Source organism: Pseudomonas sp. Y5-11 (assembly GCF_022368695.1).
GTDB lineage: Bacteria > Pseudomonadota > Gammaproteobacteria > Pseudomonadales > Pseudomonadaceae > Aquipseudomonas > Aquipseudomonas parakoreensis.
Window position 1 is genome coordinate 2,455,792 of sequence record NZ_CP058974.1, and the last position, 114,757, is coordinate 2,570,548.

104 protein-coding genes (2 of these 104 running past the window's edge) are annotated in these 114,757 nt (G+C 60.5%); 51 read left to right on the plus strand and 53 right to left on the minus strand.

Going from position 1 to position 114,757, the window contains the following annotated elements; all coding sequences use genetic code 11:
• A protein-coding gene (locus HXW87_RS11015; RefSeq protein WP_027614505.1) for a hypothetical protein crosses the window boundary here: on the minus strand, positions 1-10 show its 5' portion. The gene continues 197 nt to the left of window position 1, outside the view; 10 of the gene's 207 nt are visible here — the first part of the coding sequence; the start codon lies at positions 8-10; its stop codon lies beyond the left edge, outside the window.
• Positions 11-163: 153 nt separating this feature from the next.
• Positions 164-355: a DUF1508 domain-containing protein gene (locus HXW87_RS11020; RefSeq protein WP_041070360.1), complete on the minus strand. Its 192-nt coding sequence runs from the start codon at positions 353-355 to the stop codon at positions 164-166.
• A 276-nt stretch (positions 356-631) separates the two neighbouring features.
• Here HXW87_RS11020 and HXW87_RS11025 point away from each other — a divergent pair, with 276 nt between their 5' ends.
• The 6 genes from HXW87_RS11025 to HXW87_RS11050 all read left to right on the plus strand — a co-directional run bounded on the left by HXW87_RS11025 (position 632) and on the right by HXW87_RS11050 (position 6,320).
• Positions 632-1,597 (plus strand): glycosyltransferase family 2 protein, encoded by a 966-nt coding sequence (locus HXW87_RS11025; RefSeq protein WP_182404048.1) that lies wholly within the window; start codon positions 632-634, stop codon positions 1,595-1,597.
• 3 nt (positions 1,598-1,600) lie between these two features.
• The gene (locus HXW87_RS11030) at positions 1,601-2,311 is read left to right on the plus strand and encodes a methyltransferase domain-containing protein (RefSeq protein ID WP_047292295.1); all 711 of its coding nucleotides are present in this window, start codon (positions 1,601-1,603) and stop codon (positions 2,309-2,311) included.
• On the plus strand, positions 2,308-2,694 hold the full coding sequence (locus tag HXW87_RS11035) for a GtrA family protein (RefSeq protein WP_095667243.1): 387 nt from the start codon (positions 2,308-2,310) through the stop codon (positions 2,692-2,694). The genes HXW87_RS11030 and HXW87_RS11035 overlap by 4 nt, the downstream gene beginning before the upstream one ends.
• Positions 2,691-4,775: a DUF6311 domain-containing protein gene (locus HXW87_RS11040; RefSeq protein ID WP_239778903.1), complete on the plus strand. Its 2,085-nt coding sequence runs from the start codon at positions 2,691-2,693 to the stop codon at positions 4,773-4,775. The genes HXW87_RS11035 and HXW87_RS11040 overlap by 4 nt, the downstream gene beginning before the upstream one ends.
• Before the next feature lie 88 nt (positions 4,776-4,863).
• Complete coding sequence (locus tag HXW87_RS11045) at positions 4,864-5,784, plus strand: LysR substrate-binding domain-containing protein (RefSeq protein WP_041070352.1); 921 nt, start codon at positions 4,864-4,866, stop codon at positions 5,782-5,784.
• A 170-nt stretch (positions 5,785-5,954) separates the two neighbouring features.
• Positions 5,955-6,320, plus strand: coding sequence for a 5-carboxymethyl-2-hydroxymuconate Delta-isomerase (locus tag HXW87_RS11050; RefSeq protein WP_041070350.1), 366 nt, complete (start codon positions 5,955-5,957; stop codon positions 6,318-6,320).
• 3 nt (positions 6,321-6,323) lie between these two features.
• On the opposite strand, the gene HXW87_RS11055 is transcribed toward HXW87_RS11050, so the two are convergent.
• Both HXW87_RS11055 and HXW87_RS11060 read right to left on the minus strand, forming a co-directional pair.
• Positions 6,324-7,259, minus strand: coding sequence for a LysR family transcriptional regulator (locus HXW87_RS11055; RefSeq protein WP_047292301.1), 936 nt, complete (start codon positions 7,257-7,259; stop codon positions 6,324-6,326).
• A 200-nt stretch (positions 7,260-7,459) separates the two neighbouring features.
• Complete coding sequence (locus HXW87_RS11060) at positions 7,460-8,641, minus strand: cyanate transporter (RefSeq protein WP_239778904.1); 1,182 nt, start codon at positions 8,639-8,641, stop codon at positions 7,460-7,462.
• Between the two features lie 338 nt (positions 8,642-8,979).
• Here HXW87_RS11060 and rnd point away from each other — a divergent pair, with 338 nt between their 5' ends.
• The 3 genes from rnd to HXW87_RS11075 all read left to right on the plus strand — a co-directional run bounded on the left by rnd (position 8,980) and on the right by HXW87_RS11075 (position 11,454).
• Positions 8,980-10,113, plus strand: coding sequence for a ribonuclease D (gene rnd / locus HXW87_RS11065; RefSeq protein ID WP_131669955.1), 1,134 nt, complete (start codon positions 8,980-8,982; stop codon positions 10,111-10,113).
• A complete protein-coding gene (locus HXW87_RS11070) occupies positions 10,110-10,403 on the plus strand; it encodes a YcgL domain-containing protein (protein ID WP_003222599.1) in 294 nt (97 codons plus the stop codon). Before rnd ends, HXW87_RS11070 begins: the two co-directional genes overlap by 4 nt.
• Positions 10,404-10,521: 118 nt before the next feature.
• Positions 10,522-11,454 carry a D-2-hydroxyacid dehydrogenase gene (locus HXW87_RS11075; protein ID WP_041070342.1) on the plus strand — a complete coding sequence of 311 codons (933 nt, stop codon included), beginning with the start codon at positions 10,522-10,524 and terminating at the stop codon, positions 11,452-11,454.
• Between the two features lie 81 nt (positions 11,455-11,535).
• Here the strand turns inward: HXW87_RS11075 and HXW87_RS11080 are convergent, their stop codons facing one another.
• Positions 11,536-12,129 (minus strand): nitroreductase family protein, encoded by a 594-nt coding sequence (locus tag HXW87_RS11080; protein ID WP_047292309.1) that lies wholly within the window; start codon positions 12,127-12,129, stop codon positions 11,536-11,538.
• A gap of 165 nt (positions 12,130-12,294) precedes the next feature.
• Here HXW87_RS11080 and HXW87_RS11085 point away from each other — a divergent pair, with 165 nt between their 5' ends.
• Both HXW87_RS11085 and HXW87_RS11090 read left to right on the plus strand, forming a co-directional pair.
• Positions 12,295-12,744, plus strand: a complete 450-nt coding sequence (locus tag HXW87_RS11085) for a YcgN family cysteine cluster protein (RefSeq protein ID WP_086792005.1) — start codon at positions 12,295-12,297, stop codon at positions 12,742-12,744.
• Between the two features lie 36 nt (positions 12,745-12,780).
• The gene (locus HXW87_RS11090; RefSeq protein ID WP_239778905.1) at positions 12,781-14,010 is read left to right on the plus strand and encodes a hypothetical protein; all 1,230 of its coding nucleotides are present in this window, start codon (positions 12,781-12,783) and stop codon (positions 14,008-14,010) included.
• An 87-nt stretch (positions 14,011-14,097) separates the two neighbouring features.
• Here the strand turns inward: HXW87_RS11090 and HXW87_RS11095 are convergent, their stop codons facing one another.
• The 4 genes from HXW87_RS11095 to HXW87_RS11110 form a co-directional block, all read right to left on the minus strand.
• Entirely contained in the window at positions 14,098-14,475 is a 378-nt protein-coding gene (locus HXW87_RS11095; RefSeq protein WP_041070334.1) for a DUF2892 domain-containing protein, read from the minus strand.
• Between the two features lie 82 nt (positions 14,476-14,557).
• Positions 14,558-15,028: an RNA methyltransferase gene (locus tag HXW87_RS11100; RefSeq protein WP_007911337.1), complete on the minus strand. Its 471-nt coding sequence runs from the start codon at positions 15,026-15,028 to the stop codon at positions 14,558-14,560.
• 192 nt (positions 15,029-15,220) lie between these two features.
• Complete coding sequence (locus tag HXW87_RS11105) at positions 15,221-15,592, minus strand: YajD family HNH nuclease (RefSeq protein ID WP_003222612.1); 372 nt, start codon at positions 15,590-15,592, stop codon at positions 15,221-15,223.
• A 48-nt stretch (positions 15,593-15,640) separates the two neighbouring features.
• Complete coding sequence (locus HXW87_RS11110) at positions 15,641-16,327, minus strand: hypothetical protein (protein WP_239778906.1); 687 nt, start codon at positions 16,325-16,327, stop codon at positions 15,641-15,643.
• A gap of 81 nt (positions 16,328-16,408) precedes the next feature.
• Between HXW87_RS11110 and HXW87_RS11115 the strand changes: the two genes are divergently transcribed.
• Complete coding sequence (locus HXW87_RS11115; protein ID WP_239778907.1) at positions 16,409-16,693, plus strand: hypothetical protein; 285 nt, start codon at positions 16,409-16,411, stop codon at positions 16,691-16,693.
• Here the strand turns inward: HXW87_RS11115 and HXW87_RS11120 are convergent.
• Complete coding sequence (locus HXW87_RS11120) at positions 16,690-17,163, minus strand: cyclic nucleotide-binding domain-containing protein (RefSeq protein WP_041070525.1); 474 nt, start codon at positions 17,161-17,163, stop codon at positions 16,690-16,692. The genes HXW87_RS11115 and HXW87_RS11120 overlap by 4 nt on opposite strands.
• 275 nt (positions 17,164-17,438) lie before the next feature.
• Positions 17,439-19,493 carry a S9 family peptidase gene (locus tag HXW87_RS11125; RefSeq protein WP_239778908.1) on the minus strand — a complete coding sequence of 685 codons (2,055 nt, stop codon included), beginning with the start codon at positions 19,491-19,493 and terminating at the stop codon, positions 17,439-17,441.
• Positions 19,494-19,730: 237 nt separating this feature from the next.
• On the opposite strand from HXW87_RS11125, the gene HXW87_RS11130 reads away from it, so the two are divergent.
• Genes HXW87_RS11130 through HXW87_RS11140 form a run of 3 tightly spaced genes read left to right on the plus strand, consistent with a single transcriptional unit; the run spans position 19,731 to position 21,578 of the window.
• On the plus strand, positions 19,731-20,228 hold the full coding sequence (locus HXW87_RS11130) for an MFS transporter (RefSeq protein WP_182404058.1): 498 nt from the start codon (positions 19,731-19,733) through the stop codon (positions 20,226-20,228).
• Between the two features lie 16 nt (positions 20,229-20,244).
• Positions 20,245-21,021, plus strand: a complete 777-nt coding sequence (locus tag HXW87_RS11135) for a class II glutamine amidotransferase (RefSeq protein ID WP_007969599.1) — start codon at positions 20,245-20,247, stop codon at positions 21,019-21,021.
• Positions 21,022-21,035: 14 nt separating this feature from the next.
• The gene (locus HXW87_RS11140; protein ID WP_007969600.1) at positions 21,036-21,578 is read left to right on the plus strand and encodes a DUF2937 family protein; all 543 of its coding nucleotides are present in this window, start codon (positions 21,036-21,038) and stop codon (positions 21,576-21,578) included.
• A gap of 146 nt (positions 21,579-21,724) precedes the next feature.
• Here HXW87_RS11140 and HXW87_RS11145 read toward each other — a convergent pair whose 3' ends face one another.
• Positions 21,725-22,639, minus strand: coding sequence for a LysR family transcriptional regulator (locus HXW87_RS11145; RefSeq protein WP_047292326.1), 915 nt, complete (start codon positions 22,637-22,639; stop codon positions 21,725-21,727).
• A 158-nt stretch (positions 22,640-22,797) separates the two neighbouring features.
• Between HXW87_RS11145 and HXW87_RS11150 the strand changes: the two genes are divergently transcribed.
• The 4 genes from HXW87_RS11150 (at position 22,798) to HXW87_RS11165 (ending at position 26,515) form a co-directional block, all read left to right on the plus strand.
• A complete protein-coding gene (locus HXW87_RS11150) occupies positions 22,798-24,084 on the plus strand; it encodes an MFS transporter (RefSeq protein ID WP_047292328.1) in 1,287 nt (428 codons plus the stop codon).
• A gap of 63 nt (positions 24,085-24,147) precedes the next feature.
• Positions 24,148-24,900 (plus strand): 5-oxoprolinase subunit PxpA, encoded by a 753-nt coding sequence (locus HXW87_RS11155; protein ID WP_047292330.1) that lies wholly within the window; start codon positions 24,148-24,150, stop codon positions 24,898-24,900.
• Positions 24,897-25,601, plus strand: a complete 705-nt coding sequence (gene pxpB, locus HXW87_RS11160; RefSeq protein ID WP_131669961.1) for a 5-oxoprolinase subunit PxpB — start codon at positions 24,897-24,899, stop codon at positions 25,599-25,601. The genes HXW87_RS11155 and pxpB overlap by 4 nt, the downstream gene beginning before the upstream one ends.
• Positions 25,598-26,515 (plus strand): biotin-dependent carboxyltransferase family protein, encoded by a 918-nt coding sequence (locus tag HXW87_RS11165; protein ID WP_182404060.1) that lies wholly within the window; start codon positions 25,598-25,600, stop codon positions 26,513-26,515. The genes pxpB and HXW87_RS11165 overlap by 4 nt, the downstream gene beginning before the upstream one ends.
• Before the next feature lie 87 nt (positions 26,516-26,602).
• Here HXW87_RS11165 and HXW87_RS11170 read toward each other — a convergent pair whose 3' ends face one another.
• Both HXW87_RS11170 and HXW87_RS11175 read right to left on the minus strand, forming a co-directional pair.
• Positions 26,603-27,781 carry a VWA domain-containing protein gene (locus HXW87_RS11170; protein ID WP_182402722.1) on the minus strand — a complete coding sequence of 393 codons (1,179 nt, stop codon included), beginning with the start codon at positions 27,779-27,781 and terminating at the stop codon, positions 26,603-26,605.
• Positions 27,782-27,793: 12 nt separating this feature from the next.
• Positions 27,794-28,639: a MoxR family ATPase gene (locus HXW87_RS11175; RefSeq protein ID WP_239778909.1), complete on the minus strand. Its 846-nt coding sequence runs from the start codon at positions 28,637-28,639 to the stop codon at positions 27,794-27,796.
• A gap of 202 nt (positions 28,640-28,841) precedes the next feature.
• Between HXW87_RS11175 and HXW87_RS11180 the strand changes: the two genes are divergently transcribed.
• Both HXW87_RS11180 and HXW87_RS11185 read left to right on the plus strand, forming a co-directional pair.
• Entirely contained in the window at positions 28,842-29,072 is a 231-nt protein-coding gene (locus HXW87_RS11180) for a DUF4160 domain-containing protein (protein ID WP_239778910.1), read from the plus strand.
• Entirely contained in the window at positions 29,060-29,557 is a 498-nt protein-coding gene (locus HXW87_RS11185) for a helix-turn-helix domain-containing protein (RefSeq protein ID WP_239778911.1), read from the plus strand. Before HXW87_RS11180 ends, HXW87_RS11185 begins: the two co-directional genes overlap by 13 nt.
• Here the strand turns inward: HXW87_RS11185 and HXW87_RS11190 are convergent.
• On the minus strand, positions 29,554-30,630 hold the full coding sequence (locus HXW87_RS11190; RefSeq protein ID WP_239778912.1) for a DUF748 domain-containing protein: 1,077 nt from the start codon (positions 30,628-30,630) through the stop codon (positions 29,554-29,556). The two genes, HXW87_RS11185 and HXW87_RS11190, sit on opposite strands and share 4 nt — an antisense overlap.
• 127 nt (positions 30,631-30,757) lie before the next feature.
• On the opposite strand from HXW87_RS11190, the gene cysK reads away from it, so the two are divergent.
• Both cysK and HXW87_RS11200 read left to right on the plus strand, forming a co-directional pair.
• Positions 30,758-31,732, plus strand: coding sequence for a cysteine synthase A (gene cysK / locus HXW87_RS11195; protein ID WP_047292345.1), 975 nt, complete (start codon positions 30,758-30,760; stop codon positions 31,730-31,732).
• A gap of 184 nt (positions 31,733-31,916) precedes the next feature.
• Positions 31,917-32,855: an aspartyl/asparaginyl beta-hydroxylase domain-containing protein gene (locus HXW87_RS11200; protein ID WP_047292347.1), complete on the plus strand. Its 939-nt coding sequence runs from the start codon at positions 31,917-31,919 to the stop codon at positions 32,853-32,855.
• 45 nt (positions 32,856-32,900) lie between these two features.
• On the opposite strand, the gene HXW87_RS11205 is transcribed toward HXW87_RS11200, so the two are convergent.
• Both HXW87_RS11205 and HXW87_RS11210 read right to left on the minus strand, forming a co-directional pair.
• Entirely contained in the window at positions 32,901-33,080 is a 180-nt protein-coding gene (locus HXW87_RS11205) for a hypothetical protein (protein ID WP_239778913.1), read from the minus strand.
• Positions 33,081-33,129: 49 nt separating this feature from the next.
• Positions 33,130-33,663 (minus strand): hypothetical protein, encoded by a 534-nt coding sequence (locus HXW87_RS11210; protein ID WP_239778914.1) that lies wholly within the window; start codon positions 33,661-33,663, stop codon positions 33,130-33,132.
• 451 nt (positions 33,664-34,114) lie between these two features.
• Here HXW87_RS11210 and HXW87_RS11215 point away from each other — a divergent pair, with 451 nt between their 5' ends.
• A complete protein-coding gene (locus HXW87_RS11215; protein ID WP_047292353.1) occupies positions 34,115-34,978 on the plus strand; it encodes a DMT family transporter in 864 nt (287 codons plus the stop codon).
• A gap of 113 nt (positions 34,979-35,091) precedes the next feature.
• Here the strand turns inward: HXW87_RS11215 and HXW87_RS11220 are convergent, their stop codons facing one another.
• Entirely contained in the window at positions 35,092-35,985 is an 894-nt protein-coding gene (locus HXW87_RS11220; RefSeq protein ID WP_239778915.1) for a DMT family transporter, read from the minus strand.
• A gap of 219 nt (positions 35,986-36,204) precedes the next feature.
• Between HXW87_RS11220 and aceK the strand changes: the two genes are divergently transcribed.
• The 5 genes from aceK to HXW87_RS11245 all read left to right on the plus strand — a co-directional run bounded on the left by aceK (position 36,205) and on the right by HXW87_RS11245 (position 44,463).
• Positions 36,205-37,926, plus strand: coding sequence for a bifunctional isocitrate dehydrogenase kinase/phosphatase (gene aceK / locus HXW87_RS11225; protein WP_047292357.1), 1,722 nt, complete (start codon positions 36,205-36,207; stop codon positions 37,924-37,926).
• A 233-nt stretch (positions 37,927-38,159) separates the two neighbouring features.
• A complete protein-coding gene (gene hrpA / locus HXW87_RS11230; RefSeq protein WP_239778916.1) occupies positions 38,160-42,071 on the plus strand; it encodes an ATP-dependent RNA helicase HrpA in 3,912 nt (1,303 codons plus the stop codon).
• 322 nt (positions 42,072-42,393) lie between these two features.
• Positions 42,394-43,515, plus strand: a complete 1,122-nt coding sequence (locus HXW87_RS11235; protein ID WP_095667230.1) for a beta-ketoacyl-ACP synthase III — start codon at positions 42,394-42,396, stop codon at positions 43,513-43,515.
• Positions 43,516-43,621: 106 nt separating this feature from the next.
• Positions 43,622-44,236 carry an RNA polymerase sigma factor gene (locus HXW87_RS11240; RefSeq protein WP_121184230.1) on the plus strand — a complete coding sequence of 205 codons (615 nt, stop codon included), beginning with the start codon at positions 43,622-43,624 and terminating at the stop codon, positions 44,234-44,236.
• Positions 44,230-44,463 carry a zf-HC2 domain-containing protein gene (locus HXW87_RS11245; protein WP_047292363.1) on the plus strand — a complete coding sequence of 78 codons (234 nt, stop codon included), beginning with the start codon at positions 44,230-44,232 and terminating at the stop codon, positions 44,461-44,463. Before HXW87_RS11240 ends, HXW87_RS11245 begins: the two co-directional genes overlap by 7 nt.
• A 179-nt stretch (positions 44,464-44,642) precedes the next feature.
• On the opposite strand, the gene HXW87_RS11250 is transcribed toward HXW87_RS11245, so the two are convergent.
• Positions 44,643-45,965 (minus strand): putative porin, encoded by a 1,323-nt coding sequence (locus HXW87_RS11250; protein WP_007966005.1) that lies wholly within the window; start codon positions 45,963-45,965, stop codon positions 44,643-44,645.
• A gap of 278 nt (positions 45,966-46,243) precedes the next feature.
• On the opposite strand from HXW87_RS11250, the gene HXW87_RS11255 reads away from it, so the two are divergent.
• A complete protein-coding gene (locus tag HXW87_RS11255; protein WP_239778917.1) occupies positions 46,244-47,368 on the plus strand; it encodes a GNAT family N-acetyltransferase in 1,125 nt (374 codons plus the stop codon).
• Between the two features lie 98 nt (positions 47,369-47,466).
• Here HXW87_RS11255 and aqpZ read toward each other — a convergent pair whose 3' ends face one another.
• The 5 genes from aqpZ to HXW87_RS11280 all read right to left on the minus strand — a co-directional run bounded on the left by aqpZ (position 47,467) and on the right by HXW87_RS11280 (position 52,742).
• Entirely contained in the window at positions 47,467-48,162 is a 696-nt protein-coding gene (aqpZ, locus tag HXW87_RS11260) for an aquaporin Z (protein WP_047292367.1), read from the minus strand.
• Positions 48,163-48,512: 350 nt separating this feature from the next.
• Positions 48,513-50,345 carry an ABC transporter ATP-binding protein gene (locus tag HXW87_RS11265; protein ID WP_047292369.1) on the minus strand — a complete coding sequence of 611 codons (1,833 nt, stop codon included), beginning with the start codon at positions 50,343-50,345 and terminating at the stop codon, positions 48,513-48,515.
• 88 nt (positions 50,346-50,433) lie between these two features.
• The gene (locus tag HXW87_RS11270) at positions 50,434-50,997 is read right to left on the minus strand and encodes a peptidylprolyl isomerase (RefSeq protein ID WP_047292371.1); all 564 of its coding nucleotides are present in this window, start codon (positions 50,995-50,997) and stop codon (positions 50,434-50,436) included.
• A gap of 3 nt (positions 50,998-51,000) precedes the next feature.
• Positions 51,001-51,804 carry an alpha/beta hydrolase gene (locus tag HXW87_RS11275; protein ID WP_095667228.1) on the minus strand — a complete coding sequence of 268 codons (804 nt, stop codon included), beginning with the start codon at positions 51,802-51,804 and terminating at the stop codon, positions 51,001-51,003.
• 14 nt (positions 51,805-51,818) lie between these two features.
• Positions 51,819-52,742, minus strand: a complete 924-nt coding sequence (locus tag HXW87_RS11280) for a LysR family transcriptional regulator (RefSeq protein WP_041070257.1) — start codon at positions 52,740-52,742, stop codon at positions 51,819-51,821.
• A 49-nt stretch (positions 52,743-52,791) separates the two neighbouring features.
• Between HXW87_RS11280 and HXW87_RS11285 the strand changes: the two genes are divergently transcribed.
• The 3 genes from HXW87_RS11285 to HXW87_RS11295 all read left to right on the plus strand — a co-directional run bounded on the left by HXW87_RS11285 (position 52,792) and on the right by HXW87_RS11295 (position 55,120).
• Positions 52,792-53,106 carry a 3-phosphoglycerate kinase gene (locus tag HXW87_RS11285; RefSeq protein WP_108181980.1) on the plus strand — a complete coding sequence of 105 codons (315 nt, stop codon included), beginning with the start codon at positions 52,792-52,794 and terminating at the stop codon, positions 53,104-53,106.
• A 231-nt stretch (positions 53,107-53,337) separates the two neighbouring features.
• On the plus strand, positions 53,338-53,937 hold the full coding sequence (locus HXW87_RS11290) for an FMN-dependent NADH-azoreductase (protein ID WP_047292378.1): 600 nt from the start codon (positions 53,338-53,340) through the stop codon (positions 53,935-53,937).
• Between the two features lie 325 nt (positions 53,938-54,262).
• A complete protein-coding gene (locus HXW87_RS11295; protein ID WP_007965993.1) occupies positions 54,263-55,120 on the plus strand; it encodes a carboxylate/amino acid/amine transporter in 858 nt (285 codons plus the stop codon).
• 91 nt (positions 55,121-55,211) lie between these two features.
• Here the strand turns inward: HXW87_RS11295 and HXW87_RS11300 are convergent, their stop codons facing one another.
• Complete coding sequence (locus HXW87_RS11300; protein WP_095667225.1) at positions 55,212-56,510, minus strand: mechanosensitive ion channel family protein; 1,299 nt, start codon at positions 56,508-56,510, stop codon at positions 55,212-55,214.
• Positions 56,511-56,701: 191 nt separating this feature from the next.
• On the opposite strand from HXW87_RS11300, the gene HXW87_RS11305 reads away from it, so the two are divergent.
• Positions 56,702-58,042, plus strand: coding sequence for a DEAD/DEAH box helicase (locus HXW87_RS11305; protein ID WP_041070247.1), 1,341 nt, complete (start codon positions 56,702-56,704; stop codon positions 58,040-58,042).
• 63 nt (positions 58,043-58,105) lie between these two features.
• On the opposite strand, the gene HXW87_RS11310 is transcribed toward HXW87_RS11305, so the two are convergent.
• The 3 genes from HXW87_RS11310 to HXW87_RS11320 all read right to left on the minus strand — a co-directional run bounded on the left by HXW87_RS11310 (position 58,106) and on the right by HXW87_RS11320 (position 59,840).
• Positions 58,106-58,705, minus strand: a complete 600-nt coding sequence (locus tag HXW87_RS11310) for a hypothetical protein (RefSeq protein WP_239778918.1) — start codon at positions 58,703-58,705, stop codon at positions 58,106-58,108.
• Positions 58,706-58,717: 12 nt separating this feature from the next.
• Entirely contained in the window at positions 58,718-59,302 is a 585-nt protein-coding gene (locus HXW87_RS11315) for a papain-like cysteine protease family protein (RefSeq protein ID WP_041070244.1), read from the minus strand.
• 262 nt (positions 59,303-59,564) lie between these two features.
• The gene (locus tag HXW87_RS11320) at positions 59,565-59,840 is read right to left on the minus strand and encodes a hypothetical protein (protein ID WP_239778919.1); all 276 of its coding nucleotides are present in this window, start codon (positions 59,838-59,840) and stop codon (positions 59,565-59,567) included.
• Positions 59,841-60,024: 184 nt separating this feature from the next.
• Here HXW87_RS11320 and HXW87_RS11325 point away from each other — a divergent pair, with 184 nt between their 5' ends.
• Positions 60,025-60,417, plus strand: coding sequence for a hypothetical protein (locus HXW87_RS11325; protein ID WP_047292388.1), 393 nt, complete (start codon positions 60,025-60,027; stop codon positions 60,415-60,417).
• Between the two features lie 78 nt (positions 60,418-60,495).
• On the opposite strand, the gene HXW87_RS11330 is transcribed toward HXW87_RS11325, so the two are convergent.
• The 3 genes from HXW87_RS11330 to HXW87_RS11340 form a co-directional block, all read right to left on the minus strand.
• Positions 60,496-61,365 carry a DUF6279 family lipoprotein gene (locus HXW87_RS11330; RefSeq protein WP_239778920.1) on the minus strand — a complete coding sequence of 290 codons (870 nt, stop codon included), beginning with the start codon at positions 61,363-61,365 and terminating at the stop codon, positions 60,496-60,498.
• A 70-nt stretch (positions 61,366-61,435) separates the two neighbouring features.
• Complete coding sequence (locus HXW87_RS11335; RefSeq protein WP_239778921.1) at positions 61,436-62,155, minus strand: TorF family putative porin; 720 nt, start codon at positions 62,153-62,155, stop codon at positions 61,436-61,438.
• A 206-nt stretch (positions 62,156-62,361) separates the two neighbouring features.
• Positions 62,362-62,550 carry a hypothetical protein gene (locus HXW87_RS11340; protein WP_016985943.1) on the minus strand — a complete coding sequence of 63 codons (189 nt, stop codon included), beginning with the start codon at positions 62,548-62,550 and terminating at the stop codon, positions 62,362-62,364.
• Positions 62,551-62,900: 350 nt separating this feature from the next.
• Between HXW87_RS11340 and HXW87_RS11345 the strand changes: the two genes are divergently transcribed.
• The 3 genes from HXW87_RS11345 (at position 62,901) to HXW87_RS11355 (ending at position 65,444) form a co-directional block, all read left to right on the plus strand.
• A complete protein-coding gene (locus tag HXW87_RS11345; protein WP_041070234.1) occupies positions 62,901-63,737 on the plus strand; it encodes a S1-like domain-containing RNA-binding protein in 837 nt (278 codons plus the stop codon).
• A 102-nt stretch (positions 63,738-63,839) separates the two neighbouring features.
• Positions 63,840-64,244 (plus strand): DUF2177 family protein, encoded by a 405-nt coding sequence (locus HXW87_RS11350; protein ID WP_239778922.1) that lies wholly within the window; start codon positions 63,840-63,842, stop codon positions 64,242-64,244.
• A gap of 267 nt (positions 64,245-64,511) precedes the next feature.
• A complete protein-coding gene (locus HXW87_RS11355) occupies positions 64,512-65,444 on the plus strand; it encodes a DMT family transporter (protein WP_239778923.1) in 933 nt (310 codons plus the stop codon).
• Here HXW87_RS11355 and HXW87_RS11360 read toward each other — a convergent pair.
• Positions 65,389-66,570: an MFS transporter gene (locus HXW87_RS11360; RefSeq protein ID WP_239778924.1), complete on the minus strand. Its 1,182-nt coding sequence runs from the start codon at positions 66,568-66,570 to the stop codon at positions 65,389-65,391. The two genes, HXW87_RS11355 and HXW87_RS11360, sit on opposite strands and share 56 nt — an antisense overlap.
• Positions 66,571-66,674: 104 nt before the next feature.
• Here HXW87_RS11360 and HXW87_RS11365 point away from each other — a divergent pair, with 104 nt between their 5' ends.
• Together HXW87_RS11365 and HXW87_RS29475 are read left to right on the plus strand one after the other, a co-directional pair.
• Complete coding sequence (locus HXW87_RS11365; RefSeq protein WP_182404072.1) at positions 66,675-67,568, plus strand: LysR family transcriptional regulator; 894 nt, start codon at positions 66,675-66,677, stop codon at positions 67,566-67,568.
• A 142-nt stretch (positions 67,569-67,710) separates the two neighbouring features.
• Positions 67,711-67,839: a PA1414 family protein gene (locus tag HXW87_RS29475; protein ID WP_003184145.1), complete on the plus strand. Its 129-nt coding sequence runs from the start codon at positions 67,711-67,713 to the stop codon at positions 67,837-67,839.
• Positions 67,840-67,947: 108 nt separating this feature from the next.
• On the opposite strand, the gene HXW87_RS11370 is transcribed toward HXW87_RS29475, so the two are convergent.
• The 5 genes from HXW87_RS11370 to speB form a co-directional block, all read right to left on the minus strand.
• Positions 67,948-68,673: an MBL fold metallo-hydrolase gene (locus tag HXW87_RS11370; RefSeq protein ID WP_239778925.1), complete on the minus strand. Its 726-nt coding sequence runs from the start codon at positions 68,671-68,673 to the stop codon at positions 67,948-67,950.
• A gap of 84 nt (positions 68,674-68,757) precedes the next feature.
• Positions 68,758-70,137, minus strand: coding sequence for a sodium:solute symporter (locus HXW87_RS11375; protein WP_041070225.1), 1,380 nt, complete (start codon positions 70,135-70,137; stop codon positions 68,758-68,760).
• A gap of 162 nt (positions 70,138-70,299) precedes the next feature.
• Positions 70,300-71,802 carry a cytosine permease gene (locus tag HXW87_RS11380; RefSeq protein ID WP_239778926.1) on the minus strand — a complete coding sequence of 501 codons (1,503 nt, stop codon included), beginning with the start codon at positions 71,800-71,802 and terminating at the stop codon, positions 70,300-70,302.
• Between the two features lie 55 nt (positions 71,803-71,857).
• Positions 71,858-72,280 carry a nuclear transport factor 2 family protein gene (locus HXW87_RS11385; RefSeq protein ID WP_041070223.1) on the minus strand — a complete coding sequence of 141 codons (423 nt, stop codon included), beginning with the start codon at positions 72,278-72,280 and terminating at the stop codon, positions 71,858-71,860.
• Between the two features lie 10 nt (positions 72,281-72,290).
• The gene (gene speB, locus HXW87_RS11390; protein WP_003222717.1) at positions 72,291-73,241 is read right to left on the minus strand and encodes an agmatinase; all 951 of its coding nucleotides are present in this window, start codon (positions 73,239-73,241) and stop codon (positions 72,291-72,293) included.
• A 358-nt stretch (positions 73,242-73,599) separates the two neighbouring features.
• Between speB and HXW87_RS11395 the strand changes: the two genes are divergently transcribed.
• Both HXW87_RS11395 and HXW87_RS11400 read left to right on the plus strand, forming a co-directional pair.
• Complete coding sequence (locus HXW87_RS11395) at positions 73,600-74,493, plus strand: LysR family transcriptional regulator (RefSeq protein ID WP_007956593.1); 894 nt, start codon at positions 73,600-73,602, stop codon at positions 74,491-74,493.
• Positions 74,494-74,498: 5 nt separating this feature from the next.
• A complete protein-coding gene (locus tag HXW87_RS11400) occupies positions 74,499-75,095 on the plus strand; it encodes a DTW domain-containing protein (RefSeq protein WP_239778927.1) in 597 nt (198 codons plus the stop codon).
• A gap of 144 nt (positions 75,096-75,239) precedes the next feature.
• On the opposite strand, the gene HXW87_RS11405 is transcribed toward HXW87_RS11400, so the two are convergent.
• From HXW87_RS11405 to HXW87_RS11415, 3 genes are all read right to left on the minus strand, one after another.
• The gene (locus tag HXW87_RS11405; protein ID WP_145593293.1) at positions 75,240-76,601 is read right to left on the minus strand and encodes an HlyD family type I secretion periplasmic adaptor subunit; all 1,362 of its coding nucleotides are present in this window, start codon (positions 76,599-76,601) and stop codon (positions 75,240-75,242) included.
• Positions 76,602-76,798: 197 nt separating this feature from the next.
• On the minus strand, positions 76,799-78,961 hold the full coding sequence (locus HXW87_RS11410; protein WP_239778928.1) for a type I secretion system permease/ATPase: 2,163 nt from the start codon (positions 78,959-78,961) through the stop codon (positions 76,799-76,801).
• 158 nt (positions 78,962-79,119) lie between these two features.
• Entirely contained in the window at positions 79,120-80,478 is a 1,359-nt protein-coding gene (locus HXW87_RS11415; RefSeq protein ID WP_047292413.1) for a TolC family outer membrane protein, read from the minus strand.
• 532 nt (positions 80,479-81,010) lie between these two features.
• Between HXW87_RS11415 and HXW87_RS11420 the strand changes: the two genes are divergently transcribed.
• Positions 81,011-90,358 (plus strand): retention module-containing protein, encoded by a 9,348-nt coding sequence (locus tag HXW87_RS11420; RefSeq protein ID WP_239778929.1) that lies wholly within the window; start codon positions 81,011-81,013, stop codon positions 90,356-90,358.
• Between the two features lie 92 nt (positions 90,359-90,450).
• On the opposite strand, the gene HXW87_RS11425 is transcribed toward HXW87_RS11420, so the two are convergent.
• Positions 90,451-92,337, minus strand: a complete 1,887-nt coding sequence (locus HXW87_RS11425; protein WP_239778930.1) for a hypothetical protein — start codon at positions 92,335-92,337, stop codon at positions 90,451-90,453.
• A gap of 389 nt (positions 92,338-92,726) precedes the next feature.
• Here HXW87_RS11425 and HXW87_RS11430 point away from each other — a divergent pair, with 389 nt between their 5' ends.
• On the plus strand, positions 92,727-93,014 hold the full coding sequence (locus HXW87_RS11430) for a type I secretion C-terminal target domain-containing protein (protein ID WP_217325477.1): 288 nt from the start codon (positions 92,727-92,729) through the stop codon (positions 93,012-93,014).
• 178 nt (positions 93,015-93,192) lie between these two features.
• Here HXW87_RS11430 and HXW87_RS11435 read toward each other — a convergent pair whose 3' ends face one another.
• From HXW87_RS11435 to HXW87_RS11445, 3 genes are all read right to left on the minus strand, one after another.
• Complete coding sequence (locus tag HXW87_RS11435) at positions 93,193-96,009, minus strand: hypothetical protein (RefSeq protein ID WP_239778931.1); 2,817 nt, start codon at positions 96,007-96,009, stop codon at positions 93,193-93,195.
• Positions 96,010-96,213: 204 nt separating this feature from the next.
• Complete coding sequence (locus HXW87_RS11440) at positions 96,214-96,609, minus strand: YbaN family protein (protein ID WP_182404101.1); 396 nt, start codon at positions 96,607-96,609, stop codon at positions 96,214-96,216.
• A gap of 10 nt (positions 96,610-96,619) precedes the next feature.
• Complete coding sequence (locus HXW87_RS11445; RefSeq protein WP_025110580.1) at positions 96,620-97,207, minus strand: YecA family protein; 588 nt, start codon at positions 97,205-97,207, stop codon at positions 96,620-96,622.
• A 387-nt stretch (positions 97,208-97,594) separates the two neighbouring features.
• Between HXW87_RS11445 and recQ the strand changes: the two genes are divergently transcribed.
• The 3 genes from recQ to HXW87_RS11460 all read left to right on the plus strand — a co-directional run bounded on the left by recQ (position 97,595) and on the right by HXW87_RS11460 (position 102,195).
• Positions 97,595-99,724, plus strand: coding sequence for a DNA helicase RecQ (recQ, locus tag HXW87_RS11450; RefSeq protein ID WP_047292421.1), 2,130 nt, complete (start codon positions 97,595-97,597; stop codon positions 99,722-99,724).
• A 133-nt stretch (positions 99,725-99,857) separates the two neighbouring features.
• A complete protein-coding gene (locus HXW87_RS11455; RefSeq protein ID WP_016984207.1) occupies positions 99,858-100,292 on the plus strand; it encodes a MarR family transcriptional regulator in 435 nt (144 codons plus the stop codon).
• Positions 100,293-100,419: 127 nt separating this feature from the next.
• Positions 100,420-102,195, plus strand: coding sequence for a FimV/HubP family polar landmark protein (locus HXW87_RS11460; RefSeq protein ID WP_239778932.1), 1,776 nt, complete (start codon positions 100,420-100,422; stop codon positions 102,193-102,195).
• 141 nt (positions 102,196-102,336) lie between these two features.
• Here HXW87_RS11460 and HXW87_RS11465 read toward each other — a convergent pair whose 3' ends face one another.
• Positions 102,337-104,538, minus strand: coding sequence for a patatin-like phospholipase family protein (locus HXW87_RS11465; RefSeq protein ID WP_239778933.1), 2,202 nt, complete (start codon positions 104,536-104,538; stop codon positions 102,337-102,339).
• A gap of 71 nt (positions 104,539-104,609) precedes the next feature.
• Between HXW87_RS11465 and HXW87_RS11470 the strand changes: the two genes are divergently transcribed.
• Positions 104,610-104,897, plus strand: a complete 288-nt coding sequence (locus HXW87_RS11470) for a SelT/SelW/SelH family protein (protein ID WP_239778934.1) — start codon at positions 104,610-104,612, stop codon at positions 104,895-104,897.
• Here the strand turns inward: HXW87_RS11470 and HXW87_RS11475 are convergent.
• Together HXW87_RS11475 and HXW87_RS11480 are read right to left on the minus strand one after the other, a co-directional pair.
• The gene (locus tag HXW87_RS11475) at positions 104,891-105,784 is read right to left on the minus strand and encodes a DMT family transporter (protein ID WP_239778935.1); all 894 of its coding nucleotides are present in this window, start codon (positions 105,782-105,784) and stop codon (positions 104,891-104,893) included. The two genes, HXW87_RS11470 and HXW87_RS11475, sit on opposite strands and share 7 nt — an antisense overlap.
• A gap of 175 nt (positions 105,785-105,959) precedes the next feature.
• The gene (locus tag HXW87_RS11480) at positions 105,960-106,724 is read right to left on the minus strand and encodes an AraC family transcriptional regulator (protein WP_239778936.1); all 765 of its coding nucleotides are present in this window, start codon (positions 106,722-106,724) and stop codon (positions 105,960-105,962) included.
• A 136-nt stretch (positions 106,725-106,860) separates the two neighbouring features.
• On the opposite strand from HXW87_RS11480, the gene HXW87_RS11485 reads away from it, so the two are divergent.
• Complete coding sequence (locus HXW87_RS11485; protein WP_047292436.1) at positions 106,861-107,676, plus strand: UDP-2,3-diacylglucosamine diphosphatase; 816 nt, start codon at positions 106,861-106,863, stop codon at positions 107,674-107,676.
• Positions 107,677-107,798: 122 nt separating this feature from the next.
• Here HXW87_RS11485 and HXW87_RS11490 read toward each other — a convergent pair whose 3' ends face one another.
• Both HXW87_RS11490 and HXW87_RS11495 read right to left on the minus strand, forming a co-directional pair.
• Positions 107,799-108,389, minus strand: coding sequence for an HD domain-containing protein (locus HXW87_RS11490; RefSeq protein WP_239778937.1), 591 nt, complete (start codon positions 108,387-108,389; stop codon positions 107,799-107,801).
• A gap of 26 nt (positions 108,390-108,415) precedes the next feature.
• The gene (locus tag HXW87_RS11495) at positions 108,416-108,727 is read right to left on the minus strand and encodes a DUF962 domain-containing protein (protein WP_047292440.1); all 312 of its coding nucleotides are present in this window, start codon (positions 108,725-108,727) and stop codon (positions 108,416-108,418) included.
• Between the two features lie 164 nt (positions 108,728-108,891).
• Here HXW87_RS11495 and HXW87_RS11500 point away from each other — a divergent pair, with 164 nt between their 5' ends.
• Positions 108,892-109,947 carry an AraC family transcriptional regulator gene (locus HXW87_RS11500; protein WP_217325479.1) on the plus strand — a complete coding sequence of 352 codons (1,056 nt, stop codon included), beginning with the start codon at positions 108,892-108,894 and terminating at the stop codon, positions 109,945-109,947.
• Here the strand turns inward: HXW87_RS11500 and HXW87_RS11505 are convergent.
• Positions 109,904-111,358 (minus strand): TrkH family potassium uptake protein, encoded by a 1,455-nt coding sequence (locus tag HXW87_RS11505; RefSeq protein WP_239778938.1) that lies wholly within the window; start codon positions 111,356-111,358, stop codon positions 109,904-109,906. The two genes, HXW87_RS11500 and HXW87_RS11505, sit on opposite strands and share 44 nt — an antisense overlap.
• A gap of 121 nt (positions 111,359-111,479) precedes the next feature.
• Here HXW87_RS11505 and HXW87_RS11510 point away from each other — a divergent pair, with 121 nt between their 5' ends.
• Positions 111,480-112,046: a nitroreductase family protein gene (locus HXW87_RS11510; protein WP_239778939.1), complete on the plus strand. Its 567-nt coding sequence runs from the start codon at positions 111,480-111,482 to the stop codon at positions 112,044-112,046.
• A 104-nt stretch (positions 112,047-112,150) separates the two neighbouring features.
• Here HXW87_RS11510 and HXW87_RS11515 read toward each other — a convergent pair whose 3' ends face one another.
• The 3 genes from HXW87_RS11515 to HXW87_RS11525 all read right to left on the minus strand — a co-directional run.
• Entirely contained in the window at positions 112,151-113,491 is a 1,341-nt protein-coding gene (locus tag HXW87_RS11515) for a HAMP domain-containing sensor histidine kinase (RefSeq protein WP_239778940.1), read from the minus strand.
• Positions 113,492-113,660: 169 nt separating this feature from the next.
• Positions 113,661-114,110: a Spy/CpxP family protein refolding chaperone gene (locus tag HXW87_RS11520; RefSeq protein WP_041073072.1), complete on the minus strand. Its 450-nt coding sequence runs from the start codon at positions 114,108-114,110 to the stop codon at positions 113,661-113,663.
• A 215-nt stretch (positions 114,111-114,325) separates the two neighbouring features.
• Positions 114,326-114,757: the 3' portion of a response regulator transcription factor gene (locus HXW87_RS11525; RefSeq protein ID WP_041073070.1), read on the minus strand. The gene runs 246 nt beyond the window's last position; 432 of the gene's 678 nt are visible here — the last part of the coding sequence; its start codon lies off the right edge, out of view; the stop codon is at positions 114,326-114,328.

Genomic DNA, 114,757 nt, shown 5'->3' on the forward strand with positions numbered 1-114,757 from the left:
CTCTAGCCATGGTGCGGCTCCTTTTTTGAGTTGAACGTCAAATGGCGGAACAGGGCTGGATCGCCCCCCACGCTGGAGAGCGTAGGGGCGCGGAAGTGCTTCGCCAGCGCTTCAGGCAAAAAAGGAAGAGGCTGTAGGACGTGGCGCTCTGCCAATCGCGGAGTCAGATCTCCTTCACCGGCGTATCGCTCTGCACACCCTTGATCAACTCGATCACGTGTAAACAGTCAGCCTTGTTCACGTAGGACTCGCCACTGGCAACCGTCTCGTGGTTTCCCGCCCGCAGCCGCCAGCGCCATTGGCCTTTGCCGGTGCTCGGGGTGCCTCGGGATTGCCTGTAGATCTCGAAATACATTCAGTTCGCTCCTTGCGATGGTGTTTGCGACAACCTGTGTGTCGCATCGACGCAAGCCTAGCGGAGCGAGTTTTTTTCGCTATCGGGCATTTGTTTCCAATCGTTGGCAGATGTTTCTGAGGAGTGCGGACTAGAGCGTGCGCAATGGCGTCTGGATTGGCCGGAATGTCGCCAATTGCGCCTTGCAAGGCTAACGGCGCTACTGCTTAATACGGGACGGCTCATGGCGTTGAAAATGTTTCGACGACCGACAAACACTATAAAAAGAGCATTCCTTTGACTGAGCATGGAACAGCACAGGCCACACGGGTCACGTTATCGCTGGTTGTCCCGGTTTTTAACGAGGAGGACAGTCTCGACGCGTTCATTCGGCGCATTGATGAAGTCTTCCGGCACCAGACCTCGATTGCTCTGGAACTGGTGTTCGTCAATGACGGCAGTACCGATGCCACGCTTGAGGGGCTGCTGGAACGTCAGCGGCACGATTCGCGGCTGCGTATCGTCGATCTGAGCCGTAACTTCGGCAAAGAGGCCGCCTTGTCCGCTGGCCTGCAGATCGCCACCGGGCAAATCATTGTCCCCATCGATGCCGACCTGCAGGACCCGCCCGAAATCATTCTGCAAATGATCGAGCGCTGGCGCGAAGGCTATGAAGTGGTGCTCGGTCACCGCATCAGCCGCCGCAGCGACACTTGGGCCAAGCAGACTTCGGCGCACTGGTTCTATCGCCTGCACAACAAAATCGCCGAGCAACCGCTGCCGGAAAACGTCGGTGATTTCCGTCTGATGGACCGTTGCGTGGTCGACGCCTTGCTGACCTTGCCCGAGTCCCGGCGCTTCATGAAGGGCCTGTTTGCCTGGGTGGGGTTTCGCACCACCCATGTGGATTACGAGCGGCCCGAGCGCGTGGCAGGGCAGAGCAAGTTCAACGGCTGGCGACTGTGGAATTTCGCCCTGGAGGGCATCACCAGTTTCAGTACCGAACCGCTGCGAATCTGGACTTACATCGGCGCGGTGGTCTCGCTGGTATCGTTTGCCTTCGCCATTTTTATTGTGGTGCGCACACTGATCCACGGCGTCGACATGCCCGGTTATGCCTCGCTGATGGTAGCCGTGACGTTCCTCGGTGGCCTGCAGTTGATCGGCATCGGCGTACTCGGCGAGTACCTGGGGCGCACTTACATCGAATCCAAACGCCGGCCGGTTTTTCTGGTGCGTCGCGTCTATGACCCCAAGGACTGATACATGGATCTCAAGGAAACCGACATCCTCGGCGACAGCATCGGCGAGCATTGGTATTACTGCTCTAAAGCGGCGGCAACGCGTCGTCTGCTCGGTGAGGCACCGATCACGCGGATTCTCGACGTGGGCGCCGGATCGGGTTTTTTTTCGCATCATCTGTTGACCCAAACCTCGGCGCAGGAGGCGTGGTGCGTCGATATCAGCTACCCCGCCGATTCTGATGCAAGCACTGCCGGCAAACCGGTGCATTATCGTCGCGATATCGAAGCCGTCGACGCGGACCTGGTGCTGCTGATGGACGTGCTGGAGCATGTCGACGACGACCTCGGCCTGCTCAAGGCTTACGTCGATAAAGTGCCGTCCGGCAGCCGTTTCCTGATGACCGTGCCGGCGTTCCAGTTTCTGTGGAGCGGGCATGACGACTTCCTCGAACACAAACGCCGCTACACCCTGGCGCAGTTTGAAGCCCTGGCCCGTGACGCCGGCTTGACTGTGCAGCGCGGTGCCTACTATTTCGGCGCGGTGTTTCCGATCGCGGCGGTCTTGCGTTTGCTGCCCCAAGGCCCGCAGGCCGCCGCGCCGCAGTCTCAACTCAAGCGTCATCATCCGTTGGTCAACGGCGTGCTCAAGACCCTCTGCCGCCTTGAACTGCCGCTGATGCGGATGAACCGTCTGGCTGGTCTGAGCGTGTTTGTGCTGGCGTGCAAACCGTGACTTCAGCCGACCGATCGGCGTTGATCCAGCGCGGTTTGCGCTTTGCCGTGACCGGGCTGTTCGTCACCGCGCTGCATGCGCTGGTGGCGGTGCTGTTCATCAACTTCGTGGCCCCGCAACCGCCGTTGGCCAACGGTGTGGCATTCGCTGTGGCGACGGTGGTGTCCTACGTGATCAACACCACCTGGAGTTTCTCCGCGCGGCTGCATGGCAGAACATTGGTGCGGTTCATGCTGGTGTCCTTCGGCGGGTTCTTGCTGGCGATGTTCGTTGCGTGGGCAGCGCAATTGGCTGGACTGCACTATTTGCTGGGCATCGGTGCCGTGGCACTGATCATTCCGGCGTTCACCTTTGTGCTGCACAATTTCTGGACGTATCGATGAAAGGCTTGAACAAGCATCCGGCCTTGGCGCTGTTGCCGCTCCTGCTGGGAGCGCTGGCGTTTTTTCTGGTAATCGGCCCGCGTGCCCTTGATCCGCAAAACATTGCCTGGCTCAAGGACGGCGACCCGGCGACGCATTACCTGGGCTGGGTGTTCTTCCGCCATTCTCCATGGTCCTTTCCGCTCGGGCTGAATCCGTCCTATGGAATGGAGTTGGGCAGTGCGATCATTTTTTCCGATTCCAATCCGCTGCTGGCGTTGCTGTTCAAGCCGTTCGGTGCGTGGCTGCCGGAAACATTCCAGTACTTCGGCATGTGGTTGTTGCTGTGTTTCGTTCTGCAGGCCTGGTTTGCCTGGAAGCTGCTCGGCTTGATCACCGACAACCCCGTGTTGCGCCTGCTCGGCACAGGGCTCCTGGTGTTTTCGCCGCCGATGTTTCTGCGTACCGGTGGACATCTTTCGCTGGTCGGGCATTTCCTGATTCTCGCGGCGTTGTATCTGGCACTCCACCCGGCACTCGAGCGCCGACGTTTGGCGTGGGCAGCATTGCTCGCCGTGACGGCATTGGTTCACGCTTACCTGTTGGGCATGGTGGCGCTGATCTGGGTCGCGGATCTGTTTGGCAAGTTGTGGGCTGGCAAGCTGACGCGCCGTCAGGTCTTTATCGAGCTGGGCGGCTTGTTCGCGCTGGTGAGCGTGTGCTGCTGGCAGGCGGGTTATTTCAGTATTACCGATGGCGCGGCGGGCGGCGGTTTCGGCTTTTATCGAATGAACTTGTTGTCGCTGGTGGATCCAGACGGTTGGTCATTTGTCTTGCCGGGCATTCCCAAGGGCGCAGGCGATTACGAAGGTTTCAACTACCTGGGGCTGGGTGTCCTGTTGCTGCTGCCGCTGGCCGCTATCGGCTGGTACAAAAGTGGTATCTCGTTGAAGGCTTTGTTGTGCAGTCGCCCGTTCTTGTTGTTGGCGTTGATCGGATTAACGCTGTTCGCGCTGTCGAACCAGATCGGATTCGGCCTGCAGACGTTCAGCTATCCGCTGCCAGAATTCGTGCTGCGTGCAGCGAGTATTTTTCGTGCCTCGGGTCGGATGTTCTGGCCGGTGTTTTACGCCATCGTGATATTGCTGACTTATCTGGTGGTGCGCGGCTATCGAACGCGAGTCGCCATGGGGCTGCTGGCGCTGGCGTTAATGGTGCAAGTCACCGACACCCGGATTGCCTGGGCAGGTTTGAGAGCAGCGAAAATGCTGCCCGAAGCGTCGGCCTGGGCCAGCCCGATGCATGATCCGTTCTGGGCCAGTGCGGCGGCGCACTACAAGAGCATCCGTGCCGTGATGCCGAAAAATCAACCGGACCAGTGGCAGGCGATTGCCGATTTCGCCGCCACCCATGGGCTGGAAACCGATGCCGCCTACCTGGGGCGTACCAGCCCCAAAGCCCTGGAAAAGCTGCAGCTCACGACGCAAAGCCAACTTGCCAGTGGCCAGTACGACCCCGACTCGCTGTACATCCTCGATGACGACGCGCTGGAGTTGGCGGTCAAGACCATCCACAGCGAAACCGATCTGTTGACCCGCGTCGACGACTTTGTCGTGCTGGCCCCGGGCTGGAAACACTGTAATGACTGTCTGGCGATGGTCGATCAGGGGCGGGCGCTGTCGGCGATACCCTTGAGCCAGCCGGGGCTGGTGCAGACGTTCAACCGCAGCACTCGGCAACTGGTCAAAGGCTGGTCCACACCGGAAGCCTGGGGCACCTGGAGTGACGGACAGGATGCGCAACTGCTGCTGCGCGTGGCCCCCGGGTCGCATGCGCTGGTGATTGAGGCGCTGGCGTTTGCCATGCCGCCGAACCTCAGTCAGCGGGTGATCGTCAGCATCAATGGCGTCGAGGCGCTGTCGACGCGTCTGACCCAGGTGCAGGGCAATCGGCTGGAAATTCCGCTCAGCGCGGCGCAGGTCGCCGAGGAGTATCTGAATGTCCAGCTGCATCTGCCAGATGCGGTCAGCCCGAAAAAACTCGGTTTCAATGACGATGCGCGAGTCATGGGGCTGGGATTGCAAACCCTGACGGTGCAGTGAAATTGTCGAACAAACCGCCAATCGTCTGATAGACGCCGATCCCAAGGACTTCATACACTGCCAGCAGTCTGGGGATCGGGGGCAATGGATGAATCGAAATGAATTACGCAAGGCCGACATCAACCTGATGGTGGTGTTCGAGACCTTGATGCTCGAACGCAACGTCACCCGGGCGGCAGAGAAGCTGTTTCTCGGCCAGCCGACCATCAGCTCGGCCCTCAATCGCTTGCGCGCGATGTTCAATGACCCGCTGTTCATCCGCGTCGGCCATCGCATGGAACCGACCGCCCGCGCCGAAGAGTTGTTCAGGTATCTGTCGCCGGCGCTCGACTCGCTGTCGGTGGCGCTGAGCCTGACCCACGACTTCGACCCCGCGGTGAGCAACATGACGTTCCGGATCGGCCTGTCCGATGATGTCGAGTTCGGCCTGTTGCCGCCGCTGTTGCGGGCATTGCGCCAGGAGGCACCGAGCGTGGTGTTCGTGGTGCAACACGTCGACTACTGGCGCATTCCCGATCTGCTGGCGGCCGGCGACATTACCGTCGGCATCAGCCAGACCCGTGGCTTGCCGGCCAATGCCAAACGCAAGCTGCTGCGGCATATCCAGCCGAGCATCCTGCGTGCCGACGCCTCGGATTCGCCGCTGACCCTCGACGAATACTGTTCACGCCCACACGTACTGGTGTCGCACACGGCCAACATCAGCGGCTATGCCGATGAGTGGCTGGCGGAAATCGGTCGCACCCGGCATGTGGTGCTGTCGGTGCCGCAATACAGTGCGCTGCCGGCGTTGCTCGCCGGTACCGACCTGATCGCCAGCCTGCCGGACTATACCGCCGAAGCCATGGCGGCTTCTGGTCGACTGTTCAAAGAACCGTTCCCGTTCAAGACCCCGATGCTGGATCTGTCGATGGTCTGGCTCAGCCATGTCGACAGCGATCCGGCCGAACGCTGGCTGCGTTCGCGGCTTGAGGCATTCATGAGCGAACGGCCACTGACCGCGCCCTGAATTCCACCACAAATCTCCCTTGTGGGAGCGAGCCTGCTCGCGAAAGCGCAGTATCAGACAATATTGATTTGACTGAGATGTCCTCATCGCGAGCAGGCAAAAACCCGCACGGGAGCAGGGCAATGCTGTGGTATATGTACGACCTTTCTGCCGACTGACTGGAGCACCCCATGCCACATCTGCACATGGAATACACCGCCAACCTGCCGCAATTGAACGCGGATGTGGCGTTGATCCGGCTCAACAACACGCTGGTGGGTTCCGGTCAGTTCGCGGCGGAGTTCGATATCAAGAGCCGGGCGGTGAAGGTCGAGACTTTCAAGGTGGGCACCGGCATGGGCGAACGCGCCTTTGTCCACGTGAAGCTGGCGCTGCTCAGCGGTCGTTCGCCGCAAATCAAGAAGCAGCTCTCGGAAAGTCTGTTGGCGGTGTTGCAGGATCTGTGCGAGTGGCCGGCCGGGGTTGAAGTGCAGCTCTGTGTGGAGTTGCTCGATATCGACCGCGATTCCTACACCAAGACCGCCATCGGCGTGTAGGACTCAGGCCGCTTCCAGCTCATTGCAGACCTTGATGACCTGCTCGCGCAGCCAGACGTTGGCGCTGTCCTGATCGGCGTTCTGGCTCCATTGCATGTCGAGGGTGAACCCCGGCAGGCCGTTCGGCGCTTCGCAGTGATTGAACACCGCGTCGTTGGTCAGCAGACGCTGGATGCGCCGGGGCAGGGTGAGGATGAAGTCGGTGCCGGTGATCATTTTCAGGGCCGCGCTGTAGCTGTTGGAACGGGCGACGATCTGCCGTTTCTGCGCCTGACGGGCCAGCCAGCCATCGACCATGTTGGTGCTGGACGTCCACGGTGTCGGGAACACATGGCGCCGCTCGGTGAAGGCCTGCAGGCTCAGGCGCGGTTCCAGCGGCGTGGCGCGTTTGTCGAAGACGCAGACCAGATCGTCTTCCAGCAGCATTCGCGACTTGAGGTCGGTGTGGCTGCGGTGGAAGTTGGGGCCGAAACAGATGACCAGATCGAGGCTGCCTTCGCGCAGTTCGTCGGCGGGTACGTCGGTCTCGAACTTGTGCATGTTGACCACCACCGGTAAATCGTCGAAGTCGAAACGCTTCAACAGGCGTGGCAACACCAGTTGCTCGAAGTATTCCGGCGCGCAGATGTTGAAGGTTTTCGCTTGGTGGGTCGGGTCGAAGGCCGGGGCACCGGCATGGCACAGGTTGATGCTTTCGAGAATTTTCTGCACATGGCCGTACATGGTGCCGGCCTTGTAGGTGGGGCGCATGCCTGTGCGGGTGTTGATGAACAGATCGTCTTCGAAACTGGTGCGCAATTTTTTCAGGCAGTAGCTGACAGTGGACTGGCTGACGCACAGCGTCTCCGAGACATCCGTGACGCTGCTTTGCTCATACACGGCGATGAACACCATGAGGTCCTGCATGTCGAGCTTTCGAAGCAAGTTACTGTTCAGCATCCGTTCCGTCTCGCTGTGCTCCTTGCGCTGAATCCGCGCAAACGTGTGCGCATGATCGTAACGGAACGATGGTGCCAGGACAAAGCCTTGTAGGACGATTCAATGTCAGTTGTGGGACAGAAAGTTTTAGCAACACGACGTCGCCAGATAAACCGCAAAAAGATGGCAAGAAGCCTCTACCCCGGCGATGGTATCTGGCTTCAGCGGATGTGTCGGGCGTATTGCCGAGGGTCGAAACGCAGCACGATCAGCAACATCACCACCATTACCGCAGTCAGCGACCACCAGGCCCATTCGAAGCTGCCGAGCCGGTCGCGGATCATTCCGGCCAGCAGCGGCGAAAGCCCGGCGATCAAGTAGCCGATACCTTGCACGAATGCGGTCAGGCCGCCGGCGCGCTGCGGGTTGTCGAGGTGATCGAGCGAGACGATCAGGCTCATCGGAAACAAGCCGCCAATGCCCAGCCCCAACAGGCACGGCCACAGCAGGCTGAGGTGTTGCGGGCTGAGGATCAACCCGCAGAAGCCTGCGATGATCAGCAGCAGTAAAGCTGCGAGGACCGCGCGACGATCGCGGCTGCGGTTGGCGATAGCTGGCGTCAGCAGTCCGGAGATCACCTCCATGGCGGTCAGAAAACCCAACAGTAGCCCGGCATCCTGTTCGCTCCAGCCTTGTTCCACGTAGTACGGCGCCAGCCAGGCGAGTACGCAGGTGTAGGACGCCGTGCCGAGGCCGAAAAAGATGGCAAGCAGCCAGGCACGGGTATTACGCGCGAAGGATTCTTTTCCTGCAGCTGTGTTCTGGATGGATGACGAGGGCGACTGCGTCCACCAGACCAGCAGCGCGAGCAAAGAAAGTGCCGCCCAGATCGCCAGCCCGGTACGCCAACTGCCGGACTGCACCAGCACCAGCGGCGACAACGAGGCGGCCAGGGCGGCGCCGCCCATGATCGACGTGACATACAGGCCCATGCACAGCGCTACATGATCGGGGAAGCGTGACTTGATCAGCGCCGGCATTAACGCCTGAATCAAAGCAATGCCAATCCCCGCCAGCACCGCGCTGCCAATCAACGGCGGCGCCGAATCGAGCCACAGCCGCGACAGCGTCGCCAGTCCGATAATCAGCAGCGACAGGATCACCGCGCGTTGCTCGCCCAAACGTCGACTGATGCCAATACCAAAAAACATCGCCAGTCCCATCGCCATCACCGGCAGCATGGTCAGCAGCGAAGCCAGGCTGAAACTCAGTGCAATGTCGCCGCGTATGGCCGACAGCAAGGGACCGACGGCGGCCATGGACGGGCGCAGATTCAGCGCGACGAGGATGATCCCGAACATCAGCCAGACAGCGGGGCGGGTGGTGGTGCGGACGTTTTCCATCGGCAGACTCTGGATTGCGGAGGCTGCTGATTAGGCGGTGCGGCGCACTTACCGGCAAATCAGATTTCCTCGGTACTATTTAAAAACTAAATATCACTCTCCCCGTGTAGGCGCTGCCGCAGGCTGCGATCTTTTGATCTTGATCTTGAAAAACAAAATCAAAAGATCGCAGCCGGCGGCAGCTCCTACAGGGTGAGGTTCGGATTCATCTTGTTGATCTCGCTGTCAGACTATTCTTTATCTCTGGCGGGATATTTCGTTACAGCTCTGGTCCTGCGCAGGCGCGTAAAACGCCGGCGGCGATATATACTGCGCGCCATTCTTCAAGGGAGAGCCGTGTGGCCATCGATATTCACTGGATTCGCGACAACGAAAGCCTCGCGCAGCTTTGCGCCGAGTGGCAGCAACTGCCGTTCGTTGCCCTCGACACCGAATTCATGCGGGTCGACACCTTCTACCCGATTGCCGGTTTGCTGCAGGTCGGTGACGGCAAACGCGCCTGCCTGATCGATCCGCTGACCATCGACGCCTGGCAACCACTGGCGGCGCTGCTGGAAAACCCGGCGGTGCTCAAAGTCTTGCACGCCTGCAGCGAAGACCTCGAAGTGCTGTTGCGTCTGACCGGCAGCTTGCCGGCGCCGCTGTTCGACACTCAATTGGCCGCGGCCTATCTGAACCTCGGGTTCTCGATGGGCTATTCGCGGCTGGTGCAGGAGGTACTCGGTATCGAGCTGCCGAAGGGCGAGACCCGTTCCGACTGGTTGCAGCGCCCGCTGTCCGACACGCAGATCAGCTACGCCGCCGAAGACGCGGTGCATCTGGCGGAAGTTTTCGTACAACTGCGGCCGAAACTGTCTGACGATAAGTTCGCCTGGGTGCTGGAGGACGGCGCCGAATTGGTGGCCAACCTGCGCCGTGAGATCGACCCGTACGAGGTCTATCGCGAAGCCAAGCTGGCGTGGAAACTGTCTCGTGCGCAATTGGCGGTGCTGCGTGAGTTGTGCGCCTGGCGTGAAAAAGAAGCCCGCGCCCGTGATCTGCCGCGCAACCGCATCGTCCGTGAGCACTCGCTGTGGCCGCTGGCCCGCACGCAACCGGACAACCTTGCGGCGTTGGGCAAGATCGAAGACATGCACCCGCGTACCGTGCGTCAGGACGGCCAGTTTCTGCTTGATCTGATCAAGCGCTCTGGCAGTGTGGGGCCTGATCAATGGCCGCCGGCGGTGCCGGAGCCATTGCCGGTCGAAGCGGCGGCGCTGATCAAGCAACTGCGCGCCCTCGGTCAGGTCGAGGCCGAGCGTCTGGGCATCGCGCCGGAACTGATGCTGCGCAAGAAAACCCTCGAAGCGCTGGTCAAAAGCGGCTTCCCCGAGGGCCCTTATCAATTGCCTGAGTCGCTGCGTGGCTGGCGCCGCGAACTCATGGGCCAGAAGCTGCTCGACAGCCTGGCCACCGCCGGAGAACAGCCTTGAAACGTATTTGCTCCATTTACCAAAGTTCGAAGAAACCCGGGATGTATCTTTATGTGCTCAAGAGCGATGCGCTTGAGCGCGTGCCCGAGGCGCTGATGGCGGCCTTCGGCAAGGCGAAGCATTCCTTTGACCTGGTACTGACCCCCGAGCGCACACTGGCGCGCGAGGACATCACCGTGGTCCTGGAAAACCTCGACAAGCAGGGCTATCACCTGCAGATGCCACCGGCCGAGGACGAGTACATCGAACACCTGCCCGAAGAGTTGCTGCGACGCAACGACCCGGTCTGATCTGCGAGGCCCTGTTCTGGGCCTCTTGCCACCCTGGAACTGATTTTACGGCGACGACCGCCACGAAGGAGCACGGCTCTTTCGGCGGTTGCCTGCACGGTTTGCGAAAGGTTTGAAGATGCGCGTTCTGATTGCTGAACACGACCACGCGGTGTACGCCCGGCTGCTGCGCCAGATGGCCCCCGAACTTGAAGTCCTGACCAGTGGCGACTCTGCCGAACTGGCGCGTCAGGCTGCCGATTGCCCGGTGTGGCTGGGGCAGCCGGACCTGTTGGCGACCCTGCTGCGTCAGGGCCACCAGCCGCAATGGCTGCAATCGACCTGGGCCGGCATCACGCCGCTGCTCGCTGATGGTCTGCGCCGCGATTACCGCCTGACCCGCGCAGTGGGAATCTTCGGTCAGGTCATGGCCGAATACGTACTGACCTACATGCTCGGTCACGAACGGGAAGTGCTCGCGCGCCTCGTGAGCCAGGTCGAGCGCAAGTGGGATAACCGCACCGGCCAGAGTCTGGTCGGGCGCAAGGTGCTGATCGTCGGGACCGGCGATATCGGTCAGAGCGTGGCGCAGTTCCTGCTGCCGTTTGGCGTCGAGTTGTACGGCATTGCCAGCAGTGCGCGTGAGCAGGCGCCGTTCATCGAAGTCGGTTCGATGGCCGATCTGCCACGGCTGGTGGGCGCGGTCGATTACGTGGTCAACCTGCTGCCGAACACTGCGCACACCCACGATATCTACGATGCGGCGCTGTTCAAGCAGTTCAAGCCGACCGGGTTGTTCATCAACGTCGGACGCGGCGTGGCGGTGGTGGATGCCGATCTGGTCGAAGCCTTGAAGGAAGGGCATCTGGCCGGTGCGGTGATCGACGTTTGCCGTCAGGAGCCGTTGCCGCAGCGCCATCCGTTCTGGACTGCCTGGGGCCTGCTGCTGACTGGACACAGCTCGGCGCCGACGTCGCCGGCGTTGATGGTGCAGTTGTTCGTCGAGAACCTGAAGGCGTATCAGGCGGGAGAAGCGTTGCGCGGGGAAGTGGATTTCAACCGCGGTTACTGAGGTGTAATCAAAAGATCGCAGCCTTCGGCAGCTCCTACATTGATCCCTGTAGGAGCTGCCGAAGGCTGCGATCTTTTGCGTTTAAAGGGTGAAGTTGCCTTCCGCCGCCAGCTCGCTCAGCGGGCGACGCGGGCTCGGCTCTTCGCGGGCCTGCAGGTACTCGGCCAGGGTCGCCTTGTCACCCAGCTTGCCGACAGCGACCGCCGCATGCAGCGCATAACCTTGCGGAATATTCAGCTCCTTGCGGGTCAGCTCCTGATCGAAACCGGCCATGCCGTGGGTGTGCCAGCCGCTGATGCTCGCCTGCAGCGCCAGGTGGCCCCAAGCGGAGCCGGTATCGAAGGTGTGCCACAGCGCCGGGGTCTCTTCGCTGGCACCGGGTGCGGTGAAGGTGGTTTTCGAAATCACGATCACCAGCGCCGACGCGTGTTGCGCCCAGCTGCGGTTGAATTCATTCAGCAGCCCCAGGAAGCGCTCCCAGTTCGGCGTATCACGACGCGCATACAGAAAACGCCACGGCTGCGAGTTGTACGCCGAAGGCGCCCAGCGTGCGGCTTCGAAAAAACTCAGCAGGGTTTCTTCCGGGATCGCTTCGCCGGTGAAGGCACGAGGCGACCAGCGATCGGTGAACTGCGGGTGAATGGCGTAATCGGCAACGCGAGGGTTGGCACTCATCAAAAGATTCCTTGCTGTGTTTGCGTCATGAATTCGTGGCAAAACCCTACTGGGCGGCGATTCGGCTGACAAGCGCGATTTACCGACAGTCGCCAGCGCTTGGCCCGCAAGGCCTTGGGCACTAGACTGGCGGCCTTTTCACCACCTGATGTTGATGCTTGAGCCATGGCCGCCAAAGTCGAACCGTTCTGGAAACGCAAAACCCTCGAGCAACTGGATCACGAGGAATGGGAATCGCTGTGCGACGGCTGCGGTCTGTGCTGCCTGCAGAAACTCGAAGATGAAGAAGACAACAGCGTCTACTACACGCGCATCGCCTGCAAACTGCTGGACCTGAAAACCTGCCAGTGCAGCGACTACCCGAACCGCATCAAGTTTGTCCCGGACTGCATTCAGCTCACTCCGGGCCAGGCCGAATCATTCAAATGGCTGCCGCCGACCTGCGGTTATCGGCTGGTCAGCGAAGGCAAGGATCTGCCGCTGTGGCACCACCTGGTGTGTGGCGATCGTGACGCCGTGCACCACGAACGGATTTCCCAGTCCGGACGCATGCTCGCCGAAGGCAGCGTGCCGGAGGATGACTGGGAAGATCATCTGATTTTCCGCGCCGGATAAGTACCCAGGGTTTCCAGGATTGAACAAGGAGTGTGTATGGCTGGGGGATTGCTGCGGACATTGCTGATCGCCCCGCTGGCGCTAAGCGCACCGGTGTGGGCGGCAAAGAAAGTCGATCTGGATTACCACGTGCGCCTGCTGCCGCAAAGCGATCAGGCCGAAGTGCGCCTGACCGTGGCCAAGGGTGAAGCGGTACGCAGCCTCGATTTTGACCTCGGCGATGGCAGCCACTACAGCGACTTCAAGGCTGATGGTCAGTGGCAATTGTCTCCGGGCAAGCATGCTCGGGGCCTCTGGCGTCCGAGCGGCGACAAGCCCAGCCTGACTTACCGCGTCAGCATCAGCCACGGCCGCAAGAGCGGCAGCTTCGACACGCGCATGACCCCGACCTGGGCGCTACTGCGCGGTGATGATCTGGTGCCGCCGGCCCGGCTCGATCAGCAGGATGGCATCGAGCTGGTGTCACGTCTGCAATTCGAACTGCCCAATGGCTGGCAAAGCGTTGAAACCGCCTGGCCGCGCATCGGCAAAAACACATTTCGCATCGACAACCCATCACGCCTGTTCGACCGTCCGACCGGCTGGATGCTCGCCGGTCACCTCGGCAGCCGCCGCACGCGCCTGGGCGAAACCGAAGTCAGCGTGGCTTCGCCGCAAGGGCAGGGCATGCGCCGCATGGATGTGCTGACCTTGCTGACGTTTGTCTGGCCGCAGGTGCAAGCGGTCTATCCCCGGCATCCGAAAAAACTGCTGATCGTCGGCGCCAACGACCCGATGTGGCGCGGCAGTCTCGGCGCGCATGAATCGATCTATCTGAATACGCGCTTGCCGCTGGTCAGCGAGAGCGGCAGCAGTGCGCTGGTGCGTGAACTGGCGCAGGTGTTCGGGCGCATCAACGATGAACATCGCAGCGACTGGATCAGTGAAGGCTTTGCCGAGTATTACGCGATCGAACTGGTGCGCCGTGCCGGTGGCATGAGCGATGAGCGTTATCAGGCGCTGCAGGCGAAATTGACCAGAGACAGTCAGAAGGTGACGACGTTACGCGGCGAACAGATCAGCCCGGCGCAGCTTGCAAAGGCGGTGATGGTGTTGCAGGAACTGGATCGCGAAATTCGTCTGAAGACGCGCAACAAGCGCTCGCTGGATGATGTGTTGCGCGGGGCGATGCATCTGGGGACGGTGAGTACCAAGGAGTTTGTGCAACTGGCCGAGAGTGTTCTGGGCGAGTCTTCCAAAGTCCTCGATACCGTGTTACTGCAGTAATGATCAAAAGATCGCAGCCTGTGGCAGCTCCTGCAGGGGAAACGCATTCCACATGTAGGGGCTGCCGCAGGCTGCGATCTTTTGCTTTTAAACCCCGGCCTTCGGCGATTTCACCGAATCATTGCCAGTCACCGTCGCGGTGCTGGTCGCCGCCTCGGCATTGGCCTTGAGCTGGCTCAGCTCTTCACCCGCGCGCTCGATTTTGGCCCGCACGTTGTTCATGTCCTGACGGCTTTTCTCCAGCAGGCTCTTCACCGAGCTGTGCCCGGTGATGCCACGGGCCATCGCCACACCGCCAATCGCCACTTGAATCAGACCGAACACGCCGCCACGGCGCAGGCCCTTGCCGACCATGATCACGCCACCGGCCAGCGAGCCGATGCGCTCCCAGCCTTGGACGTTCTGCTCGGTCGGGCTCTGGAACGGGGTGGAATCGATACGTTGGACACGTTTGAGTTCGGTCATGATCTGTCTCCCAGGCAATGTGCAATAGATAGATAAGCTGACTGCCACAGCGCCCGGCTCGTTCCATCGGATGTGCGACGTTTCAGCGGAATTTCGGCCCGGAGCGGGTATTCAGGCCTTTGGCCATGCGGTCGTAGAGCACCACGTTGACCGTCGCTGCCAGATTCATGCAGCCGGTGGTCGGGATGTACACGACGTCTTCGCACCAGTCGCGGATCTCTTTATCCAGTGAGCCGTCTTCCGGGCCAAAGATGTATAGCGCGCGATCCGGGTGGGTGTATTCCGGCAGCGGGCGGGCGCCCTCGACCAGTTCCACGGCGACCGGGACGCAGTTGAGCGGGAGGATCTTTTTCAGGTCGTCGATGCCGATCAGCGGAATGTCGTAGTGCACACGCTTGGTGTCGGTGACGAAGTCGGCGGCGCGTTCATAACGCTTGCCGGTGTAGAACACCGACGCCACGCCGTAACAGCCTGCGGCGCGCATCACCGAACCGACGTTCTCCGGTGACTTGGGGTTGTACAAACCAATGCAGCTGTAACGTTTGTCTGCCACGAGCGGGGTGCCTTCGGGAAAAAGAGGGCGATTATACGGGGATTGGGCGGTTGTGGTCAGACCTCGGATTATCGGTGCCCGAACGGCCGCCTTCGCGAGCAAGCTCGCTCCCACAGTAGTTTTGTGTATGACACCGATCCAGTGTGGGAGCGAGCTTGCTCGCGAAGGGGCCAGTCGGGCCAATGAAGAACTTTAATCTTCTTTTTTCATCAACCCGGCGAGGGCGGCAAACGGGTTATGCGTCGCCTTGGCGATTTTCGGTGTGCTCAGCGAGCCGTCGCCGAAATACTGCTGGTCGGTGTAGCGCGAGTGCTCATTGTCATGGCAATACAGGCACAACAGTTCCCAGTTCGAGCCGTCCTGCGGGTTGTTGTCGTGGTTGTGATCGCGGTGGTGCACGGTCAGTTCGCTCAGGCGCTTGCCGGAAAACTCGCGGGCGCAGCGGCCGCAGACGTGCGGGTACATCTTCAGGGCTTTGTCGCGGTAGCCCATTTCCTTGTCGCGCTGGTTGTCGGCCAGGATGCGATCGAGTTTCGACGTGTTGGTCGGGGTGGACGAACTCATGGGTTCACCTTTGTAAAAGACTGATGACGGTTATGTGCAGAGTTTAGCTCAGCCCTTGAGCTTCTCGGCAATCCAGATCGTGTGGCGGGTGCCTTTGTTGCCGTGGGCGAAGACCTGGACTTCTTCGGCCTTGAAACCGGCCTTCTTCAATTTGTCGGAAAACTGCCGGTCAGCGCTGGCCGACCACACCGCCAGCACGCCTTTGGGCCGCAGGGCCTTGGCGCAGGCGTTCAGACCGGCGGCGGAATACAGCCAGCTGTTGGCCTTCTGGGTCAGGCCTTCGGGACCGTTGTCGACGTCGAGCATGATCGCGTCGAAGCCGTTCGGCTCGCTTTGCAGGACCTTGGCCACGTCGTCCTGGCGGATCACCGTGCGCGAATCGAGCAACGGTCGCCCGGACTTTGCACCAAGCGGCCCACGGTTCCACTCGACCACCCCTGGCACCAGTTCGGCGACCACCACTTCGGCGCTCTTGCCCAGATGCTTGAGCGCCGAGGCGAGGGTGAAGCCCATGCCCAGACCGCCAATCAGCACCCGTGAATTCGGCCGTCCGGCCACCTTGCGGCAAGGAATCTCGGCCAGCGCATCTTCGGAACCGTGCATGCGCGTGTTCATCAATTGCCCGCCGTCGCCGCCCTGGATCTTGATGACGAAATCCTCGCCATACTCGAACAGGCACAGGGCGCCGCCGCTGTCAGGGATCGGCGTGGTGTCGAGCAGAACGAAACGTTTCATGGAAATCTCTACAAGGGGGGAAGGCAAGCAGGCCCGTTGGGAGTAGCCTGAACGCAGACTAGAGGCCAAACGGAGCCCTTGATGAAGCGCATCATTCTAACGGCCATTGCCCTGGCCGCGCTCGCGATTACTGCAGTGCAGGCGCAGCAGACCATTCCGGTCAGCCCGACGCCGCAACCCGGATCACCGGGTACCGCCACGCCAACGCCGTATCCGCAAATCACCCCGATCAGCGCACCGAAGGCCGGTGCCGGCAGTGGTAGCCCGCCGCTGGTGCCGATCGAAATGCCCAGCCCGCCGAGCAAGGATCAACCGGTGCCGGGCATCGAGCCGAGCAGCACCAAGGCCAAATCCCCTGCCGGTTAAACCTGTTGCGCCGCCAGTTGGCCGTCGGCCATGCGCAGGCGTTTGGAAAGGGACACGGCGAGGGCGCGAATGATCTTGGCGGCGATCTTCGGCGCGTCGTTGAGCATCTTTTCCAGTGAGTCCTTGCCCAGGTTGAGCAGTTGGCAGTTGCTCGCCGCGACGCAGGTCGCCGAACGGCGCTCACCATCGAGCACGGCCATTTCCCCGAACGCCCGGCCGCTGCGCAGGGTGGCCATGGTGATGACCTGGCCGTCAGGGCCAGTCTTCTGCACCGCGACCTGACCGGTATGGAGGATGCACATGAAACTGCCGGCATCGCCCTCACGGAAAATCGCTTCACCTTCAGCCACGGTGCTGATGCTGAAGTAGCCCGAGGCCGCGGCGAAGTCCGCCAGTTGCAATTGATCGAACAGGCCACAGTCCATCAGCCAGTCGCGGATTTCGTTGTTCAGTAAGGTCGGTTCTGACATGTCGTTGCGGTCTTTATTGTTTTCACGGTTTTCAGGCACTACACGGACCCTTGTAGGAGTGAGCCTGTGGTGAGGGGATTTATCCCCGATCGGCTGCGCAGCAGTCGCAAATCCGCCAATGCGATCGGCCTGAAAGAATCGCATTGCAGATCTGGGGCGGCTTTGCCACCCATCGGGGATAAATCCCCTCACCACACAGGCTCGTTCCTACAGGGATCTGTGGTGTATCGGCCTCCTGGGTCTGGAGTTAAGACCCAAGTGACCGATGGAGTTCCTCAGGCCAGGCCCAAAACCTTGAACACAAATGCATATTCGAGTGCTACGTCACGTAATCCCTGATAACGCCCGCTCATTCCGCCATGCCCGGCGCCGAGTTCGGTCTTGAGCAGCAGCAGGTTGTCGTCGGTCTTGGTCGCGCGCAGTTTCGCCACCCACTTGGCGGCTTCCCAGTACTGCACGCGGCTGTCGTTGTAGCCGGCGATCACCAGCATTGCCGGGTAAGCCTGCGCGGTGACGTTTTCGTACGGCGCGTACGCTTTGATCCGCTCGTAGACGTCCGGCTCTGCGGGGTTGCCCCACTCGTCATATTCGGTGACGGTCAGCGGCAAATCGGGGTCGAGCATGGTGTTGAGCACGTCGACGAACGGCACTTCGGCAATCGCCACGCCGAACAGGTCCGGACGCTGGTTCAGCACTGCGCCAATCAACAAGCCGCCAGCGCTGCCGCCGCTGATCGCCAGTTTTTCAGCGGTGGTGATGCCGTTGAGGATCAGAAATTCGGCGCAGGCAATGAAGTCGCTGAAGGTGTTGTGCTTGTGCTCCTGTTTGCCAGCGCGATACCACGCTTCGCCCAGCTCACCGCCGCCACGCACGTGGGCGATGGCGAACGCCATGCCGCGGTCCAGCAGGCTCAGGCGCGCGTGGGAGAACCACGGGTCGAGGCTGGAGCCGTAGGCGCCATAACCGTACAGGTACAGCGGCACCGGTTTGCCGACCATCTCGCGTTTCATCACCAGGCTGATCGGCACCTGCGTGCCGTCCGGCGCGGTGGCCCACAGGCGTTGGCTGACGTAGGCGTCGGCGTCGAACGGACCGAGCACCGGAGTTTCTTTCAGGACGGTTTGCTCGCCGCTGTCCAGCAGCAACTGCCGCACCTGCGCCGGACGGTTCAACGCCTCGTAACGCAGACGGATGCGGTCGCTCTCGAACTCCAGGCTGTTCTGCACATAGAGGCTGTAGGCCGCGTCCGGCAATTGCACGCGATACGGCGTCTGGCCCTGTGGGTGAACTTCGATGATCGGCAGACCGGCTTCGCGCAGGCTCAGGGTCATGGCCGCCGTGTTCAGCGTTACGCCGTCGAGCATCACCGTGTCGCTGTGCGGAATCAGGTTCTGCCAGTCGGCCTCGCTCGGCACGACACCGGTGTCCGGTGCCTGATACAGGGCGAAGTTGATGCCGTCACGGTTGGTGCGGATGAACCAGGTCCACGCGCCATCCAGCGCGCCGTGGTCGACATCGTATTCGTGATCCTCGACCCGGGGCGCCAGGCAGGTGAAGGGCAGGTGCGGCTGATGCGCGTCCAGGGCCCAGACTTCGCTGGTGGTCTTGCTGCCCAGGGTCAGCAGCAATTGCTGCTCGGAACTGGAGCGGTAGCAATGCAGGAAGAAACGTCCGTCCGGCTCATGGAACACCTCTTCGGCAGCGGTGCCGTCGAGGCGATAGCGAAACAGCTTGTGCGGGCGATGGGTGTCGTCGAGCACGCCGAAGAACAAGGTCAGGCTGTCGTTAGCCCAGGTCATGCTGCCATCGCAGTCCTGGAATTCCAGCTCGCTGACCTTTTCGCTGGCCAGTTCCTTGACGAACAGCGTGTAGATCTCGTCGCCCGAAGCATCGACGCTGTAGGCCAGGCGCTGGTGATCCGGGCTGATGCTGAACGCGCCGAGCGAGAAGAAGCCGCCGTTGGCCAGCTCGTTGGGGTCGAGCAGCAGTTGCTCGCGGCTCTCGTCGAGGGTCAGGCTGTCGTCGGCCGGACGCGGGCAGCGGTAATGCCGGGCGTATTCGTCACCCGCCGTGGTGCGCGTGTAATACAGATACGGCCCCCACGGCGAGGGCAGGGACAGGTCGGTTTCGAGGATCCGGCCCTTGATCTCCTCGAACAGGCTTTCGCGCAGGGCGGCCTGATCGGCGGTCTGTGCTTCCTGATAGGCGTTTTCAGCCTTGAGGTAGTCGAGCACCGCGTCGGTGTCGCGTTCCTGCAGCCAGGCATACGGGTCGGCACCGGCAGCCTTGTGGGCGATCGGGGCGCGGATGACGTGGGCGGATTCGGGCATGGAAGGCTCTCGGACAGTATTCGTAATAATGGTTTTCGCAGCTCTTGAAACCATCGCACTCTCCTGTGGGAGCGAGCTTGCTCGCGAAGGCGTCCTGTCAGATGACATTTGTTTCACTGACCCGACGCTTTCGCGAGCAAGCTCGCTCCCACAGGGTTTGCTGTTGGCCGTCTGGCATTGGGACAAGCCTGACGGGCGAAAAGTCGTTACTATAAGCGCCTCTTTGCCTGCCTTGCCATGGACACCATGACCGAGAACGACTATCTGATCGCCTGGGGCCTCTACGCCTTCGCCGCTGTGGGCTGCCTGTTGGTATGGATGCGCCTGACCCGCTGGATGTGGCGCTGGCTGCGCGAGCCGCTGCGGGTGCTGATGGCGGTGTTGCTGTTCAGCCCGACCATCATTGATCCGGTGAAAGCCAAGGTTGCACCGTCGATCGCCATCACTGCGCTGGATCTGGCCTTCAAGGTCGGCAACAACGCCTGGCGGGCGATTTCCGACCTGTTCATGTACGGCATGATTGCCTTCGGCATCTACCTGGTTTTCGTGCTGATCCGCTTCCCGATCGAACGCGCCTCGCGCGCCCGTCGCGAGCAGGCCGAAGCCGCCAAGGCTGCGGCGCGTGCCGATGATCGCGACGACGATCAGCCGTTTGGCGGTGCCGGTGATGACCGTTACGGTCGCCCGCCATTGCCGAACAACCCGCAGCGCATGCGCGTCGAGCCGCGTCTGTAACCACGAGAGTCAGCACATGTGTGAATTACTGGGCATGAGTGCCAACGTGCCGACCGATATCGTGTTCAGCTTCACCGGCCTGATGCAGCGCGGCGGGCGTACCGGCCCGCACCGCGACGGCTGGGGCATCGCCTTCTATGAAGGGCGCGGTCTGCGCCTGTTTCAGGACCCGGCCGCCAGCAGCGAGTCGGAAGTCGCCAATCTGGTGCAGCGCTATCCGATCAAAAGCGAGGTGGTCATCGGCCACATCCGCCAGGCCAACGTCGGCAAGGTCTGCCTGTCCAACACCCACCCGTTCGTCCGCGAACTGTGGGGCCGTAACTGGTGTTTCGCGCACAACGGCCAGCTCGCCGATTTCACCCCGATCAAGAGCTTCTACCGCCCGGTGGGCGACACCGACAGCGAAGCGGCGTTCTGCGATTTGCTCAACCGCGTGCGTGCAGCCTTCCCGGAACCGGTCGATATAGAAGTGCTGCTGCCGGATCTGGTCGCCGCGTGTGCTGAATATCGCAGCAAAGGCGTGTTCAACTGCCTGCTCAGTGACGGCGACTGGCTGTTCTGCTATTGCTCGACCAAACTGGCACAGATCACCCGGCGCGCACCGTTCGGCCCGGCGCGGCTCAAGGATGTCGATGTGATCGTCGATTTCCAGGCGGAAACCACGCCTAACGACGTGGTCACGGTGATCGCTACCGAGCCTTTGACCGAAAACGAAACCTGGACCCGTTACCAACCGGGCCAATGGAGCCTGTGGCGACGCGGCGAATGCGTCAGCCAGGGCACGACCGAATAAAGGATCTCTCCTCGATGTTGCTCAGTTATCTACGGCTGGTGTTGTTTGCGGCGGGCCTGTTGATCGGTGTCCAGGTGCCGGGGTTCATCAACGATTACGCCAAACGCGTCGAAGCCCATCTGATCGAAGCGCAGACCGGTCTGCGCGGTTTTCAGGGCACCGCCGAGCAGTTCTTCAAGGGCGACTTGCAGGCGCTGGTCGCGCATTACCGCGCCAGTGACGACCCGGTATTTCGCAGCGATGCCGACAGCCTGAGCACCTTGCTCAACCGCCAGACGGCGCTGGATAAACAGTTTCAGGCGATGCAGGGCCCGTGGTACATCCGCTTCCTGCAAGTGGTGCTGGCCGCCGATCCGGACATTCGCAAGGAAACCTGGAACGGCTACAGCTACCAGATCCTGCTGACCCCGGAAGCGATGATCTGGGGCATGAGCGGCGCGTTGCTGCTGTCGTTCGGCATCGAGTGCCTGATTCGTCTGATTGACTGGGTGGTGCTGGGTGGCCGGCGTTTGCGCCAGAGCCGCCCGATTGAAGACCGCGACGTGCGCGGCCTCTAAAGCTTGCAAAGCTCTCTGTGGCGAGGGGATTTATCCCCGATGGGGCGCGAAGCGGCCCTCAACAGTGTGTCAGATAAACCTGATTGCTCAGGTTTCAGGACTGCTGCGCAGTCCATCGGGGATAAATCCCCTCACCACAGGTGTGATTACTGAGTGAGGGTGATGTACTTTTCACCCACCTTGCGCGCATACCCCGCCAGCACCTGCTGACACAACGTCACCATCTCCTCGACCCACTCCACGCCAACTCGCCACGACACCACCACCTGCAGATTCGGCGGGCGCTGGTCGATGTCGAGCAAAGTCAGTTCACCCCGCGCCAGTTCCTCGGCCACCAGCACCGGCGGCAATACGCCAATGCCGAATCCATCACCTAACAACCGGGTAATCGCCGACACTGAATTCACGCAGTTCAGGCGTGGCGCGAGCACGCCGTTGGCCTGCATCAACGCCAGCAGGTCCTGGTGCGGTCGGGAGTTTTTCGAATAAGTGATGATCCGTTCCCGCGCCAGCTCACCAAGGTCGGCGTACTCGCGGTTGTAGATCGAGTTGCTGGCGACGATCCAGCCCAGCGGATGGCTGGCCAGCTCGAGGCTGCGCACGCTTTCGTGGCGCACCAGATCGGTTTGCAGAACGATGTCGAGAAAGCCTTTTTGCAGCTGATCGCAGAGATTCAGCGAGGTATCCGCCACCAGCTCGATTTCCACCCTCGGGTACCGTTCGGTCATCTGCGCCACCAACGGGCTGAGCCAGGTGTGGATCACCGTGTCCATCACGCCGATGCGCACCCGGCCGACCTTGCTCGAGCGGGTCTCGATTGATTGCTTGAGCGCCGACATCGTATCGAGCATCTGCTCGGCATAATCCAGCACTTTCAGGCCTTCGGGCGTCAGGCTGACGCCGCGTGAATCGCGCAGAAACAGCTTCACCCCCAGCTCGCCTTCGAGCACCGCGATGCGGCTGGAAATCGACGCCTGGGTGGTGAACAGCTTGTCGGCGGTCAGGCGAAAACTCTTCAGCCGGGCGACCCAGACAAAGGTCTCGAGAAACTTCAGGTTCATGGCAACGGCTCGGGTGACAAATTTTTCTTATGCCTAAGGCGGGTTTTTATTCGTTGGACGCAGCAGGGCCGGGCGACGAAAAATCGGCGCATCCGGTTCCCACGATAGGCGTCGTCGGAACTTCGAACAAGACCAATAAAAGCCTGCGGAGACTTGCCATGCGTGCGCCCGACACCCTCGACCTCCCCAAGAGCACGGCCCGCCCCGGACCGTTCGACTGGTATCGCAACATCAATCAGCAAGAGCGTCGCACCTTCTGGAGCTGCAAGATCGGCTATGGCCTGGACGGTATGGACACGCAGATGCTCAGCTTCGTGGTGCCGACCCTGATCGCCATGTGGGGCATCACCACCGGGCAGGCCGGGCTGATTCACACCAGCACGCTGATCGCCTCGGCCATTGGCGGCTGGGTGGCGGGGATTCTTTCCGACCGCATCGGCCGCGTGCGCACCTTGCAACTGACGGTGCTGTGGTTCGCCTTCTTCACCTTCCTCTGCGGTTTCGCGCAGAACTACGAACAGTTGCTGATCGCCCGCACCCTGATGGGCTTCGGTTTTGGCGGCGAATGGACCGCCGGCGCGGTGCTGATCGGTGAAGTGATTCGCGCCAAGGATCGCGGCAAAGCGGTGGGCATGGTGCAGAGCGGTTGGGCCTTGGGCTGGGGGCTGACGGCGATTCTGTACGCGCTGCTGTTCTCGCTGCTGCCGCCGGAAGAGGCCTGGCGGGCGCTGTTCATCCTTGGCATCGTGCCAGCGGTGTTCGTGATTTTCGTGCGTCGGCTGGTGAAAGACCCGGAGATCTACCGCGAAGCCAAGGCGGCGCAAACCCCGGAAAATCCGGCGAAGTTCTATGAGATCTTCGCCCCGGGCATGCTGTTCACCACGTTCCGTGCCTCCTTGCTGACTACCGGTGCGCTCGGCGGTTACTACGCGATCACCTCGTGGCTGCCGACTTTTCTCAAGAACGAACGCGGCCTGAGTGTGCTCGGCACTGGCGGCTATCTGGCGATGGTGATCGTCGGTTCCTACGTCGGCTATGTGATCAGCGCTTATCTGACTGATCTGCTTGGTCGGAAAAAGAACTTCATCCTGTTCGCGGTCGGCTCGTTCACCATCGTCTTGCTATACACGCAGATGCCGGTCAGCAATGGCGTGATGCTGTGGTTGGGCTTTCCCCTGGGCTTCTTCGCCTCGGGGATTTTCAGCGGCATGGGCGCGTTTCTCACCGAGTTGTTTCCGACGCGGATTCGTGGCTCGGGGCAAGGCTTCTGCTACAACATCGGCCGGGCGCTGGCGGCTCTGTTCCCGCTGCTGATTGGCCTGCTCAGCCAGAAGGTACCGCTGAGCGTGGGGATCGGTGCGTTTGCGGCGGTGTCCTACGGCGTGGTGATTCTGGCCGCCTTGAGCCTGCCGGAAACCCGTGGCAAGCAACTGGATGCGCAGTAACTGATAACCTGCCTTGCAAGTGTCCTACAGATAAAAAGACCAGAAGCTACAGGAGTGTTCACCGTGAGCCGCCTGCTATTGAACTGTGACATCGGCGAGAGTTTCGGCAGCTGGACCATGGGTCTGGACGCCGAAGTCATGCCCTTCATCGACTGCGCCAACGTGGCCTGCGGCTTCCATGCCGGTGACCCGGGCATCATGCGCAAGACCGTCAGTCTGGCCCTGAGCCACGGCGTGCAGATCGGCGCGCACCCGGCCTATCAGGATCTGGTCGGTTTCGGCCGGCGTTCCATGGCCTATTCCGCGCAAGAGCTGCAAGACATCCTGCATTACCAGATCGGCGCGCTCGACGGCATTTGCCGCGCGCAGGGTGGGCGAGTCAGTTACGTCAAACCCCACGGCGCGATGTACAACGACATGATGGCCAACCCGGCACAGTTGCGGGCGGTGATTCAGGCCGTCGCCGCTTACGATCGCTCGTTGCCGCTGATGCTGATGGCCACTCGCGACAACGCGGCGGCGCAACAGCTCGGTGATGAATACGGCGTGACCCTGTGGTTCGAAGCCTTCGCCGACCGTGCCTACGACAGTGCGGGTCGACTGGTGTCGCGGCAACTGGCAGGCGCGGTGCATCACGAACCAGAAACAATCATCGAACAGGCCCTGACTATCGCCCGTGGCGGCGACCTCGTGGCCAGCGACGGCAGTGCGCTGCATCTGCAGGCCAACACCTTGTGCGTGCATGGCGACAACGCCAGTTCGGTGGCCGCCGTGCGGCGCATTCGCGAGGCCCTGAATCAGCAGAGTGCGCCATGAATCCAAGGATTGAAGTGGTGGCGGTGGATTGCCTGATGCTGCGCCTGTTCGATGAAATCGCCGAAGCCAACATGCCGTGGATGCTCGCCGCCAGTGAGCGACTGCGTGCGGTGTTTGGCGCGCAGTTGATCGATCTGGTGCCGTCCTACACCACGTTGATGGTGCATTACGACCTGACCGCGCTGAGCCCGAGTCAGGCCCGTGAATTGATCGCTGAAGCCTTGATCGACCTGTCGCCAAATGCACGAACCCGTGGCCAGTGCCATGTGTTGCCGGTCTGGTACGACCTGAGTGTCGGCCCCGAACTGAGTCTGCTGGCGCAGCGCAGCGGGTTGGCGGTGGAGGAGGTGATCCGCCGTCACAGCGCTCGCGAATATCAGGTGTTCGCCCTCGGCTTCGCACCGGGATTCGCCTTCATGGGACTGGTGGAAGAAATCCTCGCGGCGCCACGTCTGGACACCCCGCGCAAGAAAGTCGCGGCCGGCAGTGTCGGCATCGCCGAACGGCAGACCGCGGCTTATCCGGTGGTGTCCCCCGGCGGCTGGAACCTGATCGGCCGTACCCCGGCGAAACTGTTCGACCGTCATCGCGACGGCTACAGCCTGATGCAACCCGGCGACACCGTGCGTTTCGAAGCGGTGAGCCACGCCGAGTTCATCAACCTGGGCGGTGATGACACACCGCTGGAGGCGCTGGCATGAGCCGACTGACGATTGAAGCCAGCACGCCGCTGAGTTTGTTGCAGGACGCCGGGCGTTTTGGCGTGCGCCATTTGGGCGTGACGCAGGGCGGCGCAGCAGATTGGTGTTCGATGAACTGGGCCAACTGGCTGCTGGGTAACCGGCTGGATCTGCCTGCAATCGAAATCACCCTTGGCGGATTTGCCGTAGTGGCGCAGGACGATTGCTTGCTGGCGCTGGCCGGCGCTGATCTCGGTGCGCAGATCGATGGTCAGGCGCTGGCGCCGTGGCGCAGTTTCAAGCTGGGCCAAGGCCAGACATTGAGGTTCACCCAACCGCTGCTCGGCGCCCGGGCTTATCTGGCCGCGCCCGGTGGTTTCGACGCGCCGCAGGTGCTGGGCAGCAGCGCCACGGTGGTGCGCGAAGAGCTGGGTGGACTGGATGGCATGGGGTTGCCGCTGACCAAGGGCGCGACATTGAGTTATCGCGGGGAGGTTCTGCAGGTGCGTGAAGTGCCGCTGGCGCATCGACCTGATTTGCGCCTCAATGCACCGCTGGATCTGGTGCTCGGCGCACAGATCGGCCAGTTCAGCGGGCAAAGTCTGTTTGATGTGTTCAACAGTCCATGGGCACTGGACAGTCGTGCCGACCGCATGGGCATTCGACTGTTGGGCAAGGCGTTGCAGTACCAGGGCGGGCCGATGATTTCCGAGGGCATTCCGCTGGGCGCGGTGCAGGTGCCGCCGGACGGGCAGCCGATTGTCTTGCTCAATGATCGGCAGACGATTGGTGGCTACCCACGGTTGGGAGCGTTGACGCCGTTGGCGCTGGCGCGACTGGCGCAGTGTCTGCCGGGGGCGCAGGTGCGGTTAAGGCCGGTGGTGCAGGAAGTGGCGCACCGGGAGCATGTCGAGTATTTGCAGCGCTTTGGTTGAAGATCAAAAGATCGCAGCCTGCGGCAGCTCCTACAGGGAAACGCGAACTTCGCTGTAGGAGCTGCCGCAGGCTGCGATCTTTTGCTTTTATTTGGACAGGAAGCGCATCCCTTCTTCCAACCCGCGCAACGTCAACGGATACATCTGGTCCTCGATCAAATCGCGCACGATATTGGTCGACGAGGTATAGCCCCAAGTGTCCTTCGGATACGGATTGATCCAGATGAGCTTCTTGTACTTTTCCATGAAGCGCTGCATCCACACGTAACCCGGCTCTTCGTTCCAGTGCTCGACACTGCCGCCGGCCTGGGTGATTTCGTAGGGCGCCATGGCGGCGTCGCCGATGAAGATCACTTTGTAGTCGGCGCCGTACTTGTGCAGCAAGTCCTGCGTCGAGAAGCGCTCGGAAGTGCGGCGCATGTTGTTCTTCCACACCGATTCATAAATGAAGTTGTGGAAGTAGAAGTACTCCAGATGCTTGAACTCGGTCTTGCACGCCGAGAACAACTCCTCGCAGATCTTCACGTGGGCGTCCATCGAGCCGCCGATGTCGAACAGCAGCAACAGCTTCACCGTGTTGCGCCGCTCCGGGCGCATCTGGATGTTCAGCAGGCCGGCATCCTTGGCGGTGTGGTCGATGGTGCCGTCGATGTCGAGTTCTTCCGCTGCCCCCTGACGGGCGAATTTACGCAGGCGACGCAAAGCGACCTTGATGTTGCGGGTGCCCAGTTCCACCGAATCGTCGAGGTTCTTGTACTCGCGCTGATCCCAGACTTTCACCGCTTTGCCCTGGCGCTTGCCGGCATCGCCGACCCGAATGCCTTCCGGGTTGAAGCCGCCGGAGCCAAACGGGCTGGTGCCGCCGGTGCCGATCCATTTGTTGCCGCCGGCGTGGCGTTCCTTCTGTTCTTCCAGACGTTTCTTGAACTCTTCGATCAGCTTGTCCAGGCCGCCGAGGGACTGGATCTGCGCGCGTTCCTCATCGCTCAGCGAGCGCTCGAATTCCTTGCGCAGCCAGTCTTCGGGAATCAATGCCTGCAGGTGATCGTCGAGTTTTTCCAGGCCATTGAAGTAGGCGCCGAACGCACGGTCGAACTTGTCGAAATGCCGTTCGTCCTTGACCAGAATCGCCCGCGACAAGTAATAGAACTCGTCCATGTCGGCGAAGGTCACGCGCTGTTTCAGCGCGTTGATCAGGTCGAGCAGCTCGCGCACCGACACCGGCACCTTGGCGGCACGCATTTCGTTGAACAGGTTGAGCAACATGGCATCAGCCTCTTAGCGAGAACCGCGACGGCTCATGAACGCCAGGCGCTCAAGCAACTGCACGTCCTGCTCGTTCTTCACCAGCGCACCGGCCAGTGGCGGAATGGCTTTGGTCGGATCGCGCTCGCGCAGCACCGCTTCGCCGATGTTGTCAGCCATCAGCAGCTTCAGCCAATCGACCAGTTCCGAGGTCGACGGCTTCTTCTTCAGGCCCGGCACCTTGCGCACGTCGAAGAACACGTCCAGCGCTTCGCTGACCAGATCCTTCTTGATGTCCGGGTAGTGCACGTCGACGATTTTCTGCAGGGTGCTGCGGTCGGGGAAGGTGATGTAGTGGAAGAAGCAGCGGCGCAGGAAGGCGTCCGGCAGCTCTTTCTCGTTGTTCGAGGTAATGATGATGATCGGGCGTTTTTTTGCCTTGATGGTCTCGTCGATCTCGTAAACGTAGAACTCCATCTTGTCGAGTTCTTGCAGCAGGTCGTTGGGGAACTCGATGTCAGCCTTGTCGATTTCGTCGATCAGCAGAATGACGCGTTCTTCGGACTCGAACGCCTCCCACAACTTGCCCTTCTTCAGGTAGTTGCGCACGTCGTGGACTTTTTCGTTGCCCAGTTGCGAGTCGCGCAGACGGCTGACCGCATCGTACTCGTACAGCCCCTGATGGGCCTTGGTGGTGGACTTGATGTGCCAGGTGATCAGCTTGGCGCCGAACGATTCGGCCAGTTGCTCGGCGAGCATGGTCTTGCCGGTGCCCGGTTCACCCTTGACCAGCAGCGGCCGCTCCAGGGTGATGGCGGCGTTGACCGCCAGCTTCAGGTCATCGGTGGCGACGTAGGCCTGGGTGCCTTCGAACTTCATCTGCTAATCCTCGAACGGTAACGCCGACCTGCACGGGCAGGGCGGGGGCGAAAAAATCGGATGCCCCGACTATAACGCGCAGCCCGGTCGACTGTGAACGCAGACGGCTTATTCAGTCTCTGAATGGGGCGTCACATGTTGACTCGGTTTCGGCCAGAGGCCAGTATTCAGGTATCGCCGATTTGGCGATAGCCTGTCGGGCATGACGACTAAATACCGATTTCGCGACAAATACCGCATTCAGTTACGTGAGAAGAATCACCCGCCACCCCATGTCCACTTGATCGGTGGCGGTGTGGACGTGATGCTGAGCCTTGAAACCGTCGAAGTCATGACGGGCAAGGCACCGCCGCTGATTATCAAGGAAGCGCTGGCTTGGGTTGCGGCTCATCAAGTGCAACTGCTGGAGGACTGGAAACGATGTTACCCATGAAAAGGCCTCGTCTGACGGCTATGCAGGCACTGTCAGGTTTTCGATTGAAACTGACCTTCATTGATGGTCAGGATCTGACCCTTGACCTGAGCCGAGATATCCACGCTTATCCAGGTCTGCAACCATTGCTTGATCCCGAAGTGTTTGCGGCTGCGACCCTTGACGACAATGGCTGGACGGTCGAATGGCTTGAGCCCGATATACAGATTGGCGCAGGCACGCTTTATATGGATGCGCTGGCCCAAAACACTGTCGATGAAAACACTCGGATTTTCATCGATTGGCGTGCACGTACCGGACTCTCACTGAATCAGGCAGCCGAGGCGCTGGGTGTCAGTGCCCGCAGCATCAGCCGATACAGTAATGGGCGGGAGGCGGTGCCAAGGTCATTAGCCTTGGCTTGTCTTGGTTGGGACTCATTGCAGCAAAAGTCCACGCTGGCGGCTGAAGAGTCTGGTCGATATGTCGTTAATCGTAAGAATTAGCCCGCATCCGGCTTCGGCCGCTCATACCGCGCATTGAAAGCCTGAATGAAGCCATTACGCAAAATCTGCAAGAACGCTTCGAACGCGCTGATATTTTGCTGATGCACGTTGCCACTGAGTTCGACCTTGGTGGCGAACTGGTTTTTGGCCTGGTTCTTCAGCACGGTTTCCGTGCCGCCGACGATGGCCTCCCAGACGGAGCGGAAGATGCTCTTGTCCTTGTTTTCCACATCCTGCTGCCAGTTGAACACTTCGACGTCGCGCAGCAACGGTTTGATGTAGCCAGTGACCTGGGCTTTTTTCGCCTGGGCCTCGATGACCACGTCGCCGTGGCCGGCGTTGAAGTCGAACTTGCCGTAGGCCGAGGCGAAGTCGTTCATGCTCTTGAGTTCGATGTCGCGGGCGCGCAGGCGGAACTGGAAGTCTTCGAAGTTGCTCAGCGGATCGAAGGTGGCGCTGGTCTCCAGCGGTGCGTGGCCGAGCAGCTTGGCCTTGCCTTCGAAGCGGGCATCGCGCTTGCCCTGTTTGTCGACCACGTTGGTCAGGTTGTAGATGCTCGCCTCGACGTTGCTGGCGTTCATGTTGACCGGCGGTTTGGAGTTGAAATTGCGGAAAGTGATCTTGCCGTCGTGGATCTGCACCTCGTCGAGAGTGATCGGCAGCAACTTGCCCAGTTGCGCCCGCCAGTCGGTGCCTTTACCAGTCTGCGAGTTCTGCTTGTTGGGGCCGCCATCGACGAAGTTGATCTCGGGATTGAAGAATTGCACCTGCGCCACCACGGCATGGTCGTACCACAGCGAGTGCCAACTGACCGCCAGATCAATCACCGGCGCGTTGACGAACGGCACCGGTACTTTGCCGTCGACCTTGACGATTTTCAGGCCGTTGATCTTATAAGCGCCGCGCCAAAGGGCCAGATCGACATCGGTGATCTGACCGCGGTAATCGCCCATGTCGGCGAGCTTGCCGTTCAAGTAATCGCGTACCACGTAGGGCAGGGCGATGTGCAGGGCGATCAGCAGCACGACGATGATGGCGAAAATTCCGATGGGCCAGCTGTAGCGACGCTTCATGGCGGTAGTTCCCGAACAATGTAAGCGATTGACTGTTGCGCGTCGCAGACGTTCGACCCGACTGGACTGCATCAGGCAACAGGCATACCTTGAAAGGCTGAATTCAACGCTGCATAAGGACCCAGCCATGAGCCGTATTTTCGCTGACAACGCCCATTCCATCGGCAATACGCCGCTGGTGCAGATCAACCGCATCGCGCCGCGTGGCGTGACCATTCTGGCCAAGATCGAGGGACGCAACCCCGGTTATTCGGTCAAATGCCGAATCGGCGCGAACATGATCTGGGACGCCGAGAGCAGCGGCAAACTCAAGCCGGGCATGACCATCGTCGAACCGACGTCGGGCAATACCGGCATCGGTCTGGCCTTCGTTGCCGCCGCCCGTGGTTACAAATTGATGCTGACCATGCCGGCCTCGATGAGCATCGAGCGGCGCAAGGTGCTCAAGGCCCTCGGCGCAGAACTGGTCCTGACCGAGCCGGCCAAAGGCATGAAAGGCGCCATCGAGAAGGCTGCCGAAATTGTTGCCAGCGACACTGGCTCATTCTTCATGCCGTCGCAGTTCGATAATCCGGCCAACCCGGCGATTCACGAAAAAACCACCGGTCCGGAAATCTGGAACGACACTGACGGTGCTGTCGATGTACTGGTCGCAGGTGTCGGGACCGGCGGAACCATCACCGGCGTTTCGCGGTATATCAAGAATACCCAGGGCAAACCGATTCTGTCGGTCGCGGTAGAACCCGTCTCTTCGCCGGTGATCAGCCAGGCCCTGGCGGGGGAAGAGATCAAGCCGAGCCCACACAAGATTCAGGGGATTGGTGCCGGTTTCGTACCAAAGAACCTCGATTTGTCGATGGTCGACCGGGTGGAACAGGTCACCGACGACGAATCCAAAGCCATGGCGCTGCGTCTGATGCAGGAAGAAGGCATCCTGTGCGGTATTTCCTGCGGCGCGGCCATGGCCGTGGCCGTGCGTCTGGCCGAGAAGCCGGAAATGCAGGGCAAGACCATCGTGGTGATTTTGCCGGACTCCGGTGAGCGGTATCTGTCGAGCATGTTGTTCAGCGATCTGTTCACCGAGCAGGAGAATCAGCAATAGTCGAATTGACTCAGATCAGCCGGGGTTCAGGATCGTTATGCTAATAAATGCTTTGTTGCGCAATTCTTAACACTGAATCTTGGCTTCAGCGGGTTTTTCCCGAGGCCGGTAGTGTTTATCATGGCCGGCTGCCATGCCGGGTAAAAGGCGTTGCGCAGCGTTGTCTTTATTCAAGGAGTCGTTGATGACCTTTTCGTTAGCCGCCAAGGTGTTGGTGTTGCTGCTGTTTGTGGGCAGCATCCTCTATGTGCATTTGCGCGGCAAGGCGCGTCTGCCGGTCCTGCGTCAGTTCGTCAACCACTCGGCGCTGTTCGCTCCGTACAATGCGCTGATGTACCTGTTCTCCGGCGTTCCGTCCAAACCGTATCTGGATCGCAGCAAGTTTCCGGAACTGGATGTGCTGCGCGATAACTGGGAAACCATTCGCGACGAAGCCATGCACCTGTTCGACGAGGGCTATATCCGCGCCGCGGAGAAGAACAACGACGCTGGTTTTGGCTCGTTCTTCAAGAAGGGCTGGAAGCGTTTCTACCTCAAGTGGTACGACAAACCGCTGCCGTCGGCCGAAACCCTGTGCCCGAAAACCGTGGCCTTGGTCAGTGCGATCCCTAATGTCAAAGGTGCGATGTTCGCGCTGTTGCCCGGTGGCAGTCACCTGAACCCGCACCGTGACCCGTTTGCCGGCTCGCTGCGTTATCACCTGGGCCTGTCGACGCCGAACTCCGACGATTGCCGGATCTTCGTCGACGGTCAGGTGTACGCCTGGCGCGACGGGGAAGACGTGATGTTCGACGAGACTTACGTGCACTGGGTCAAAAACGAAACCGAGCAGACTCGCGTCATCCTGTTCTGCGACGTCGAACGCCCATTAAGCAACCGTCTGATGACCCGCATCAACCGCGCCATCAGCGCCTGGCTGGGACGCGCCACCGCCCCGCAGAACCTTGATGACGAACGTGTCGGCGGCATTAACCAGGCTTATGCCTGGAGCAAGAGCTTCAGCGACAAGTTCAGTGGCGTGGTCAAACAGTGGAAACGCCGCAACCCCAAGGCTTACCGCATCCTGCGTCCGGTTCTGGCGGTGTTGGTGCTGACGTTGCTGGGGTATTGGCTGTTTGGTTGAGGCTGGATGTTGAAATAAAAAAACCGCTCCTGGTGAGCGGTTTTTTCATGAAGGGAAGGTGAAAGAGGCGCCGGCAAGAACACCCCCAGGCTCCTCAACGGCCGGGTTTGCCAACGCCTCCCTGATACGTTGCAACTCTCTCTCAGAAAGCTCTGAGCACGAGCGCTTTCTATTGACCTTTATTGACTTGGCGACCGACGCCTTGTTTTCAACGACAGCTTTCATGGTATCTCCGACGTTGATCATTAAATGAGCAGATGGCCCGATACTAGACTTAGTCAATAAGCTTCACAAGTCGCCCCTCTGTGTCGAACTCAAAACCCAGTTGCCTGTAAAGAGGAACTACTGCTGGAAGAGGTTCCTGAATTTCTATTTGTTCGCTGCCTATGATTCGTGCGAAGTGCGTAACGGCGGTCAAGGCAAACGTGGCGATGCGGCTCTTGAGAGGGTGATCCGTTCCCGGTTGGCCTTCAAGGCGCACGATTTTCACGCGCAACCTGCTCTGGTTAGGATTCGCGAAGCAAAGTCCGCAAAGCTCTTGATCAAACCAGATTGCCAAATCGAACGCCATCGGTTCTCTGGCCTTCCACCTGACAACTTCCTGCCAGGAAAAATGAGGATCAAGCCATTGTTCATAGGCATTCAGGGCCAGAGCATTGATGGCCTCAAAACGAACTCTGGAGTGGTCCAGATCCACGATCCCGTTCTGTTGCAGATCTTTCTGCAGTTTGGCAAAAGTAATACCGGCCTGCTTCCGCGCCTCTGACCGATAGACCTGATACCGCAAATATGTCCGTTCCCTTGGCATGTGATCCCGAGCATTCCCTGTCTCCCCATCAATGGGCCTATCCCTTGCTCATCAGCCTATTCTCCTCGCCGCCAACTGTCCCTGCTGGCCCTTTGGCCAAATCATTGCAATCCATGTCCCGCGCTGGTTATAGTCGGCGCTCGTGAATCAGCTGATTCATATTTCAAATCCTTCAAAAAAGATCAGTCCCAATGCCTGCATCCCTCATCAACGCGGTAGTCGATTCAGCGGTCAATGCTGGCGTCGTGCCGTGCGGGAATCAGCAGCCCGGGCAGATCAGTCATTACCCTCCACCTGTCAGTAGCACGCCGGTGTGCGCCGTCGTATCACCGCCGGGCGTTGGCGTTTCGGGCTGATCGGCATTCTTTGCTGACCCCTGCGCCCCCCAGAAACACCTACTGAATTTCAGCCTCGGCTGAGTTGGCTATTTGCCTGACTACAGGTGGTATTCATGTTTGTCCTTTCGAAACAATCCGCGTTTGCGGCGATGTCCACGAGCCTGTTCGTTCTGCTGTGGAGCAGTGGTGCGATCTTCTCCAAATGGGGCCTGGCCCATGCCTCGCCCTTTGCTTTTCTATTGATTCGCTTTGTGATCGCCCTGTGCGGGCTGCTGCTGTTGACGCCGCTGCTCAAGTTGAAGCTGCCCAAGGGTGGCAAACCGATGCTGTTCGCGATTGCAACGGGCCTGGTGTTGTTGGGCGCGTATCAGATTTTTTATCTGTTGGCGCTCAACACCAAAGTCACGCCGGGGGTGATGGCGACCATCATGGGCGTACAGCCGATCCTCACTGTGGTGTTGATGGAGCGGCAGCGCTCGGCGAGCCGGATGTTCGGTCTGGCGCTGGGCCTGGCCGGGCTGATCATGGTGGTTTACCAGGGGATCGGTCTGGCGGGGATGTCCTGGGCCGGGATGCTGTTCGGCCTGCTTGCACTGGCGAGCATGACTCTGGGTTCGATCATGCAGAAACGCATCACCGACAATCCCCTCGGCACGCTGCCAGTGCAATACCTGGCCGGACTGTTGTTGTGCGGGATATTTGTGCCGTTTCAACCGTTCCACTTTGAGCACAGCGCCGGTTTCATCGTGCCGGTGTTGTGGATGGGACTGGTGGTGTCGGTGCTGGCGACGCTTTTGCTGTACCGCCTGATCGCTCGGGGCAATCTGGTGAACGTCACCAGTCTGTTCTATCTGGTGCCAGCGGTGACGGCGCTGATGGACTATCTGATTTTCGGCAATCGTCTGGCGGCGCTGAGTGTGCTGGGGATGCTGTTGATCATTGTCGGTCTGGCGTTTGTGTTCCGTAAAACCGGCTGATCCGTAAACTGATCGCGGCTGTTCGGCCGCCTTCGCGAGCAGGCTCGCTCCCACAGGGGAATGCATTCCAAATGTGGGCTTGCTCGCGAAGACTGACTTATCGACGCCGCCAATCAGCGGGCGGTTGCTACCGCCGGCTTCAACACCAACCACAACGCCAGCGCAATCAACACCCCGCCGTACAAGTGAGCCATCGACAGCGGCTCATCCAGCAGTAACGCACCCCACAACACGCCGAACGCCGGGATCATGAAGGTGACGGTCATCGATTTGACCGGGCCGATGGAACTGAGCAAGCGGAAATAGATGATGTAGGCGAACGCGGTGCAACCCAGACCCAGGCCCAGCAGCGATAGCCATACACTCCAGCCGCCCCAGCTTGCCGGTGGTGCGGTGATCACGCTGTAGCCGAACAGCGGCAAGAGAAACAGCGAAGCGCCGAGCATGCTGCCCACGGCTGAGAGACGACTGTCGAGCCCACCGCTGTGATCCAGCCAGCGTCGCGTGAGAAATCCGGCGAAACCGTAGCAGGTGGTGGCAAGCAGGCAGGCGAGGGCGCCCATGAGCAATTGCAGATCGAAAGCCACCGGCCCTGCACGCGTCAGCACACCGACACCGAACAAGCCGAGAAACACCCCGGTCAGCTTCGCGGCAGTGAGTTTTTCACTGAAAAACAGCCCGCCAATCAATACGCCCATCAGCGGCGTGGTGGCGTTGAAGATTGCCGAGTAGCCGGCCGGCAACACTTGCGCCGCGACCGAATACAGTGTCGCCGGAATCCCCGAGTTGATCACGCCCAGCAACATCACGGTTTTAAGCTTGCCTTTGAAGTCCCAGCTGATGCGCATCAACCCGAGAATCACCAGCAGCCCGACGGCCGCTATCGACACCCGAAAGAACGCGGTCGGAATGGTGCCGATCACCGGCGCAATAATGCGCATGAACAGGAAACTCGCGCCCCAGATGGCTGCCAGCGACAGCATGCGGAAAATATCGACAGCGCTCACGATGGCACTCCTTCCTTGATCGGGACGAGAGTGTTGCCGAGCGCCCCGGCGATGGCAACCGCTAATCGGGCATTTAATTCGCTGCAGCGGGTTGCCTGGTGAAAAATGCCAGCGATGTGCGCTGGCGTTCCGGTTTTGGCAGAAATTGCACTTCACCTGCACCCGGTTCCGTGGCTAAGCTCAGGCACAGATTTCCACTTGTACGCCGAGGTCTCTTCTATGCCGCAGCAATGGCCAGCCACCGACATCGCCCGCATGATCCTCGATGGCTTTGACGATTACCGCGAGCATTTCCGGCGGATCACCGACGGTGCGCGGGAACGCTTCGAGCAGGCGCGCTGGCAGGAGACGCAGACCGCGTCGGCGGCGCGGATCAATCTCTACGAAGAAAAGGTCGGCGAAACCATCGCCCGCCTGCGCGAGCATTTCGACGACGAGACGTTGATGAATGTCGGCAGCTGGCCGTTGGTGAAAAGTGCCTACATCAGCGTGATCGACCTGCGCTTCGACGATGAGCTGTCCGAGACCTGGTACAACTCGATCTTCTGCGGGCTGTTCAGCCACGACCTGATCAGCGACGGCTGCATGTTCATCCATACCACGCGCCCGAGCCTGCGCCGCGCCCGGGCTGCGCAAACCCGCACCTACAAGCCGCAAGGTCAGCTGTCGTCGATGCTTGCGAGCATCTTTGCCGACTACCGTTTCAGCGAGGATTACGCCGATCTGCCCGGCGATCTGCAGCGCCTCGAAGCGCAACTGCGCGAGAATTTGCCGGACTGGGTGTGCAAGGATCCGGAGCTGAGCGTCGAGCTGTTTTCCTCGGTGCTGTACCGCAACAAAGGCGCGTATCTGGTGGGGCGCATCTACACCCCCAACGAGCAGTGGCCGCTGGTGATTCCGCTGCTGCACCGCGAAGGCCGCGGGATTCAGATCGACGCGCTGATCACCGACGAAGCCGATGTGTCGATCATCTTCTCTTTCACCCGTTCGTATTTCATGGTCGATGTGCCGGTGCCGGCGGAGTTCATCGGTTTCCTGCGGCGCATTCTGCCGGGCAAGCACATCGCCGAGCTGTACACCTCGATCGGCTTCTACAAACACGGCAAGTCCGAGTTCTACCGCGCGCTGATCAATCACCTGGCCAACACCGACGATCAATTCATCATGGCGCCGGGCGTGCGCGGCATGGTCATGAGCGTGTTCACCCTGCCGGGCTTCAACACCGTGTTCAAGATCATCAAGGACCGTTTCTCGCCGTCGAAAAACGTCGACCGGGCGACGGTGATCGAAAAATACCGATTGGTGAAAAGTGTCGACCGCGTCGGGCGCATGGCCGATACCCAGGAATTCGCCGACTTCCGTTTTCCACTGAGCAAGTTCGATCCGGCGTGCCTGGAAGAGCTGCTTGACGTCGCGCCGTCGACGGTCTCGGTCGAAGGCGACACGGTGTTGATCCGCCACTGCTGGACCGAGCGCCGCATGACCCCGCTCAACCTCTATCTGGACAACGCCAACGAAGCGCAGGTGCGCGAGGCACTGGAGGATTACGGCCTGGCGATCAAGCAACTGGCGGCGGCCAATATCTTCCCCGGCGACATGTTGCTGAAGAACTTCGGCGTTACCCGGCATGGGCGGGTGGTGTTCTACGACTATGACGAAATCTGCTTCCTGACCGAAGCCAACTTCCGCCACATCCCCGCGCCGCGCACCCCCGAGGACGAAATGGCTTCCGAGCCCTGGTACTCGATCGGGCCGCTGGACGTTTTTCCCGAGGAGTTTCCGCCGTTCCTGTTCGCCGATGCCGGGCAGCGCAAACTGTTCGATCAACTGCACGGCGAGTTGTACAACGCCGATTACTGGAAGGGGCTGCAGGAGGCGATTCGCGCCGGCAAAGTCATCGACGTGTTCCCCTACCGCCGCAAAGGACTGGATAATGAATGACGCCCGGGTAAACACATTGTGGCGAGGGGATTTATCCCCGATGGGGTGCGTAGCACCCCCAAAAACCTTCAACTCAGACGCTTCAGTCCGACTTTCATATCCAGTCGGCGACTGCTGCGCAGCCGATCGGGGATAAATCCCCTCGCCACAAAAGCACCTCGCAGTCGTGTTCAGTGACGCAAATCTGCGACAATCCGCCCCCTGCACATATAGACGACCGAATTGCGTACCCGATGACCGACGAATCGCCCTCCATCGACAAACTGCTGAAAAACCTTGATCACGCCATGCTCGCCGACCGTCACTGGCTGCGGCGGCAGTTGCTCGAGCTGCGCAAGAAACCCGACGAGGCCAAGCTGGCCCAGTGGGTGACGCGCCTGCAGGCGTCCTGTGATCAAGTGCTGGCGCGCCGTGCCAGCCTGCCGGTGATTCGTTACGACGACAGCCTGCCGATTGCCGCCAAGCGCGATGAGATCAAGGCTGCGCTGGAGAAGCATCAGGTCCTGATCATCGCCGGCGAAACCGGTTCGGGTAAAACCACGCAGTTGCCGAAAATCTGCCTGGAAATCGGTCGCGGTCAGCATGGCTTGATCGGCCACACCCAGCCGCGCCGAATCGCGGCGCGCAGTGTGGCCAGTCGGGTCGCCGAAGAACTCGGTACGCCACTGGGCGCGCTGGTCGGTTATCAGGTGCGTTTCGAAGATCAGAGCGATGCCAACACCCTGATCAAACTGATGACCGACGGCATCCTGCTGGCGGAAACCCAGAATGACCGTTATCTGGAACGCTACGACACGATCATCGTCGACGAAGCTCACGAACGCAGCCTGAACATCGACTTCCTGCTCGGTTACCTGAAAACCCTGCTGCCGCGTCGTCCGGACCTGAAAGTCATCATCACCTCGGCGACCATCGATCTGGAGCGCTTCTCCAAGCATTTCGATGACGCGCCGATTGTCGAAGTGTCCGGCCGCACCTTCCCGGTTGAAACCTGGTATCGCCCGCTGACGCTTGAGCAGGACGAAGAGGGCAACCGCGTCGAAGACGACCTGACCGTCGATCAGGCGATCCTCGCCACCCTCGACGAGATCGCCGCCTACGAGCGTAGTGAACGCCGCAGTCCCGGCGATGTGCTGGTGTTCCTGCCCGGCGAGCGCGAGATTCGCGACGCCGCCGACATGCTGCGCAAGGCTCAGCTCAAACACACCGAAATCCTGCCGCTGTACGCGCGCCTGTCGCCGGCTGAACAGCAGCGGATTTTCCAGTCGCATCCGGGACGCCGCGTGGTGCTGGCGACCAACGTCGCCGAGACCTCGTTGACCGTGCCGGGCATCCGGTACGTGATCGACAGCGGCACCGCGCGCATCAGTCGCTACAGCTATCGCGCCAAGGTCCAACGCCTGCCGATCGAAGCGATTTCCCAGGCCAGTGCCAATCAGCGTAAAGGTCGTTGCGGCCGGGTCGAACCGGGGATTTGCGTGCGGCTGTACAGCGAGGAAGATTTCCTCGGTCGCCCGGAATTCACTGACCCGGAAATTCTGCGCACCAACCTTGCCGCCGTGATCTTGCAGATGCTGCACCTGCGCCTCGGTGAGATCACCGCGTTCCCGTTCATCGAGCCGCCGGACGGCAAGGCGATCAGCGACGGTTTCAACCTGCTGCAAGAACTCTCGGCGGTGGACCGCAACAGTCAGCTGACCCCGCTCGGGCGCCAGTTGGCGCGCCTGCCGGTGGACCCGCGCATGGGCCGCATGCTGCTCGAAGCGGCCAGGCTCGGCAGCTTGCAGGAAGTGCTGATCGTCGCCAGTGCGATGTCGATTCAAGACCCGCGCGAGCGTCCGCCGGAGCGTCAGCAAGCGGCGGATCAGGCCCACGCGCAGTGGAAGGACAGCGATTCGGACTTCGCCGGTCTGGTCAATCTGTGGCGTGGTTTTGAAGAACAGCGCCAAGCGCTGACCGCCAGCCCACTGCGTAACTGGTGCCGGAAGAATTTCCTCAATTATCTGCGTCTGCGCGAGTGGCGTGATTCCCATCGCCAGCTGAGTCTGATCTGCCGCGACATGCAGTTGAGCCTCAACAAGGAACCGGCGGATTACCCGAAACTGCACAAAGCGGTGCTGGTCGGATTGCTCAGCCAGATCGGTCAGAAAACCGAAGACGGCGATTACCTTGGCGCCCGTCAGCGGCGCTTCTGGATTCATCCGTCGTCGGGCATCGGCAAGAAACGCCCGCAGTGGCTGATGACCGCCGAACTGGTGGAAACCACCAAGCTTTACGCGCGCATGGTCGCCAAGATCGACGCCGACTGGATCGAACCGCTGGCCGGGCACCTGATCAAGAAAAACCACTTCGAACCGCACTGGGAGAAGAAGCGCGGCCAGGTTGTGGCCTACGAGCAGATTACCCTGTTCGGGCTGATCGTGGTCGGTCGCCGCCCGGTGCATTACGGCCCGGTGGATCCGGTGGTGTCGCGTGAGCTGTTTATCCGCGAGGGCCTGGTGCGTGGCGAGATTCAGTCGAAAGCCAAATGCTTGAGCGCCAACAAACAATTGCTCGAACAGCTCGACGAACTGGAAGCCAAGGCCCGGCGCCGCGACATCCTCGCTGACGAAGAAACCCTGTACGCGTTCTACGATGCGCGGTTGCCGGCGGAGATTCACCAGACCGCGACCTTCGACAGTTGGTATCGGGTCAACAGCCAGAAGAACCCGCAGCTGCTGATCATGCGCGAAGAGGACGTGCTGGCCCGCGAGGCCAGCGAAGTCACCGCGCGCGACTACCCGGACACGTTGCACATCGGCGATCTGGAGTTGGCGCTCAGCTACCACTTCGAACCCAATCACCCGCGCGACGGCGTGACCCTGCGCGTGCCGGCACCGCTGCTGCCGATGCTGCCGCCGGAGCGTCTGGAATGGCTGGTGCCGGGGCTGATCGAGGCCAAGTGCATTGCGCTGGTGCGCAATCTGCCGAAAGCCCTGCGCAAAAACTTCGTGCCGGTGCCGGATTTCATCAAGGCGGCGTTGCAGCGCATGACCTTCGCTGAGGGCTCGTTGCCGCAATCGCTGGGTCGCGAACTGCTGCGCATGACCGGCGCCCGAGTCAGCGATGAGGCGTGGGCGGAAGCGGCGCAGCAGGTCGAAAGCCATCTGCGGATGAACCTGGAAATCGTCGACGGCCAAGGCAAGTTTCTTGGTGAGGGACGCGATCTGGCCGAGCTCACCGCGCGCTTCGCCGAAGCCAGTCAAGCGGCTTTGGCCGTGCCGCAAAGTGCGAAAAGTCAGCAACCGGTGGAGGCCAAGGTCTTCGCTCCGGTGGCGGAAAAGACTCAGCAGAAGATTGCCGGCCTGTCGATGACGGTCTATCCGGCACTGGTGGAAGAAGGCGGCACGGTCAAGGAAGGGCGGTTTTCGACCCCGGCCGAAGCCGAATTCCAGCATCGCCGCGCCTTGCAGCGGCTGCTGCTGCAGCAACTGGCGGAGCCGGCGAAGTTCCTGCGCAGCAAACTGCCGGGTATCACCGAGCTGGGCCTGCTGTATCGTGAGTTGGGCCGAGTGGACGCGCTGGTGGAAGACATTCTGCTGGCCAGTCTCGACAGCTGCATTCTGGAAGGCGAAGACCCGTTGCCGCGTGACGGTGCCGGGCTGGCGGCATTGGCCGAACGCAAACGCGGCAGCTGGACCGAACACGCCGAGCGCGTGGCGCGGCTGACCCTGGAGATTCTCAAGCTGTGGCACGGCCTGCAAAAGCGCTTCAAGGGCAAGATCGATCTGGCTCAGGCGGTGGCGCTGAATGACATCAAGCAGCAAATCAGCCATCTGGTGTATCCGGGGTTCGTCCGGGAAACACCGATGCAATGGCTCAAGGAGCTGCCGCGCTATCTGAAGGCGGTCGAGCAGCGTTTCGAGAAGCTCGGTGCGCAAGTACAGAAGGATCGCGTCTGGAGCGGTGAACTGGCCGGCCTCTGGGCGCAATACCAGGTCCGCGCGGCGAAACATGCCCAGGAAGGTAAACGCGATCCGCAGCTGGAGTTGTACCGCTGGTGGCTGGAGGAATACCGGGTGTCGCTGTTCGCCCAGCAGTTGGGAACGAAAGTGCCGATCTCGGACAAGCGGCTGAGCAAGCAATGGAGTCAGGTCGAGGCTTGATCCCCAACCCTGCATCGCCTCTGTAGGAGCTGCCGCAGGCTGCGATCTTTTGATTTTGCTTTTTACCGGAACAGAATCAAAAGATCGCAGCCTTCGGCAGCTCCTACAGTGATTGGGTTTGGCATGAGAAAGGCGCCAAAAGCCAAGGTTTATGGCAAACTTCGCGACCATAAACGCCGGTTTCGTGACCCAGAGCCTTCGGTCGGGTCACGTGGCGGAATAAAGCGATGCCAGGTCAGCGTCCTGCGGACAGGAACAGACCCTTTGTGTGTTGGTACGTCGGTGCCAGCGCTTTCTGCCTGAACAGATTAGAGAAACGACCATGCATAACGTCGTCATCAGCGGCACCGGCCTGTACACCCCGGCCAACAGCATTTCCAACGAAGAGCTGGTGCAGTCTTTCAATACCTATGTCGCGCAATTCAACGCCGACAACGCCGATGCCATCGCCCGTGGTGAAGTCCAGGCGCTAACCGAATCCAGCGCCGCGTTCATCGAAAAGGCCTCCGGCATCAAGAGCCGCTTTGTCATGGACAAGGACGGTATTCTCGATCCGCAACGCATGGCCCCGCGTCTGCCGGAGCGTTCCAACGACGAATGGTCGGTCCTCTGCCAGATGGCCATCGGCGCCGCCGAACAGGCGCTGCAACGTGCCGGCAAGACCGCCGCCGACATCGACGGCGTGATCGTCGCCTGCTCCAACCTGCAGCGCGCCTACCCGGCCATCGCCATCGAAGTCCAGGAAGCACTGGGCATTCAGGGCTTCGGTTTCGACATGAACGTCGCCTGCTCCTCGGCGACTTTCGGCATTCAGGCGGCGGCCAACAGTGTGCAACTGGGTCAGGCCCGGGCGATCCTGATGGTCAACCCTGAAGTCTGCACCGGTCACCTGAACTTCCGCGACCGTGACAGCCACTTCATCTTCGGCGACGCGGCGACGGCAGTCATCATTGAGCGCGCCGACCTGGCGACCTCCAAGTACCAGTTCGATGTGGTCAGCACCAAACTGCTGACCAAGTTCTCCAACAATATTCGCAACAACTTCGGCTTCCTCAACCGTGCGGCGGAGGAGGGCATCGGGGCCCGCGACAAACTGTTCGTGCAGGAAGGCCGCAAGGTGTTCAAGGACGTCTGCCCGATGGTCGCCGAGCTGATAGGTGAGCATCTGGAAGAGAACAAACTCAACGTCGGCGACGTCAAGCGCTTCTGGCTGCACCAGGCCAACCTGAGCATGAACCACCTGATCGTGCGCAAGCTGCTGGGCCGTGAAGCCACTGAAGAAGAAGCCCCGGTGATTCTCGACACCTACGCCAACACCAGCTCTGCCGGCTCGGTGATTGCCTTCCACAAGTATCAGGACGATCTGGCCAGCGGTTCGCTGGCCGTGCTGAGCTCGTTCGGCGCCGGTTACTCGATCGGCAGCGTGATTCTGCGCAAGCGCTGAGTGCGCCTGAAAAGATCGCAGCCTGCGGCAGCTCCTACACTGATCTCTGTAGGAGCTGCCGCAGGCTGCGATCTTTTGCTTTCGACCATCTGAAAACGAGGCGCGCATGGCCGCAACGGATGACACCCAACTGCTCGAACGCCTGTTGGCCGGTGAGCAAAAAGCTTTCAAGGAACTGGTCAGCACCTACCAGAGCGCCATGCGTGCTGTGGCTTACGCGATTGTCGGCCAGCGCCATGTCGAGGAAGTGGTGCAGGACGCCTGGCTTTCGGTGGTGCGCCACATCGGTAGCTTCGAGGGCCGTTCCAGTCTCAAGACCTGGCTGCTGACCATCACTGCCAACTCGGCCAAGAGTCGTTACAAACAAAATCGTCGCGAAGTCTTGATGGATGACCTGCCGTCACCCCACGGCACCATCGACGATGATCGCTTTTCTTCCGGTGACGGTCATTGGCTGGTGGCGCCGTTCGCCTGGCATCAGGACACGCCGGAAGCCTTGCTGACTGAAAGCGAATTGCGCGACTGCCTGGAGCACACCTTGCTCAGCCTGTCGGAACTGCAAAGCAGTGTTTTGCTGCTGCGCGAGCGTCAGGGCCTGGAGCTGGAAGAGATCTGTAATCTTCTGGAGATCTCGCTCTCCAATGTCCGTGTGCTGCTGCATCGTGCGCGGCTGAAAGTCTTCGCCACGGTGGAGCATTTTGAGGAGACTGGCGAATGCTGACCTGCAAGGAACAAGTAGCGCGCTCCAGCGATTATCTCGATGGCCAGTTGAGCTTTCGCGAGAGACTGTTGGTGCGCCACCACCTGATGTTCTGCCCCAACTGTCGGCGTTTCATTCGCCAGATGCGTTTGATGCAGGCCACATTGAAGGCGATGCCGGAGAAAACCGAGGCGGGTATTGACGCTTTGGCCGAACGCCTGGCCGAGCAACGCCGCAAAGAAAAATAGAGCCCCCTGTAGGAGCTGCCGGAGGCTGCGATCTTTTGATCCTCAAAAACAAGATCAAAAGATCGCAGCCTCCGGCAGCTCCTACAGTGTTCTTGCATCTTGCAGAAATAGCCCGACGCGGATGAAACGAACGGATGATGGGGATCGTCCCGCCCGCGTCAGGCTACAGGTGACGCTTTTTAGAACTTCGCTTCCGCATCCAGCTGCAGGGTGTTGGTGTCTGCGTCACGCTGGGTACGGCTGGAGAAGTCGGCCTTGGTCAGGAAGTAGGTGGCGCCGATGGCGAAGTTCTTGTCGATGTCGTAACCGACCTTGAACTTGTGGCCACGGGAACCGGTGGTGCCGTTGGCGAAGTCGGAGTCGGTGAATGCGCCGACCACGGCGTCACGCTGTACGTCACGATAGTTGTAGTCCAGGTTCAGGCCGAAGACTTTCGACTTGGCGCCGACCAGCCACGCAGTGTCGGCATCGGTCACGGCATCGTTGTTCTTCACGTACTGGCCGTAGAACGACAGCGGCATTGGCAAACCACCGATATCGATCTGGCTGAAGCCCTCGTACAGACGGAATTCGTTGTTGGCCGAGTTGCCGTTGACCGACAGTGCGCACGGTGTGGACGTCCCGGTGCAACGGCTGTCCTCGTCGTTCTGGTAGGCGTAGACGCTGCCGCCCAGGGTCAGTTTCAGGTTGTCGGTGATCGCGAAGCGGCTGCCCAACTGGCCTGCGGTCAGGCGCAGGTCGTGGCGAAATTGCACGCCTTCGCCGTCGACGTTGTCCTTGAGGGTGTAGTTACCCAGGCTGCCGAACAGTTCGGCGCTGCTGCCCAGCGGGTATTTGTAGGTCACGGCCAGACCTTCCGGGTTGATGTCGCTGTCCCAGATCACATCGCCCATGCTGACCCAGGGTTGCAGCATCTTGCCGCCGATCACGTGCAGGTTCTTGATGGCATCGGGGTGGTAGTCGATGTAACCCAGGTCGAGCCAGATCTGCTTCTTGTCGAAGTAGTTGTCCATGTCCTGGTTGGTCGAACGGGCATCGTCGCCGCCGCCGGTGGCAATACGGATACCGGTGTCGACCTGCGGGTTGATCTCGGTGTAGGCACCCAGGCGGGCGCGGATACGCTGGCGATCCTTGTCGCGACCACCGTTGTTGGATTCACCGTCGATCTTGACGGTCTCCTGACGGATACGCACGTCACCCTTGAACTGGGTCTTGGCGGCCCAGGCAAGTTTCTGGTCGAAGGAGCTCAGCTCATTGGTTTTCTTCGCGGTTGCCGCGATTTGCTCGTTGGTCTCTTGCTGCGCCTGCTGCGCGATTTGCTGAGCCTTCTGATCCTTGGCCAGTTCAGTTTGCAGTTCAATGTACTGCGCCTGGGAAATGGAACCGTTAGCCTTGAGCATGTCGAGCAGTTTGGCGTCGACTGCAGCACTGGCCGGAACGCTCATGGCCAGCAACAGGCCACCGCACAGGGCCGCCGCAGTTTTCGTGGAAGCAAGACGCATAGCAATCTCCGAAGATGAGAGGGATGGCTGAACCATCCTGGGCACACCGACGCGCACGTCGGAAAACAGTGTCCGGGTAGAACCCGGCGCTCTAAAAACAGGAGCGAGTATCGCGATGGTTTATGACAGAGCAGTGGCTAAGTGATGTCATGTCGATGACGATGCAACGTCCTCGTGAACTATCGAGCCAGAGCACTGTCGCCCGAATGAGCGTGTGCAATGGAAGCTGATCAGCGATACTCGCGGGGCTTTGACGCCAAGATGTGGAGAGCCAGTTGATGCCGTTGCAACGTCTGCAAAACCTGTCAGAAATCGCCCCCGCGACCTGGGATGCGCTGGTGCCCGAGAACCAGCCGTTTCTGCGCCATGCGTTCCTCGGCGCACTGGAAGACAGTGGCAGCGTCGGCCCGCACACCGGCTGGCAACCCGAGCATCTGCTGCATGTTGAAGGCGATCGGTTGATCGCCGCGCTGCCCGGTTATCGCAAATGGCATTCCTACGGCGAGTATGTCTTTGATCACGGTTGGGCTGATGCCTGCGCTCGCGCCGGGATCGATTACTACCCCAAGCTGCTGACCGCGGTGCCGTTCAGTCCAGTCAGTGGCCCGCGCCTGCTGGCGGCGAATGTCGAGGACGGCTTCGAACTGCTCAAAAGCCTGCCGGGTTATCTGGAAATCGAAGAACTTTCCAGCGCGCACATCAATTTCACCGACCCGTTCACCGATGCCGCCATGGCCGAGCAGCCGGGCTGGCTGCAACGTATCGGCTGTCAGTACCACTGGCAGAATCGCGGTTACCGGGACTTTCAGGATTTTCTCGACGTGCTCAGCTCGGGCAAGCGCAAGCAGATGCGCAAGGAACGCGAGCAAGTGGCGGGGCAGGGCTTCGAGTTCGAATGGCTGGAAGGGCGCGAGCTGGACGAGGCGCAATGGGATTTTGTCTACGCCTGCTATGCCAACACCTATGCCGTGCGCCGACAGGCGCCGTACCTGACGCGCGAGTTCTTCAGTCTGTTGGCTGCGCGGATGCCGGAGGCGATTCGGGTGGTCTTCGCCAGACAGGGTTCACGGCCGGTGGCGATGGCCTTCAGTCTGGTCGGGGGTGACAGCTTCTATGGACGTTATTGGGGATGTCTGGCCGAGTTTGACCGGCTGCATTTCGAGACGTGTTTCTATCAGGGCATGGATTACGCGATCGCCCAGGGGTATCAGCGCTTCGATGCGGGGGCCCAGGGGGAACATAAACTGATTCGCGGCTTTGAACCGGTGATCACGCATTCGTGGCACTACCTGCGCCATCCCGGGTTGAAAGCGGCGGTGAAGGATTTTCTGAAACAGGAACGCGCCGGCATCCTTGCCTATGCCGAAGAAGCAAAAACTGCCTTGCCCTACCGCCAAACCTAGCTCCCTGTAGGAGCTGCCGGAGGCTGCGATTTTTTGCTCTTTAAAAGTCAAAAGATCGCAGCCTTCGGCAGCTCCTACAAAGGGAGTTCAGGCATCCTTCAGGTTTCTTCTTTACCCAGCCAGCGATAGATTCCGCCGCCCACCACCGCGCCCAGCAGCGGCGCGACCCAGAACATCCACAACTGCGCGATCGCCCAGCCGCCGACCATCAACGCCGGACCGGTGCTGCGCGCCGGGTTGACCGAGGTGTTGGTGACCGGGATCGAGATCAGGTGAATCAACGTCAGACCCAGGCCGATGGCGATCGGTGCAAGGCCCGCCGGAGCGCGTTTGTCGGTAGCACCGAGGATGATGATCACGAACATGGCGGTCATCACCAACTCGGTGACAAAGCCTGCGGCCATCGAGTATTTGCCCGGAGAGTGCTCGCCATACCCGTTGGAGGCCAGACCTGCGGCAATATCGAAACCCTCCTTGCCGCTGGCAATGTGCGCAATCAGCGCCGCGGCGAGAATCGCGCCGAGCACCTGCGCGATGATATAGGCGGGCAACTCTTTGGCCGGAAACCGGCCGCCAACGAACAGACCGACCGAGACGGCCGGGTTGAGATGACATCCGCTGATGTGGCCAATGGCGAACGCCATGGTCAGCACCGTCAGACCAAACGCCAGGGCCACCCCCAGCACTCCAATGCCCAAGGGCGAAGACGCAGCGAGTACTGCGCTGCCGCATCCACCCAGAACCAGCCAGAACGTACCCAACAACTCAGTAACTGAACGTTTGAACAGAGACATGAGAGAGTCCTTGATAGGCGTGCTATCGAGACTGTATCGAGTTGTGCTTCCTTGCAGATTTACGACAGGTTCCGTGCTGGAACCTTGGCTGAGTACAGCAGGCTTTGGATGGATTGCCAGCAGACATGAAAAAACCGCCAGAGCCCATGGTTGGCGGGCTGGGGCGGTTTTTTGGCGGACAAACATTGCGTGGCGAGGGAGCTTGCTCCCGCTGGACAGCGAAGCTGTCCCAAAACTATCTGCACCGGTAGTGTCAGACTCGCACAGTTGGCGGGCTTTGCGCCTGCTGCGCAGTCGAGCGGGAGCAAGCTCCCTCGCCAAAAAAGTTCACAAAGTCAGATTTTTTGTGATCAATCGATGCCGACAAATCCTCCGGTCTGGTGCGCCCACAACCGCGCATACAACCCGCGATGGGCGAGCAATTCGGCGTGGGTGCCGCTCTCGGCGATCTTGCCGTTTTCCAGCACCACCAGCCGATCCATGCGGGCGATGGTCGAGAGGCGGTGAGCGATGGCGATCACGGTTTTACCTTGCATCAGGGTTTCGAGGCTTTCCTGGATCGCTGCTTCGACTTCCGAATCCAGTGCCGAGGTTGCTTCGTCCATGATCAGGATCGGCGCGTCCTTGAGCAGCACCCGGGCAATCGCGATGCGCTGGCGCTGGCCGCCGGACAGTTTCACCCCGCGCTCGCCGACGTGTGCATCGAAACCGGTGCGGCCCTCGGCGTCCGACAGCAACGGAATGAACTCGTCGGCGCGAGCCTTGTGCACCGCATCCCAGAGTTCGGCGTCGGTGGCGTCAGGCTTGCCGTACAGCAAGTTGTCGCGGATCGAGCGGTGCAGCAGGGAGGTGTCCTGCGTGATCATGCCGATCCGTGCGCGCAGGCTTTCCTGGCCGACTTCGGCGATGTTCTGCCCATCGATCAGGATCCGTCCACCCTCGACGTCGTACAGGCGCAGCAGCAGGTTGACCAACGTCGATTTGCCGGCGCCGGACGGCCCGATCAAACCGATTTTCTCGCCGGGTTTGATGGTCAGGTTGAGGTCGCCGATGATGCCCTTCTTCTTCCCGTAGTGAAAATCCACATGCTCGAAACGCACTTCGCCACGGGCCACCGCCAGTGGTTTGGCCTGTTCGCGATCAGTAACGCTGACCGGTTGCGAAATGGTCTGCAGACCGTCCTGCACCATGCCGATGTTTTCGAAGATGCCGGTGACCACCCACATGATCCAGCCGGACATGTTGACGATGCGAATCACCAGACCCGTAGCCAGCGCGATAGCGCCGACCGTGATCAACGACTGCGTCCACAGCCACAGCGCCAGCGCGGTGGTGCCGACGATCAGCAGACCGTTCATGGCGGTGATTGCCACGTCCATGCTGGTCACCACGCGGCCGGCCATCTGCGCCTTGACCGTCTGTTCCTCGATGGCTTCCCTGGCGTAATGCTGTTCGAAATTGGTGTGGGCAAACAGCTTCAGCGTGGCGATGTTGGTGTAGCCGTCGACGATCCGCCCCATCAGTTTCGAGCGCGCATCGGAGGCCTCCACCGATCGATCCTTGACCCGTGGCACGAAGTAATACAGGGCGCCGATGTAGGCGGCGATCCAGGTCAGCAACGGGATCATCAGGCGCCAGTCGGCTTCGGCGAACAGCACCAGCGAACTGATCGCGTAGATCACCACATGCCACAGCGCGTCGACCGCTTGCACGGCGGAGTCACGCAGCGAGTTGCCGGTCTGCATGATGCGTTGGGCGATGCGCCCGGCGAAGTCGTTCTGGAAGAAATTCAGGCTTTGTTTGAGCACATAGCTGTGATTCTGCCAGCGGATCATGCTGGTCATCCCCGGGCTCAGGGTCTGGTGCACCAGCAGGTCGTGCAGGCCGAAAAAGATCGGCCGCAGTACCAGCGCCACCACCACCATCCACGTCAGTTCGAGGGCGTGGTCGCTGAAGAAATTCGGGTTGGGCGTGCCTTGGGCCAGGTCGATGATGCGGCTCAGGTAACTGAACAGCGCCACTTCGATCAACGCAGCAAACAGGCCGACCACCAACAGAGCGGCAAAGCTCGGCCAGACCTGTTTCAGGTAATAGGTATAGAAGGGCAGCACGCGATTGGGCGGAGCCGCCGTCGGAGCATCGCGGAATATGTCGATCAGTTGTTCGAAACGGCGATAGAGCATCAGATAACCGCCCGGAGGCCGGGCTCTCCTTTTATCGGTGTGAGCGGCGTGGCGTCAGGCCTGCGCCGCTCGAAACGCCCTGTACAGCTTAGTCGATGACTTTGGCCGACTTGATGATCACAGGGTCGGAAGGCACGTTCTGCATGCCCTGTTTGGTGGTGGTTTGCGAGTTGACGATGATGTCGACCACGTCCATGCCTTTGACCACTTTGGCGAATACCGCGTAACCGGCGTCACGGCCCGGATCGAGGAAGGCGTTGTCGGCCACGTTGATGAAGAACTGGCTGGTGGCCGAATCAGGGTTGGAGGTGCGTGCCATCGACAGCGTGCCGCGAACGTTATGCAGACCGTTGCTGGCTTCGTTCTTGATCGGCGCCTTGGTTTCTTTCTGCTGCATCTGTGGCGTGAAACCGCCGCCCTGGGCCATGAAGCCCGGGATCACGCGGTGGAAAATGGTGTTGGTGTAAAAGCCGCTGTTGACGTAATCCAGAAAGTTTTTGGTACTGATCGGCGCCTTGACCGGGTCCAGTTCGATTTCGATCTGGCCGTTGGTGGTGTCCAGCAGCACGTGCGGCGCTTTTGCCGGCGTGGCAGCCATCAGGTTGGCAGCGAACAGCACAGTGCCGGCGGCGAGGGCGAGTTTTTTCAGCATGGGTCAGTGATCCTGAGATTGAATGTCGGCTGCGGCGAGAAACTCCAGCAGCGTTTGATTGAAACGTTCGGGTTGATCGAGCGGGGTGGCGTGGCGCGAATCGGCGATGACCACCAGCCGCGCATCGGGCAGCAGTTTTACATAGGTTTCTTTCAGCGCCACCGGTGTGTAGTCACGGTCGGCAGTGACGATGAGGGTTGGACAGGTCACCCGGGAAAGTCGTTCCTGAACGCCCCAGCCAACAATCGCATCGAAGCTGGCGAGATAAGCACGTTTGTGGTTTTTTGCCCAGCGCTCGGCCATTTTCTGCCGCAAATCAGCCTGTTCCGGTTTCGGAAAAAGTTTGCCGCCCAGCGCCTTGCCGATGGTTGCCAGGCTCAGCACACGCATCAGGCTCCAGCGTTTGAACCACTGCCAGTAATCGTCGCGGCTGCGGAGTTTGACTTCGGGGGCGCTGTTGACGATGGTCAGGCTTTTGAGCAGGTGAGGGTGATCGACACCGAACTGGAAACCGATCATCCCGCCCATCGACAGCCCGACGTAATGCACCGGACCGAGGTTCAGGTGCTCGATCAACGCCAGCAGGTCAGCGCTGAAACCGGCGATGCTGTAGCGCTCGCGGGGTTTGTCCGAGCGACCGTGACCGCGTATGTCCGGGACGATCACCCGGTAATGCGCCGACAGCGCCGGAATCTGCATTTCCCAGTCCAGGGTGCTCGAGCCGAGCCCGTGAACCAGCAGCAACGGCGTACCGTGGCCATATTCCTCGTAGTGCAGGTTGCAACCTTCGTGCTCGAAATACGCCATCGGTGAACTCCGTGTCAGGCTTGTTCGGGGGCGGCGAACGGTGCGTCCAGCGGCAAGGTGTCGAAGGTGCGCAGCAGTTCGATGAGGATTTGTGTCGCCGGGCCCAGCGGTTTGTCCTTGTTCGAGTAGAGATAGAAACTCGGGTTGCGGCTGCCGCCCTGAACCAACGGTAGCAGCTTGAGCGTGCCTTCCTTCAATTCACGTTCGATCATGTGTCGGGGCAACCAGGCGAAACCCAGGCCGCTGCTGACGAACGTTGCGGCAGTGGCAAGGCTTCCGACCGTCCAGCGCTGTTCGGCACCCAGCCAGCCGACGTCGCGTGGCTGCTGGCGCCCGGAGTCGCGAATCACCACTTGCATCTGGGTTTCCAGATCCTGGAAGCTCAGTTCGCGATTGAGCCGATGCAAGGCGTGGTCCGGGTGGGCGACGGCAACAAACTCGACATCGCTCAATTCCGCACCGAGATAGCCGGGAATGCTCAGACCGGTGATCGCCAGATCGGCCACGCCTTCCAGCAGCACTTCTTCGACCCCCGACAACACCTCCTCGCGCAGCCGCACGCGGCAGCCACGACTTTGCGGCATGAACGCGGTCAGCGCCCGGACGATGCGTGCGCTCGGGTAGGCCGCATCAACCACCAGCCGCACCTCGGCCTCCCAACCTTGCTCCATGTGGTGGGCGAGGTCTTCCAGTTGGCTGGCCTGTTTCACCAGTTGCCGCGAGCGGCGCAACAATACGCCACCGGCTTCGGTGAGTACCGCCTTACGCCCGTCAATGCGCAGCAAGGGCACGCCGAGCTGGTCCTGCATGCGGGCGACGGTGTAACTCACCGACGATTGCGAACGGTGCAGTGCCTCGGCGGCTTGGGCGAAGCCGCCGTGATCGACCACGGCCTGCAATGTTCGCCATTGATCAAGGGTCACGCGGGGCGCTTTCATCAATAGCTCCTCTTGTCCTAAGCTGGCCATCCCTCATGGAGACTGGCGAATGAAAAAATTCTGTTGTGTGTTGCTGGCGCTGCTGCCGCTGACAGCGTTTGCTTACCCGATCGATGTGCAGAAAAATCTCAATGGCTTGAAGATCGACTACGAAACCTATGACACCGACAAGGACATCGGCTCCATAAAAGTGGTCAACTTCGGTGATGTCGATGCCGTCTGCAAAGCCGTTTTCAACAATGGCCCGGAAGCGCCACGTACGCGCAACATCGAAGTCCCGGCCCGCAAGCATACGAACGCCACGGCCAAGTTCTCTCGCGAGATCATCAGGCTGCGCATTGAACTGAGTTGCAGCCCGAAATAACACCGTCAATCCCTTGTGGGAGCGAGCTTGCTCGCGAATTGGCCGTTTCAGTCGACATCATTGTTGAATGACACACCGCTTTCGCGAGCAAGCTCGCTCCCACAGGGGCTAAGTGCATCTAAACGAATTATTCGATGCTTTGCAGCAATTATTTGCGCTTTTTCATCGATACAAGCCTGTTTAACCTTCACTCCATCGACCTACAACATTCTCGGATGGAGACTACACACCATGTCCCGCGTTCTGATCATCGAAAGCAGCGCCCGCCAGCAAGACTCGGTTTCCCGTCAACTGACCCAGACCTTCATCAGCCAGTGGAAGTCTGCGCACCCTAACGATCAGATCACCGTGCGTGACCTCGCCGTGAACCCGGTACCCCACCTGGACGCCAACCTGCTGGGTGGCTGGATGAAGTCTGCCGAACAGCGCAACGCCGACGAACAATCGTCGCTGGACCGATCCAACGAATTGACCGAGGAGTTGCTGGCCGCCGACGTATTGGTGATGGCGGCGCCGATGTACAACTTCGCGATCCCGAGCACTCTGAAAGCCTGGCTCGACCACGTGCTGCGTGCCGGTGTGACCTTCAAGTACACCGAAACCGGCCCGCAAGGCCTGCTCAGCGGCAAACGTGCCTACGTACTTACCGCTCGCGGCGGGATCTACGCCGGCGGCCCGGCCGACCACCAGGAACCGTACCTGCGTCAGGTCATGGGTTTCATCGGCATCCACGACGTGACCTTCATTCACGCCGAAGGCATGAATCTGGGCGGCGACTTCCAGGAGAAGGGCTTGAATCAGGCCAACGCCAAACTGTCCCAGGTCGCTTGATGGGTTAATCGCCAGATAATCGCCGCTTGTTTAAGTGACCTGGCGCAACCCCTTCAAGGCTCTACGCGCATCGAACCTCCCTTTGCACTTGTTGCTCCTGAGTGCTGTAGCCCGATTGAACGCTTTAGCGAGATCGGGCTTTTTTTTGTCTGGGATTTCTCTGATTCACTGCTCTCCCTGTAGGAGCTGCCGCAGGCTGCGATCTTTTGATGTTGTTTTTTACAATCAAAAGATCGCAGCCTGCGGCAGCTCCTACAGGGGATTTTGTGTTGGTTGCGGAATGTAAAACCGGCTATCGTCGCCGCCATTCGAAACAGAGGCGACCATGGGCTATCTACTTTTTGTCACGCTGATCCAGGCGTTTTCCTTCAGTCTGATCGGCGAGTACCTCGCCGGGCATGTCGACAGCTACTTCGCGGTGCTGGTGCGCGTGGTGCTGGCCGGGCTGGTGTTCATTCCGTTGACACGCTGGCGTTCGGTGGAACCGGCGTTCATGCGCGGCATGCTGCTGATCGGCGCGTTGCAGTTCGGCATCACCTATGTCTGCCTGTACCTGAGCTTCCGCGTGCTGACGGTGCCGGAGGTGCTGCTGTTCACCATCCTCACACCGTTGCATGTGACGTTGATCGAAGATGCGTTGAACCGACGCTTCAATCCATGGGCGCTGGTCGCTGCATTGGTAGCGGTGGGCGGTGCGGCAGTGATTCGTTTTGATCGGATCAACCCGGATTTCTTCATGGGTTTCCTGTTGCTGCAACTGGCCAACTTCACCTACGCCGCCGGCCAGGTGCTGTACAAGCATCTGGTGGCGAAACACCCGAGCGACCTGCCGCATTACCGGCGTTTCGGCTTCTTCTACCTCGGGGCTCTGGCGGTGGTGTTACCGGCGTTTCTGCTGTTCGGTAAAGCCAACTTCCTGCCCGAAGCGCCGCTGCAGTGGGGCGTGTTGCTGTTTCTCGGCCTGGTCTCCACCGCGCTGGGCATGTATTGGTGGAACAAGGGCGCGTGCATGGTCAACGGTGGCACGCTGGCGGTGATGAACAACCTGCATGTGCCGGTGGGACTGCTGCTGAATCTGCTGATCTGGAATCAGCATGAGGAACTGGGAAGGCTTTTGCTTGGCGGGAGTGTCATTCTGGCGGCCGTATGGATCAGCCGGTTGGGTATCCGCCGCACCGCATGACCCGGTGTAGGAGCTGCCGAAGGCTGCGATCTTTTAATCTTTAAAATCAAAAGATCGCAGCCTGCGGCAGCTCCTACACGGTAATTGTGGGTTACATGAGGTGTTTTTGTGGTTCCGCAATGTGCGCCGAACCCAGCACCGCCGGCAACAACCCCGAACGCAAATCCCCGCCGCTCGGCTGCTGATACAGACTCAAGCCAAACTCTGGCAGCACCGCCAGCAGATAATCGAAAATATCCCCCTGAATCCGCTCGTAATCGGCCCACACCGTGGTAGTCGTGAAGCAGTAGATTTCCAGCGGAATGCCCTGCGCCGTGGTCTGCATCTGGCGCACCATGCAGGTCATGTTCGGCTGGATCTCGGGATGGCTTTTCAGATACGCCAGCGCATAAGCGCGGAAGGTGCCGATGTTGGTCATGCGCCGACGATTGGCCGCCATTGCCGCTACATTACCCTGCGCCTCGTTCCACGCTTTGAGTTCGGCTTTCTTGCGGCCCATGTAGGCGGTCAGCAGGTGCACCTGAGAGAGCTTTTCTTCTTCATCGTCGCGGATGAAGCGCACGCCGCTGGCGTCGATGAACAGGCTGCGCTTGATCCGTCGTCCACCGGACTGTTGCATGCCGCGCCAGTTGCGGAACGATTCGGACATCAGGCGCCAGGTCGGGATCGAGACGATGGTCTTGTCGAAATTCTGCACCTTGACCGTGTGCAAGGTGATATCGACCACGTCGCCATCGGCGCCGACTTGCGGCATCTCGATCCAGTCGCCGACCCGCAGCATGTCGTTGCTGGTCAGCTGTACGCTGGCGACGAACGACAGCAGGGTGTCCTTGTAGACCAACAGAATCACCGCCGACATCGCACCCAGACCGGACAGCAGCAACAATGGCGAACGGTCGATCAGGGTGGCGACGATGATGATCGCGCCAAACACGTACAAGACCATTTTCGCCAGTTGCACATAGCCCTTGATCGAGCGGGTGCGCGCGTGTTCGGTGCGCGCATAGATGTCCAGCAACGCATTGAGCAGGGCACTGACCGACAGCAGCAGGAACAGGATGGTGAAGGACAGCGCCACGTTGCCGAGGAAGGTCATCGCGGTTTTGCTCAGTTCCGGCACCAGGTGCAGACCGAACTGGATCACCAGCGACGGCGTCATCTGCGCCAGACGTTGAAACACCTTGTTGTGGCGAAAGTCGTTGATCCAGTGCAGCGCCGGCTGGCGCCCGAGCATGCGGCTGGCGTGCAGGATCAGATAGCGTGCCACTCGTCCGAGGATCAGCGCGATCACCAATAGCAGCATCAGCGCCAGGCCGGATTGCAGGAACGGGTGCTTTTCGAGGGCACCCCAGAGGTCTTGGGCGTTGAGCCAGAGCTGTTTGAAATCCATGTGAGCAACGATTCTTCTGTAAGGCGCGATGGGCGATTAGAGCATTTAAGACGCTGTGTATTACCGTTGGAGACAAATCGAGCAACAAAAAAGCCACTGATTACGCCCGTTTGTATAAAGAAACTCGGCCTGAGCGCTCGAAACCGGTAACCTATGCAGCTGTTTTTTTGCATATCTTCGAGGTAGCACCCGTGTTTTCCCAATTCGCCCTGCACGAACGCCTGCTCAAAGCCGTGGCCGAGCTGAAATTTGTCGAGCCAACGCCTGTGCAAGCAGCGGCCATTCCGCTGGCGCTCCAGGGGCGTGACCTGCGGGTGACGGCGCAAACCGGTAGTGGCAAGACCGCCGCTTTTGTCCTGCCGATCCTCAACCGCCTGATCGGCCCGGCGAAGATTCGCGTCAGCATCAAGACCCTGATCCTGCTGCCGACCCGCGAGCTGGCCCAGCAGACTCTGAAAGAAGTTGAACGCTTCTCGCAGTTCACTTTCATCAAGTCCGGCCTGATCACCGGCGGCGAAGACTTCAAGGTGCAGGCGGCGATGCTGCGCAAGGTGCCGGACATCCTGATCGGTACGCCGGGCCGGATGATCGAGCAACTCAACGCCGGCAACCTGGATTTGAAAGAAGTCGAAGTGCTGGTGCTCGACGAAGCCGACCGCATGCTCGACATGGGTTTCGCCGAGGACGTGCAACGTCTGGTCGACGAATGCCCGAACCGACAGCAGACCATGCTGTTCTCCGCCACCACCGGCGGTTCCGGCCTGCGCGAGATGATTGCCAAGGTGCTGAACAACCCTGAGCACCTGCAGCTCAACGCGGTCAGCCAGCTGAACTCGACGACCCGTCAGCAGATCATCACTGCCGACCACAACCAGCACAAAGAGCAGATCGTCAACTGGCTGCTGGCCAACGAGACCTATCAGAAGGCCATCGTCTTCACCAACACCCGCGCCATGGCCGACCGTATTTACGGCCGCCTCGTGGCTCAGGAATACAAGGCGTTCGTGCTGCACGGCGAGAAAGACCAGAAGGATCGCAAACTGGCGATCGATCGTCTGAAGCAAGGTGGCGTGAAGATTCTGGTTGCCACCGACGTCGCAGCCCGTGGTCTGGACGTGGATGGCCTGGATCTGGTGATCAACTTCGACATGCCACGCAGCGGCGACGAATACGTGCACCGCATCGGTCGTACCGGCCGTGCCGGCAACGACGGTCTGGCGATCTCGCTGATCTGCCATGGCGACTGGAACCTGATGTCGAGCATCGAGCGCTACCTGAAGCAGAGCTTCGAGCGCCGCACCATCAAGGAAGTCAAAGGCACCTACGGCGGGCCGAAAAAGGTCAAGGCCTCGGGCAAAGCTGTCGGCGTGAAGAAGAAAAAGACCGACGCCAAGGGCGACAAGAAGAAAACCGCCGCCAAGACCCCGACCAAGCGCAAGAGCGCCAACCGTCCGAAGCCGGATTCGCTGGTGAGCAGCGACGGCATGGCCCCGCTCAAGCGCCGCAAGCCGGCCGAGCCTGCGGCTGAATAAGTCGCCACAAATGGCCAATAAAAAACCCGGACAGTGTCCGGGTTTTTTTATGCGCGGGGTTTGTCAGTTCCCCAACTGTCCGCTGCTGTCCGCGTCAAAGCGCTGTTTGGCGCGATCTGCCGCCGGTTTGAGCAGCGCGAGCAGCGCGGCTTCGCTGTACAGCCGCGAGTCGCCCAGCTCTTTTGGCGTCGGCTCAATCGGGATCAGCACATCCTCACCGTCCGCATGCAGCCAGATCGCCACGACGTGCAGCGCCGAGACAAACAGCACGCGCAGTTCAACGCTTTTGCCCTGCAATTGCAGCGCCTGTTCCGCCAGTTTCAACGCGCCCACGGTGTCGGCGGCCCGGGTGCCGTGGTTCAGCGAAGCGAACTCGACATGGCCACGCACCTCGGCCAGTTGCGCATCGGCAATGCTGACGCCGTCGGCAAACACCAGGTAATGCCAGTCGCCGATACGTGCGTCTTTCAGACCCTTGCCTTGGCTCAAGTCGTCGAGTGTCAGCGAGTAGCCGCGATAGGCTTCGCTGAGGCTGACTTTGGCCGGTGTCGCGGCGGCGAACTGGCGATTAATGCCGAAACCCTGTGTTTGCAGCGCGGCTTGCAGCACCGGACGCAAAGTCTGTACGCCGTTGGAAGGCGCCTTTGGATAAGTCAGTTGCATGATGTCGCCCTCCTAGTTTTTCGCGGTGAAGTAAGTGTGAGTCCAGTTGCCGCCGCCGTTGTACGAACCCGGGAATGAGTTCAGCGCGCGGGTCGAATAACCGTAGATCGAGTCGGCGACCAGCACGTAGTTGCCGTTGGTGCCGTAGATCGCCAGGAAGTGCGCACCGCCACCGTACCAGGCACAGCGCAGGCCGACCGGGCGGCCCATGTTGATCTGGTTCTGAATGGCCGACATCTGCAGCGAACCCTGATTCATCCCGTTATAGCTGCGGGTGGTTTGCAGGGCTGAATCCAGATAGCCGTAGACGTTGCACGGTCCTGGCTGGCTGCAGCAATTGCGATCCAGTTGGGTGCTGGCGACGCCGCACTGGGTCCAGTTTCCAGTGCCGTAATAGTTGCCGACCGAAGCGGAAACAGCGGCCCAGCACCAGTTGGTCTGAGTCTGTTTCTGCATGCTGAAGTTGAGGCTGGCAGCGGCCAGTGCAGCGGTTTGCGCAGTGGCTTGAACCTCGACCAGTTGCGGGTCGAGCAGGTGGCCGACAAGGCACCTTGGCAGGCTCTCGCCGGTGAATGATGTGGCTTGAGTGGTTAACATTTTTTCAGTCCTCCATGAATGAAAACAAGCGTCCAGCTTGTGGTGGTGTTGCGGTATTGCCGAGCGATCGGTGGTTAACGGTTTTCATCTGCGATGAACGGTGCCGATCTCCTTGCTCGAGGTAACCTTAGCCTGCCTATGCATTTGTGCAAGTATATAAATGCATTAATGCATTTTCAGGGTCAAAAGATCGCAGCCTTCGGCAGCTCCTACAGGGTTCGGTGTAGGAGCTGCCGAAGGCTGCGATCTTTTGATCTTGCGTTTAGTTGTCGGCTTTTTTCTCGGCCGTGCCTAATTCCTTCAACCGCTGATCAATCAACTGGCACTTGTCCGGCAAATCTGCACTGGCCGTGCCCAAGTCCATCTTTTGCAACTCGGCATTGATTTCCTTGGCCTTGGCCGGATTCTGTTCGGTGAGCTTGGTCACTTCCTTGGCCAGTTGTTCGCGTTTGGCGGTGGCCTCTTCTGGTGTACAGGCCCAGACCGGCAGGGCGCAGGCGAGGGTGACGGCGAGGGTGAGCTTGAGCAGGGGTTTCATGGGGGCAGGCCTCCGTTCCGGTTAAGGCGGGTTATTGGGTGGAGGCCTGGATGCGACGAAAAGTTCAGAGTTGTGGCAAACAGCATGTCGGTCGCCGCGGAAAATGCGGGTGAACGGCTGCGATGCGTCCGGGTCACAACCTATGACAGCGCCCCCAATCACGCGCACCGGAGGTTGAATCAGGATGACGACTTATAACTGGGATTTGATTGAACGCCTGCTGCATGAAGTGCAGAACAGTGCAGGCGAAAGTTTCGCGCCGCGTAAATACGCAGAGGATTATGCGGCGCAGAAAGCCAGTGCAGGCGAGCCGATAGAGAATCTGGATCACCTGAAAACGGTGGCCTGCGATTACGAAGGCTTGTTGCTTGATCGTGGATTTATTGAACCGCGTCCGGATCACGCAGGCAGTACCGGCAACAATTTCATTCTGACGCCACGCGGATCAAGCCTGCTGAGCCTGATCGACAGCAGCATTCCCGGCAATGATCATCCTCGGCAAGTACTGGATGAGCAGGAGGATGCGCTGGATGAGGCGACGTTTGATGAGGTGGCTTCTAAAGCGCAAATTGCCTGAAAACAAAAGATCGCAGCCTCCGGCAGCTCCTACACATAACCCTGTAGGAGCTGCCGGAGGCTGCGATCTTTTGATCTTCTATTCCTGCTTTACTGCCTTCAGACACTTCAAATCATTGAAGTCCTTACGCACACCCTCGATTTTCTTGAGCAACCGCTGACGCTGCTGCGGCGTACTCTCGGCCATCAGATCCACCGCCAGCGAACGCGCCTGCGCTTCGGTGTTGGCGTAGGCTTTTTGGTAATCCGCTGTCCATAAACGCTCGCGGTTGACCAGAAGTGTCTCGATTCGCTGTGGGAATTCCGGACTTTCGCGTTGGGCAACGGCGTTACTGAACTGTTGCTGCCAGTGGGCGCGGTTGGCGATCCATTGAGTGTTCTGATCGCCCAGGGCAGTCGACCAGGCCATTACCCGTTGTTCCTGAGTGACGCTCAATGGACCCAGCCAATCAGTCAGGCGTTTGTCCATGCGTGCGCCGCGTTCGGCAATCTGTTGCGCCAGCGGCGGTTTGACGTATTCCTTCTCACGTTTGCGCAGATCCTTGGCAAACGCATCGTTCATCTCGGCGACTTGCTTGTCGTCCAGCCCTTGCAGCAATTCGATGGCCGACGGTGTGATCTGGCGTGCGGTTTCGGCGATGGCCTGTTTGGCCTCTGCGGTTCGCGCCTGCAGTGCCGCGTCGGTCACCTGATTGGTTTCAACCATGTTCTGCAAACGGTCCAGCCAATCGAGGTAGCCCGGCAATTGCGTGGTGCAGTGCCAGTTCAGGTGTTCCTTGAGCCGTTCGTTGAACCAGTCCTTCTGCTCGCCGTTCATGTCCAGGTAGTCGCCAAGCGTCCATGGAATGATCACGTCGAGATTGCGGTAGGCCAGGCCGACGCGGCTGCAGGCGCCGAGGGCGAGGGTGAAGATCAGCAGGGTGGCGAGGTGTTTGAACCAGCGAGACATGGGCGAATCCTTGCGAGGCCTGACGTCTGATTCTCATGTGAACGCAGGATGCTCCCGGCAGTTCAGCCGATCAGTAGAATGCGCGCTCTGCCTTGAGCGTCACCAGCCCGTCGCACTGACTGTTGTGCCCGGAATACGCCGAGCAATCGCTGCCACTGAGGTTGGAATTGCTGTAGATCAGATCGAGATCGACACCCATGAACGGCCGGGAAAATTTCACTGACCAATCGGTAAAACTGCTGACATAACCACCGTCCACTGACACCGGCGTGTTCAATTGATGGGTGGTGTATTTCATGCTGATCCCGATGCCGAACGGCTGATTGCCACCCAGATCGGCGAACAGCGTGTTGTTCTGTTTGTCCGGGTCGTTGCTGACGGCTATACCGAAACGGCTGCCGAGCAGGGTCAGGCCGCCGAACAGTTCCTGACTGTCGAGGGTCTCGACCTTGGGATAGCTGTAGCGGATCATCCCGACTTCGTAGCCGAGGGTCTGATCGAAAGGTTGTTTAAAGCCGATGTAGGAGTCGATTTCCAGGTTCTTGCCCGGGGTCAGGCCCATGCTCGGCGCGTATTGGCCGACATACAGGCCGCTGTCGTGGCTGAGATCGAGGCCGCCGTGGAAAGAGCCGACGGCTGCCGGCTTGACCAGACCTTGGGCCATGCTGCGGCTGGGCGTGGTGCCGAGTTTGAGGTCGAAGTCGCCGAGCTCGCGCTGGAAAATCTGCGCGTGCACCGACGAGCAGGCCAGTAGGCCCACAAGCAATAAACAGGAATTTGATTTGAGCATGCGTCACTCCATGAACAGCGAGGGCAGGGCTGAGCCTGCTGAAACGCTTGATCCAGACGCGTGCAAGGATACCGGCGAATGCTCGGCAATGATGGCCGTTCGTCGATTTTCAAAAGATTGATTAAACAGAAGTGAGGGTGTTGAGCGGGTGCCTGTCCAGACGCTTCGAAGCTCAAAGCGTCTCAGGACGGGTGTATTACCGGGTGTTACTTCTTGCCCAGGCTGATCTGCTTGGACGGGCCGAACGTCTGGCCGCTGACGCCTTTGGCAATTTGCTGGATTTCACCGCCGGACTTGAGGAACGCTGCGATTTGATCGTTGATCGATTCGCTGGTTTCAACGGCTGGAGCTGGCTTTGCTTTGCTGGTGGATGCTTTTACACGCATGGCGGCCATTAACCTGTAGAAAAGTAACTCGGCCAGGCATCGTACAGGAATAACTTGACAATTGCTTGATAAATATCCCCGGGAATAACTGAGTGTGCGGGTGGATTATTCTCGCTTAATTATTCGAAATATCCGCCTAAGCCACTGTTTTAAATAACAACATTCATTGCTCATTACGCAAAAGGTAAGCCGTGAAACGCTGCGTGAGGTGCCGCACTGGCCTGACGAATGGCGAGTCGCTTGCGCCAAACCCAGGAAAATCAAGGTGCCCCGCGGATTTTCTTCGCCAGGCTGCTCGCTCGGCGAACGAGACCGGCAAAACCGGGTAGAATGCCGCCACGCAATGAGGGTTTTGGAAAATGGCTTTAGTCGGGCGTTACAACAGTTTGCAAGTGGTTAAACACACTAACTTCGGTTTATATCTGGACGGCGGTGCCGACGGCGAAATTCTTTTGCCCAACCGTTATATCCCTAAAGATATTCCCAGCGAAGATGAAGACTGGCTCAACGTATTTATTTATCTGGACAGCGAAGACAAACTTCTCGCTACCACTGAAAAACCAAAAGTTCAGGTCGGTGAATTTGCCAGCCTGAAAGTAGTTGAAGTCAACAGCATCGGTGTCTTCCTCGATTGGGGCTTGCCGAAGGATCTGTTGCTGCCGTATTCCGAAGAAAAGCGGCAGATGACCGCTGGCGAGTACTGCGTGGTACACGTTTACCTCGATAAACACACGCGCCGCATCACCGCGACCGCACGGCTGGATCGCTACCTCGACAAGACACCGGCCAACTACAGCGCCGGTCAGGAAGTTGATCTGCTGGTGGCTGAAGCGACCGACATGGGCTTCAAGGCGATCATCAACAACAAGCATTGGGGCTTGATCCACAAGAATGAAATCTTCAAGTTCATGCGCTCCGGCATGCGCGAGAAAGGTTTCATCAAGGAAGTGCGCGCCGACGGCAAGATCAGCCTGAGCCTGCAACCGGTAGGTCAGGAAGCGGCCAGCAGCCTGAGTTCGAAGATCCTCGCCAAGTTGCGCGAAAACAATGGCACGCTGGCCGTCAGCGACAAGAGCGATCCGGCGTTGATCAGCAGTCTGTTTGGTGTCAGCAAGGGCAACTTCAAGAAGGCCATCGGTTCGCTGTACAAGGAAGGCAAGATCGTCATTCATGCCGATCGCATTGAACTAACCTGAGTGACCGCCGGCCCCATGTAGGAGCTGCCGCGGGCTGCGATCTTTCGATCTTCAAAGGCAAAAGATCGCAGCCTGCGGCAGCTCCTACATGAGGGTTTGCAGATGAAGAAAGCGCTGATTGCTTACCTCGCCACACTGGTGGCGTTTCTGTTGCTCGACGGTATCTGGCTCGGCGTGCTGATGGCGCCAACCTACCGCGAGCTGCTCGGTTCGCTGATGCTCGAAAAACCGCTGCTGGTTCCGGCAGCGGTTTTTTATTGCCTGTACGTTGTTGGTTGCGTGCAATTTGTGGTGTTGCCGGCGCTGAGCTGGCAACGGGCGGCAAAGCTGGGCGCGCTGCTGGGGCTGGTGGCGTACGGCACGTATGACCTGACTAACTGGGCGACATTGCGCGGGTGGTCGGTGCCGGTGAGTTTGATGGATTGGGCGTGGGGGACGTTTGCCACGGCTGTTGCCTGCTCGGTCGGATTTTTGGTGATGAAACGACTACTGAGTTCAGCTCCCTGATCTGCGTTGATCAAACTGACGTCATCGCTGGCAAGCCAGACTCCCACAGCGTTTTGTGGCGAACAAAGAATCAGTGAGCAACCCGGTCATTGTGGGAGCTGGCTTGCCAGCGAATGGCGGCGCAGCCGACGGCCATTCACCGCTGACGTTACTGACTCAGACAAAGTCTTTTTCAGACGGCTTTTTCTGCCCGAGTGATTGATAATCCCCGGCACAGATTTTCGACCAGTGGACGGCTGCCATGTTGTGTGTGTTTGAGGTGTTGCGGTGAGTGTCGAGCGGCGCAATGCCGATGGGTTTGCCTTGCAGGTGATGATCGGCCTCTGCCTGATCTGGGGCGTGCAGCAAGTGATGATCAAGTGGGCCGCGCCCGACATCGCGCCAGTGATGCAGGCGGCCGGGCGCTCGGGGATTTCTGCGCTGCTGGTGGGCCTGCTGCTGTGCTGGAAGGGCGGCTGGGATCAGGTGAGCAACACCTGGCGCGGCGGACTGTTGGCCGGTGCGTTGTTCGGTCTGGAGTTCTTCTTCATCGCCGAAGGTCTGCAGCTGACCACCGCCGCGCATATGTCGGTGTTCCTCTACACCGCGCCGATTTTCACTGCGCTGGGCGTGCATTTCCTGCTGGCCAGCGAGCGCCTGCGGCCGCTGCAATGGCTGGGAATTCTGCTCGCGTTCATCGGTATCGCGATTGCTTTCGCGGGTGGCGTGTCGTGGGATAACCTCGACCGGCGCATGCTGTTGGGCGATGCGTTCGGGGTCATTGCCGGCGCCTGCTGGGGCGCGACCACTGTGGTGGTGCGTGCGTCACGGCTGTCGGAAGCACCGGTGACGTTGACTCTGTTCTATCAACTGATCGTCGGCTTCGTCGGCCTGCTGTTGATCGCACTGTTCAGCGGCCAGATCAGCCACGTCAGCCTGACCCCCGTGGCGCTGGCCAGCGTGCTGTTCCAGGGCCTGGTGGTGTCGTTCTTCAGTTACCTGACCTGGTTCTGGCTGCTGCGGCGCTATCTGGCGGCCAATCTGGCGGTGTTTTCGTTCATGACGCCGCTGTTCGGCGTCACCTTCGGCGTGCTGCTGCTCGGTGAAGAATTGAGCGTGAACTTCGTCATCGGCGCGGTGCTGGTGTTGCTTGGCATCACCTTTGTCAGCGCTGAGCAGTGGGTGCGTCGGCGTTTGCGCCAAGCCCTCGGTCAGCGCTGACTGACTGCAAGGCCAGCCCGCCGGCAATCAGCAAACCGCTGCCGGCGATCACCAGCGCCGGTTGCAGACCACCGCTGAAATGGCTGCTAAGCGCCGCCAGCAGCGGGCCGCTGAGCTGGCCGACGGCAAAGCATGCGGTCAGCAGCCCGGCGTTGCGCTGGGTGCTGTGCGGCGCCAGTTCCCGCGAGCGTTGCATCACCAGTTGCATGCAAGCGAGGAACGGCATGCCACACAACACCACCCCCAGCGCCAGGCCATAAGCGCTGCCCAATAGACAGGCGAAGACCCCGAGCGCTTGCAACCACAGGGTTGCGGTCAGCCAGTGCCGCGTGGTGTTCGGATCGTGGCGACGCAGGCTCACCAGCAACACGCCAATCGCCGCGCCAAGGCCGAAGCACGGCCAGAACAGATCGGCCTGCCATTGCCCGTGAAACTGCGCGTTGGCCATTTGCGAAAGGAATGTGGCCGGGATGATGTAACCCACGCCATATAACGCATACACCGCCGCCAGTCGCGGGATACCGCGATTCGAATGGTTGACGTTGAGGGTGGCGACCGGCGTGTGCACGCCCGGTTGCGGCAGGATCCGCACGATCCCCAGCAACATCACCAGCGCCACGGCGGCATAGATCAGCCACAAGGTGGCAGATGTCTGGTTCAGCAGATGTGAGAACAGTGCCAGCAACCCGGTCAGAAAAATTCCCAGTCCGGGGCCGGCAAATACCAGCGCCCCCAGCCGTGGCCGACCTGCCGCCGCTGCCAAGGGCTGACCCAGCGCCGTGATCATCACCAGCACCCAGGCACTCGCCACTCCGGTGCCGAAGCGCAGCAGCAAATGCGCCCAGAAGCCGTTGGCCCAGAACGATGCCAGGGTCAGCAGCACACACAGCCACAAACCGCCATGTAACCGGCGCTGCACTTGCTGCGAACGGTGGGCGAACATCGCGTCCACCGCGCCCAGCAGGTAACCGAGGTAGTTGGCCGCAGCAATCAGACCGGCGGCCGTCAGGTCGACCTGACCTTCGCTGAGCAGGTGCGGCAGTTGCGGGGTGAGGGCGAAACGCCCGATGCCCATGGCCATCATCAGGGCGACGAAACAGGCGGATAAGCGAATCAGTGGCGACATGGTCGGGATTCCTTCAGAGGAGCAATGACCGTCAGGCTAGAACCGATTGACTTTCTTTAAAATTGAATAATAGTGAGCAACTTGTTCTGTTGTGGAGAATGAGCGTGGAATTCAGCCAATTGCGGATCTTTCAGGCGGTGGCCGAGGAGGGTTCGATCACCCGCGCCGCCGAGCGTCTGCACCGAGTGCCGTCCAATCTGTCGACCCGGCTCAAACAGCTGGAAGAGCAATTGGGTGTCGAACTGTTCGTCCGTGAGCGTCAGCGTTTGCAGTTGTCGCCTGCGGGAAAAGTCCTGCTGGACTACACCGGCAAGCTGTTCGCCCTGCGCGATCAGGCCAGTGCAGCGGTGATGGGCGGGCAGCCGGCCGGGGATTTCGTTCTCGGCACGCTGTACAGCACCGCGGCGATCCATTTGCCGGCGTTGCTGGCGCGCTATCACAAGCAATACCCGGCGGTGAATCTGCAAGTGCAGTCCGGGCCTAGCGGCGAGTTGCTCGAGGGCCTGGTCTCCGGGCGTCTTGATGCGGCGCTGGTGGACGGTCCGCCGCAATTGGCCGGGATCGACGGCGTGCCGCTGTGCGACGAGCGTCTGGTGCTGATCAGCGAAGCCGATCATCCGCCGATCCATAGCGCCAAGGACGTCGAGGGCAGGGCGGTATTCACCTTCCGTCATGGCTGCGCCTATCGCGCGCGGCTGGAGGCGTGGTTTGTTCACTATCAGGCGGCGATGGGCCGGGCGATGGAGATCGAGTCCTATCAGGGCATGCTTGCTTGTGTGATTGCCGGCAGCGGTGTGGCGCTGATGTCGGAGTCGATGCTGGCCAGTCTGCCGGGGCGTGAAAGCATCGCGGTGCACCCGTTGGTCGAGCCGTTTGCCAGTGCGACAACATGGCTCATGTGGCGTAAAGGCATGGTCGGGGCCAACCTCAATGCCTGGATTGAACAGCAGCAAGCGCTCTATCCCGTGGCTGCGAATGAAACCCGGCAGACGGCGTGAACCAACTGATCCTAATTCTGTTCAATTCAGTAACAGATCATTGCGGATTTGGCCGAGCATTGCGTAGGACTTCGGACTATTATCAGTGCGAAGCGGCCTCAGAATTCCGGCCGCTCAGCACTACCCTGAAGGGGGCATGACGATGAAAGAGAAAATTCAGAACTGGCTGCACGATTTGGGTGTTGCCCTCGGCTTGATCGAACCGCCTCTGCAACCCGTACCGATCCGCACCGATGACGAACAGCGCCGGCGTCAGCCTCGCCGGCGGTAGTGCTCAAATAAAAGATCAAAAGATCGCAGCCTTCGGCAGCTCCTACACGGGAATGTATTTCCTGTAGGAGCTGCCGAAGGCTGCGATCTTTTGCTTTTGTGGTGGAACTCAAGCGTGCCCGCGCAGCCATGCGTCAATCATCGAACGCAAATGCCCACCGGAAAAACTGCCGAAATGCCCGCCATGCACGGTGCGGATCGGCAGCGCCTGCAAGCGTCGCAGGCTGGCGGCGTAATCCTGCAGATTGGAGTGGTAGGCGTCTTCGATCAGCGGCCCGTCGTAGATGATGTCGCCGCTGAACAAGGTTTCGGTCGCCGCTTCATACAGGCTGATGCCGCCCGGCGAATGCCCCGGCGTGTGCAGCACCTGCAGCGTACGATTGCCCAGATCCAGCACATCGCCATCCTCTACAAACCCGGTGGCCGGCGCGGCCTTCACCCGGTATTCGGCGTAGCATAGCGGACAGTCCGGGTGCGCCTCGAACATGTCGTCGCCGACGAAGGCCCGGCTCAGGTCATTCTCGCCGTCCGGCGCGGCGAGTATGTCGGCCTCGGCAGGATGCACCAGGCGTTCGGCGAATTCGTGATGCCCGGCGATGTGGTCGAAGTGGCAGTGGCTGGCGACGGCCACCAGCGGTCGCTCGGTAATCCACGGCAACTGCTCGCGCAGGCTGACCAGCCCCGAGCCACTGTCGAGCAACAAGTCTTTGTCGCGCCCCTGCACGTGCCACAAATTGCAGCGGTAGAACGGGCGGATATACGGCTCATGGATCAGCCGAATGCCATCGCTCAAGTGCTGAACTTCGAACCACTGATCGCGCGAAACGATCTTCATATTCTCTTTTCTCCAGACGAAAAAAACGGGTGTGGCAACCGACGCCACACCCGTCGAAGAAAGCATCAAGTCGTTACGTAAAGCTTAGATCGCGCTCGCCACCGTCGCCGGGCGAGGGGAGACCAGGCTGACCACCACAAAACTCACCAGGCCCACAGCCAGGCTGTAGTAGATCGGCGTGTTCGCATCCAGACCGTCCTTGAACATGAACAGCAGCGCGGTGGCGAAACCCAGGCCCATGCTGGCGATGGCGCCGGCGGTGGTCGCGCGTTTCCAGAAGATCGCGCCGATCAGCGGAATCAGCATGCCGCCGACCAGCAGGTTGTAGGCCAGGGTCAGGGCGCTGATCACGTCATTCACCACCAGCGCAATACCCAGCACCACGACACCGGTCAGCAGCGTGAACAGGCGGTTGACGCCTAAGCTCGACTGTTTGCCGCCGCGCAGTTTCGGCAGCAGGTCTTCGGTCAGGGTGGTGGCCGCGGCGAGCAGGCCGGCGCTGGCGGTGGACATCATCGCCGCCAGAGCAGCAGCGATCACCAGACCACGGATGCCGTCCGGCAGCGACAGTTTGACGATGGCGGCGAAGGCGTTGTTGACGTTGTCCAGATCCGGGATCAGCACGTGCGCAGCCATGCCGATCAGCGCGCAGGCCAGCCCGTAGAGGATGCAATAGATACCGGCGATGCTGCCGGCGTACTGCGCGACTTTGGCGGTCTTGACGGTGAACACCCGTTGCCAGATGTCCTGACCGATCAGGATGCCGAAGAAGTAGATCATGAAGTAGGTGATGATCGTGTCCCAGCCGATGGTGGTGAAGTTGAATGCCGCTGCCGGCAGCTTCAGCACCAGTTCGTCCCAGCCGCCGACGCGGTACAGGCAGATCGGCAACAGGATGAACATCAGGCCCACGGTCTTGATGATGAACTGGACGATGTCGGTCAGGGTCAGCGACCACATGCCGCCGATGGCCGAGTAGATCACCACCACGCCACCGCCGAGCAATACCGAGATCCAGAACGGCAGACCGAACAGCACTTGCAGCACGGTGCCGATCGCCAGGATCGAGGTCACGCCGATCATCAGTGCGTAGGCCAGCATGATCGCCGCGCTCGCCGAGCGGGCCATCGGGTTGTAGCGTTTTTCCAGAACCTGGGTAACGGTGTAGATCTTCAGTTTCAGCAACGGTTTGGCGAGGAACAGGTTCAGCGCGACGATGCCGCAACCCAGCGCGGCGCACAGCCAGAAGCCGGAAATGCCGTGCACATAGCCCAGACGCACGGTGCCGACGGTGGACGCACCACCGAGCACGGTCGCGGCCATGGTGCCCATGTACAGGCTCGGGCCCAGGTTACGCCCGGCAACCAGAAAATCCTCGTTGGTTTTGGCCTTGCGCATACCGTAGTAGCCGAGCAACAGCATGCCGGCGGCGTAGATGAGGACGACGAATAAATCCAAAGCCATGATGGCGTGTCTCCGATTGTCTTTTTTATGGTGAAACAAATTTGGTTCGGGTTGCTGCTCACTGTGGGAGCGAGCCTGCTCGCGAAGGCGTCGGCACATTCAATAAAGAAGTGACTGACAGATTGCTTTCGCGAGCAGGCTCGCTCCCACAGGGGATTTGCGTCAGGCGGCCTGACGCAGTTGAGGTTTCGCTACCACTTGGCTGCGCGCATCCTTCGGTCCAAACACCTCGCGCGGTTCCGGGAACAGGCTCAGCAACGTCAGGTACACCACCGACGCCAGACCCAGCGTTACCGGCAGGCTGATGTCGATACCACCGGCCAGCTCGCCCAGCGGGCCGACGAACTGCCCCGGCAGATTGACGAAGCACAGGCCGACCGCCGCGCTCGGGATCCATGCACCCAGACCACGCCAGTTCCAGCCGTGGTTGAACCAGTAGCGTCCGCCTTGCTCGCCACGGGTGAACACCTGCAGGTCATCCGGGCAGTAGAAGCCGCGACGCACCAGCAGGCCGATGATCATGATCACCATCCACGGGGTGGTGCAGGTGATGATCAGCACGGCGAAGGTCGACACGCTCTGCACCAGGTTCGCCGCAAAGCGCCCGATGAAGATGAAAGCAATCGACAGCACGCCGATCAGCAGCGTCGCCTTGACCCGCGACAGCACCCGTGGAAATACGCTGGACATGTCCAGCCCGGTGCCATACAGCGAGGTGGTGCCGGTGGACATGCCACCGATCACCGCAATCAGGCACACCGGCAGGAAGAACCAGCTTGGCGATACCGCCAGCAGACCACCCACATAATTGTTCGCCGCGATGTAGTCCGGCGCCTTGATCGCGACGATGGTCGCGGTGCTCAGGCCGAACAGGAACGGGATGAACGTGGCGATCTGCGACAGCACCACGGCGGCCATGATCCGCTGCTTGGAGGTGTCACGCGGGATGTAGCGCGACCAGTCGCCGAGGAACGCACCGAACGAGATCGGGTTGCTCATCGCCACCAGCGCCGCGCCGATGAACGCCGCCCAGAAGCCCGGTTGACCGAGGTTCACCGTGCCGGCGTAGTTGACGTCGAAAGGACCGGCGAAGGCGAAGATGCCCAGCAGGAACAACAGGCTGGCGCTCCACACCGCGATCTTGTTCACCCACAGCAGAAAGCGGAAGCCGTAGATGCACACGGTCAGCACCAGAATCGCGAACAGACCGTAGGCCAGGCCCAGGGTCAGGTCGGTTTCCGGCAGACCGATCAGGCGTTTCGCTCCACCGATCAACGCATCCCCCGAACTCCACACCGAGAGCGAGAAAAACGCGATGGCGGTCAACAGCGACAGGAACGAGCCGACGATCCGCCCGTGCACGCCGAAGTGCGCGCCGGAGGACACGGCATTGTTGGTGCCGTTGAGCGGGCCGAACAGGCCCATCGGTGCGAGGATCAGCGAGCCGAGCAGCACGCCCAGCACGATTGCCCAGACGCCGGCCTGAAACGACAGGCCGAACAGCACCGGGAAACTGCCGAGCACGGCGGTGGCAAAGGTGTTTGAACCACCGAAGATCATCCGGAACAAGTCCGTCGGGCCTGCGGTGCGTTCGTGGTCCGGGATCTGTTCGACCCCGTGGGTTTCAATTTGCGTAAGGCTTTGGTCGTTGTTGTTGTTATTCATGATCTGCTCCGATCATAAAGGCGCGCTCATCGTGCGTGAGCGTCACCTGTCTTGGCTAAGGGGATGGCAGCCCTTCCGGCATTGCGGACAAATGTTCGTGGCAGGCCAGCCAATGGCCTTGTTGTTCTAGGCTCGACGCTTGTTTCCTGAAAACAATCGTCTCGCGCTCCTGGCTGAAGTGTTGCTCCCCTTGCATGCGCAGCTCGGTGGCCACGTCATGGATAAACACCGCCACGTCACCTTGCAGGCTGACGAAAGCGTTGCTTGAAGTGCACGACAGCACTTCAAAGCCATCCTCGGCGCGCCAGCTGTCCCACAAGGCCTGATAGGCATCGCGCGACAGCAGCGGCTGTTCGAGGGTGTAAAACACGAAACTCGCATCGGCGCTGAACGCGCCGAAATAAGCTTCGCGATCGTTGCGAGCGAAGGCGGACACCAGATCGGCAGCCGCTCTCAGAACCTGATCACGTTCGTGCATGGCCGAACCCTCAGCGGTGGACCACGCCCGGCAGTACGCAGAGCATTTCGTACAGCAGGTTGGCGGCCAGCAGCGAGGTGTTGCCGGTGGTGTCGTAAGCCGGCGAGACTTCTACCAGATCGCAGCCGATCAGGTCGAGGCCCTGACAGCCGCGCACGATTTCAATCGCCTGAATGGTCGTCAGACCACCGATTTCCGGGGTGCCGGTGCCTGGTGCCCAGGCCGGGTCGATACCGTCGATGTCGAAGCTCAGGTAAACCGGACCGCCACCGACTTTCTCGCGCACTTCGGCCATCAGCGGTGCCAGCGACTTGTGCCAGCACTCTTCGGCCTGCACCACGCGGAAACCCTGATCGCGGCTCCAGTTGAAGTCGTCAGCGGTGTAACCCTGTGCGCGCAAACCAATCTGCACCACGCGGTCGCAGTCCAGCAGACCTTCTTCGACGGCGCGACGGAAGGTCGTGCCGTGGGCGATCTTCTCGCCGAACATGTGATCGTTGACGTCAGCGTGGGCATCGATGTGCACCAGACCGACCTTGCCGTGCTTCTTGTGAATCGCCCGCAGGATCGGCAGGGTGATGGTGTGGTCACCACCCAGGGTCATCGGGATCACGTTGTGCTCGAGGATGTTGTCGTAGGCTTCTTCGATGATGCGCACGGCGTCGAGCAGGTTGAAGGTGTTGATCGCCACGTCACCGATGTCGGCAACCGACAGCGAGTCGAACGGCGCGGCGCCGGTGGCCATGTTGTACGGGCGAATCATCACCGATTCGGTGCGGATGTCGCGCGGCCCGAAGCGGGTGCCGGGGCGCAGCGAAGTACCGATGTCCAGTGGCACGCCAACGAAGGCAGCGTCCAGGCCGGCAGCGGTCGGTACATGGGGGAGTCGGAGCATGGTGGCGATGCCGCCGAAGCGCGGCATTTCGTTGCCGCCCAGTGGTTGGTGAAGAATCTTGTCCACGGGTAGGGCCTCATCGTCTTTGTTTTATTTATGTCGGCGCACCGTCGAGCACAGGTTCGGGCGCCGCTGTGGGGCCGATTCTGCGAAATGTAGTGCGGCGGAAGAATCGCTACGGGCAAAAACTTAGTTCAGATTTTTCTAAACTAATGGTCAGGCTCGGGATAGACTTCCCGAACCCGTACCGATTTCCCTGTGGCGAGGGGATTTATCCCCGATCGGCTGCGCAGCAGTCGTAAATTCGTTGCGCGCGACTTCCCGGATAGATCGGTTTGCAGGCTTGGGGCGGCTTCGCCACCCATCGGGGATAAATCCCCTCACCACAAAGTCATCAGCGTTCGACAGATGTTTGGAGAGCCGCATGGCCAACGCTTTACCCGACCTGAAACTATTGCGCATCTTCGTCAGCGTGGTCCGGCATCAAGGTTTTGCCAACGCGCAGCAGGAACTCAACCTGTCGACCTCGGCGATCAGCACCTACATGAGCCAGCTCGAAGCCGCGCTCGGCCTGGTGCTGTGCCATCGCGGGCGGGGCGGGTTCAGCCTGACCAGCAAGGGTGAGCTGTTCCATCAGGAAACCCTGCGCCTGCTGGCCGAACTTGAAGGTTTCGAGCAATACGCTGCTGCGCTCAAGGGCGAACTGCGCGGTACGCTCAATCTCGGGGTGATCGACTCCACCGTCAGCGACAAGGCCTTGCCGTTCGCCGAAGCCATCGGCGCTTATAGCCAGGAGCACCCGGCGGTGCATTTGCACTTGTCGGTGATGAGCCCCTACGAACTGCAACTCGGTGTGCAGGACAACCGCCTCGATCTGGCCATCGGCGCGTTTTCCACACGCATGAGCGGCCTGGTATACATGCCGCTGTACCGCGAGCAGCACTGGCTGTATTGCAGCAGCCGCCATCCGTTGTTCAACGAACGGCGGATTCCCGAGCAGGTCATCACTCAGCAACGCATGGTCGGCCGTGGTTATTGGAGTCAGGCGGAACTGGCGCGCCACGGTTTCAAACACAGCGCGGCGACCGTGGAAAGTATGGAGGCGCAGCTGATTCTGGTGCTGTCCGGCGCCTACATCGGCTACCTGCCGGAGCACTATGCCCAGGCCTGGGCCGACAAAGGAGACTTGCGCGTGTTGCTGCCGGCGACCTTCGGTTATCAGGCGCCGTTTTCGATGATCATGCGCCGGGGCCGCAGCCGCGAACCGCTGATCCAGACCTTCCGTGATTTGCTCAAAGCACAGCTCAATCAGGCCTGAAGAATATGTCCAGATCCCAATGCCCGCGCTGCCTGCGCCCACAAACTCACTGCCTGTGCTCGCTGATCCCACGCCTCGACAGCCGCACCCGCGTTCTGCTGTTGCAGCATCCGAGCGAGGTCAATCACGCGCTCAACACCGCGCGACTGGCGGCGCTGGGTTTGTCCAACGCCGAGCTGATTGTCGGCGAGGTCTTCGAGGATCTGCCGGCGCTGCTCAATCGGCCGGGGTATCAGGCCCGGTTGCTGTTTCCCGCCGATGATGCACAGCCGCTGCAGGCTTACCGTGAGTCCGAAGAACCGTTGTTGCTGGTGGTGCCGGACGGCACCTGGCGCAAGGCGCGCAAGATGCTTCATCTCAATCCGTTGCTGGCGGCGTTGCCGCGGGTGACGCTGGCGGCGGGCGGGGTATCGCGCTACCGGTTGCGCAAAGCGCCGGGGCCGGGGGCGTTGTCGACGATTGAGGCGATCGTGCAGGCGCTGGAAACCCTCGAAGCGCCGACGACGTTTGCGCCGTTGCTCAAGCCGTTCGAGGCATTGATCGAGGGGCAGATTGCGGCGATGGGGGAGGAGGTTTTTCAGCGCAATCATGGCGACAGATAGTTGATGTCTGGGCTGGCCCCATCGCTGGCAAGCCAGCTCCCACAGTGTCCGTGTCGAACACAAAGTCTGTGAGCATCTCAGAACCTGTGGGAGCTGGCTTGCCAGCGATGAGGCCAGTCAATTCACCACCAGATCCAGAAACTTCTACCGCTCGCGCATCGCCTCAGTCCTGGCTTTGAGCACCGGTTTGAGCAGGTAATCCAGCACACTTTTCTCCCCGGTAATAATGTCTACCGTCGCCACCATCCCCGGGATGATCAGCAGCGGTTTCACATCGCCGCCCAAATGGTTTTTATCGGTGCGCACCTGAATCAGGTAGAAGCTGTTGCCCTTGTCATCGGTAATCGTGTCGGCGCCAATCAGCTCCAGTTTTGCGCTCAGCCCGCCGTAGATCGTGTAGTCATAGGCACTGAACTTGACCATGGCTTTCTGGCCCGGATGCAGAAACGCGACGTCTTGCGGACGCACCTTGGCTTCGATCAGCAGGTTGTCCTCCAGCGGCACGATTTCGACCATGTCGCTGCCTGGCTGCACCACGCCACCGATGGTGTTGACCTTGAGCTGCTTGATCACCCCGTGCACCGGCGAGGTCACGGTGGTGCGGCTGACGCGGTCGTCGATGGCGATGCTCGAGGCGGTGATTTTCGACAGGTCGGTGCGTTTCTGATTGAGGTCTTTGGCCGCGTCGGAGCGGAAGGTCTGTTCCGATTCGTCGATCTTGCTCTTGATCTCGTTGATTGCCGATTCCGCCCGTGGGATCGCCAATGTTGTCGCGTTCAACGAGCCGCGAATCTCCACCGCGCTGCGTTTGAGTCGCAGGATTTCCACTGGCGATACGGCGCCGGTGCCGACCAGGGGCGACGACATGTTCATCTCTTGTTGCAACAGCGCCAGGCTGGAACTGTACTGACCTTGCTTGGAACGAAACTCCGCCAGTTCCTGGGTTTTCTGCCGCAGCTGTTCAGTGAGGGTGCGTTGTTCGCTGGCCAGTCGACGCTGGCGCTGGTCGTACAACGCGCGTTCGTCTTCGGCCACTTGCGGCGCCTTGCTGACGACTTCGTCCGAGAGTTTCATCGGCCGCCCTTCAGCTTCAGCCGACAAACGTTCGACCTGCGCCATCAATGCATAACGGTCGGCCTCGCTCTCGCCCTTGTTCGACAGAAACCGCGTGTCATCCAGGCGCAACAGTTTGTCGCCCTTGTTCACCATTTGCCCTTCACGCACGAAAATCTCGGTGACGATCCCGCCCTCGAGGTTCTGGATCACCTGGACCTTGCTCGACGGAATCGCCTTGCCTTCGCCCATGGTCACTTCTTCAAGCACGGCGAACTTGGCCCAGACCAGCGCACTGATCAACAGCGCCGCCGCCAGCCACACGGTGATCCGCGACCAGCGCGGCGAATCCTGCAGTGCAGCGCCAGCGGTTTCCGGCATGAACTCGGCTTCGGCGCTTTTGCCGAAACTGTCGAAGTAGCCGCGTGATTTGCTATCTGAAGATGCAGACATGGGGCGATACTCCTCAGTTAATAAAACATCAAACCGCACTACCCATGCGTCGCCCATAACACTTACTTGTGGTGAGGGGATTCATCCCCGATAGGGTGCGAAGCGCCCTCAGAGCCTTTGGGGCCGCTGCGCAGCCCATCGGGGATAAATCCCCTCGCCACAGGTTTTGTGAGAGCCATAAAATTATGTGCGCGCATCTAGACCGCCGCCGAACCGACGCGGCCCTTGCGCAGTGCATCGATGACCGCCTCTTTCGGGCCGTCGGCGACGACCCGGCCGTTGTCCAGGACCAGCAACCGGTCCACCAGGCTCAGCATCGAGGTGCGGTGGGTGACCAGCAGCAGCGTTTTGCCTTGCACCCAGCCGTGCAACTTCTGGCGCAGCAGGTCTTCGCTGCTGTTGTCCATGGCGCTGGTGGGTTCGTCGAGCAGCATGATCGGTGGGTCGAGCAGCAACGCCCGGGCCAGCAACACTGCCTGGCGCTGGCCGCCGGAAAGGAGCTGGCCGCGCTCGCCCACCGGCCGGTCGAAACCTTGCGGATGCTGCCGCGCCAGTTCGGTAACGCCGGTCAGTTCAGCGACTTCGAGCATGCGTGAATCGCTGATGTAGCGGGCGCCGAGGGTCAGGTTGTCGCGCAGGCTGCCAGCCAGCAGCGGCAGATCGTGGGCGACGTAACCGATCTGCTGGCGCAGGTCGGCGACATCCAGTTGCCGCAGGTCGAGGCCGTCGAGCAGCAACTGGCCTTCCTCGGGTTCATAGAAGCCCATCAACAGCCGCGCCAGGGTGCTTTTGCCCGAGCCGCTGCGACCGATGATGCCGATCCGCTCGCCGGGTTTCATACTGAAGCTGACGTTGCCCAGCGCCGGTGCATTCTGACCGTTGTAGTGAAAGGTCACGCCACTGACATCCAGCGCACCTTGCAGCTGTGTGCGTTCCAGTGGCCGCTGCTTGCCGTCACGCTCCTGCGGCAGGCCCATCAGCGCGTCGGTGCTTTTCATGGTCAGTTGCGCTTGCTGATAGCGGGTGATCAGCCCGGCGATCTGTCCCAGCGGCGCGAGCACACGGCTGCCGAGCATGTAGCTGGCGACCAGCGCACCGACGCTGAGGTTGCCGGCGATGATGCTGTAGACCCCGGCAACAATCGTCGCCATCCCCGAGAACTGTTGGATGAACAGTGTGCCGTTGGTCGCCAGCGCCGAGAGGTTGCGCGCATGGCTGTCGAGGCGGGTGAGGGCGCCGTGAGTGCTTTCCCATTTGTGCTGGCGCTCGCTTTCGGCGCTGCAGGCCTTGAGGGTTTCCAGGCCGCCGAGGGTTTCGATCAGCAGTGCCTGCCGCTCGGCGCCGAGGCTCAGGCTTTTCTGCACGGTGTCGCGCAGGCGCACCTGAATCGCCAGGGCAAAAATGATCGTGATCGGAAACGCCAGCAGCGGAATCACCACCAGCCAGCCGCCGAGCAGGCCGATCACCACCAGCATCAACACCACAAAGGGCAGATCAATCAGGCTGGTCAGGGTCACGGCGGTGAGGAATTCGCGCAGGCCCTGAAAGTCATGAATGCTCTGGGCGAAACCGCCGATGGTCGCCGGCCGCGCTTTCATCGACATGCCGGTGATGCGCTCGAATAACGTCGCGGAAAGGATCACATCGGTTTTCTTGCCGGCGGTATCGAGCAGATGCGCGCGCACCACCCGCAGCACCAGTTCGAAACCGGTGCCGATCAGCAGGCCGATCGCCAACACCCACAAGGTCGAGGTGGCCTGATTCGGCACCACGCGGTCGTAGGTCTGCATGACGAACAGCGGCACCATCAGGCCCAGCAAATTGATCAGGAAACTGGCGAGAATTGCATCGCTGTACAGCCATTTCGACAGTTTCAGCGTGTCGCGAAACCAGGCATGCACCCGTGGCACCAGCGGTGCACGCAAGTCTTCGAGTTCGTGGCGCGGACGGGCGAACAAGGCCTGGCCGCTGTAGTGCTCGGCGAGTTCTTCGCGCTCGACCCATTGCTCGCCGCCATCGGCTTCGCTGGGCAGGATCAGCGCCTTGCCGTCGTCGGCGAAACGCCGCAGGACGGCGGTGCGCCCATCCTTGAGCAGCAACAGAATCGGCAGATTCAGTGCAGAAATATCCTTCAGTTCACGCCGCAACAGGCGCGCCTGCAAACCGGCCCGGGCGGCTGCACGGGGCAGCAGGTCCAGGCTCAGGCGTTGCTTGTTCAGGGGCAGCCCGGCACTCAGGCTGGCGCGACTGACCGTCGCGCCGTGGAGCTTGCAGAGGATCAACAGACCGTCGAGTAACGGGTCATCGAAGCTCAGCCGCGGATCGATCCCGGTGTGTCCGCCTTCGGCCATGCTGGTCATATTGATCGCCCCTGTAATGACTGGTCCAAACTTGTGGCGAGGGGATTTATCCCCGATGGCTGCGCAGCAGCCCCATGGATCTCATTGCTGCTCAAATCTTTGGGGTCGCTGCGCAACCCAGCGGGAGCAAGCTCCCTCGCCACAAGGGATCGTGGGACTTACTTCAGCTCAGGCAGGCGCGCCTCGTTTTTGACTTCGGTCGCCGCAATCGCATCCGCCGGCAGCACCACCCGTTGCTTGCTCAGCAACTGGCCCATGTTCGCCAGCACGCGGTACATCGAATATTCCTCGGTGTAGCGGATTTCGGTGTAGCGGCGGTTGGCGTTGTAGAGCTCGTTTTCGCTGTCGAGCAAGTCGAGCAGGGTGCGTTGGCCGAGGCCGAACTGATCCTGATACGCCGCGCGCACGCGTTTGGTGGTCTCGGCGTATTCACGGGCGGTCGGGGTCTGTTTGTTCGCGTTGACCATGGCGTTCCAGGCCAGGTGAATGTTCTCGTTCAACTGGCGCAGGGCGTTGTTGCGGATGTCCATCGCCTGGTTGATCTGGTGCGCATCGGACGCCAGACGGGCCTTGTCGCTGCCGCCACGGAACAGGTTGTAGTTCATGATCACGCCCACGCGCCATTCGTTGTCGTGGCCCTCATCGCCTTGCACGTTGTTGTTCGCACCCACCGCCGCTTCGGCATCGAATCGAGGATAGAACGGCGACTTGGCAACTTCGTACTGGCTCTCGGCTGACTGCACGTCCGCCTGCGCGGATTTCAGGTACGGGTTGTTCTCGACCATGCTCTGCTGGGCTTCCGGCAGGCTGGTGGGGATTTCGCCGCGGGTCGACGGTGGCGCTTCGAGTTCATCGGGCATGCGCCCGACCACGGCGTAGAAGTTCGATTCGGCGTCGGCCAGATCGACTTCGGCGGTGTCGAGGTTGTTTTGCGCCAGCGCCTTACGGGCGACCGATTGATCGGAGTCGGCGGTACTGCCGATGCCGCGTTGGGTGCGCAGGCCGATCTGATCATTCACGCGCAGGTGCGCTTGCAGGTTGTTCTTGGCCAGGGTCACCAATTCACGCCGCTTGAGCACTTCGAGGTAGACCTCGATGGTACGCAGCGCCAGATCCTGGGCGGTGCCTTGCGCGTAGTAGGCGCGCGAGTTAGACACGCCCTTGGTGCGCTCGACTTCGTTGGCCGTGTTGAAGCCGTCGAAGATCATTTGCCGCAGGCGCAGTTCCGACTGGGTGTAATTGAGAATTTCGGTGTGGTGATTACCGAAGGCCCGGGTGTTGGTGTTGTCGCTGTAACCACGGCCATACGCGGCATTCAAGTCGACGGACGGATAGAAGCCACCCTTGGCCACTTTCACTTGTTCATCAGCTGACAGTTTGGCATCCACACGCGAGGCGAGATCCGGGTGGGTGGCAATGGTGCTCTGGATTGCTTCGGTCAGGTTCATGGCCTGGGCTTGAGAAGTGCAAGCCATGGCCAGCAAAACCGCGCTGCAAAGGGGGGTTAAAACGCGCATGGGGTGCATCTCCCTGGTCCTGATGGTGTGTTACTGTCGCCAAATATTTGACGATAATTTAAGGTGTAAGCGTTTCACTCTTGTAACAACAGAGCTAAGAACATCCTGAAGCGTAGCTAAGAAAAAATTTTCATAAGGCTTATGCCGAAAAAAACTTATGCGCTTAGCCAAAATCGGCACATTGTTCAGGACGAAAGCCTTTGTTTATGCGCTTCATGGAGCACGGAGAGGCTTGAGGAAAGTTCCATTCACTTTGCGACATACGGCGAAGTAATGCTGAAGGGGAGGGACGCGTAGCGGCAGATTGGTGACGGTTTTTTGTCACTCGGGTGATTCACCACCGTTACGTAGCGCTAGCGGGTTTGCGGCATCGATCAGGATTGCGCAGTGCTTGAAAGCACCGACCTTTCCTTGTTTGCGCTACCTGCGAAACGAACTGTCGAGGTGCGAGCGTCACCCCGGCAACCCGCTTGAGCCATGGGCGTGCTTCGCGAACCAGTGCCGACGGTGTTCGGCAGCGGAGGAGTTTCACATGGCAACGCTCATCGGGATCGTCACTAAAGTCATTGGTCAGGTGTTTGCTCAAGGCACCGACGGCACTCGCCGCGCTTTGGTCGAGGGCGACCGCTTGTTTGCCGGCGATCAAGTGATCACCGGCGCAGAAGGCGCTGTCGCCATTCATTTGCAAAATGGCCACGAACTGACCCTGGGTCGCGACAGCAGCATGACCCTGTCCGGGCAACTGCTGGCCAATCAGGCGGTGCACATTGATTCCCCTGAAGCGCTGATGCCGAGCGAAGCGCAACTGACCGATGTCGAGCAGATTCAGAAAGCCATCGCTGCCGGCGAAGACCCGACCAAAGCCGCTGAAGCCACCGCTGCGGGCCCGAATGCGCCGACTGGCGTGCCGGGCGAGGCGGGCGGTGGTCACAGCTTTGTGTTGCTGACTGAAGTCGGTGGACGAGTGGATCCGGTCATCGGCTTCCCGACCGCCGGTTTCAATGGCATTCCCGAGTTTCCCGAAGAGCGGCATAACGCAGTCATCGACCGTGGCGACAACACGCCGATCGTGCCGCCGCCGGTCAACAATCCGGTGACGCTCAGCGGCCTCGCGGTGCCGGGGGGCGAGCTGACCCTCAACGAAGCCAACCTGCCCGATGGCTCCTCGGCCAACCCCGGCGCGCTGACTCAGAGCGGCAGCTTCACGGTGTCGGCGCCGGACGGCTTGAGCAGTCTGAACATTGGCGGGATCAGCGTGATCAGTGGCGGCGTGGCGGCGGGTTTCCCGCAGTCGATCACCACGCAACTGGGCAACACCCTGACCATCACCGGTTACAACGCTGCGACCGGGGTCGTCAGTTACAGCTACACCCTCAACGGCAATGACGCCCATCCGGCCGGTGACGGCGCCAACAGCCTCAGCGAACATTTCACCGTGACCGCCGGTGACAGCAATGGCGACAGCGCTACCGGCTCGCTCGACGTCAACATCATCGACGACGTGCCCAGAGCGGTGAGCGACAGCAACGCCAATACCGCCTCGGAAACCCTGCTGACCCTCACCGGCAACGTGCTGAGCAACGACGTGCAAGGTGCCGATCGCGTGCCCACCGGGCCTGTGACTGCCGGCACCTTCACCGGCACTTTCGGTACGCTGGTGTTGAATGCCAATGGCACGTACACCTACACCCTGAACACCAGCGACGCTGATTTCAAAGCGCTGCACGGTGGCGGCAACGGCACAGAGACGTTTACCTACACCATCACCGACTCGGACGGCGATACCAGCACTGCGAATCTGGTTTTGCAGATTCACAACAACGACGATCCGGTGCTGATCAATGGCCTGAACGCCGAGGGCGGCGAGCTGACGGTTTACGAGAAAAACCTCAGCACCGGCAGCGCGCCGGACGCTAACGCACTGACTCAAAGCGGCACGTTCACGATTACCGCGTTGGACGGCGTCACCACACTGACCGTGGGTGGTATTGCTGTGGTGACTAATGGTGTGGCTGCTGGCTTCCCGCAATCGGTGACGACACCGCTCGGCAGCACGTTGACCATCACTGGTTTCAACGCAGCTACCGGTGTGGTCAGCTACAGCTACACCCTCGATCACAACGACGCCCACCCAATCGCCAACGGCGCCAACAACCTGCCTGAGCAATTCGCCGTCACCGTCGTGGACGACAACGGCACCACTGCCAATGCAACCCTCGATGTGAACGTGATCGATGACCTGCCCAAAGCGGTCGATGACAGCAACACGGGCACGGCCTCGGAAACCACGCTCACGCTGACCGGCAACGTGCTGACCAACGACGTGCAAGGTGCCGATCGGGTGCCCACCGGCCCCGTCACTGCCGGTACCTTCACTGGCACTTATGGCACCCTCGAACTGCACACCGACGGCACTTACACCTACACGCTCAACCCGACCGATACCGACTTCAAAAACCTGCACGGCGGCGGTAACGGCACCGAAACCTTCACCTACACCATCACCGACTCGGACGGTGACACCAGCACGGCGAATCTGGTGCTGCAGATCCACAACAACGACGATCCGGTGGTCATCAGCGGCCTGGATGTAAACGGTGGCGAGCTGACGGTTTACGAGAAAAACCTCAGCACCGGCAGCGCGCCGGACGCTAATGCACTGACCCAAAGCGGCACCTTCACCATCACTGCGCAGGACGGTGTAACGAGCCTGACTGTCGGTGGTATCGCCGTGGTCACCAACGGTGTGGCCGCCGGCTTCCCGCAATCGGTCACTACTCCGTTAGGCAGCACGCTGACCATCACCGGTTTCAACGCGACTACGGGGGTGGTGAGTTACAGCTACACCCTCGACCACAACGACGCCCACCCAATCGCCAACGGCGCCAACAATCTGCCCGAGCAATTCGCCGTCACCGTGGTCGATGACAACGGCACCACTGCGAATGCAACCCTCGATGTGAACGTGATCGACGACCTGCCCAAAGCGGTGAACGATTCCAACGCCAACACCGCATCAGAAACCAATCTGACCCTGACTGGCAACGTCCTGACCAACGATGTACAAGGCGCCGACCGCGTACCCACCGGCCCCGTCACCGCCGGTACCTTCACCGGCACCTATGGCACCCTGGAACTGCACACCGACGGCACTTACACCTACACGCTCAATCCGACCGATGCCGACTTCAAAAACCTGCACGGCGGCGGCAACGGCACCGAGACGTTCACCTACACCATCACCGATTCTGACGGCGATACCAGCACGGCGAATCTGGTGCTGCAGATCCACAACAACGACGATCCAGTGCTGATCAATGGCTTGAACGCCGAGGGCGGCGAACTGACGGTCTACGAGAAAAACCTCAGCACCGGCAGCGCGCCGGACGCCAATGCACTGACTCAAAGCGGCACCTTCACGATTACCGCTCTGGACGGCGTCACCACGCTGACCGTCGGCGGCATCGCCGTCGTCACCAATGGTGTGGCCGCAGGCTTCCCGCAATCGGTCACTACTCCGTTGGGCAGCACGCTGACCGTCACTGGTTTCAACGCAACGACCGGAGTTGTCAGCTACAGCTACACCCTGGTCGATAACGAAGCCCACCCAACCGCCAACGGCGCCAACAACCTGCCCGAGCAATTCGCCGTCACCGTGGTGGACGACAACGGTACGACTGCCAATGCAACCCTCGATGTGAACGTGATCGATGACCTGCCCAAAGCGGTGAACGATTCCAACGCCAACACCGCGTCAGAAACCAATCTGACTCTCACCGGCAACGTCCTCACCAACGACGTTCAAGGCGCTGACCGCGTACCGACCGGCCCCGTCACCGCCGGTACCTTCACCGGCACCTACGGCACTCTGGAGCTGCACACCGACGGTACCTACACCTACACGCTCAACCCGACCGATGCCGACTTCAAAAACCTGCACGGTGGCGGCAATGGCACCGAAACGTTCACCTACACCATCACCGATTCTGACGGCGATACCAGTACGGCGAATCTGGTGCTGCAGATCCACAACAACGACGATCCGGTGGTCATCAGCGGCCTGGACGTAAACGGTGGCGAACTCACGGTCTACGAGAAAAACCTCAGCGACGGCAGCGCGCCGGATTCCTCGGCACTGACCCAAAGCGGCACGTTCACCATCACCGCTCTGGATGGCGTCACCACGCTGACCGTCGGCGGCATTGCTGTGGTGACTAATGGTGTGGCTGCTGGCTTCCCGCAATCGGTGACTACACCGTTGGGCAGCACGTTGACCATCACCGGTTTCAACGCAGCAACCGGTGTCGTCAGCTACAGCTACACCCTCGATCACAACGATGCGCATCCAACCGGCAACGGTGCCAATACCTTGCCTGAGCAATTTGCCGTAACGGTGGTGGATGACAACGGCACCACCGCCAACGCGACCCTCGACGTCAATGTGGTCGACGATCTGCCTAAAGCCGTGGATGACAGCAACACCAGCACCGCCTCGGAAAGCCAGTTGATCCTGACCGGCAATGTCCTGACCAACGACGTCCAGGGCGCCGACCGCGTGCCGACCGGCCCAGTGACTGCCGGGACTTTTACCGGTACCTACGGCACGCTGGAACTGCACACTGACGGCACTTACACCTACACACTGAACACCAACGACGCCGACTTCAAAAACCTGCACGGTGGCGGCAACGGCACCGAAAATTTCACCTACACCCTCACTGATTCCGACGGCGATACCAGCACCGCCAACCTCGTCCTGCAGATCCACAACAACGACGATCCGGTGATCCTCAACGGTCTCGACGTGAATGGTGGCGAACTCACGGTCTATGAGAAAAACCTCAGCGACGGCACCAGTCCCGATGCATCGGCGCTGACTCAGAGCGGTACCTTCACCGTGACCGCGCTCGACGGTCTGCAAACCCTGACCGTGGGCGGCATCAACGTCGTCACCGGTGGTGTGGCCGCAGGTTTCCCGCAATCAACCGTCACGCCGTTGGGCAGCACGCTGACCATCACCGGCTACAACCCGGCGACCGGCGTGGTCAGCTACAGCTACACCCTGGTCGATAACGAAACCCATCCGAACGGCAATGGCGCCAACAGCATCACCGAGAACTTCAACGTGGCGGCGACTGACACTGACGGCAGCACCGCCAGCGGCCAGATCAACGTCAACATCATTGATGATCTGCCGAGCGCGCACGCCGATTCCGCCTCGGTGGCGGAGGGCGGCACCGTCAGCGGCAACGTGCTCGACAATGACATCGGCGGCGCCGACGGCCCGGCGGTGACCGGCGCGGTGGTCGGTGTGCGCGCCGGCTCCGACACCTCGACCTCGGCCATTGGCGGCCTCAACAGCAACATCAATGGCACCTACGGTTACCTGACGCTGGACGCCAACGGCAACGCGGTCTATCACAGCAACCCCAATGCCGTGAACGGCCCCGGTGCGGTGGATGTGTTCACCTACACCGTGCGCGATTCCGATGGCGATGAAAGCACCACCACCATCACCATCGATGTCGCCAACAGCAAGCTGTATGCGACCAGCGACACCGATGTCACCGTCTACGAAAAAGCCCTCGACCTGACCAAGGACGGCGCCGATCTGGCCCCGGGTACGGTCACCGGCAGCGACCCGACCAATACGGGCGAAACCGCCTCCGGCACACTGGTCGGTTCGGTCACCGGTGCGGTCGGCGCCATCAGCTATGCGCTGGTCGGCAGTGCCACCGGCAACTACGGGCAGATCGTGCTCAACCCCAACGGCACTTACACCTACACCCTGACCTCGCCCGCGACCACCACACCGCATGCCGACGACGGGGCCAATACCCTGACTGAAACTTTCACCTATCAGGCCACCGATTCGCTGGGCAATGTGGTCACCAGCACCATCGTCGTCAGCATCGTCGATGACGTGCCCAAAGCCCTCAACGACAGCAACGCCACCAGTGCCTCGGAAACCCAGCTGACCCTGACCGGCAACGTGCTGACTAACGACGTGCAAGGCGCGGACGTGGTCGCCATCGGACCGAATGCCGGGCCGATCACTGCCGGTACGTTCACCGGGACTTACGGCACGCTGGTGCTCAATGCCAACGGCACTTACACCTACACGCTTAACCCGGCTGACGCCGCTTTCAAGGCGCTGCACGGCGGTGGAAACGGCACCGAGACATTCACCTACACGCTCACCGATGCCGACGGCGATACCAGCACCGCCAACCTGGTGCTGAACATCCACAACAACGACGATCCGGTGGTGCTCAACGGCCTCGACGTCAATGGAGGCGAACTCACCGTCTACGAGAAAAACCTCAGTGACGGCACCAGCCCTGACACCCCGGCGCTGACACAGAGCGGTACGTTCACCGTCACGGCCCTGGATGGCCTGCAAACCCTCACTGTCGGTGGCATTGCCGTCGTGACCAACGGGGTCGCCGCAGGCTTCCCGCAATCGGTGGTGTCGCCGCTGGGCAGTACGTTCACCGTCACCGGTTACAACCCGGCGACCGGCGTGGTCAGTTACAGCTACACCCTGGTGGATAACGAAAATCACCCGACCGGCAACGGCGCCAACAGCCTCACCGAAAACTTCAACGTGGTCGCGACTGACATCGACGGCAGCACCGCCAGCGGCCAGATCAACGTCAACATCATCGATGACCTGCCGACCGCCAAGGCCGACACCGGCTCGGTGGTGGAGGGCGGTACGGTGAATGTCAGCGTGTTGGGCAATGATGTCACCGGTGCGGACGGCGCAGCGGCGGGTGGTGCTGTGGTCGGTGTGCGCGCCGGCGGCGACACCTCAAGCTCGGTGATCGGCGGCCTCAACAGCAACATCAACGGCACTTACGGCTACCTGACGCTGGACGCGGCGGGTAACGCCGTTTACCACAGCAACCCCAACTCGGTGAGCCCACCGGGCGCCACCGACACGTTCACCTACACCATCCGCGACGGTGATGGCGATGAAAGCACCACCACCCTCACCATCAACGTCGCCGACAGCAAACTGATTGCATCGGTCGATCAGGACGTGACGGTCTTCGAAAAGGCCCTTGACCTGACCAAGGACGGCCAGGACCTGGCGCCCGGCACGGTCACCGGCAGCGACCCGAGCAACACTGGCGAAACCGCCACCGGTACGCTGGTCGGTGCGGTCAGCGGCGGCAGCGGGGCGCTCACCTACACCCTGGTCGGCAGCGCCACCGGCACTTACGGGCAGATCCAGCTCAACGCCGACGGTAGTTACACCTACACCCTGACCTCGGCGCCGAAAACCACGCCGAACGCCAACGACGGCGCCAACACCCTGAGCGAAAGTTTCACCTACAAAGCCACCGATGCGCTGGGCAACAGCACCACCAGCACCCTCGTGGTCAACATCGTCGATGACGTGCCCAAAGCCGTGGCGTCGGATCGCTCGGTGGCGGCGGTGGAGATCGATTCCAATCTGCTGATCGTCCTCGATATTTCCGGCAGCATGGTCGACCCGTCCGGCGTGCCGGGCCTGTCGCGGCTGGATCTGGCGAAACAGGCGATCAGTGCCTTGCTCGACAAATATGACGACCTCGGCGACGTCAAGGTGCAGCTCGTCACCTTCAGCAGCAGCGCCACCGACAGGACCTCGGTGTGGGTTGACGTAGCGACCGCCAAATCGATTCTCGCCGGCCTCACGGCGGGCGGCGGCACCAACTACGATGCGGCGGTTGCGATGATGCAAACCGCCTTCAATACTTCGGGCAAACTCACCGGGGCGCAGAACGTCGGTTACTTCTTCTCCGACGGCAAACCGACCACCGGCCAGGAAATCGGCACCGCCGACGAGACCGCGCTGAAAAACTTCCTCGATGCCAACAACATCAAGAACTATGCGATCGGCCTGGGCAGCGGCGTGAGCAACGCCAACCTCGATCCGCTGGCCTATGACGGCATCAGCCACACCAACACCAACGCGGTGGTGGTCACCGATCTCAATCAGCTCAACTCGGTGCTGTCGGGCACTGTCGAAGGCGCGCCGGTCACTGGCTCGCTGCTAGGCGAGGGCGGTACGTTCGGCGCCGATGGCGGCTTCATCAAATCCATCGTGGTCGACGGCACCACCTACACCTATGACCCGCGCGCCAACAGCGGTCAGGGTTCGCTGACCGCAAGCGGCGGCACCAACCACGGCACGTTCAACACCGTGAACAACACGATCAGCATTGCTACCAACAACAGCGGCACGCTGGTGATCAACCTCGATACCGGCGACTACAGCTACACCTCGCAGAAAACCACGACCACGGTGATCACCGAGAACATCGGTTTCACCCTCAGCGACAATGACGGCGACCTCGCCAGCTCGACGCTGACCGTGAAAGTGATCCCCAATTCGCCACCGGTGGCGGTGGACGACCACGTCATCACCAACGTGCTGTCGAGCAGCGTCACGGTGCCGGGCGAACTGTTGCTGGCCAACGACACCGACCCGGATGGCGACACGCTCAACGCCTCGCCAACCAGCTTCAACACCGGGTGGGTGGCCAAGGGCGCGGACTTCACCGGTACCGGCGCGATCACGTTCAACGGCACCAGCAACACAGCGGCCAACCAGAACCTCGCCGACGTGCGTAACGCGTTCGCGGCGAACACCGCCGCGATGACCGCGGTGCTGGTGGTCAGTGGTTACCTCGGTGCGGTGACCAACGCCAATGCCAACGATGAAGACCTGATCACCGTCAAACTGAAGCAGGGCGAAACCCTCAACCTGGATCACAACCTCGCGGCTGGCCACGTCACCATGGAGTACTCGGTCAACGGCGGCGCGTTCGTCAGCATCGCCGACGGCGACACCATCACCGCCAACGCCGATGGTACCTACCAGATCCACGTGACCAACATCAGCAACACCAGCGGCGGCAACCCGAATGCAGCGGAAAACTATCAACTGACCATGACAGTCAATTACGCCGGCGCCCACGACGTGACGCCGGACTTCAACGGCACCTACACCGCCAACGACAACCATGGCGGCAGCGACACGGCCAGCGTCAGCATCACTTATCAGGATGGCCACACCCTCACCGGCACTGCCGGGGATGACATTCTGGTGGCGGGCAGCGGCAACAACCTCCTCAATGGCGGTGACGGCAACGACGTACTGACCGCCGGGTCCGGCAACAACGAGATGCACGGCGGTGCGGGCAACGACTTGCTCTACAGCGGCCCGGGCAACGACATTCTCGACGGCGGCACCGGCATCGACACGGTCAGCTATGCCCACGCCACCGCCGGGGTTACGGTCAACCTCGGCCTGCTCGGTGCGCAAAACACCATCGGCGCCGGCACTGACACGATCAGCAACATCGAAAACCTGGTCGGCTCGAACTTCAACGACACCCTGACCGGCGACAACAATAACAACGTGATCAACGGCGGGCTGGGCAACGACATCCTCAACGGTGGTGGTGGCGATGACCTGCTGATCGGCGGCATGGGCAACAACACCCTGACCGGTGGAGCGGGAGCGGACACCTTCCAGTATCTCAAGGGCAACACTGGCCACGACACCATCACCGACTTCACCCCCGGCACCGACAAGCTCGACCTGTCACAACTGCTGCAAGGTGAAAATGGCACCACCGCGTCGCTGGACGACTACCTGCACTTCACCGTCACCGGCAGCGGCGCGTCGGTGCTTACCAGCATCGACGTCAGCGCCCTGGCCGGCGCCACGCCGAACCAGACCATCGACCTGGCCGGCGTCAACCTTGCCAGCCACTACGGCGTGACACCGGGGGCGGGCGGCGTGGTGGCCGGCGGGCATGACACGGCGACGATCATCAGCGGCATGCTCAATGATCATTCGTTGAAGGTGGATACAGTTTGACTGAGGTCTGAAACGACAAAACCCGCCGTTCCGGTTGGGGAGCGGCGGGTTTTTACACTTGTCGAATGAAGCCTCCGTTTGCCGCGCCTCGCTCAGGGCAATACAACTTTCGGCAACAGACCTGTGTAGGGCGGCAGTGTGTTGAGCGATTCCATCACCCCGCTCAAGCTTGCCCCCTGTTTCTTCAGGCCGATACCGCGTATGCCGAAATCGTTGCCGATGCCGTAGTCCTGATGATTGACGATATAAAGCCTGATGAGCTGGCGAACGGGGACGGTGAATGGCATCGAGAAGTCATACCAGACCCCGTTCTTCGGTAACTCATAGGCGACTTGCGGGCCATTGGGCAAACTGGTGGAGATCGACAGGAGTGGATTGACCAGATTGGGCGCAGGAGAATCGGGAACGTGAGTCGCCTTCATGCTCAGTATGTAAGTGCCGGGGGACAGTATGAAGTCCTGGTAGAACACGGCTCCCGCGTAGCCTGTAGCAGGGTTTATGTCCGTGAAGTTGAAGAACGCCTTGACGCCCGAATGTACGCGGATGAATCCGGAGCGGGCACCTGTGAAAGGGACCCAGCCATTGTAAGAGTCGTCCTGAAAGTCGGTCGCGTGCACCCGTGAAAGTGTTCTCGCCTGGGAGGCCGGGAACGAAGCATCAGCCGGCTCGACTGTAAAAGCATGGTCGCCAAGTTCCTGCCCGGAGAGCGTATGGCTCCAGTCACCCGTGGCGCCTACGTTGATGCTGGCTGTCACGGCACCATTGTCGCGCAGTACGATCGTCTGACTGGCCGTTCCCTTGCCCGTTAGCACGAACGTCGTGGCAGTGGTGGAAGCACCATCGGGCACTTCCGGGCCGGTGGCGGAATCGGCTTTCACCGAGGTAATGGTGGGTGCCACCGGCGCAATCGCCCGGACGGTGTAAACCTGGTCCGGGAACTTCGTCGCCGTCGCGAAGTTTCCGCTCTTGTCCTCCGACACCCAGAACTCCATCAGCAAACCGGAGCCGTCCGCCAATTGGGACAGAAAGCTGGCTGGCAAGGGCTTGGGCCAGAAACCCTGGCTGACCCAGGTCGCATTCACCCGGCTGGCACCGCCATTCCAGATCTGCAAGGTGACGGCTACCCCGGCACGATTGCGGCCTGTCAGTTTGAGCCACACCTGCTGCCCCGACGCGATGGCCGTCCATGACTGGCCGTGAATCGTGGCGTCTTTGCCCTTCAGCGCCACCACGTCAAGCGTCTTGCCCGGTTCGGCTTCCACGATGATCGGCGGGTTCAGGACGCGCTGATTGGCGTTGATCACAATGGACGTCGTCGGTGACACATTGCTGTTGCTCAACTGATCGACCACCGTAGCGCTTACCGGATGGGTGCCGTCACCGATCTGCTGCAGATCGGCACTGCTCAGGGTGTAGCTGATCGGGTTGGCAGGGTGGGCGTAGGGAATGGTTTTGCTCCACCTCCCCACGGTCAGCGTCACCACGTCATATTCGCGTGGGTAGTTGCGAGTTAACGTGAACGTGGCAGGCTGCCCCGGGGCTACACTGGCCGGATGGCTGGCCGTGATGCCGGAGGCCGGGTTGTTGAACAGCACGTTGAGTACCGGGGTGGAATCGTCGAAGTTGCCGCTGGGTCGGGTTACCCGATAAAACAGGGTGTTGCCGCCATCCACCAGCCCGCCCCACGGCAGTTCCATGTCGATGGGGTCGTTCTCCTCGCCCGGTTTTATGATCTTGATCACAGAGGTCGCCAGGCCGTTGACCCACAACCTAACGGAGTCATTTGCTTGCAGCGTGGTGGCCAGTGTCGTGACTGGGTCGATCACCATGAACAGCGCGGTGGTCGGTGAATGAAGGCTCAGGGGAATACCGAGATGGTAGACCCCTGGCGGAAATACCTTTTGCTCTGCTCCCGGAATGGCCATGGGGAACAACCTAAGCAAGGCGTTAGTCTCTGCCGAGTTGACATTTATGCTCATGCTGCTCTCCTGACGTGCGTTGAGAACCCTCTACGGGAGGACTTCATTACACCGTGAGCGGAGAGGGTCGTCACCTGTCAGATCTGACAGGTGAACGGGTTTCAGGACGAGTGGTTGGCTGGTGAGAGCGGCTTCTTCCGGGGCGGCGGCCCGACAATGCCAGCCCGTCTGGCACATTGACAGGACTAAAACCCGTCCCCAAGGAACACAAGTCGGCGGATTCGGGCGAATGCGCAGTTAAAGGCGCAAGGTTGTGTGGTTTTGCGGATATGTCCTTGAACACGTTTAGCTAATTTCGAAGGCGTTGAAATGACAAAACCCGCACTCCCGGTATTAAGGAAAGCACGGGCTTTGGGTTGGGATGAAAAATAAATGCGTCCCCTTTTGCGGTGCGGACACCTTCCAGTACCTCAAGGGCAACAGCGGCCACGACACCATCACCGACTTCACCCCCCGGCACCGATAAGCTCGACCTGTCGCAACTGCTGCAAGGTGAAAACGGCACCACCGCGTCGCTCGACGACTACCTGCACTTCATCGACCTGGCCGGCGTCAACCTCGCCAGCCACTACGGCGTGACCCCGGGGGCGGGCGGGGTGGTTGCGGGTGGGCACGACACGGCGACGATCATCAGCGGCATGCTCAATGATCATTCGTTGAAGGTGGACACGGTGTGATCAGGGTCTGAAACGACAAAACCCGCCGCCCCGGTTGATCGGGACGGCGGGTTTTTTCTGTTTGAAACATCACAGCCTGGATATCGGGCAATTGCACCGCCAGATTGTCCACCCGTGAACATTCTGGACGAGTGGCAGGGAGCGGTAGTCGTCTTGCTCCCGTGGTTGCACTCCATCTTTACCGTCGCTGCATGGTGAAAAAGTCAAAGGCGATCAGGTCCATTCTTTTTGTGACGATCCGCATGCTCCAGATGTTGTTTTCACTGGACGTGCATGACACCAATTGCGGCTCGGCCTGGTTCAAAAGATATTCATGCTGTATTTGCTGATTTGTCTGGTTGTAAAAATAGACTGAAATGTCGCTGAACTGGGCGAACCTGCAATAGCAACTGACAGCGGAATAACCCCAGTTGAAGTTTATGCGCATGTCTTGCGAGGTACCCGAAGCGTCCACGTGCATTTCAAGAATCTGCCCCGAACTTCTGTTGGCTATGGCGCTGAATGGTCCTCCGTGAGTTGGCTTGATACTCGAAAGAGCGGTGATCCCGAGGCTTCCACTTCCTCCGGAAAATGCAATTGTCATGCTGGGCAAAGTTATCTGTCCGCCAACCGTTATGGTTCGGGATGGATAACTATCGAAGTTCTCCGAAAGCACGACTTGCACCGTCAGTTTCCTCTGCGCCGAAACGGCGCCCGAGCCGTACACGGCTTTTACGGTGAAACTGTGCAGGCCGGCGATGAGTTCGGAAACTGTCTGCGTCCACACTCCCGAAGCGTTCACCTTGATCTGTCCCTTGCGGACACTGCCGTCGTAAATCTCGACCAACGCATTGGGGCTCGCTGCACCGGTCAAGACGATTTTTTTCTCATAGGTAGACGCACCGTTGGCAATCTCGCTGGTATTGATCGTGCCTTTTACCGAAGTAATCGTCGGCGCCACCTCCTGCGCTACGATCACCGTCCACACTGGCGAAACAGTACTCGACCCGTACAGCGCTTTTGCCGTGAATCCGTGACTGGCTCGGGTCAGACCCGTGAGTGTGAATCTCCATTTACCACTGCCGTCTGCCTTGACCTTGCCTTTGGACGTGGTGCCATCGAAGATTTCGACTTCAAGAAATGCATTGGCCGTGCCCGACAGTGTGACGCTGGTATCGGAGGTCGTGCCGCCATTGGCAATCACAACGCCGCTGGCGTCATGCGCGGCGGTAATGGCCGGTCTTTGGCCGTACACGACGGTGAGTTTTCTCACGTTCGATGACGGATTGGTTGCATATTGGCCGACGGCGTTGATGCTGAGCGGCACGTCCTGCGTGAGGCCGGTGAGCCGGAGGCTCCATGCGCCGTTCGTTGCGGCCTTGGCCTTGCCTTTGGCAAGGCTGCCGACGAAAACCTCCACCTCCTGACCGGCGGGCGCCGTGCCGCTGACGGTCACTTCCTTATGCACGGTGTAGCCGTTGTCGGGAATTTCCCAGCCGCTCAAGTCCTTCACCGAAGTGATCGTCGGTGCCACCAGGGCGACCGATCGGATGGTGTAGGTGCGAAGTGGAAACACCACCGCGTTGTCTTTGATGTTGCTCTTATCCAGCGCTACCAGGAAGTGGAGGGTCAGGGGGGTATTGTGGCCAAGTTGCTTGAGGAAGCTGTTGGCGAATGTCCGTGGCCAGAACCCTTGGTTCAGCCACGTCGCGTTGACGTAATTGCCGCCGCCATTCCAGACCGTCAGGTTGTGCGCGCTGCCGTCGGCTTTCTTGCCTTCCAGCCGCAGCCATACGTGCTGACCGACGTCGATCAGCGTCCAGAGCAAGCCGTGGATGGTCGCGTCTTTAGTGCCGAGTGCATTGACGTCGAGCACGTTGTTTGCGTCGGCGTCGATGATTTTTGGAGGAATCAGGGCCGATGCGGGTAGCGGAAGAATGTTCAGTTTCAACGGCGGTGATGTGGTGGATACGCCGTTGCGGATAACGGTGTAGTCCACGGTGATGGGGCTGTTCAGGGAGAAGGCCAGCACTGAGCGCGGCACCGCGATTTCCAGGCCGGCACTGACCAGTCGTTGCGGGCTGGTGTAGGAGCCGTCTGCGGCGGCTGTCGAACCGGTCCAATTCACGAAAACCAAGTCGCTGGGCAACAAGCCTGTGGGGATCATCACGCGGATTTGCGGCTGGGTCGGGCTGAAGTTGTTGCCGGACTGACCGATGACGGTCGGGGCGCGCAGATCAAGGCGGCTGAGGTGTATGTCTATGATTTGTTCAGAAGATCGTGCGCGATTGCCCAACTGATCGATGACGTAGAACTCGGCGACCGCATCGGGGCCGTCGCCTGCCTTTTCGAAGTCTGCCGTGAACAGCGTCAGGGTGATCGGAGCCGGGGCATCCGGGACGTTGAATCTGAAAATGGTATCGCCCAACTTAAACTCGATACGATCAAATGACCGGCGGTTAGTGTAAGTGAACGTGAACACAACGCCCTGCGCAGCCCGATCGGCACTCACGCCATGGGTGACGACGTCGGGTGGAATCGTCAATACCAGACTCGTCGAAGGACGCAGGTTGTACAGCACCGTTAATTTTCTTGATTCTTCAACATTCCCACCCACGCGCGTGACGACGTAGTTAACCGTATTGACCCCTTGGTTGAAAAAATCGGATGGTATGTACAGCGAGAGGCGTTGATTTTCTTCACCTGGAGCAATGGTCTTGCCCGCGGGGGTTTTTTCGCCGTCAACGTAGACGTCGACTCGATCATGGGCGGCCTTGGTCGAGGCAAGCATTTGCAGTTCGACCCAAGGGTCAATCAATACTTCAAGCCCCCTTGGATCGGCGGTTACAAGCGCTCTGGACACTCCCACGTCAGCGATGCCATCGGGTTTGACCGGTGTTATCGAGCCTTGGATGATCAACGGGTACAACACGAATAACTGATTCAGAGTTGATGACTGGATATCCATGGCGCGTACCTTGAGTGAAAGAAGTCTGTCCAGACGGAACTGACTCATCTCACATCAGGTGGAGGCGGCTGCCTACTGTCAGATCTGACAGGTGCGGGCAGGTTTAAGACGAGCGGTCACAGAGCTTCGGGCTAAACAACAAAATCCTGCGCGAACGCCGTCCCTCTGAAGAAGCTGCCGAAGGCTGCGATCTTTGATTTTTAAACAACAAGATCAAAAGATCGCAGCCTTCGGCAGCTCCTACAGTGGGAATCAAGGTTTGTGCAGGGTTTTCTGCCGCAGGATATAGACCGTCACCAGCACCGCACTGGTCAGCATGAACCCCCGCGCCCATGGCAGTGGCACCAGATAGCACGAGAACAGAATGCTCGCCCACATCAGGCCGATCGCGTAGACCTTGCCCTTGAGCGGAATGCCATTGCCATCGAGGTAGTCGCGGATCCATGGCCCAAGCTTTGGATGCTCGACCAGCCATTGATAGAAACGTGGAGAGCTGCGCGCGAAGCAGGCCGCTGCGAGCAGAAGGAAGGGAGTGGTGGGCAGCACGGGCAGGAAAATCCCGATCACCCCCAATACCACGCTGATCCAGCCGATGGCCAGCAGCAAGTAGCGCAACATCAGGGGGCGGTTGCCTATGGGGTTGTCCATAGGCCGGATCTTAGTGATGGCGTGGCTTGAGGATCGCCGGTTTTTCGTCCGGGGCCTGGCACAGCAAATACAGCGCGGTCAGGGCTTCCGGGATCTGCACGATCATGTCGTCCATCAGGTTGGCGTCCTTGGCGATGTCTTCGAACTCTGGCTGCTCGTCGAACAGACCCGAACCGACCATGATCGGCAGGAGCATTTCGCTGACTTCTTCTTCAGCGGTTTCGAACCAGGCCGCTTCGCGCAGGAACACACCTTCCATGAAACCGATGCACCAGCCGCGCAGTTCGGAGTCGTCCGGCTCGTCGCCCAGATCCAGATCGCACGGCAGCTCGAATTCTTCGTCGGATGCCAGTTGGCGGGCGATGTGTGCCTTGAGGCCGATCAGCGTGGCTTCGATCTCTTCGCGCTGCGCGTCGCTGCTGTAATGCGGCTCTTCGGCGAACAGGGCGTCGATCCACTCACGCTCCGGTACATCTTCTGCACAGATCGACAGGGCGGTCAGGTAACCGTGGGCGGCCACGTAATCCAGCGCCTCTTCGTGCAGCTCGTCGGCGTCGAGGAAGACTTGCAGGCGGGTCAGTTGCTCAGCGAAGGACATTACGGGGCTACCTTGGGGAATAAACAATGCGGGAATTCTAGGCCTTCTTGCGCGCTCAAGCCAGCCGCATGGCAGATTTGCCCGCCACGGCCCGCAGATCCACCGAGGATCCCTGTAGGAGCTGCCGAAGGCTGCGATCCTTTGATTTTGTTTTTCAAGATCAAGATCAAAAGATCGCAGCCTTCGGCAGCTCCTGCAGAGGGGTGCAGGAATGACTCTACTCAGCGGCACCCCTCGTCGGGAAGGGCTCGGGTATACTGCCGCGTTTTGCGCTCCCTGCTTGTCGCGCGGCTGTCATTGCAATGCGCTCTTACGTTTTGTTTAAGCAGCCCTGGCTGTCCTGAACCAGCCTGTGCAGGGATGTTTCGGTAGATTTTTGGAGTTTTTATGCTCGAACAGGCTCAACGCGTCCTCAAGGACATCTTCGGCTACGACAGTTTCCGTGGCCGCCAGGGTGCGATCATTGAGCGCGTGGCCAGCGGCGGTGATGCGCTGGTGCTGATGCCTACCGGTGGCGGCAAATCCCTGTGCTTCCAGGTACCGGCGCTACTGCGCGAAGGCCTGGCGGTGGTGGTGTCGCCGTTGATCGCCCTGATGGACGATCAGGTCGCCACCCTCGAAGAGCTGGGCGTGGCCGCTGCTGCACTGAACTCCACGCTGAGCGCCGAACAGCAGCGCGATCTGGCGGCGCGAATCAAGCGTGGCGAAGTGAAGATGCTCTATCTGGCGCCGGAACGTCTGGTACAGCCGCGCATGCTGTCGTTCCTGCAAGGGCTGAACATTGCGCTGTTTGCCATCGACGAGGCGCATTGCGTATCGCAGTGGGGTCATGACTTCCGCCCGGAATACCTGCAACTGGGCCAGTTGGCGGAAATGTTCCCCGATGTGCCGCGCATCGCCCTGACCGCCACGGCCGACAAGCGCACCCGCGAAGAAATCGTCACCCGCCTGCACCTGCAGAACGCCGAGCGCTTTCTGTCGAGTTTCGACCGGCCGAACATCTTCTACCGCATCGTGCCCAAGGAGCAGCCGCGCAAGCAGTTGCTGGCGTTCCTTGCCGAGCGCCGCAGCGATGCCGGCATCGTCTACTGCCTGTCGCGCAAAAAGGTCGAGGAAGTCGCCGCGTTCCTCACCGAGCAGGGCTTCCCGGCGCTGCCGTATCACGCCGGTCTGCCCAACGATTTGCGCGCCTACCACCAGAAACGCTTCCTCAACGAGGAGGGCCTGATCATGGTCGCCACCGTGGCGTTCGGCATGGGCATCGACAAGCCCAACGTGCGCTTCGTCGCGCACCTCGACCTGCCCAAATCCCTTGAGGCCTACTATCAAGAAACCGGGCGCGGCGGTCGTGATGGCCTGCCGGCGGATGCGTGGATGGCCTACGGTCTGCAAGACGTGGTGATGCTCAAGCAGATGCTGCAGAACTCCGAAGGCGACGAGCGCCACAAGCGCCTGGAGCAGCACAAGCTCGACGCCATGCTTTCGCTCTGCGAAGAAACCCGCTGCCGCCGGCAGACGCTGCTGGCCTATTTCGACGAAGACATGCCCGAGCCGTGCGGCCACTGCGACAACTGCGTCGACGGCGTGCAGACCTGGGACGCCACCGAGCCGGCGCGTCAGGCGCTGTCGGCGATCTATCGCACCGGCCAGCGCTATGGCGTCGGCCATCTGGTGGACGTGTTGCTGGGCAAGGATAACGAAAAGGTCCGCAGCTTCGGTCATCAGCATCTGTCGGTGTATGGCGTCGGCAAGGCGCTGAGCGAAAGCGAATGGCGCTCGCTGTTTCGTCAGTTGGTGGCGCGTGGTCTGGCCGACGTCGATCACGAGGGCTATGGCGGTTTGCGCCTGAGCGACACCTGTCGGCCATTGCTCAAGGGCGAGGTGACGCTGGAACTGCGCCGCGACCTCAAGCCGCAGGTCACCGCCAAGACCGCCAGCAAGAGCCCGGCCAGCCAACTGGTGCGCGGCGAAGAGCGCGAACAGTGGGAAGCCCTGCGCGCGCTGCGGCGCAAACTCGCCGAAGAGCATGGTGTGCCACCGTACGTCATCTTCCCCGACTCGACGCTGCTGGAAATGCTCCGCAGCCAGCCAACCTCGCTGGCCGACATGGCGCGGGTCAGCGGCGTGGGTGCGCGCAAGCTGGAGCGTTACGGCGAGGCCTTCCTCGAAGTGCTTGGCGGCGAAGCCGAAGCGCCGAAAGCGGTGGCCGACGTGCGCCACGAACTGATCACGCTGGCCCGCGCCGGCATGACCCCGATGCAGATCGCCGGGCAGTTGCAGTGCTCGGAAAAGAACGTCTACACCATGCTCGCCGAGGCCATTGGCAAGCAGCAATTGTCGCTGGAGCAGGCGCTCGACCTGCCTGAAGAACTGATGGGCGAGGTGCAGGATGCGTTCCTCGACGGCGAAGGCGAGTTGCCGTCGGTCGCCGAAGTGGCCGAGCTGTTCGCCGGTCGGGTTCCGGAAGGCGTTCTTTACTGCGTCAGGGCTGCGTTGCAATCTGAGTTTGAAATGTAAGAGGGCGTTTGCGCCAACCGTCAGGCAGTTGTAACGATTCAGTACAGGTCGGCTCTTGCCTATAGCCAAATGTCATGCTTAGCTGACTAATAATTAGTTTTTCTCTATTTGTCAGTCTACTCATGAGTGTTTTATGCCGTTAACCGATCAACACCGCTTTGGCATGCAATTGGCCCAGATGTCCCGTGGCTGGCGCGCCGAACTGGATCGCCGACTGGCGGGGCTGGGATTGTCCCAGGCGCGCTGGCTGGTGCTGCTGCATCTGGCGCGTTTCGAAGAGGCGCCGACCCAACGCGAGCTGGCGCAAAGTGTCGGCGTCGAGGGGCCGACCCTCGCGCGTTTGCTCGACAGTCTGGAAAGCCAGGGCCTGGTGCAACGCCAGTCGGTGATGGAAGACCGCCGGGCGAAAAAAATCGTGCTCTGCGCACCTGCGCTGCCGCTGATCGAACAAATCGAAACCATTGCCACGCAACTGCGCCATGAATTGTTCGAAGGCGTCGACGAGGCGGATTTGAAGGTGTGCATGCGGGTTCACGGGCACATTCTGGGCAACCTGGAAAAATCTTGAGGCATAACCGCGTGCCGGTTTTTTGAGAGATCGCGCTGAGCAGACTATAAGAACTACTGGGCAATATCGTGTTCGTACCGGATGTGCGAATGCATAGAAACCGGTTTTGCTTATCTAAGGGATGCTCATGCACGCAAGTCGGCACGTGGTACTGCGCAGTGGCGCCAAATGGCTGCTGGTCGCTGGCGTTTTCAGCTATTCGACCTGGTCGATGGCACTGGGCCTGGGAGACATCACGGTACACTCGGGTCTCAATCAGCCATTCAAGGCCGACATTGCGCTGGTGGATGCCGCTGGCTTGAGTGCCAGCGATCTCTCGGCCAGCCTGGCCTCGGCAGATGAATTCGGCCGGGCCGGGGTGGAACGGGTGTTCTTCCTCAATGACCTCAAGTTCACCCCGATCCTGCATGGCAATCGTCAGATGATCCGGGTGACCTCGCGCAAGCCGGTCAAGGAACCCTTTCTGAATTTTCTGCTGCAGCTCGATCAGCCCAATGGCCGCCTGCTGCGCGAGTACACGGTGCTGATCGATCCGCCTGGATCGCCCAGTATCGTACCGGCCACGGATGAACCCGATCCCCATCCGCAATCCTCTGAATTTCCCGCCGTCGAGCCTGCCACTGCGGCGCCGCAGGCAGCCCAGGGCAAACGCGATGCACCGTCCTCGGCGCCGACATCTCCAGCGGCGGCTTCGCCCGCCAGCGATGCCCTCGCGGAGCAATTGGCGACCAGCGTATTGCTCAATCAGCAACTGCAAAAGACGGTGGACGAACTCAACGTCAAACTGCAGGCGCAGGATGTGCAGATTGCCGACGGTAAAAAACAGGTCAGTGATCTGCAAACGCGTTTGACCGAATTGCAAAAGCCTCCGGCACCGGTGATTACGCCGCCAACCCCAGCGCCAGCACCCGCCGCGCTGCCAGTCGAGGACAATGATCTCAACTGGCCGCTGTTCGGCGGCTTGCTGCTGTTGTTGGGCCTGCTGGCGGGCGGGCTGTTCGTGCGCCGTCGCCGGCAACTGGCCGAAAATGCAGCGCCGCTGGCGCTTGCCCCGACCGGTCACGAGCCGGATCTGGACGACAGATCCACTGCGCCCTCGATAGGCCTCGGTGCAACACCCGAGCATCGTGAAGAGCCGGCGGCGGGAGATGTGCTGGAGGCGGTGGGAATTTACCTGGCCTACGGACGCCTGAACGAGGCCGTCGGGCTGTTGCGCGATGCCTTGGACAAAGAGCCGGAACGCATCGATCTGGGCGTGCAATTGCTTGAAGTGTTGGGACGTCAGGGCGACAGTGCCGCTTTCGAGCAACAGGAAAACCAATTGCGCCGGGCAGGAGTCGATCCTCTGCAACTGGAGGCGATCCGGGCGCGTCATCCAAAGCTCACCCGTGTTGCAGCGATCACACCGGTGTTGCCTGTCATCGCTGCAGCACCGATTGCGCCAGCACCACCGGCGCCTGAGGACGATTTCGAATTGAACCTGGGGGAGCTGTCGATGGCTTCAAGTTGGGATCTTGAAGACAGTCGGACGGCCGCAGATCAGCCATCCGCGGGCGCCCCCGCGTCGGACTCAAGCCTTGAAGTGCTGCCGGTGGACTTCGAGTTGCCCGAGGTCGCCGCGAGTGACGAGGCGGAGCTGGAGTGGATTCCCGAACCCGACGCGCAGCCACTGGATGATGACTTTCTCAATGAATTTGGTGACCCGCCGCCATCACTGGCGCTGGAGCCACTGACACCGCAGGAGCCGGAACCTGCTGTCGCTTCGGTGAAGCTTGAACAGGCGCAAACCTGTATTGATGACGGGGATATCGACAGCGCCATTGCGCTGCTCAATGAGTTGCTCAAGGAAGGGGACGAGCCTCTCAAGCAAACGGCGCGGACGTTACTCGCGGGTATTCGCTGATGTTGAGTCACCGCAATTGTGCAGTGACTGGACTTTCACCTTCGCGAGCAAGCTCGCTACCACAGTTGGAATGCGCTCCATTGTGGGAGCGAGCTTGCTCGCGAAGGCCTCAGGGCTGGCAACATCAATCCACCTGAATGATCAGAACGTCTGCCCCAGATTCAGATAAACCGCCTGTTCATTCGCATCATTCAAGCCATAGGTGAAATTCAACGGTCCCAACGGCGTATCGAAACCGATGAACACACTGGCGGCGTTGATGTAGCCACTGTCGAATTCGTTGTCGTTGTTCCACGCCCGGCCGCGTTCCAGCGAGGCGCCGGCATACAACGGGAAGTCCAGTGGCAGGTACGAACGCGGGGTCAACCGGCGGTAATACACCGCGCGCATCAGGCTGACGTTTTGCCCGGAGATCGAGTCCTCGCGAAAACCCGACAACTGCCGTGCGCCGCCGAGCAGGAAGCTTGAGGTCACCACGTTGGTGTCATCCAGCGTACGTCCATAGCGTCCACCGAGAATCAGCGTATCCGGACCGCGACTCATGGCCTTGTCCAGCTTGAACTCCCACTGGCGGTAACGGGTGTCCGAACCCAGGCTTGGTTCGAATTGCAGCAAGGTCAGGCTGATGTCTTTGCCGTCGTGGGGGTAGTAAACGTTGTCCAGCGAGTCGAACGAATATTTCAGCGAATAGAAGCCTTCGTTGAAGTGTTCGCTCGGCAGGTCCTGATCTCCAATGCGCACGTCGGCCTTGCCCCAGGCTTCGCCGACGCCGAAACGCACTTCGCCGTTGTTGCCGATCTGCCGTCCGACATTCAGGGCCATACCGTAGCGTTCGACCCGGTATTGGGCGATCGGATCGTTGTCGAGCACCGCGTCGACGTTCTGCGCCTGGAACACCAGAGAGGGCGCGATGAAGTAGCGCGAGCCGACATCCAGCGGTTGATAGAACTCGGTGTACAACTCCTGTTTGTCGCCGATCTGCGCCCGGGTCAGCCATTCCGCGCCGAGACGGTTGATGCCGTTGATCCGATAGCTGGCGCCGAGGTTGAAAGCGCTGGCGCCGCGCATGTCGTCCGACAGGTTAAGGCCGACCCGCAGGTAATCGGTACCGCTGCGTTTGCCTCGGGCGCTGATCACCAGCGTGTGATCCTGGCCCTTGTGCACCACGCGGTACTGCACCTGTTCGAAGTAATCGAGGCCGTACAGCGTGCCCATGTCCGAATGCAGTCGACCGAGATCCAATGGTTCACCGATGGGCTGGCGAATGTAGTAGCGGATCACGTCGTCACCGACTTTCGAATTGTTCTCGACCTTGATCGCGGTAATGATCGGCGTGCGCTGGCCCGGGGCGCGGGCCGCATTGAGTTCGGCGTCTTGAGATTCGTGGGGTTTGAGCTGAGCGAGGCGGGCGTCGAGAATCCGCGTGGCGCGGTAACCGGCGTCGATCATCTCCTGGGCCTTGCCGAAGTCGGTGACGCCAAACGCCGCCAGCGCTGGCTGGATCAGCACATCGCCGGGTTTGAGGGCGGCCAGTTGTTCTTCGGAATTGCGCCGGGTCATCAGGGTGATCGACTGGTTCAGCACATCAACCACGGTGGCGAGTTGCTTGCGGTTGCGCAGTGGCGTGCCGATGTCGACCACGATTGCCACGTCGACGCCCATTTCCCGCGCGACGTCGAGCGGGATGTTATCGGTCATGCCGCCGTCCACCAGCAGCCGGCCGTCCAGTTCGACCGGGGCGAACACCGCCGGGATCGACATGCTGGCGCGGATCACCTGCGGCAAGTGACCTTTGCGAAACACCACTTTTTCGCCGTTGGCGATGTCGGTGGCGACCGCGCGGAACGGGATTGGCAGCTTGTCGAAGTCGCGGGTGTCGCTGGTATGCGCCAGCAGGCTTTCCAGCATCAGCGCCAGGTTCTGGCCCTGAATCACCCCCAGCGGCAGGCCGAGGCTGCCGTCATCGCGGAAACTCAGTTGCTGTTTCACCAGAAAGTCGCGGTCGTCCTGTTTGCGGCGAAACGGCACGTCTTCCCGGGGCGGGGCGTCGGACAGCGCCTGTTGCCAGTCGATGTTCAACGCGAGTTTTTCCAGCTCATCGATCTTGTAGCCCGAGGCATACAGGCCACCGACCACCGCGCCCATGCTGGTGCCGGCAATTGCATCGATCTTGATACCTTGCTCCTCAAGGGCCTTGAGCACGCCAATATGCGCCAGACCACGGGCAGCACCACCGGACAGCACCAGGCCGACTTTCGGGCGGGGGGCTTCGGTGGCATGCACGCTGACATCAATAAAGAACGGCAGAAAGCCAAGCAACAGGCAGAACAGCAAACGGCGCATGGTGAGTCTCGGGGCAAGCGATAAAGCCGGCTATTATAGCGGCGCCCCCTGTCTCAGGAGTTTCAGCGAACATGTCTGCTGCAAAACCGGAAATCGTCATCACATATTGCACCCAATGCCAGTGGCTGCTGCGCGCCGCGTGGCTGGCGCAGGAACTGCTCAGCACTTTCGGCGACGACCTCGGCAAGGTGTCTCTGGTGCCCGGCACTGGCGGGGTATTTCACATCAGCTGCGACGATGTGCTGATCTGGGAGCGCAAGGCCGACGGCGGCTTTCCCGAGGCCAAGGTGCTCAAGCAGCGGGTCCGCGATCAGATCGACCCTGAGCGCGACCTCGGCCACAACGACCGCACTCAGTGAGACGCCGCTTCGGCCGCGACGGTTTTCTTTTCGGCGCTGCCTGACATCCGCGCCGAGACCACGATGGCGACGATGATCAGCGCGCCGCCAATCAGCATGCGCACGCTCGGGTTTTCATCGAACAGCAGCCAGGCGACGGTGATGCCGTAGACCGGCTCCATGGCGAACACCACGGCGGCGGTGCGCGCCTTGATTACCGCGAGGCTGGCGACAAACAGGCTGTGCGCAACGCCGGTGCAGAACACCCCGAGCAGGCTGATCCACAGCCAGTCCATCGCGCGTACTTCGCTCAGTTGCGGGGCCGCGACCGGCAGCAGACACAGCGCCACCACCACGTTTTGACACAGCGCCGCCTGCACCGCCGGGATACGCCCGGAGCTGGCGCGGTTGGTCAGCGACAGCAAGGCGAACAGCAGGCCCGACAGCACCGCCCAGAGCAGGCCGGTGGTGGCGCCGCTGGCCAGATCGAACGCCGGGGTGACCAGCACCAGACCGACGCTGACCAGCACCACCAGCACGACTTCATTGGCGCGGATGCGCTCGCGGAAAATCAGCCCTTCAAGAATCACCGTGAACGCCGGGAAACTCGCGAAGCCCAAGGTCGCAATTGCCACCCCGGCGACTTTCACCGAGATGAAAAAACTCACCCAGTGCCCGGCCAGCAACACGCCGCTGAGTGCCAGGCGGCGCCAGTCGATCGCCTGCAGTTTCTGCCAGCCATGCTGGCTGGCGAAGCGGGCGAAAAAGGCCAGGGCGAGCACGGCAAACGCCGCACGTCCGAAGACGATAACCGCCGGTGAGGCGGCCGCGAGTTTGCCGAACACACCGGTCAGGCCGAACATCAGAGCGCCGATATGCAGGGCGCCGAGGGCGGTACGCGGAGTCATTGCAATCCTTAATCTGAACACGGTTTCAAATGCAGGAGCTGCCGCAGGCTGCGATCTTTTGATCTTGCTTAAGATCTTGCAAAGTCAAATTCAAAAGATCGCAGCCTTCGGCAGCTCCAACAGGGAGCATGGGCAGACATTGAAACGTGTTGCGACTCGGAAGTCTGTCGGCGAACTAGCGTTTTTTGTCGCAGGAATTGCGGCGCAACTGGCCCGGTGACGCGCCAAACTCCCGCAGTACCGCCGCCGCGAACGCACTTTGCGAACTGTAGCCGACCCGGCAGGCGATTTCGCCGATGGGCAGCGCCGTCTCGCGCAGCAGGCAAACCGCCTTGTGCAGCCGCCGGCGGCGAATGTAGTCCATCGGCGTCTGCCCGCATTCCGCCATGAACCGCGCGTGCAGTCGGGCGCTGGACAACCCGGCGATCTGCGCCAGATCGGCCACTTGCAGCGGGTAGGCGGCGTATTGTTCGATGTGCGCATCCAGCGCCGCGTAGGGCAGACGCCGCGCCGAGTGTTCGGCAGGTCTGGCGTGATTCAGGCTGGCGAGCAGCAACACCGCGCCTTGCTGGGCGATCAGCGGATCCGTGACCGGGCTGTTCGCCAGCCAATTGACCAATTGGCTTTGCCCGGCATTAAGGGACAACCGCGCAGGCTGGTCGAGCAAGCGCTGACTGGCGTCGGCGTGCTCGCCCAGCGAATCGTTCAGCCATGGCCCGTCGGGTACGTCCAGTACCAGACAACGGCTGCCATCGGGACTGCCGCAGGCATGATGCGCGCCGCCGGGGACGACCACGAAACTCTGCTGACGCACCTGGCTGCCCTGACCCTCGACTTCGAAATCCAGCGCGCCGGACAGACCGAACACCAGTTGCGCGTGGTCGTGGCTGTGGACGATCAGGTCGTGGGTGTATTGGCGCAGAGTCAGGATCGGGCGCATGGCAGAGGTCTCCGAAGTGAGCGCCAGTCTACACCGGGGCAACGGGCTTGCGCGCTGTCACACGACTGACGCCTGTCTGTCATGGTCGATTCACTAGGCGCGTGCACAGTGGCGAAAACATCGCAGAGGGTTGCCCATGACCAGCGCCGAGCTCGCCAGACCCAGCCGTAAACAACGGGTGCGCACCTTGTGGATTTCCGATGTGCATCTGGGCACACGGGACTGCCAGGCCGAGCACTTGTCGCAATTTCTCAAGGGCTACCACGCCGACAAGATCTACCTGGTCGGAGACATCATCGACGGCTGGAAGCTGCGCGGTGGCATGTACTGGCCACAGGCGCACACCAACGTGATCCGCCGCCTGCTGACCATGAGCAAGCGCGGCACCGAGGTGATCTACGTCACCGGCAACCACGACGAATTCCTGCGCCGTTATTCGAAGCTGATCCTCGGCAACATCCAGTTGGTCGACGAGGCGGTGCACGTCACGGCGGATGGCCGGCACTTGCTGGTGATCCATGGCGATCAATTTGACGTGATCACCCGCTATCACCGCTGGCTGGCCTTTCTCGGCGACTCGGCCTACGAATTCACCCTGACCCTCAACCGCTGGCTCAATCACTGGCGTGCCCGTTATGGCTACGGCTACTGGTCGTTGTCGGCGTACCTGAAACACAAGGTGAAGACGGCGGTGAGCTTCATCAGCGACTTCGAAGAAGCGATCGCCCACGAATGTGTGAAACGCGAATTGCACGGCGTGGTCTGCGGGCATATTCACCACGCCGAGATCCGCAAGGTCGGCGAGGTGGACTACCTCAATTGCGGCGACTGGGTGGAGTCGTGCACGGCGTTGATCGAGCATTGGGATGGCACGATCGAGTTGTATCGCCTGGCAGATGCCCAGGCGCGGGAGGCACAGCTCAAGGCGGCCAAGGTCGCCGAACTCGCCTGAACGACACAGATCCCGTGTGGGAGCGAGCCTGCTCGCGAAAGCGTTACATCAGGCAAAGCAGTGTTGCCTGACACTGCGCATTCGCGAGCAGGCTCGCTCCCACATTTTGAATTGTGGTGTTCTCAGGCCGGGCTGTGTTCTTCCATCGCGGCCTTGTAGATCGAGTGCTTCGGTTGCGCAAACAACCTTTCCATCATTGGCTCAAAGAAGCTTAACGGCAGCGTGTCATAGTCAGGGTCGAACGCCGCCGCATCGTATCTGGCGCAGAATTCCGCCGTCGCCTGGTACTGCGGATGCGCGGCGAATTGCTCGCGCAGGTGCCGATCCATGCCTAGGTGATGGAAGAAGTAGTAACCCTGAAAGATCCCGTGCTTCTCGACCATCCACAGATTTTCGGCGCTGACGAACGGTTTGAGAATCGCCGCCGCGATGTCCGGGTGATTGTAGGAGCCGAGGGTGTCGCCGATGTCATGCAGCAGCGCACAGACCACGTACTCCTCGTCACGGCCATCGCGATAGGCGCGGGTCGCGGTTTGCAGCGAGTGGGTCAGGCGATCCACCGGGAAGCCGCCGAAATCACCTTCCAGCAACTTCAGGTGCGCGACGATCCGCGACGGCAATTGCCGGGCGTAGGCGCTGAAGTCTGCGGCGATGATCGCCCAGTCTTCCGGCGTACCATCCTGCATGTGGGTGAAGCGGGCATTGGCGTTCATCGGCAAGCCTCCAGGTGTGTCGGGTTTCAGAACGCCACGCGGCCGAGGATCATGTCGCGGTACATGACGAAATCGCCGAGCAGGCTGTACAGCGGATGCTGGAAAGTCGCCGGACGGTTCTTCTCAAAGAAGAAGTGCCCGACCCAGGCAAAGCTGTAACCGGCCAGCGGCAGGGCCAGTAACAGTAGCCAGGCGCCCTTGGCGAGGGTCATGGCCAGAATGAAAATCACCAGCGTGGTGCCGATAAAATGCAATCGGCGGCAGGTACTGTTGGCGTGTTCGCTGAGGTAATACGGATAGAACTCGGCGAAGCTATTGAATGGCTTGATGTTTTCCACGACTGCGATCTCTGTGGTTATTGTTCTGACGGCAAGTTGTTCGGCGGGTAGCCTATTTGAGTCTAGAGTGAACACTGGTATCAGCCAGTGACAATGGGCGCCACTTTAGTATCCTTCGCAAATCGGGTCGCAACATGTGATCCATCATGTAAAAGAATGACGCCATGAGCGAACGAACGACTTCTGCAAGCTGGGCGATGGGGATTGTCAAAGCATTGGAGATGGACGGCCTGGATTGCCGGGTGCTGTTCAAGCAACTGGGGCTCGATTACGCGGCCCTGGATGATCCGGATGCGCGTTTCCCGCAGGATTCCATGACCCGGCTCTGGCAACGGGCGGTCGAGCTGTCCGGCAACCCGGCGATCGGCTTGAACATGGGCAAAGTGGTGCGTCCGGCCTCGTTCCATGTCGCCGGCTATGCCTTGATGTCGAGCAACACCTTGGCCGAAGGCTTCCAACGGTTGGTGCGTTATCAGCGGATCATCGCCGAAAGTGCCGACCTGAGTTTTCGCCTGCTCGAAGAAGGCTATGCGCTGATTCTGACGGTGCATGGCGATCACCTGCCACCGACCCGACAGAGTGCCGAAGCCTCGCTGGCCTGTGCGTTGGGCCTGTGCAGCTGGTTGACCGGGCGCACGCTGCATCCGGTCAAAGTGCTGTTTCAGGGCGACGAGCCCGCAGACCTGCAACCTTACAGGCAAGCCTTCCATGCGCCGCTGATGTTCAACGCGCCGTACGATGCGTTGATTTTCGAACGGGCCGACATGGAGGCGCCACTGCCCACCGCCAACGAAGCCATGGCGCTGTTGCACGACCGGTTTGCCGGGGAGTACCTGGCGCGATTCTCTGAAAGCCGCGTGACCCACAAGGCTCGGCAGGTGCTATGTCGCTTGTTGCCGCAGGGCGAACCCAAGCGCGATACGGTGGCGCAGACCCTGCATCTGTCGCAGCGCACCTTGCAGCGGCGGTTGCAGGAGGAGGGCACGAGTTTTCAGCAGTTGCTCGACGACACCCGCCGCGAACTCGCCGAGCAATACCTGGCCCAGCCGAGCATGACCCTGCTGGAGATTGCGTATCTGCTGGGTTTTGCCGATCCGAGCAACTTCTTCCGCGCGTTCCGTCGCTGGTTCGATACCACGCCCGGCGATTACCGGGCGCGGCTGTTGCAGGCGCCGGTCAGTGACGCCAAAAGGCCGGAATACACAGCACAAACACCGTAATGATCTCCAGTCGGCCGAGCAGCATGCCGAACGACAGGATCCACTTCGCGGCATCCGGCAGGGTGGCGAAGTTGCCCGCCGGGCCGATGGTCTCACCCAGGCCCGGGCCGACGCCGGACACGGTGCTGGCAGCGCCGGTCAGCGCAGTCATCCAGTCCACGCCGAGCAGCGACAGCAGCAGGGCGATCACGCAAATGGTGATGGCGAAGAAGAACGAAAAAGTCAGAATCGAACGCACGATTTCTTCGTCGAGACGGTGACCGTTGTACTTCTGCTTGATCACCGCGCGCGGGTGAATCAACTGGTTAAGGTTGGCCTTGAGCAGGATGTAGGCGACCTGGAAACGGAAGATCTTGATCCCGCCCGCGGTCGAACCGGAGCAGCCGCCGACAAAGCCCAGATAGAAAAACAGCATCAGCGAGAAGTTGCCCCACAGGCTGTAGTCGCCGAGGGCGAAACCGGTGGTGGTGACCACCGAGGTCACGTTCAGCGCCACGTGCCGCAGCGCCTCCAGCCAATGCAGCTTGGTGGTCCACCAATACCAGGTGCCAAGCACCAGCCAGGTCACCAGCAACATGCCGATCAGGCCCTGCACCTGCTGATCCTTGATCAACGCCTTGCGATTGCCGCGCATGGTCGCGACATAGAGGGTGAATGGCAGGCTGCCGAGAATCATGATCACCACCGCGACCCAGTGCACCGCCGGTTGTGTCCACTTCGCCAATGACTGGTCGGAGGTCGAGAAACCGCCGGTGGAGATCGCCGACATCGCGTGGTTGATCGCATCGAACGGGCTCATCCCGGCCCACCAGAACGCCAGGCTGCCGAGGATGGTGATGCCGACGTACGCCGCGACAATCAGGCGTGCCACCATGTGCGAGCGCGGCATGACCTTTTCTGAACGGTCGGACGATTCGGTCTGGAACAGGCGCATGCCACCGATGCGCAGCAGCGGCAGAATCGCCACCGCCATGCCGATGAAGCCGATACCGCCGAGCCAGTGCAGCAGCGAGCGCCACATCAGGATTCCCGGCGACATGCTGTCCAGCCCGCTGAGCACGGTCGAGCCGGTGGCGGTGATGCCGGACATGCTTTCAAAGAACGAGTCGGTGTAGCTGATGTGCTGAGTCAGCAGGAATGGCAGCGCGGCGAAAATGCACACCACCAGCCAGCTGCTGACCGTCAACAGGTACATGTCACGCGGGCGCAGATGGATGTGTTCCGGGCGTCCGGGAATCACCAGCGCAAGGCCGGCGAGGAAGGTGATCATGCTCGCCCAGAGGAACGACGGCAGGTCACTGGTGCGCTCGAAAATCACCAGGGTGGCCATGGGCACGACCATGGCGACGGCCAGGGTGATCAGGAAGATGCCGATGATGAAACCAATGATCCGTAAGGTCGGCAACGCCATGAAGTCCGCTCGGGCTGAAGTGGGAAGGGCGCCATTCTACCCGTGAGGCAGGGCATGTAAACCGGCATCCCGTTGGCAGATGAAGCTAGAATAGCCGCACATTTTTCTCAGGAGGTGGCCGATGCAGGCTCTCGACGCGTTGCTCAACCGTGTTTCCGTTCCACGCCTGGTCGAACCGGCCCCCACTGCCGAGCAGCGCGAAGCCCTGTTTGGCGCAGCCCTGCGCGCACCGGATCACGGCCACTTGCAGCCGTATCGTTTTCTTACAGTCGAAGGCGCGGCGCGCGAGCAAATGGGCGAGTTGCTGGCCGAAGCGGCGCAGATGCAGGAAGGTGAAGTCACTGAAGCGATGATCGACAAGGCGCGCAACGGCCCGCTGCGGGCGCCGCTGGTGGTCGTGGTGATCGCGAAACTGCAGGAACACGTCAAGTATCCGAAGGCCGAGCAGTTGCTGGCGGCGGGGTGTGCGGCGCACGGGATTCTGCTGGCGGCCTATGCGCAGGGGATTGGTGCGGTGTGGCGTACCGGTGATCTGGCCTATTCGGCGCATGTGGCCAAGGGGCTGGGCCTGGTTGAAGGCGAGCAGGTGATTGCCTTCCTGTACCTCGGCACGCCGCAGAAAGAGCCGCGCGTTGCCGAGAAAGTCGATCTGGCCGAGTTCGTCAGCGCCTGGCCGGGCAAGGTTTAAAGTCAAAAGATCGCAGCCTGCGGCAGCTCCTACAGGTGTTTCGGCTCTGTAGGAGCTGCCGCAGGCTCGGGCCGCGATCGGACGATCTTTTTTTCATCGAAAGTCTAAGGTTGGACGATAGCCCCTGGCACCAGCGGCAATTCCAGACTGGCAATAAACCCGCCCTCGGGATGATTGGCCAAGGTCAGACTCCCGCCATGCCGCTCTGCCGCCCGCCTGGCAATTGCCAGGCCCAGGCCATGTCCCGCCGCCGTTTGCCCCGGCGCCCGGTAAAACGGTTCGCCCAACTGGCTCAGGTGTTCGGCCTGCACGCCCGGCCCGTGGTCGCGCACGCTCACGACAATCCGCTCGCCCTGACGCGTAGCCTGCATCTCGATCGCCTGGCCCACCGGGTTGAAGCGCTGGGCGTTGCGCAACAGGTTGTCGACGGCGCGCTCGATCATGGTCGGCCATCCGGTCAGACTCAGCTGTGGCTCGGCGTTCAGGCGCACGCTCTGCTCGGGTGAGCCGAGCTGGGCATCTTTCTGCAAGGTGCCGAGCAGGGCGTTCAGGTCCACCGCTTCGGCACTGGCGTTGTCGGCATCTACCCGTGCCAGCACCAGAATTTCGCTGATCAACGCTTCCAGCCGATCGCACTCGCGGGTCAGGCGTGGCCAGAGTTTTTCCCTTTCTTCAGGATTGGCCCGTTCCGCCAGCGCCAGCGCGATGCGCAGTCGCGCCAGAGGTGAACGCAGTTCGTGGGACACGTCGCGCAGCAACTGGCGCTGACTGCCGATCAGGCTTTGCAGGCGCGCCCCCATGCGGTTGAAGTCGTTGGCCAGCACGCCGAATTCGTCGCGACGGTTGGCCAGTTTCGCCAGGCTGTTCTGTTGATAGGTGGTCTGCCCCAGATCATGCACCGCACCGCGCAAACGGCTGAGCGGGCGGGTAATGGAGAAGGTCACCAGCAGGCTGAACAGGGTCAGTACCACCAGCGCGATACCCAGCGCACTCAGCGGCCAGAGCAGGCTTTCACGGTGCCACGCATCGAGTTCCGGGTGCGGGATGCGGAAGATGAACAGGTAAGTGTCGCCGGTTTTTTCGCTGGTGAATTCGTCGGTCAGGCGGCGCCAGGGCAGACGTCGGTCATCGTTGTTCTGTCTGGCTTCGAAGGCGGCGGCGCGACGCGGGAAGGTGCCACGCACCACCGGGTCGCCGCTTTCGTTCAGCACCTGGACGTCAATGTGGTACTGGCGTTTGCGCTGTTGAAGGATTTCCTGCGCGGCGTCTTCGCCCTGGGCTTCGTAAGTTTGCGTCCATTCGGCGGCCAGCGTGTTGAGGCCCGGATGGCGGCTGAGGATCCACGCGTCCTGATTGAGCATGTGCCCGAGCAGGATCGACAGCCCTGCCACCAGGGCGATGGCCAGCCAGAAGCTCGCGAGAATACGCCAGAACAATGAACGCACAGAAAATCCTCAATCAAACGCGTAAGCCCTGTAGGAGCTGCCGAAGGCTGCGATCTTTTGATTTTGTTTTTCAAGATCAAGGTCAAAAGATCGCAGCCTTCGGCAGCTCCTACCGTTTCGAATGTAAACAGGCCCGACGGTATCAGCCGTCGGGCCTGTTATCAGAACATTATTGCGCCTTTTGCGGCTGTTGCGCTTTCCACGCCTTGAACTCGGCCCATTCGGCGCGGCGTTCAGCCTGTTTCTTCTGGATCTCGTCGAATTTCTTCTGTTGATCCGGTTTGAGCAGGTTGCGTACGTCAGCTTCGGCTTTCTTGTGGTTGGCCGCCATCTCGTCTTTCATGGCTTTCTGGTCAGCCGGCGAGAGTTTTTCCAGGTACTTCTCGACCACCTGGCGACGTTCGTGCATCTGCTCGCCCATGATCTTGCGGATCTGATCGCGCTGTTCGCGGGTCAGGTCGAGTTGGCTGTACGGGCCTTTGCCGTGTTCGCCGTGCATCTGACCGCCGTGGCGTGGGCCGTCGAGCGGGCCACCCATCGGGCCACCATCCTGTGGCATGGCCATGGCGACGGTTGGCAGAGCAGCAGCGAACATCAGAGCGATAAGAGTCTTGCGCATGGTGTATCTCCTTGTCTCGTTCCCGGTACGTTCCGGATGAGTTCAGATTACGGAGATCAAGGTCAGCGGCGGTCAGCGCTGCGTAAAGCTTGGGTAAAGACGCTTCGTTTCCAGCCTTACACATATCCTGTAGGAGCTGCGGCACGCTGCGATCTTTTGATCTTCAAAAGCAAAGATCGCAGCCTTCGGCAGCTCCTACAGGGAGCGAGGTGTTTTCAGAGGCTGTAGTAGTAACCACGGCTGCGCAGGGCGACGATCCGTGGGCGGCCGTCGGGGTGCGGGCCGATCTTCTTGCGCAGGTTGCTCACGTGCATGTCGAGGCTGCGGTCGTACAGGGTCAGCTTGCGACCGAGGGCCAGTTGCGCCAGTTCCTGTTTGTCCAGCGGTTCGCCGGGCTGCTTGAGCAGGGCTTCGAGCAGGCGGCTTTCGGAAACGGTAAGTGTCAGTTCTTTTTCGTCGATGCTGACCACGCCGCGCACCGGGCTGAAGCTCAGGTCGCCGAGTTCGAGTTGGGTGGATACGGCGGCCGGGTGGCTGCGGCGCAGCACGGCGCGCAGGCGCGCGGTGAGTTCACGCGGATCGCAGGGCTTGGCCAGGTAATCGTCGGCCCCCAGCTCCAGACCGAGAATACGGTCCAGCGGTTCGCC

Coding starts and splice junctions, on each gene's coding strand:
- HXW87_RS11060 (WP_239778904.1), bottom strand. CDS start 8,641: ATGGAAAACGTCCGCACCACCACCCGCCCCGCTGTCTGGCTGATGTTC.
- HXW87_RS11315 (WP_041070244.1), bottom strand. CDS start 59,302: ATGTTAACCACTCAAGCCACATCATTCACCGGCGAGAGCCTGCCAAGG.
- HXW87_RS11235 (WP_095667230.1), top strand. CDS start 42,394: ATGCATAACGTCGTCATCAGCGGCACCGGCCTGTACACCCCGGCCAAC.
- HXW87_RS11380 (WP_239778926.1), bottom strand. CDS start 71,802: ATGAATAACAACAACAACGACCAAAGCCTTACGCAAATTGAAACCCAC.
- HXW87_RS11330 (WP_239778920.1), bottom strand. CDS start 61,365: ATGTCTCGCTGGTTCAAACACCTCGCCACCCTGCTGATCTTCACCCTC.
- HXW87_RS11190 (WP_239778912.1), bottom strand. CDS start 30,630: ATGAAGCGTCGCTACAGCTGGCCCATCGGAATTTTCGCCATCATCGTC.
- HXW87_RS11425 (WP_239778930.1), bottom strand. CDS start 92,337: ATGAGCATAAATGTCAACTCGGCAGAGACTAACGCCTTGCTTAGGTTG.
- HXW87_RS11150 (WP_047292328.1), top strand. CDS start 22,798: ATGCGTGCGCCCGACACCCTCGACCTCCCCAAGAGCACGGCCCGCCCC.
- HXW87_RS11165 (WP_182404060.1), top strand. CDS start 25,598: ATGAGCCGACTGACGATTGAAGCCAGCACGCCGCTGAGTTTGTTGCAG.
- recQ (WP_047292421.1), top strand. CDS start 97,595: ATGCTCGAACAGGCTCAACGCGTCCTCAAGGACATCTTCGGCTACGAC.
- HXW87_RS11095 (WP_041070334.1), bottom strand. CDS start 14,475: ATGACCGAACTCAAACGTGTCCAACGTATCGATTCCACCCCGTTCCAG.
- HXW87_RS11180 (WP_239778910.1), top strand. CDS start 28,842: ATGACGACTAAATACCGATTTCGCGACAAATACCGCATTCAGTTACGT.
- HXW87_RS11335 (WP_239778921.1), bottom strand. CDS start 62,155: ATGCTCAAATCAAATTCCTGTTTATTGCTTGTGGGCCTACTGGCCTGC.
- HXW87_RS11085 (WP_086792005.1), top strand. CDS start 12,295: ATGGCCGCCAAAGTCGAACCGTTCTGGAAACGCAAAACCCTCGAGCAA.
- HXW87_RS11200 (WP_047292347.1), top strand. CDS start 31,917: ATGACCTTTTCGTTAGCCGCCAAGGTGTTGGTGTTGCTGCTGTTTGTG.
- HXW87_RS11400 (WP_239778927.1), top strand. CDS start 74,499: ATGTCCAGATCCCAATGCCCGCGCTGCCTGCGCCCACAAACTCACTGC.
- HXW87_RS11280 (WP_041070257.1), bottom strand. CDS start 52,742: ATGAAAGCGCCCCGCGTGACCCTTGATCAATGGCGAACATTGCAGGCC.
- HXW87_RS11040 (WP_239778903.1), top strand. CDS start 2,691: ATGAAAGGCTTGAACAAGCATCCGGCCTTGGCGCTGTTGCCGCTCCTG.
- HXW87_RS11245 (WP_047292363.1), top strand. CDS start 44,230: ATGCTGACCTGCAAGGAACAAGTAGCGCGCTCCAGCGATTATCTCGAT.
- cysK (WP_047292345.1), top strand. CDS start 30,758: ATGAGCCGTATTTTCGCTGACAACGCCCATTCCATCGGCAATACGCCG.
- HXW87_RS11215 (WP_047292353.1), top strand. CDS start 34,115: ATGTTTGTCCTTTCGAAACAATCCGCGTTTGCGGCGATGTCCACGAGC.
- HXW87_RS11250 (WP_007966005.1), bottom strand. CDS start 45,965: ATGCGTCTTGCTTCCACGAAAACTGCGGCGGCCCTGTGCGGTGGCCTG.
- aceK (WP_047292357.1), top strand. CDS start 36,205: ATGCCGCAGCAATGGCCAGCCACCGACATCGCCCGCATGATCCTCGAT.
- HXW87_RS11240 (WP_121184230.1), top strand. CDS start 43,622: ATGGCCGCAACGGATGACACCCAACTGCTCGAACGCCTGTTGGCCGGT.
- HXW87_RS11320 (WP_239778919.1), bottom strand. CDS start 59,840: ATGAAACCCCTGCTCAAGCTCACCCTCGCCGTCACCCTCGCCTGCGCC.
- HXW87_RS11080 (WP_047292309.1), bottom strand. CDS start 12,129: ATGAGTGCCAACCCTCGCGTTGCCGATTACGCCATTCACCCGCAGTTC.
- HXW87_RS11050 (WP_041070350.1), top strand. CDS start 5,955: ATGCCACATCTGCACATGGAATACACCGCCAACCTGCCGCAATTGAAC.
- HXW87_RS11270 (WP_047292371.1), bottom strand. CDS start 50,997: ATGCTGAAAAAACTCGCCCTCGCCGCCGGCACTGTGCTGTTCGCTGCC.
- HXW87_RS11490 (WP_239778937.1), bottom strand. CDS start 108,389: ATGAACGCCAATGCCCGCTTCACCCACATGCAGGATGGTACGCCGGAA.
- HXW87_RS11385 (WP_041070223.1), bottom strand. CDS start 72,280: ATGCACGAACGTGATCAGGTTCTGAGAGCGGCTGCCGATCTGGTGTCC.
- HXW87_RS11475 (WP_239778935.1), bottom strand. CDS start 105,784: ATGACTCCGCGTACCGCCCTCGGCGCCCTGCATATCGGCGCTCTGATG.
- HXW87_RS11500 (WP_217325479.1), top strand. CDS start 108,892: ATGAGCGAACGAACGACTTCTGCAAGCTGGGCGATGGGGATTGTCAAA.
- HXW87_RS11480 (WP_239778936.1), bottom strand. CDS start 106,724: ATGCGCCCGATCCTGACTCTGCGCCAATACACCCACGACCTGATCGTC.
- HXW87_RS11110 (WP_239778906.1), bottom strand. CDS start 16,327: ATGAAACGTTTCGTTCTGCTCGACACCACGCCGATCCCTGACAGCGGC.
- HXW87_RS11115 (WP_239778907.1), top strand. CDS start 16,409: ATGAAGCGCATCATTCTAACGGCCATTGCCCTGGCCGCGCTCGCGATT.
- HXW87_RS11460 (WP_239778932.1), top strand. CDS start 100,420: ATGCACGCAAGTCGGCACGTGGTACTGCGCAGTGGCGCCAAATGGCTG.
- HXW87_RS11030 (WP_047292295.1), top strand. CDS start 1,601: ATGGATCTCAAGGAAACCGACATCCTCGGCGACAGCATCGGCGAGCAT.
- HXW87_RS11210 (WP_239778914.1), bottom strand. CDS start 33,663: ATGCCAAGGGAACGGACATATTTGCGGTATCAGGTCTATCGGTCAGAG.
- HXW87_RS11295 (WP_007965993.1), top strand. CDS start 54,263: ATGGGCTATCTACTTTTTGTCACGCTGATCCAGGCGTTTTCCTTCAGT.
- HXW87_RS11375 (WP_041070225.1), bottom strand. CDS start 70,137: ATGGCTTTGGATTTATTCGTCGTCCTCATCTACGCCGCCGGCATGCTG.
- HXW87_RS11455 (WP_016984207.1), top strand. CDS start 99,858: ATGCCGTTAACCGATCAACACCGCTTTGGCATGCAATTGGCCCAGATG.
- HXW87_RS11185 (WP_239778911.1), top strand. CDS start 29,060: ATGTTACCCATGAAAAGGCCTCGTCTGACGGCTATGCAGGCACTGTCA.
- HXW87_RS11265 (WP_047292369.1), bottom strand. CDS start 50,345: ATGCTCTATCGCCGTTTCGAACAACTGATCGACATATTCCGCGATGCT.
- HXW87_RS11405 (WP_145593293.1), bottom strand. CDS start 76,601: ATGTCTGCATCTTCAGATAGCAAATCACGCGGCTACTTCGACAGTTTC.
- HXW87_RS11205 (WP_239778913.1), bottom strand. CDS start 33,080: ATGAAAGCTGTCGTTGAAAACAAGGCGTCGGTCGCCAAGTCAATAAAG.
- HXW87_RS11310 (WP_239778918.1), bottom strand. CDS start 58,705: ATGCAACTGACTTATCCAAAGGCGCCTTCCAACGGCGTACAGACTTTG.
- HXW87_RS11435 (WP_239778931.1), bottom strand. CDS start 96,009: ATGAGTCAGTTCCGTCTGGACAGACTTCTTTCACTCAAGGTACGCGCC.
- HXW87_RS29475 (WP_003184145.1), top strand. CDS start 67,711: ATGAAAGAGAAAATTCAGAACTGGCTGCACGATTTGGGTGTTGCCCTC.
- HXW87_RS11135 (WP_007969599.1), top strand. CDS start 20,245: ATGTGTGAATTACTGGGCATGAGTGCCAACGTGCCGACCGATATCGTG.
- HXW87_RS11125 (WP_239778908.1), bottom strand. CDS start 19,493: ATGCCCGAATCCGCCCACGTCATCCGCGCCCCGATCGCCCACAAGGCT.
- HXW87_RS11470 (WP_239778934.1), top strand. CDS start 104,610: ATGTCTGCTGCAAAACCGGAAATCGTCATCACATATTGCACCCAATGC.
- HXW87_RS11395 (WP_007956593.1), top strand. CDS start 73,600: ATGGCCAACGCTTTACCCGACCTGAAACTATTGCGCATCTTCGTCAGC.
- HXW87_RS11055 (WP_047292301.1), bottom strand. CDS start 7,259: ATGCTGAACAGTAACTTGCTTCGAAAGCTCGACATGCAGGACCTCATG.
- HXW87_RS11290 (WP_047292378.1), top strand. CDS start 53,338: ATGTCCCGCGTTCTGATCATCGAAAGCAGCGCCCGCCAGCAAGACTCG.
- HXW87_RS11485 (WP_047292436.1), top strand. CDS start 106,861: ATGACCAGCGCCGAGCTCGCCAGACCCAGCCGTAAACAACGGGTGCGC.
- HXW87_RS11420 (WP_239778929.1), top strand. CDS start 81,011: ATGGCAACGCTCATCGGGATCGTCACTAAAGTCATTGGTCAGGTGTTT.
- aqpZ (WP_047292367.1), bottom strand. CDS start 48,162: ATGTCTCTGTTCAAACGTTCAGTTACTGAGTTGTTGGGTACGTTCTGG.
- HXW87_RS11105 (WP_003222612.1), bottom strand. CDS start 15,592: ATGAGTTCGTCCACCCCGACCAACACGTCGAAACTCGATCGCATCCTG.
- HXW87_RS11300 (WP_095667225.1), bottom strand. CDS start 56,510: ATGGATTTCAAACAGCTCTGGCTCAACGCCCAAGACCTCTGGGGTGCC.
- pxpB (WP_131669961.1), top strand. CDS start 24,897: ATGAATCCAAGGATTGAAGTGGTGGCGGTGGATTGCCTGATGCTGCGC.
- HXW87_RS11520 (WP_041073072.1), bottom strand. CDS start 114,110: ATGCGCAAGACTCTTATCGCTCTGATGTTCGCTGCTGCTCTGCCAACC.
- HXW87_RS11145 (WP_047292326.1), bottom strand. CDS start 22,639: ATGAACCTGAAGTTTCTCGAGACCTTTGTCTGGGTCGCCCGGCTGAAG.
- hrpA (WP_239778916.1), top strand. CDS start 38,160: ATGACCGACGAATCGCCCTCCATCGACAAACTGCTGAAAAACCTTGAT.
- HXW87_RS11090 (WP_239778905.1), top strand. CDS start 12,781: ATGGCTGGGGGATTGCTGCGGACATTGCTGATCGCCCCGCTGGCGCTA.
- HXW87_RS11120 (WP_041070525.1), bottom strand. CDS start 17,163: ATGTCAGAACCGACCTTACTGAACAACGAAATCCGCGACTGGCTGATG.
- HXW87_RS11350 (WP_239778922.1), top strand. CDS start 63,840: ATGAAGAAAGCGCTGATTGCTTACCTCGCCACACTGGTGGCGTTTCTG.
- HXW87_RS11325 (WP_047292388.1), top strand. CDS start 60,025: ATGACGACTTATAACTGGGATTTGATTGAACGCCTGCTGCATGAAGTG.
- HXW87_RS11465 (WP_239778933.1), bottom strand. CDS start 104,538: ATGCGCCGTTTGCTGTTCTGCCTGTTGCTTGGCTTTCTGCCGTTCTTT.
- HXW87_RS11075 (WP_041070342.1), top strand. CDS start 10,522: ATGCGCGTTCTGATTGCTGAACACGACCACGCGGTGTACGCCCGGCTG.
- HXW87_RS11410 (WP_239778928.1), bottom strand. CDS start 78,961: ATGACCAGCATGGCCGAAGGCGGACACACCGGGATCGATCCGCGGCTG.
- HXW87_RS11345 (WP_041070234.1), top strand. CDS start 62,901: ATGGCTTTAGTCGGGCGTTACAACAGTTTGCAAGTGGTTAAACACACT.
- HXW87_RS11510 (WP_239778939.1), top strand. CDS start 111,480: ATGCAGGCTCTCGACGCGTTGCTCAACCGTGTTTCCGTTCCACGCCTG.
- HXW87_RS11275 (WP_095667228.1), bottom strand. CDS start 51,804: ATGGCGTATTTCGAGCACGAAGGTTGCAACCTGCACTACGAGGAATAT.
- HXW87_RS11020 (WP_041070360.1), bottom strand. CDS start 355: ATGTATTTCGAGATCTACAGGCAATCCCGAGGCACCCCGAGCACCGGC.
- HXW87_RS11360 (WP_239778924.1), bottom strand. CDS start 66,570: ATGTCGCCACTGATTCGCTTATCCGCCTGTTTCGTCGCCCTGATGATG.
- HXW87_RS11175 (WP_239778909.1), bottom strand. CDS start 28,639: ATGAAGTTCGAAGGCACCCAGGCCTACGTCGCCACCGATGACCTGAAG.
- HXW87_RS11505 (WP_239778938.1), bottom strand. CDS start 111,358: ATGGCGTTGCCGACCTTACGGATCATTGGTTTCATCATCGGCATCTTC.
- HXW87_RS11130 (WP_182404058.1), top strand. CDS start 19,731: ATGGACACCATGACCGAGAACGACTATCTGATCGCCTGGGGCCTCTAC.
- HXW87_RS11340 (WP_016985943.1), bottom strand. CDS start 62,550: ATGGCCGCCATGCGTGTAAAAGCATCCACCAGCAAAGCAAAGCCAGCT.
- HXW87_RS11140 (WP_007969600.1), top strand. CDS start 21,036: ATGTTGCTCAGTTATCTACGGCTGGTGTTGTTTGCGGCGGGCCTGTTG.
- HXW87_RS11415 (WP_047292413.1), bottom strand. CDS start 80,478: ATGCGCGTTTTAACCCCCCTTTGCAGCGCGGTTTTGCTGGCCATGGCT.
- HXW87_RS11285 (WP_108181980.1), top strand. CDS start 52,792: ATGAAAAAATTCTGTTGTGTGTTGCTGGCGCTGCTGCCGCTGACAGCG.
- HXW87_RS11045 (WP_041070352.1), top strand. CDS start 4,864: ATGAATCGAAATGAATTACGCAAGGCCGACATCAACCTGATGGTGGTG.
- HXW87_RS11445 (WP_025110580.1), bottom strand. CDS start 97,207: ATGTCCTTCGCTGAGCAACTGACCCGCCTGCAAGTCTTCCTCGACGCC.
- HXW87_RS11370 (WP_239778925.1), bottom strand. CDS start 68,673: ATGAAGATCGTTTCGCGCGATCAGTGGTTCGAAGTTCAGCACTTGAGC.
- HXW87_RS11440 (WP_182404101.1), bottom strand. CDS start 96,609: ATGGACAACCCCATAGGCAACCGCCCCCTGATGTTGCGCTACTTGCTG.
- HXW87_RS11255 (WP_239778917.1), top strand. CDS start 46,244: ATGCCGTTGCAACGTCTGCAAAACCTGTCAGAAATCGCCCCCGCGACC.
- HXW87_RS11170 (WP_182402722.1), bottom strand. CDS start 27,781: ATGTTGCTCAACCTGTTCAACGAAATGCGTGCCGCCAAGGTGCCGGTG.